The following is a 113,301-nucleotide window of genomic DNA, read 5'->3' as shown; positions in this document are numbered from 1 at the left end:
ATGCGTCGCCAAGTGCCCGACGAGCGAGCAGACATTCGGCGCCTTCGACGCAAGCACCCGAACAGGTGTCGACCACAGGTGGTCGAGGGTTTCGACAGGCTCAACCACCGCGCCGCCTCGACCGGCTCCCCCACCGGGGCACCTCGACCGGCTCAACCGAAGGGTGGTCGCGCAGCGAGCGCCAGCGAGCGATCAGTCGAGACCGGGTATGGGTTTCGACAGGCTCAACCACCGGAGCCGAACCAGCCACAGGGTGGTCGAGCAGCGAGCGCCAGCGAGCGATCAGTCGAGACCTGGCGAGGGTTTCGACAGGCTCAACCACCGGAGCCGAACCAGCCACAGGGTGGTCGAGCAGCGAGCGCCAGCGAGCGATCAGTCGAGACCCGGTGAGGTTGGGCAGGGTGCCGACCACAGGTGGTCGAGGGTTTTGACAGGCTCAACCACCGCGCCGCCTGGACCGGCTCAACCGAAGGGTGGTCGAGCAGCGAGCGCCAGCGAGCGATCAGTCGAGACCTGGTGAGGTTGGGCAGGGTGCCGACCACAGGTGGTCGAGGGTTTCGACAGGCTCAACCCGCCGAACGTGGTGACTGCGGTCACGGCGGGTCCGGGCATGGCCCGCTCGTGCCGGACGTTCTCCCTACAGATGACTACCTCGAACGATCACAGCCTGCCGGTCTCGGCCGAGTCGACCGCGCCGCGGAAGCGACCGCGGCACCTGATCGACCCGGATGCTCCGCGGCGCCCACGTGATCTCGCAGCCGAGCGGCAACGACTGACCACCGTTCAGCAATGGGTGCTGTCCGCGCTCGCGGTCACCACGATCCTGCACATGTCGGCGGGCCTGATCCTGGCGGCGATGTTCCTGCCCGAGGAGCGCGGCGCCGGCGCCCAGGTCGGCCTGAACGTCATCGCCGCGGCCTTCGGGGTGATGGCGGTGGCCGTCGCCAGGGCGATCCACCGGCGCTCGCCGCTCTCTGCCTGGCTGCTCCTCGGCCTGATCCCCGGGATCGTCGGCAGCTGGCTCACCTTCCGCTGAGCACGGCGGTTGGGTTTCGACAGGCGCAACGACCGATGGCCTCAGCGCTTGCGGGCGAGCGTGACGCCGTCAGCCACGGGCAGGAGACACAGTGAGATGCGCTCGTCGGTCGACAGCTTCTCGTTGAGCGCGCGCAGGGCGCGCGTGTCCGCGTCGTCGGTGTCCGCGTCGAGCACCTCTCCGCCCCAGAGCGTGTTGTCGATCGCGATCAGGCCGCCCGGCCGGACGAGCTGGAGCAGCTGCTCGTAGTAGCCGTCGTACCCGCTCTTGTCGGCGTCGATGAACGCGAAGTCGTACGTCGCCTGCTCGCCCGCCGCGATGACCTCCGCCAGCGTCTCCGAGGCCGGCGCGATCCGGAGGTCGATCTTGCTGCTGACCCCCGCCTCATCCCAGTAGCGGCGGGCCAGGGAGGTCCACTCCTCCGACACGTCGCAGCAGAGCAGTGTCCCGTCGTCGGGAAGCGCGCGCGCCACGGCCAGCGAGGAGTAGCCGGTGAACGTCCCGACCTCGATGCATCGTCGTGCCCCGACCAGCTCGACCAGCATCGCCAGGAATGCCCCCTCCTCGGGCGCGATCTGCATGCCGTGCCGCGGGAGGGTGGCAGTCTCCTCGCGCAGCCGCGCGAGGACGTCCGGCTCGCGGACGCCCACCTCACGGACGTAGGCAGCGAGGTCATCGGAGAGGCCGATCGTCTGGTTCGCCATGTCTCGACCCTAGAGGCGGCGGGTGTGCCGCACATCTCGATAATCGGTGCCGCGGAGCTCCGAGGCCCTAGCCGTGGATGAGTGGCGCCATCGCGCGTGCGACCACGCTCGGGCGTCCGGTGCGGCGCTCCTCCCAGTCGGCGAGGCGCATGGCCTGGAGGCCGGCGTTGATGCCGAGCCAGCGCAGCGGCTCCGGCTCCCACGCGCGGCTGCGGTGGTCGACCCACGGCAGCGTGACCAGATCGCTGTCGCGGCCGAGGACGAGATCGGCGAGCGTGCGGCCGGCGAGGTTGCTGGTGCCGACGCCGTCGCCGACGTACCCGCCCGCCCACGCGAGGCCGGTACGCCGGTCCAGGCCGACCGACGCCGACCAGTCGCGGGCGATGCCGAGCGGTCCGCCCCAGGCATGGGTGAACCGCACGTCGCCGAGCTGGGGGAGGAGCTCGGCCAGTGTCCGACGAAGCTTCGCGAACACCCGTGGCGCCTGGTCCTGCGACGGGCGCACCCGCGAGCCGAAGTGGTACGGCGCGCCGCGCCCGCCGAACGCCAGCCGCCCGTCCGCGGTGCGCTGGCCGTAGACGATCACGTGCCGGCCGTCGCTGAAGGTCGGCCGGCCGGACAGCCCGATCGTGTCCCACACCGCGTCCGGAAGGGGCTGGGTGGCGACCATCAGCGAGTACACCGGCGCGATCGATCGCCGGGCGCCGGGCAGCTGCGGGGTGTAGCCCTCGGTCGCGCGGACGACCACGTCCGCGGTGACCCGGCCGGCGTCGGTGCGGGCGAAGCCAGGCCCGATCTCCCGGACTGGGGTCTGCTCGAACAGGGCGACACCGCACGCAGCCACCGTGCGCGCGAGGCCGCGGACCAGCCGCGCCGGGTGGACGGCAGCACAGTGCGGGGTGAACATGCCGCCCAGGACGTCCGTCGCGCCGAGCCGGGCCCGCGCCTCGTCGCCGGAGAGCAGCGTCAGATCGGCCTCGCCGAACCCGCGCTCGCATGCCGCGGCCACCTCACCGCGCAGACGCGTCAGCTGTGCCGCCGACCGGGCCAGCGTCACGGTGCCGCCACGCTCGTAGTGCGCGTCGATGCCCTCCGACTCGGCGACCTTGCCGACCTCGACGACGGTGTCGGCCATGGCCCGGTGGAGCCGGAGCGCCTCGGCCGGCGAGGAGCGGCGCACGAGGGTCGGCCACGGCGTCGGGAACAGTGCGCTGCACCAGCCGCCGTTGCGGCCCGAGGCACCGAACCCGGCGACCTCTGCCTCGAGCACGGCGACCCGCAGCGTCGGGTCGGCCCTGACCAGGTAGTAGGCCGTCCAGAGACCGGTGAACCCGGCACCCACGATCGCGACGTCGTACGCCGCGGGGCCGGACAGTGCGGGGCGCGGACGGAAGTCGTCGTCCGCGGTGTCGTGCCAGAGGGACGGCGGGACGCTCAGCGCACACCCCAGGAGTACGTCTGCTTGCGCAGCTTCAGGTAGACGAACGTCTCGGTGCCGCGGACGCCCGGGATCGCGCGGATCCGTGAGGAGAGCACGGACAGCAGGTGCTCGTCGCTCTCGCACACCGCTTCGACGAGGATGTCGAAGCCACCGGCGGTGATCACGACGTACTCGATCTCCTCCATCTCGGCCAGCGCGTCCGCGACCGGCTCGAGCGGGCCCTCGACCGTGAGGCCGATCATCGCCTGGCGGGCGAAGCCGAGCTCCATCGGGTCGGTCACCGCGACGATCTGCATGACCCCGCTGTCGATCAGGCGCTGGACCCGCTGGCGCACGGCGGCTTCCGACAGACCCACTGCCTGGCCGATCTTCGCGTAGGCGCGCCGGCCGTCCTGCTGGAGCTGCTCGATGATCGCCTTGGAGACCTCGTCGAGGTGGGTGTGTCGCCCCGACGGGGACTCCGCGTTCTCGGCCATGCGGCACATGGTTCACCTCCGGCGGGCGGAGGGCAAGCGCAACGCAGCGGTTTTCGTTGTGAAATGAGATATTCACAACGGAATCCCTTGTCGAGACCGGGCTCGCGTGTCACGATCCTCGCAATCACAGAGGGAGGTTCCGTGGTCAGCACACTCGGGGTCAGCCGCCGATCAGTGCTCAAGGGCGCGGCCGGGGCAGCGTTCGCGGTCGGCAGCGTGGCGGTCCTGCCGGCGTTCGGCACCGGTGGGCTGACCCAGGACCCGAGGCGTTGCAGCGCGGTCGACGAGTCGGCGCGCGACAAGCGGTTCGTGATCTCGAACTGGCCGCTCTACATCGACGAGGCGACCAAGAAGCAGCCCTCGACGCTCGACGACTTCGAGACCAAGACCGGCATCAAGGTCAGCTACACCGACGACGTCAACGACAACGAGGAGTTCTTCGCGAAGGTGAAGAACCAGCTCGGGTCCTGCCAGTCGACCAAGCGCGACATGATCGTGCTGACCGACTGGATGGCAGCGCGGGTCATCGACGTCGGGTGGATCCAGCCCATCGATGCCGGCAAGGTGCCGAACCTGCACGAGAACATCATCGACTCGCTCGCGCACCCGGCGTGGGACCCGGAGCGGAAGTACTCCGCTCCGTGGCAGAGCGGGCTCACCGGACTCGCGTACAACAAGAAGTACCTGAAGAAGCCGGTGAAGTCGTACGGCGAGCTGCTGAACCGCAAGGACCTCAAGGGCCGCGTCACGATGCTGACCGAGCTTCGCGACACGATGGGGCTGATCATGCTCAGCCAGGGTGCCGACCCGGCGAAGTTCACCGACCACGAGTGGAGCGTCGCCATGGAGGCGCTGACCCGGGCCACCAGCGACCACCAGATCCGCCGGTTCACCGGCAACGACTACGTCCAGGACCTGTCCGCCGGCAACGTGCTCGCCTGCGAGGCCTGGTCCGGCGACATCGCCAACGCGGGCGACGACAACCTGGTCTTCGTCCCTCCCGAGGAGGGCATGATGATCTGGGCCGACAACATGCTGATCCCGAACCTCGCGAGCCACCAGGCGAACGCCGAGAAGTGGATCGACTACTACTACGACCCCGAGGTCGCGGCCCGGCTCGCCGACTACAACCAGTACATCTGCCCGGTGAAGGGCGCCCAGCAGGCGATGGAGAAGGTCGACAAGGACAACGTCGACAACCCGCTGATCTTCCCCACCGAGGAGACCCTCAAGACGACGCACCGGTTCATGGCGCTCAAGGAGTACCAGACCCGCGAGTACGAAAGGCAGTTCTCCAATGTCACAGGCGTCTGAGGGCAGCCGCAGCCTGCACCTCTCCCAGGTCACCAAGGAGTTCGCGTCGTTCACCGCGGTGAAGTCGCTCGATCTCGACGTCGCCCACGGGTCGTTCTTCGCGCTCCTCGGCCCTTCCGGTTGCGGCAAGACCACCACGCTGCGGATGGTCGCCGGGCTGGAGACGCCGACCTCCGGCACGATCCGCGTCGGCGACACCGACATCACCTACGCCAAGCCCTATCAGCGGCCGGTCAACACGGTCTTCCAGAGCTACGCCCTCTTCCCGCACCTCGACGTCTACGAGAACGTCGCCTTCGGGCTGCGCCGGCGCAGGTCGGCCGAGGTGGACAAGCAGGTCGGCGACATCCTCGACCTCGTCGAGCTCGGGGGCCAGGCGCGGAAGAAGCCGCAGCAGCTGTCCGGCGGCCAGCAGCAACGGGTCGCACTCGCCCGGGCACTGGTCAACCGGCCCGACGTACTGCTCCTCGACGAGCCCCTGGGTGCGCTCGACCTGAAGCTCCGCCGCGCCATGCAGATCGAGCTCAAGCGGATCCAGACCGAGGTGGGGCTCACGTTCGTCCACGTCACCCACGACCAGGAGGAGGCCATGACCATGGCCGACACCGTGGCGGTGATGAACGGCGGCGTGATCGAGCAGATGGGCGCGCCTGCCGAGCTGTACGAGAACCCGAGGACGACGTTCGTCGCCAACTTCCTCGGTCAGTCGAACCTGATCGCCGGCAAGGTCCTCGGACGCGAGCGCGACACCGTCAGGGTCGACATGCACGGGATCATGGTGTCGGTCCCGACGGACCGCTCGCACGTCGACGGTGACGCCGGCTGGGTCGGGATCAGGCCGGAGAAGGTCCTCATCGCCGAGGTTGGCGAGGACATCGACGCGCCGGGGAACCACCTCGAGGGCGGGATCGTCACCGACGTGAGCTTCGTCGGGGTGAGCACCCAGTACCTGGTCCGGATGCCCTGGGGCCAGGAGCTCCAGGTCTTCGAGCAGAACACCGGGCGCCGCAAGATCTTCGCGTACGGCGAGAAGGTCGACCTCTCCTGGCGCCCGGAGTACGCGTTCCTCCTCGACGCGACCCAGGACGTCAATGCCGGGATCGAGGACGACTGATGGCGGCGCTCACCGCGCCGGCGCGGGCGGCGGAGAACAGCGCGAAGCGCGTCGGCGGCAGCCGATGGACGGGGTACTGGCTCCTGGCGCCCGGAGCCATCTGGCTCGGCCTGTTCTTCGTGGTCCCCTTCTACTCGCTGGTCTCCGCGAGCCTCTTCGACCCCAACGGATCGGTCCTCACCGGCTACAAGGTGAGCTACCACGTCGCGAACTTCGGGACGGCACTGAAGGACTACCACGCCGAGCTGCTGCGCTCACTCTGGTACGCCGGCCTCGCGACCCTCATCTGCCTGGTGATCGGCTACGTGCTCGCGTACGCGATCGCGTTCAGGGCCGGCCGGTGGCGCAACCTGCTCCTGGTCCTGGTCATCGCCCCGTTCTTCACCAGCTTCCTGCTCCGGACGCTGTCGTGGAAGCTGATCCTCGCCGACCACGGGTTCGTGGTGTCCACGCTCCAGCACCTGCACATCCTCGGCCACGACGGCCGGCTCCTGAACACCTGGATCGCGGTGGTGGCGGGCATCGTGTACAACTTCCTGCCCTTCATGGTGCTCCCGCTGTACGCCAGCCTCGAGAAGATCGACGGCCGGCTCGTGGAAGCGGCCAGCGACCTGTACGCGTCGCCGTTCAAGGCGTTCTTCAAGGTGACGTGGCCGCTCTCCCTTCCCGGCGTCGTCGCCGGGACGTTGCTCACCTTCATCCCGGCCGCCGGCGACTACATCAACGCCCAGCTGCTCGGCAGCCCCGGAGAGCGCATGGTCGGCAACGTCATCCAGAGCCTGTTCACGTCCAGCCAGGACTACGCCACCGCCGGCGCGCTGTCGCTGATCGTGATGGTGATCATCATCGCGATGGTCCTCGCCTACATCCGCAAGATCGGCACGGAGGACCTCGTATGAGCCCGCTCGCGAGCGCCGGACGATGGATCCGCGCGCACCTGGTGCTCGGGCTGGGGCTGCTGGTGCTGGCCTACATGTTCGTCCCGATCGCCGTCGTCGTCCTGATGAGCTTCAACGACCCGGGCAAGTCCAAGAACGTCTACGCCTTCCGGGGTTTCACGCTGCACAACTGGGCGCACCCCTGCGGGCCGGCCGGCATGTGCCACGCGGTCGGGCTGAGCGTCGGGATCGGCCTGCTCGCCACGTTGGTCGCCACGATCATCGGGAGCATGGCCGCGTTCGGCCTGGTGCGGCACGACTTCACCGGCCGAGGGATCGCCAACACCGTGATCTTCCTGCCGATGGCGTCGCCCGAGATCGTGATGGGGTCCTCGCTGCTGGCCCTGTTCGTGTCGACCGGGTTCGGCGGCCGGCTCGGCTTCTGGACGATCTTCGTGGCGCACGTGATGTTCTGCCTGTCGTTCGTGATCGTCACCGTGCGCGCTCGGCTGGCGGGGCTGGACGACAACCTCGAGCAGGCGGCGATGGACCTCTACGCGGACGAGAGGCAGACCTTCTGGCGGGTGACCTTCCCGCTCGCGCTGCCAGGCATCCTCGGGGCGGCCCTGCTGAGCTTCTCGCTGTCCTTCGACGACTTCATCATCACCAACCTGAACGCCGGCCAGACCACGACCTTCCCGATGTTCGTGTGGGGCGCCGCGCAACGCGGAGTGCCGATGCAGGTCAACGTGATCGGCACGCTGATGTTCGTGATCGCGATCGCGATCGTGATCAGCAGCGAGCTGAACAACCGGCGACGGGCCCGGGCGCTGAGCGTCTGACGCGCCTCTCTGCCTGGGTCACCGGGTTTCGACAGGCTCAACCGCCGGTGGTCGAGCCTGTCGAGACCTCAGGTGTTCGCCGGCTGACCCGTTAGAGATGGTTCTCGGCCTCGGTGAGCACCGAGCGGAGGGTCGACTCGATCTCGTCGAAGTGCGACTGCTCGCAGATCAGGGGCGGCGCCAGCTGCACGACGGGGTCGCCGCGGTCGTCGGCGCGGCAGTAGAGCCCGGCGTCGAAGAGCGCCTTGGAGAGGAATCCGCGAAGGAGCCGCTCGGACTCGGCGTCGTCGAAGGTCTCCTTGGTCGCCTTGTCCTTGACCAGCTCGATCCCGAAGAAGTACCCGTCGCCGCGGACGTCGCCGACCAGCGGCAGGTCCAGCAGCTTCTCCAGGGTGGCCCGGAAGTCGCCCTCGGTGTCGCGCACGTGCTCGTTGAGCTGCTCGCGCTCGAAGATGTCCAGGTTGGCCATCGCGACCGCGGTCGAGACCGGGTGGCCGCCGAAGGTGTAGCCGTGCAGGAACGACTCGGTGCCCTTGGCGAACGGCTCGAACAGGCGGTCGGTCGCGATCATCGCGCCGAGCGGCGAGTAGCCGGAGGTCAGCCCCTTGGCGCAGGTGATGATGTCGGGCTGGTAGCCGTAGCGCTCGGCCCCGAACATGTGGCCCAGCCGCCCGAAGGCGCAGATCACCTCGTCGCTGACCAGCAGCACGTCGTACTCGTCGCAGATCTCGCGGACCCGTTCGAAGTAGCCCGGCGGCGGCGGGAAGCAGCCACCTGAGTTCTGCACCGGCTCCAGGAAGACCGCCGCGACCGTGTCGGGCCCCTCGAACTCGATGACCTCGGCGATCCGGTCGGCGGCCCAGCGACCGAAGGCCCGCTCGTCGTCGGGGCCGCCGGTCTGGAACTGGTCCGGTGCGCGGTAGAAGTTCGTGTTCGGCACCCGGAAGGCGCTGGGAACCAGCGGCTCGAACTGGGCCTTCATCCCGGGGAGCCCGGTGATGGACAGGGCGCCGTGCGGGGTCCCGTGGTAGGCGATCGCCCGGCTGATCACCTTGTGCTTGCCCGGCTTGCCGGTGAGCTTGAAGTAGTTCTTCGCCAGCTTCCACGCCGACTCGACCGCCTCGCCGCCGCCGGTGGTGAAGAAGACGCGGTTGAGGTCGCCGGGGGCGTAGCCCGCGACGCGGGCGGCCAGGTCGACCGCACCGGGGTGGGCGTAGGACCACAGCGGGAAGAACGCCAGCTCTGCGGCCTGCTTGGCCGCGGCCTCCGCGAGCTCGGTGCGCCCGTGCCCGACCTGGCTGACGAAGAGGCCCGAGAGCCCGTCGAGGTAGCGGCGTCCGTGGGAGTCGTAGATGTACGCGCCGTCGCCCCGCACGATGGTCGGGATCTCGGCCTGGTCGTAGGAGGAGTGCCGGGTGAAGTGCATCCAGAGGTGGTCACGCGCGGCCTGCTGGCCGGCGTCCTGGGTGCCGCTGGAGCTCGGTTCGGTCATGGCGGCCAGTCTGCCAAGTGCCCTCGCGTTCGGCAAGTGAATCCGTCACTCCATCGCCCCATTGGCGACGCAATCGCTGGTGAGGAGCGATTCAACCTGCGGATTTCGTTGTCAGTCGCTTGACCGGCGCCCACGCGTCCGGCTTGACTTGCGCCATGGCACCTACCGATCCCCCCACGCTGTTGCAGAACGTCGTCGGCGGCGAGCTCGTCGATGCCGCGTCCGGCGCGACCTACGACGTCGTCGACCCGACCACCGGCGCCGTCTACGCGACGGCGCCCACGAGCGGCGCCGAGGACGTCGACCGCGCGTACGCCGCGGCCGCGACCGCCTTCGAGACCTGGGGCCGGACGACGCCGAAGGAGCGCAGCGAGGCGCTGCTGAGGATCGCCGACGCGATCGACGCGCGCGCGGAGGAGATCACCGCTGTCGAGGTCAAGGACACCGGCAAGCCGATCGGCCTGACCGCGTCGGAGGAGCTGCCGCCGAGCTCGGACCACTTCCGCTTCTTCGCCGGCGCCGCCCGGGTGCTCGAGGGCAAGTCGGCGGGGGAGTACCTCCCGGGCCACACCTCGTGGATCCGGCGGGAGCCGGTCGGTGTGGTCGGCCAGGTGACGCCCTGGAACTACCCGCTGATGATGATGATCTGGAAGATCGCGCCGGCACTCGCCGCCGGCAACACCGTGGTGCTCAAGCCGAGCGACACGACGCCGGCGTCGTCGGTGCTGCTCGCCCAGATCTGCCAGGAGTTCCTGCCGCCGGGCGTCCTCAACGTCGTCACCGGCGACCGGGACACCGGTCGGCTGCTCGTCTCGCACCCGACGCCGCAGATGGTCTCGATCACCGGCTCCGTCAGGGCCGGCATGGAGGTCGCCGGAGCCGCCGCGGCGGACGTCAAGCGGGTCCACCTCGAGCTCGGCGGCAAGGCACCGGTGATCGTCTTCGACGACGCCGACCTCGAGGCAGCGTCCGAGGCGATCGCGACCGCGGGCTACTTCAACGCCGGTCAGGACTGCACGGCGGCGACCCGGGTGCTCGCCGGGCCGCGGATCCACGACGACTTCGTCGCCGCACTCACCGAGCAGGCGCGCGACACCAGGACCGGGATGCCCGACGACGAGGACGTCCTCTACGGCCCGCTGAACAACCCCGACCAGCTGTCCCGGGTCAGCGGCATGGTCGACCGGCTGCCCGACCACGCCCGCGTCGAGGCGGGCGGGGGTCGCGCCCAGGTGTCCGGAGGCGAGGAGGGCTACTTCTACCAGCCCACGGTGCTCTCCGGTCTGCGCCAGGACGACGAGCAGATCCAGAACGAGATCTTCGGCCCGGTGATCACCGTTCAGCGGTTCGCCGTGGAGGACGAGGCGCTCCGCTGGGCCAACGGCGTCGAATACGGCCTGTCCGCGAGCGTGTGGACCAGGGACCACCAGCGGGCGCTGCGGATGAGCCGCGACCTGGACTTCGGGGTGGTCTGGATCAACACCCACATCCCGTTCATCTCCGAGATGCCGCACGGCGGGTTCAAGCACAGCGGCTACGGCAAGGACCTGTCGATGTACGGCCTGGAGGATTACACCCGGATCAAGCACGTGATGTCCTTCCTGGGCGAGGGCTGAGCCGTGCGGATCCTCCTGATCGGTGTCGGTGGAGTGGGCGGCGCCTTCACCGCGATCGCCGCACGCCGGGACTTCTTCGAGACGGTCGTCGTCGCCGACTACGACCCGGAACGGGCCGCGAAGGCGGCGGCCACCGACGACCGGTACGTCGCTGCGCGGATCGATGCCTCCTCGGCGGAGTCGGTGACGGCGCTGTGCCGCGAGCACGGCATCACCCATGTGATGAACGCCGTGGACCCGGTGTTCAACATGTCGGTCTTCGAGGGCGCTCTCGCGGCCGGCGCGGACTACCTCGACATGGCGATGTCGCTGTCGAAGCCGCACCCGGAGGCGCCGTACTCGAAGACCGGCGTGAAGCTCGGTGACGAGCAGTTCGCCGCCGCCGGCGACTGGGAGTCCGCGGGCCGGCTGGCACTGGTCGGGATCGGCGTCGAGCCGGGGCTCTCCGACGTCTTCGCACGGTACGCCGCGGACCACCTCTTCTCCGAGATCGACGAGCTCGGGACGCGCGACGGCGCGAATCTCGTGGTCACCGACGACGACGGCAACGAGATCTTCGCGCCGTCGTTCTCGATGTGGACCACGATCGAGGAGTGCCTGAACCCGCCGGTGATCTGGGCCGGTGACGGATCAGGGCAGGGTGAGTGGTTCACGACGCCGCCGTTCAGCGAGCCCGAGGTATTCGACTTCCCCGAGGGGATCGGCCCCGTGGAGTGCGTGAACGTCGAGCACGAGGAGGTGCTGCTGATGCCCCGGTGGGTGGACTGCAAGCGGGCCACCTTCAAGTACGGGCTCGGCGACGAGTTCATCAACATCCTCAAGGTGCTGCACACGCTCGGCCTGGACCGGACCGAGAAGGTGCGGGTCAAGGGCCTGGAGGTGTCGCCCCGTGACGTGGTGGCAGCGGTGCTGCCCGATTCCGCGACCGTCGGACCGCGGATGAAGGGCAAGACGTGTGCCGGACTGTGGGTGACCGGCACGGGCAAGGACGGCGCGCCGCGGTCGACGTACCTCTACCACGTGGTCGACAACGACTGGTCGATGCAGGAGTACGGCCACCAGTGCGTGGTCTGGCAGACGGCCGTCAACCCGGTCGTCGCCCTCGAGCTGCTGGCGACCGGCGCCTGGTCGGGTGCGGGCGTGCTCGGACCGGAGGCGTTCGACGCGGTGCCGTTCCTGGAGCTGCTGACCGCCTACGGCAGTCCATGGGGACAGCAGGAGCTCGCGACCTGACGCATACGATGCGCGCGTGTCTGCGCGCGTCTCGGAGCTGCTGATCTTCTCCTTCCTGCTCCCCGTCGGTCCGTGGGGCGTCGTCCGGGCGCTGCGCCGCGACCGGACGTGGGTCGCAGCCGCCGTCGTCTGGACGGCCGCATGCGTCTTCTCGATCGTGACCACGCTTCGCGGCTACACGCTGATGGGGGGCGGCCACTACGGCATCGACCACCGGAGGCCGCGCGAGGTGACCACCGCGGGCCAGGTGGTGCTCGCGGTGCTGGCCGCGCTGCTGCCGGTCGTCGCCTGGCTCGTGGTGCGCGCCCGCCGCCGGCCCTAGACTGCGTCGCTCAGATCGACGCGACCTCGGCGAGCACGTCCATCGCCTCGTGGAGCAGGTGGTCCGGTGCGACCAGGGGCGGGAGGAACCGGAGCACGTTGCCGTAGGTGCCGCAGGTGAGGGTGAGGACACCGGCCTGGTGACAGCCCGCGCTGAGCCGCGCCGCCATCGCCGGATCGGGGACGGTGGTGCCCGGCTCCACGATCTCGATCGCCACCATCGCGCCGCGGCCGCGGACCTCGCCGATGGCCGGGAACGCTGCGGCCAGCTCACGCAGCCGTCCGACGAGCAGCGCCTCGATCTCGCGGGCTCGCGCGTCCAGCCCCAGCTCCCTCATCGTCGCGATCGACCCGAGGGCGGCGGCGCACGCGACCGGGTTGCCGCCGTAGGTGCCGCCGAGCCCGCCGGCGTGGACGGCGTCCATCATCTCGGCGCGACCGACCACGGCCGCGAGCGGAAGCCCACCGGCCACGCCCTTCGCGACCGTCACCAGGTCGGGTACGACGCCTTCGTGCTCGCTGGCGAACCAGGTGCCGGTGCGGCACATCCCTGACTGGATCTCGTCGGCGACGAACACGATGCCCTTCGCGGCGGCGTACTCGGCGAGCGCCGGGAGGTAGCCGGGCGCCGGCACGATGAAGCCACCCTCACCCAGCACCGGCTCGACGACGATGCACGCCACGTTGGTGGCGCCGACCTGCTTGTCGATCATGTCGATCGCGCGCGCGGCGGCCTCGGAGCCGCTGAGCCCGTCGCGGAACGGGTAGGAGACGGGCGCGCGGTAGACCTCGCCGGCGAAGGGACCGAAGCCCTCCTTGTAGGGCATGTTCTTCGCGGTCATCGCCATCGTCAGGTTGGTGCGGCCGTGGTAGGCGTGGTCGACGACGACCACGGCGTCGCGTCCGGTGTGCACGCGCGCGACCTTCACGGCGTTCTCGACCGCCTCGGCCCCGGAGTTGAACAGGGCGGCCTTCTTCGCGTGCGTGCCCGGCGTGAGCTCGGCGAGCTGTTCACAGACCTCCACGTAGCCCTCGTAGGGGGCGACCATGAAGCACGTGTGGGTGAACGCCGCGACCTGATCGGTGACCCGCGCGACGACCTGCGGCGCGGCGTTGCCGACCGAGGTGACCGCGATGCCCGAGGCGAGGTCGATCAGGGAGTTGCCGTCGACGTCGACGACCACGCCACCGCCGGCCGCGGTCACGTAGACCGGCAGCACGCTGCCGACGCCGGCCGCGACCGCCGCCACCCGCCGCTGCTGCAGCTCGCGCGACCGCGGACCCGGGATCTCGGTCACCAGCCGCCGCTCCTGGGGCAGGGCCGGCCCGCCGGTGCGGTGCTCGTGCGTGACGCTCATCGGTGCCTCCGTGACGGGATGCGTGGTAACAGGGGGGATTGGCATGCAGTATCCGTCGCCGAAGAGCCGTCACGCAACTGAATCCGTCGTCAGTGGCGCTCGACCAGCTTCTTGGCGGCCAGCTCGTCGAGGAAGGCGACGACGTCCTCGCGGCAGGCCTCGGAGGTCACGTCGTACTCGTCGGCCACCAGGCCGCACAGCTGCTCGGTCGTGCGGGGCTCGGAAAGGTGCTGCCACAGAGACGCGGCGACGTCACGCAGCCCGTAGTACTCACCCTGCTCGAGGCCCATCATCACCAGCTCCCCGTCCATCTCGACGGCGTGCAGGCCGGGACGGCGCACGTAGGTGGCCTCCTCGGCCGGACGGGTGTTCATGCGCTCTCCCTGGTCGTGCCGGCAGCATCGGACCGGCCCATGATGTCGGAAAGGACGGCGTCGGCGGTGGCTTCTGCCGTCATCGTGGCGGCCGGCCGGGTGACCCGGCTGATCCGCGTGCCGGCGGCGAGCCGGGCGCACTGGGTGAGGTGCTCGCGCAGGACCTCGTCGCCCGCCAGGAGCTCGTTGCGGTAGGTGTGCTCGTGGAGCAGTGAGAACACCTCGGCCCCGCCGACGGGGGTGACCACGAGCTCGGGGTGCTCGTGTCGCTCGAGCACGTAGACCCAGCGCAGCGGCAGCGGCTCGGTGCACGGGCGCGAGATCGGCAGCTGGAACTTCTCCACCGAGGTGGTCACCCGGTCGAGGCCCGCGCTGTCGAGCCCGAGCCGCGCCACGGCGTCGTCCCAGAGCTTGATCCGCGGGTAGCCGGGAAGTGCGTTGCCCACGGCGTCGACCGGCACCACGTCGTCGGAGAGTACGTCGTGCCCGCGTCGCATCAGCTCGGCAGCCAGGGTCGACTTCCCGGCCCCGGAGCGTCCGACGACGACGGCACACGCGTCGCCGACGCGGAAGGCGTTGCCGTGCAGGACGAGGTTGCCGCGCTGCATCATCAGCGCCCCCATGGCGGTGCCGAGCACGAACAGGCGGACCGTCGCCGGATCGGCGTCGGCGGTCGCGTCCACGAGGATCTCGCGTCCGTCGCGCACCAGGATCGACCCCGTGCCCGGCACGACGAGCCCGATGTCGGCCGCGTCGCGCCAGAGGCCCAGTGGGAGCAGCGTCGCGGACGCGGGTGGGTCTCCGAGCGAGACCCGGCGGACCGTCACGTCCGGAGCGGTGCCCGGGGCAGCTGCCGGCCCCAGGTCGGGAAGTGGGATTTCGCTGTCGATGGTCAGGCCGTAGCAGCGGTACCGGCCGTGCGGGGCCGCCACGGCGTTCACCGGAGCCGGGGCGACCGCGGCGCCCACGAGAAGGATCCGACCTCGGTGTAGGAGTGCCCGGTGCCGCCGGTGACCGTCACCTCGCCGGCGTGCACCCAGGCGTGCGCGACGAGCTGACCGCCGTCACGGCGTACGCCGAAGGACACCACGTGCGGCACCCGGGCGCCGCCGAGGAGGGCACGTGCGGTGAGGGCCTGCGGATAGCACTCCGAGCGCCACGGCGTGTGCCGGGCCGCGAACCCGATGGTCGCGGCGATCCGGGCCGCACGGATCGCGGTCGCGTCATCGAGCGCCGCTACGGCGCCGGTCGTGGTTGCACCCCGGTGCTCGCCGAGGACGCGGCGCACGACGGAGAAGGGCAGCACCAGGATGGCGAACCGGGTGATGCCGAGGAGGGTCCAGGCGACGACGACACGGGTCCCGTCACGTGGTCCGAGAAGCACGAAGCCACGAACCATGCGTCCGAAGCGTCTGTGAAGGCGATGCGTCGGCATGGTCGTGGCCTCGGCCGACACCGTGTCCGGTGCCTTGAGTTGGGGTTGTGCCTTCAGCTGAGCAGGCCGCCCAGCCCGAGGTGGACATGCGCGTTGATACCACCCAGAAACACCTGGATGTCGATGTCCCGCGTCGAGCGCAGGCTCAGTGACTCGAGTCGAGGCGCACTGTAGGCCTTGGCCGAACCGGTCATGTGCAGCTCCTGTCGGTTGTTCCCCTTCGGCCACACAACGACACAGGAGGCTCCTACGTCACGCGGCAGGGAAAAATGGCCCAGATGGGCTAGTCGGATCACCCGGGCGGAGGACTGCGCGAGTTTCGATCCCCGACCGGTGCCCACCCACCTAGCCTGTCCCCGTGGAACCCTCCCCGGCCGTGACCCGGCGCGTGCGCGGCTGGGTGCGGACGGCCCTGCTCGCCGAGGCGGGGCACGGGGTCGATCCGGTTCGGGGCGAGCCGGTGGGCGACGAGGGGAGCCTCCTCGCCGCCACGGCTCGCCAGCGAGTGGTCGAGCTGGTCCACGACCAGGCAGCCGCACTGCAGCTGCCCGACGGCCTGCTCGACGGGCTCGCGCACATGCGTACGGCGAGCCGCAAGCTGGTCCCCCTGCAGCTCCTCGAGCTGGCCCACGTCCGCGACCTGCTCGACGCGGCGGACACCCCGTTCCTGGCGTTCAAGGGCCCGGCGCTCGCCGTGCAGACGACGGGCGACGTCGGTGCCCGCGGGTTCGGCGACCTGGACATCCTGGTGGACGCCCGCTCGGTCGACGACGTGGTCGACCACCTGGCCGCCGAGGGCTGGCGCTCGTCGGTGCCCCTGCCTGAGCGGGACACCTGGGCGTGGCGGCGGCTCCTGCACACCTCGAACGAGCTCACCTTCTACGGCGCCTCGTGCTCGGTCGACCTGCACTGGCGACTGGATCCGACCCTGGACGGGCTCCCGCCGTTCGACGTCCTGTGGGGCCGTCGAGAGGTGGTCGACCTGGGCGGCGTCGCGGTCTCCACCCTGTCGCCGCGTGACGCACTCGCCCACCTCTGCCTGAACGCGGCGCGTGACGAGTGGCTCTGGCTCCGCTCGCTCGTCGACATCAGCCGCGCGGCCCGGCTCGACGGTGCCTGGGACCCCGACCACCTGACGGGGTTGGCCGTCCGGGCACTTCTGGTCACCGATGTCCTCGTCGGACTCCCGCCCGACGTGCCGGGCTGGGTCCGCGACCGCATCGCACGGGTGTCCCCACGCGTTCGAGACCGCACGGTCACGGCCGCGGTCCGCAGGCAGGAGACCGACGAGCACCAGTGGGGTGGGCCCGGGAGCCGCTTCTGGCCCTACGTGCGCTACCAGCTCGCCGCCAGCAGGACTCCGCGGGACGTGTCCCGCACCGTGAGCACCGTGATCCTCCCGGGATGGGCCGTGCGGGACGTCCCGGGAGCCTCCGCCTGGCGAGGGGTCCCGGTGGGCATCGGGCACAGGACCAGCGACCTGACCCGTCGGTCCCTGAGCCACCTCGGCGAACGGCGGGGCGCGTGATCGGGCAGGCGCGCGCCAGCCTGGCGCTGATGGCCCGGACCGTCGGCCGCGGCCGGCTCGCCACCCTGATCGCGCTGCAGCTGGTCGTCGCGGTGATGGAGGGTCTCGGGCTGGTCCTGCTGGTGCCCGTGATCCAGGCGCTCGACGGGTCCGCCCGCCTCGGCGTACCGAGCCTGAGCCTGCGCCTCTCCCTGGCCGAGGCGTTCACGCTGGTGATCGCCGTGGTGTGCCTGCGCGGGCTCGCGCAGTGGCGTGCCGCGGTGCTCGCGGTCGACATCAGGCTGGCCACCGTCGACGCGCTCCGGCTCGGGCTCATCGACGACCTCTACCGCGCCGACTGGTCGTTCCTGGCGACCCAGCGCCGAAGCCACCTCGTCGCCAGCCTCACCACCGAGGTCGAGCGGGTGCACAGCGCGCTCGCGATGGTGCTCCGGCTCCTGGTGGGCGCGCTCGTCCTGGCGGCGACCGCAGCCGTCGCGGTGCTGCTCGCCCCGCTGGTCGGCGGCGTCACGGTGCTCGCGCTGGTCCTCGTGGCCTTCGTGACTGTCCGCTCGACGCGGGGGGCCACGCGCCTCGGCCGCACGATGAGCGACCGGATGGCCGACTTCGGCGCCGCCCTCAGCGACTCGCTCACCTCCCTGAGGGTGATGCGTGCCCACGACGCATCGGCCGCATGGTCCGATCTCGTCGGGGGCGAAGCCGCGCGCCTGAGAGAGGTCCGCCGGTCCTTCGTGACGCGGGCCGGAGCGATCTCGGCCGCGGCCGGTGTCGCGGTCGTGCTCGCGGTCCTGGCGCTGATCCTCGGCGGACGGGCGGCCGGGATGTCCCTGGCCGAGCTCGCCGCCCTCGCGGTCGTGGCGACCCGGCTGCTCGGTGCCGCACAGGGACTGCTGACCTCCGCGCAGCAGTTCGGGAACGACGCTGCCTCGCTCGACCGGCTGAGCGCGTTCGCCGCCGAGGCTCGCGCGCGTCCCGAGCCTGCCGCCGCGGTCGCGCCCGGTGCGCCCGCGAAGCGCTCGCCCGACGCCCCGTTGCTCTGCCTGCGGGAGATCTCGGTCTCGTACGCCGAGGACGCCGCGCCGGCGCTCTCCGGCGTCGATCTGGAGATCCCTCGCGGAGGGCTGGTGGTCGTGACCGGGCCGAGCGGCGCGGGCAAGAGCACCCTGCTCGACGTGGTTCTCGGGCTGCTGCGTCCCGACAGCGGCGAGGTGTGCGTGGACGGCGTACCGCTCGCCGACCTGGCCTCGTGGCGCCGGCGGATCGGCTATGTACCGCAGCAGACGGTGCTGGTGCCCGGGACCGTGTGGCAGAACCTCGCCTGGTCGGTCGCGCCCGGCGCCGACCCGACCGAGGCAGACGCGTGGTCGGCCCTCGAGGCCGCCCAGGTCGCCGACGTCGTACGCCGGCTGCCGGGTGGCCTGCAGGCCCCGTTGCACGAGCTCACCGAGCTCTCCGGTGGCGAGCAGCAGCGGCTGAGCATCGCCCGCGCGCTCCTGCGCGACCCCGAGCTGCTCGTGCTCGACGAGGCGACCAGCGCACTCGACGCCGACACCGAGGAGCGGCTGCTCGACGGGCTGCTCGACGGCAGCCGGGCGGTGCTCATGGTGACCCATCGGGGTGCCCCGGGCCGGGGCGGCGTCGGCCTGCACCTCGAGGGAGGCCGGCCGGCCGGTCCCGGATCGCCCCGATAATTGGAACGATCAAGTCGATGTCGGCTACGGTCGTCCGGTGCGCGCAATTCGACGATTCACGGTCCGACCCGTCCTCCCCGCAGAGCTGCAGCCGCTGCTCGAGCTGGCTACGAACCTCCGCTGGTCCTGGCATCCGGAGACCCAGGACCTGTTCGCGGCGATGGACGCCGAGCAGTGGGAGGCATCCGGCCGCGACCCGGTGAAGCTGCTCGGGCTGGTGTCGCCCGATCGCCTGGACGAGCTGGCCAAGGACAAGAGGTTCCTGCGCATGCTCGAGCTCGCCGGCGCGGATCTCGACCAGTACCTGACCGGCGACCGCTGGTTCCAGAAGAGGGTCGCCGCCGGCGACACGCTGCCGCGCTCGGTCGCCTACTTCTCACCTGAGTACGGCATCACCTCGGTCCTGCCGCAGTACTCCGGAGGCCTCGGGATCCTCGCGGGCGACCACCTGAAGACGGCCAGCGACCTGGGCGTGCCCCTGGTCGGCGTCGGCCTGCTCTACCGGCACGGCTACTTCCGGCAGGCGGTCTCGCGGGAGGGGTGGCAGCAGGAGACCTACCCCGTGCTCGACCCAGACGGCCTGCCGATCACGCCGCTGCGCGAGGCCGACGGCTCCCGCGCCCAGGTGTCGCTCGACATCCCCGGCGACCACCCGCTGCTCGCACAGATCTGGGTCGCCCAGGTCGGCCGCGTGCCGCTGCTGCTGCTCGACTCCGACGTCGAGGCGAACCCCGAGCCGCTGCGTGACGTCACCGACCGCCTGTACGGCGGCACCGTCGAGCACCGGCTCCTCCAGGAGCTGCTCCTCGGGGTCGGCGGGATCCGCGCTCTGCGCACGTTCTCGCGGATCACCGGCGCCGAGCCGCCCGAGGTGTTCCACACCAACGAGGGGCATGCCGGGTTCCTGGGGGTGGAGCGGATCCGCGAGCTCTCGGTCACCGACAGCGGCCCGCACCTGGACTTCGCGACCGCGCTCGAGGTGACCCGTGCCGGCACGCTCTTCACCACGCACACTCCTGTGCCGGCGGGCATCGACCGGTTCCCGCGCGACCTGATCGCGCAGTACTTCGGCACGCAGAGCCCCGTCCCCGGCGTACCGGTGGACGACATCCTCGCGCTCGGCACCGAGGACTACGAGGGCGGCGACCCCGACGTGTTCAACATGGCGGTGATGGGCTTCCGGCTGGCGCAGCGCGCCAACGGCGTCTCCCAGCTGCACGGCCACGTCAGCCGGCACATGTTCAACGGGCTCTGGCCCGCGTTCGACGAGACCGAGGTGCCGATCACCTCGATCACCAACGGCGTGCACGCTCCGACCTGGGTCGCGCGCGAGGTCTTCGAGCTCGCCGCCAAGTTCGGCGCGACGGAGGCGTCCTTCGGCGGCGGCAACGACGACCCGAACGTCTGGGACGTCGTGGACAAGGTCCCCTCCGACGAGCTCTGGGCCACCAAGCGGGTGCTGCGCCAGCGGCTCGTCGACGACGCCCGGGCCCGGCTGCGCCGGTCCTGGCAGCAGCGCGGCGCGGCTCCGGCGGAGCTCGGCTGGATCGACACGGCACTGGACCCGGACGTCCTCACCATCGGGTTCGCCCGCCGGGTGCCGTCGTACAAGCGACTGACCCTGATGCTGCGCGACCCCGAGCGGCTCAAGCGCATCCTGCTCGACCCGGAGCGGCCGGTGCAGCTGGTGATCGCCGGCAAGGCGCACCCCGCCGACGACGGCGGCAAGGCGCTGATCCAGGAGATCGTGCGGTTCGCCGACGACCCGGAGGTGCGCCACCGGATCGTCTTCCTGCCGAACTACGACATCGCGATGGCCCAGCCGCTCTACCCCGGCTGCGACGTCTGGCTGAACAACCCGCTGCGGCCCTACGAGGCGTGCGGCACCTCCGGCATGAAGGCCGCGCTCAACGGCGCCCTCAACCTCTCCATCCTCGACGGCTGGTGGGACGAGTGGTACGACGGCAACAACGGCTGGGCCATCCCGTCGGCCGACGGCATCGCCGACGAGCACGTTCGTGACGACATCGAGGCCAACGCCCTCTACGACCTCATCGAGCTCGAGGTCGCGCCCCGGTTCTACGACACCGTCTCCCAGGGCAAGGACGGCCTGCCGAGCCGCTGGATCGAGATGGTCCGGCACACGCTGAAGTCGCTCGGGCCCCGGGTGCTGTCGTCACGGATGGTGCGCGACTACGTCCAGCAGCTCTACGCGCCCGCGGCGGCCGCGGCACGCGGGATCAACGAGACCTTCGACGGCGCCCGCGAGCTGGCGACGTTCAAGGCCCGCGTACGCGCCGGCTGGGACCAGGTCCGCATCGACCACATCGACACCGCGGGTCTCTCCGACTCCCCGGAGGTCGGCGGCGGCCTGGACCTGCAGGTGTTCGTGTCACTCGGCGACCTGCGGATCGACGACGTCGAGGTGCAGGTGGTCCACGGCCGGGTCAAGGGCGAGGACGAGCTGGTGACGGCGGCGATCGCCGACCTGCAGGTCGCGGAGTCCTACGAAGCTGGCCGGCACCGGTTCGAGGGACGGCTGGTGCTCGACCGCCCCGGCCCGTTCGGCTACACCGTCCGGGTGCTGCCCAAGCACCCCGGGCTGGCCTCGCCCGCCGAGCTCGGGCTGGTGGCCCTGGCCTGACGCCGAGCGGGCACAAACGCTGCTCGCGGGTACGCCGAGCGGGCACAAACGCTGCTCGCGGGTACGCCGAGCGGGCACAAACGCTGCCCGCGGGTATGCCGAGCGGGCACAAACGCTGCCCGCCGTGCGCCGCCGCCACTTCTCAGTCCTCCTGGAGCACCACCAGCGACTGGGCCCGCAGGACGAAGGCCTCGCCGGCGCGCACCGACGTACCGGTGCCCGACATGAGCTCGGAGTCGGTCGAGAGCACGACGGATCCGGACTGGACCCACGAGTTCTCGAACAGCCGGACCTCGCAGTCGTCGGTCGACCCGTTCAGCCAGAGCAGGAAGGACGAGTCGCGCTGCTGCTCGCCGCGGGGGCCGGGGGAGCGCAGCGGGTCGCCGGAGACGAACATGCCGATCACCCGGAGCTGGTCGTCGTGCCAGTCCTCGGCGGTCATCTCCCGGCCCTCCGGATGGATCCAGGCCAGGTCCTTGGGGCCGCCCTTGATCGCCGGCCGGCCCTCGAACCAGTGCCGCTGGCGCAGCGCGGGGTGCTCCCGCCGGATCTTCAGCGCCGTGCGGGTGATGTCCCACATGCCCAGCCACGCATCGTCGGGCCGCCAGTCGACCCACGAGATCTCGTTGTCCTGGGCGTAGGGGTTGTTGTTGCCGTGCTGGGTGCGGCCGCGCTCGTCGCCGGCGGTGATCATGGGGACGCCGTTGGACAGGCACAGCGTGACCATGAGGTTGGCGGCGATGCGCTGCCGCCGGGCGGCGATCTCTGGATCCTTGGTCTCGCCCTCGGCGCCGCAGTTCTGGGAGCGGTTGTCCTCGGTGCCGTCCTTGTTGTCCTCGCCGTTGGCCTCGTTGTGCTTGTGCTCGTAGGAGACCAGGTCGCGCAGCGTGAACCCGTCGTGCGCGGTGATGAAGTTCACCGAGGCGTACGGCGACCTGCCGTCGTCGGCGTACAGGTCCGACGAGCCCGCCAGCCTCGTCGCAACCGTGCGGATGCCGTCGGACTGGCCGCGCCAGAAGTCGCGCATGGTGTCGCGGAACTGGTCGTTCCACTCGACCCACGGCGGCGGGTACTCGCCGACCCGGTAGCCGTCACCCGAGGCGTCCCACGGCTCGGCGATCAGCTTCGCGTGCCGCAGCACCGGGTCCTGCCCGATCGTGGTGAGCAGGTGGCCGGACATGTCCACGGAGTACCCCGACCGGGTCAGCGCGGAGAGGAGATCGAACCGGAAGCCGTCGACGTGCATCTCGGTCGCCCAGTAGCGCAGTGAGTCCAGGATCAGCCGCAGCGCCTGGGGGTTGCCGGCATTGACGGTGTTGCCGCAGCCGGTGACGTCCCAGTAGGTGTCGTCGAAGCGGGCGTGCGCGGGGATGTCCTGCTCCTCGTCGTCGGGGTCGACCGCGACGCGCTTGTAGAAGCCGCGGTCGTCGAGACCGCGGAACGACAGCGTCGGACCCAGCGCACCCGCCTCGGCCGTGTGGTTGTAGACCACGTCGAGGATCACCTCGATGCCCGCCTCGTGGAAGGTCTTCACCATCTGCTTGAACTCGGTGACCTGCTCGCCGCGGTCACCTGACGACGAATAGGCGCCGTGCGGTGCGAAGAACCCCAGCGAGTTGTAGCCCCAGTAGTTGACCAGACCGTCCTGCGCCAGCCGGGGCTCGGAGAAGAACTGGTGGATCGGCAGCAGCTCGACCGCCGTGACGCCGAGCTCCTTGAGGTAGTCGATCACCACCGGGGTCGCGAGCCCGGCGTACGTGCCGCGCAGCTCCTCGGGGATCTCCTGGTGCAGCTTGGTGTAGCCCTTCACGTGGAGCTCGTAGATCACGGTGTCGCGCCAGCGGCGTCGCACCGGCGGGTCGCCGTCGGGTCCCCAGTCGAACGCGTCGTGGACCACCACGCTGCGCGGCATCGACGCCGCCGAGTCGCTCGTGCTCTGCCGCTCCGGGTCGTCGAAGTCGTAGCCGTAGATCGCCGGCACGGGGTCGAGCTCGCCGCTGACAGCACGGGCGTAGGGGTCGAGCAGCAGCTTGTGCGGGTTGAACCGCAGTCCCTGGGAGGGCTGCCAGGGGCCGAAGGCGCGCAGCCCGTAACGGGTGCCGACGGGAAGCCCGGGCACGGCGCCGTGCCACGTGCCGAGCGTGTGCTCGGTCAGCTGGTACGACGTCTCCCGGTCGTCCTCGTCGAACACGCTGACCCACATCGCGGTCGCCTCGGGGGAGTACACCGCGAAGTTCGTCGCCTCCTCCGACCATGTCGCTCCGAGCGGCCAGGACTGGCCCGGCCACACCGGGGCGTGCTCCTCACGGCTGTGCCATTCCCAGGTCTCCAGTGCCACCGGGAGATCATTGCAGCCGGGCGGGCACCGTCCGGCGATAGGTTGTGCCGGTCACATCGGTCCGCCGCGGAGGTCTGCACGCATGGGTGAGGTTGCCACCACCGAGTTCGTCCGTCTCGAGGTCGCCGACGGCGTCGGGACGCTCCGGCTGGACAGGCCGAAGATGAACGCGCTCAACGAGCAGCTCCAGGAGGAGATCCGCGCCCTGGCCGGCGAGGCGAGCCTGCGCGACGACGTGAAGGCCGTGGTCGTGTGGGGAGGTGAGCGCGTGTTCGCCGCCGGGGCGGACATCAAGGAGATGGCCGACATGTCCTACACCGACATGGTCAAGCGCTCCACCGGCCTGACCTCCGCGTTCACCGCGGTCGCGCGGATCCCGAAGCCCGTCGTGGCGGCCGTCAACGGCTACGCGCTGGGAGGTGGGTGCGAGCTGTCGCTGTGCGCCGACTACCGGATCGCGGCCGACAACGCCGTGTTCGGCCAGCCCGAGGTGCTGCTCGGGATCATCCCGGGCGCCGGCGGCACCCAGCGGCTGAGCAGGCTCGTCGGACCCAGCCGGGCCAAGGACATCATCTTCAGCGGCCGGTTCGTCGACGCCGACGAGGCGCTGCGGATCGGGCTGGCCGACCGCGTCGTACCGGCCGAGCAGGTGTACGCCGAGGCCGTCGCGTGGGCCCAGCAGTTCACGCACGCCGCGTCGTACGCCGTGCGCGCGGCGAAGGAGGCCATCGACCGAGGCCTGGAGGTCGACCTCGAGACCGGCCTCGAGATCGAGCGCCAGCAGTTCGCCGCGCTGTTCGCGACCGAGGACCGCACGACCGGGATGCGCTCATTTGTCGAGAACGGTCCCGGGAAGGCAGAGTTCGAGGGACGCTGACCCCCGGTACGCCTAACGTCCTGAATGCCCGGTCGTTGACCAGCGAGACGCAACCAGCGGAGATCATCAGAGGAGCCCCGGTGGCGAAAGTTGTGAAGTCGGACCAGCCGTTCCCGGAGCGTGCCAAGACCCGGCGCGCGGAGAAGGACCAGCTGCGCGAGACGATGGCGCGGATCCTGCGGGTCGTGTTCCTGCTGTTCTCGGTGGTGCTCGCCCTTGGTGCGTTCCTGGTGGCGGCGCGCGACAACGTCAGCCAGGACAACGAGCTGGTCAAGTTCGTGCTGAACTTCGCCGACGTGATCGACGGGCCGTTCAGCCGCAAGAACGGCATCTTCGAGTTCCACGGCACCAACGCCGCCACCAAGGACGCCGTGGTCAACTGGGGCATCGCCGCGATCGTCTACCTCGCGATCGGTCGCTACCTGCAGCGGCTGCTCGCGCCACGCTCCACCCTCTGAGCGTTGTGACCGACCCCACCCGGGACGGTGTTTCTGGTCGGTCGACTCGCTAGTAACCTGATCGAACCTGATCCCGGGGCTGAGCCTGCGACGCCCCGCACAGGAAACCAACTCTGACCAGGAGGGGCCCTCGCGGGCCGTCATCTGCCATGAACATTGTCGTCTGTGTGAAGTACGTACCCGACGCGACCGCCGAGCAGAAGTTCGAGGCGGACAACACCGTGGACCGCGTCGCCGTCCCCGGGCTGCTCTCCGAGCTCGACGAGTACGCCGTCGAGCAGTCCCTGCAGCTGCGCGAGAAGAACGCTGAGCCGGACTCCGTCACCGTGACGGCGCTCACGGTCGGCCCCGAGCAGGCCGCGGACGCGATCCGCAAGGCACTCCAGATGGGCGCCGACAAGGGGGTGCACGTGGTCGACGACGCGGTCGCCGGCTCCGATGCTCCCGCGACCTCGAAGGTGCTGGCTGCGGCGATCCAGAAGCTCGGCGAGAGCGGGGAGAAGGTCGACGTCGTGGTCTGCGGCATGGCGTCCACCGACGGCTCCATGTCCGTCGTACCCGCGATGCTGGCCGAGCGGCTCGACCTGCCGCAGGTGACCCTGGGCTCGGTCGTGGAGAGCCAGGGCGACCAGTTCCGGATCAAGCGTGACGGCGACACCGCGACCGAGGTCATCGGCGCGACCGCACCGCTGGTGCTGTCCGTGACCGACCAGTCGGGCGAGGCGCGCTACCCCTCCTTCAAGGGCATCATGGCCGCGAAGAAGAAGCCGCTGGACACCTGGTCGCTCGGCGACCTGGGCGTCGACGCCGGCGAGGTCGGCCTCGCGGCCGCGTGGACCGCGGTCGAGGCGACCGAGGCCCGCCCGCCGCGCACTGCCGGCGAGATCGTCACCGACGAGGACGGCTCGGGCGCCACTGCGCTGGTCGAGTTCCTCGCCTCCAAGAAGTTCATCTGAGAGGTCGTAGAGACATGAGCGAGATTCTGGTGCTGGTCGACCACGCCGAAGGCGCGGTCAAGAAGCCGACCCTGGAGCTGCTGACCATCGCGAAGCGGCTCGGCGAGCCGTCCGCGGTGTTCATCGGCGCGGCCGACAAGGCCGACGGCGTGGTCGACGCGGTCAAGAAGTACGGCGCCGAGAAGGTCTACGTCGTCGACGACACCGAGACCAAGGGCTACCTGGTCGCGCCGAAGGCAGAGGTGCTCCAGCAGATCGCTGCGCAGGCCAACCCCGACGCGATCCTGATCACCTCCTCGGGCGAGGGCAAGGAGATCGCCGGTCGCCTGGCGATCAAGCTCGAGTCGGGCCTGATCACCGACGCGATCGACGTGCAGCCCCGGCCCGGTGACGACGCAGAGCGTCTTCGCGGGCAACTACACCGTCCAGGCGAAGGTCACCAAGGGCACGCCGATCATCACGGTGAAGCCGAACGCCGCGGCTCCGGAGGAGTCCGCCGGCGCCGCCTCGGTCGAGAAGTTCTCCGCGACGATCTCCGACTCTGCGAAGAAGGCGCAGATCGTCGCCTCCCAGCCGCGTGAGGCCAGCGGCCGTCCCGAGCTCACCGAGGCCGCCATCGTGGTCTCCGGTGGTCGCGGCACCGGCGGCAACTTCGAGCCGGTCGAGGCGTTCGCCGACTCGCTCGGTGCGGCCGTCGGGGCCTCCCGCGCGGCCGTCGACTCCGGCTGGAAGCCGCACGCCTTCCAGGTCGGGCAGACCGGCAAGACGGTCTCGCCGCAGCTGTACGTCGCGGCCGGCATCTCCGGCGCGATCCAGCACCGCGCGGGCATGCAGACCTCGAAGACGATCATCGCGGTCAACAAGGACGAAGAGGCGCCGATCTTCGAGCTGGTCGACTTCGGTGTGGTCGGCGACCTGCACACAGTGCTCCCGGCGGCCACCGCCGAGGTCACCAAGCGCAAGGGCTGACCTGCCGACCTGGCTGCGACGAACGGCCAGGGTCGCCGTCGCGCTCGTCGCAACGGCGACCCTGGCCGTCTCCCTGCTGCTGACCGGCTGCCGTCTGTTCACGCCGCCTGCACGGCCGCTGGTGGTGGCGACCGCGTTCGTGCCGCTCGCGCTGACCGGGTACGCGATCGCTGCGACGGCGTGGTTCGCGCTGCGCCGGTCGCTCCGTGGCCGGATGCGCACCGGTGCCACCGTGACGACGTTGGTGTCACTGGCTGGTGTGCTGGTGCACGCGGCGCTGCTCGTGCCGGCGTACGCCGGACAGCACGCGTCCGGCCGACCCGACGTCACGGTGATGACGTCGAACCTGCGACTGGGCCAGGCCGACGCCGCGGACGTCGTACGGATCGCCCGCGAGAGCGGAGCCGGCGTCGTGGTGCTGGAGGAGGTCACCGAGGACGAGTACCTCGCGCTGGCCGGCCTCCGCCAGGAGCTGCCCTACGTGGCCGGCTTGCCGGAGCCCGGCGCGTTCGGCACCGTGGTGCTCTCCCGCTACCCGCTGCAGGACGTGGCCGCGGTGCCGCTGTCCAAGGGTGCCTGGGGGATGAGGGTCGCGGCGCCGAGGCCCTTCACCCTCCTCGGACTGCACACGTCGCAGCCGATGGGCTGGCCCGACAAGTGGCGAGCCGACTTCCGGCTGATCACCGAGGTCGTCCGCAATGCCGCGGGCCCGCTGGTGGTCGCCGGCGACTTCAACGCGACGCTCGACCACGGGCCGATTCGCCGGCTGCTGGGGCTCGGCCTTGCGGACGCCGCGCGCCAGGCCAACTCGGGCTGGCAGCCGACCTGGCCCGGCGCCGAGGATGCCGCCGGAGCGCTGCCCTTCGGGGTCTCGGTGCTCACGCTCGACCACGTGCTGGTCAGCCGTCAGCTCTCGGCCATCTCCACGAAGACCTTCCGGGTGGGCGGCTCCGACCACCGTGCGCTGGTGGCGCGGCTGGCGCTGCGCTGAGTGCTCAGGCCCCCGGTGCGGTCCCTGGAAGCGTCTTCAGCGAGGACTGGACCTGGTCTGCGAGCCGGCCGGACTCCGATGCCGATGACGACGAGACGGTGATGAGGACCGTCGCGGACGAGGTGTGCACGGCCAGCGCGACGCCGCGAATCGTGACCCCGGCCTTGGAGGTGAGCACGTAGGGGATCCGGGTGACCTCACCGGCATCGGTGGTGGCGTGGCCCAGCTCTCCGGGCTTGGCCCCGATGGTCGCGAGCTGCAGCTTGAGCTGGTCGTCGTTGACGTCACCCTCCTGGCCGACGGTGTTCACGTTGGAGAGGAACCCGTGGACCGCGCCCGCGTCACTGACGGAAAACGTCTGCACCAGCGTCGAGAACGACTGCAGCAGCTGTTGCTGGGTGACGCCGAGGCGCTCGGCCATCTCCGCGAGGAATGCGTTCTTGACGCCCCCGTTGAGCACCTTCTTCGCGTCCAGCGTGATCCAGCCCTTCGGGAGCTCGAAGGAGACGCCGAACTTCCTGATCTTCACGACCTGGACGTCCGCACTGGCGGTGGGGTCCTCGCTGGGGTCGTCTGTGGCGTCGTCCGTCGGATCGTCCGTGAAGGTGACCGTCGGTGACGGCACGGCGACGGTGGGCGCCGAGGTGGTGGCGCCGGCCGTTGGGTCGCCGGAAGCCCCGCATCCCGCAAGGGTCAGCACTGCGAGACACGCAAGAGCCGGGGCGCGCCACGAGGCCCGAGAGACCGAGTTCATGGCCGGAGTGTAGGTGCCGGGGTGGGCGTGCGCGGGCCGATTGACCGGTACGCCGTACGCTTGACCAGCGATGACCGTGTATCTCGACCATGCGGCGACGACGCCGATCCTCCCCGAGGCGGCGGCGGCCATGACCGCCCAGCTCGGGAACGTCGGCAACCCCAACTCGCTGCACGCGTCCGGGCGTGCCGCGCGCCGTGTCGTCGAGGAGTCCCGGGAGACCCTCGCGCGCGTGCTCGGGTGCCGGCCGGGCGAGGTCGTGTTCACCTCGGGGGGCACCGAGGCCGACAACCTGGCGGTCAAGGGCCTGTTCTGGCAGCGCACGGCCGAGGACGCCCGCCGCACCCGGATCATCAGCACCGCGGTCGAGCACCACGCGGTCCTCGACCCGCTGCACTGGCTCGCCGACGAGGAGGGCGCGGAGGTCGTGCTCACCCCGGTCGACGCGCTCGGCAGGATCGACCTCGACGCGTTCCGCGCCTCCGTGGAGGCCGACCCGGAGAGCGTCGCGCTCGTCTCGGTGATGTGGGCCAACAACGAGGTCGGCACCGTCCAGCCGATCGCCGACGTGGTGGCCATCGCCCATGCGCACGGCATCCCGGTGCACACCGACGCCGTCCAGGCCGTCGGTCAGATCCCGGTCGACTTCGCCGCCTCCGGGGTGGACGCCATGTCGCTCACGGGCCACAAGCTCGGCGGCCCGTACGGCGTCGGCGCGCTGCTGCTGCGTCGTGAGGTCGAGCTGACCGCGTTGATGCACGGAGGCGGGCAGGAGCGCGACGTCCGGTCCGGGACCATCGACGCACCGGCGATCGCCGGCTTCGCGACCGCCTGCGAGCTCGCGGTCAAGCACCAGGCGGACCTGGCGGTGCGCCTCGCGGAGCTGCGTGACCGGCTGGTGAGGAAGGTGCTGGAGGTGGTGCCCGAGGCGTCGTACAACGGCGACCCGGTGTCGCTGGTCGACCACCGGCTCCCCGGCAACGCGCACCTGACCTTCCCCGGCTGTGAGGGCGACTCGTTGCTCATGCTGCTCGACGCGCGCGGCATCGAGTGCTCGACCGGGTCGGCCTGCAACGCCGGCGTACCCCAGCCCTCGCACGTGCTCCTCGCGATGGGCTGCTCCGACGAGCAGGCACGCGCCTCGCTGCGGTTCTCCTTCGGCCACACGTCGACGGAGGCCGACATGCACGCCCTCGTCGACGCCATCGGGCCGGTCGTCGAGCGGGCCCGCGCCGCCGGACTCAGCTCGAGGTCGCTGGGTTGAGGAGCAGGGCCTGATGCGCGTCCTGGCGGCGATGTCGGGCGGCGTGGACTCGGCCGTCGCGGCCGCGCGCGCCGCTGAGGCCGGGCACGACGTCACCGGCATCCACCTCGCGCTCTCGCGCAACCCGAAGTCCTACCGCACCGGCGCCCGCGGCTGCTGCACCATCGAGGACGCCAACGACGCCCGGCGGGCGGCCGACGTCATCGGCATCCCGTTCTACGTGTGGGACCTGAGCGACCAGTTCCACGAAGCCGTCGTGGAGGACTTCCTCTCCGAGTACGCCGGCGGCCGCACGCCGAACCCCTGCCTGCGCTGCAACGAGAAGATCAAGTTCGCGGCCGTCCTCGACCGGGCGCTCGCGCTCGGCTTCGATGCCGTCGTCACCGGTCACTACGCGCAGCTGCGGACGGCTCCCGGCGGCACCGTCGAGATGCACCGGGCGGTCGACGCCGGCAAGGACCAGTCCTACGTGCTCGGCGTACTCACCCAGGAGCAGCTGGCCCACTCGCTCTTCCCGCTCGGGGACTCGCCCAAGTCGCTCGTGCGCGAGGAGGCCGCGAGCCGCGGGCTCCAGGTCGCCGCCAAGCCGGACAGCCATGACATCTGCTTCATCAGTGACGGTGACACCGGTGGCTGGCTCGCGGAGAAGCTCTCCGACGTGAACCGCGGCGGCGCGATCGTCGACTCGGCCTCGGGTGAGGTGCTCGGGTCGCACGAGGGCTCGTGGCGCTACACCGTCGGTCAGCGCAAGGGCCTGCGCATCGGCACACCGGCCGACGACGGTCGCCCGCGCTACGTCCTCGACATCGAACCGGTCTCCGGCACGGTCACCGTCGGCCCGCGCGAGGCCCTGACCGTCGATGGCCTCGAGTGCATCCGGCCGCTCTGGTGCGCCGGCGCACCCTCCGCGCCGCTCGAGTGCACCGTGCAGCTCCGCGCCCACGGCGACGAGCACGGTGCCGTCGTGGTCCCGTCAGCCACCGGCTTCTCGGTCACGCTGCGCGACCCCGCCTCTGGCATCGCCCCGGGTCAGGCCTGCGTCATCTACGAAGGCACCCGGGTGGTCGGCTCCGGGACGATCGCGCAGACAGTCCGGTAGCTGTTGGCAGCGCCTCTGCGGGTGGTCGAGCAGCGAGACCTCGGGGTCTGTGGGTGGCGGGGTTATTGGCGGCGACCATGGCGTATGCCGCTGGGCAGGGTTGGGCGCTCGGGTGCGGTCCCCAACCGACAGGTGGTCGAGCAGCGAGCGTGCGAGCGATCAGTCGAGACCCGGTGAGGTCCGGTGGGACCCGACCACTGGTGGTCGAGCAGCGAGCTTGCGAGCGATCAGTCGAGACCCGGTGACCTTGGGCTGGGAACTGAACCACTGGTGGTCGAGCAGCGAGCCTGCGAGCGGCCAGTCGAGACCCGGTGAGGTCGGGCAGGGACCCGACCCCGGGTGGTCGAGCAGCGAGCCTGCGAGCGACCAAACGAGACCCGGTGACCTTGGGCAGGGAACCGAACCCCTGGTGGTCGAGCAGCGAGCCTGCGAGCGGCCAGTCGAGACCCGGTGAGGTCGGGCAGGGACCGGACCACTGGTGGTCGAGCAGCGAGCCTGCGAGCGATCAGTCGAGACCCGGTGACCTTGGGCTGGGACCGGACCCACTGGTGGTCGAGCAGCGAGCTCGCGAGCGGCCAGTCGAGACCTGGTGACCTTGGGCAGGGACCGGACCCACTGGTGGTCGAGCAGCGAGCTTGCGAGCGGCCAGTCGAGACCTCGAGTCCGTGGGTGGTTGGGTTCTTGGCAGCGACGACGCAGTACGCCGCGGGGCTGGGCTGGGCGATCGGGTGCGGTTCGGCTGCTCGGGTGGTTGAGGAGGTCGCGCAGCGACCGTCTCGAAACCCGGTGAGCTTGACGGAGACCCGACCACCGGTGGTCGAGCAGCGAGCCTGCGAGCGACCAGACGAGACCCGGTGACATCAGCAGAGAGCCGAACGAAGATTCTTCGAGAAAGTTCTCCGATTCCCATCCCGGTAAGGCGAAACCGGGCCGGTTCTGTCGGTGGTCACCCCTAGATTCATCACATGGACTCGGGCACCACCACTCTGGACGCAGCCGCTGTGCTGGGTGCTGCCCGAGCGTTCCGCACCCAGGCCAACACTGCCGAGGCCGGGGTGTTGGCCGCCGCGTTGGAGTGGGCCCACCTCCATGTTGTCGACGACCTGGATATGGCGGCGACCTGGGTGGTCGCCGAGGGCCGCGACACCGGGATCCCGATCGGCGGGGAAGGGTGCCCACTGGTTAGCGAGTTCGCGGTCGGGGAGTTCGCCACCGCCCTGGGTCTAACCGACCGGTCCGGACGCGACCTGATCGCCTGTGCCCTCGAGCTGGCCCACCGGTTGCCGAAGACCTGGTTCCGGGTCCAGGAAGGCACCCTGGTGGCCTGGCGGGCCAAGCGGATCGCCGAAGCCACCCTGCACCTGACCCACGAAGCCGCCCAGTTCGTCGATGCCCAGCTGGCGCCGTTCGCGCACAAGACCGGACCGGCCCAGACCCAACGGTTGGTCGACCAGGCCATCGCCCGGTTCATGCCCGAGTTCGCCGCCGAAGAACGTGCCCGGGCTGCCGACCAGCGGTACTTCAGCATCGAGCACGACCAAGTCTCCTTCGCCGGCACCTCCCGGGTCCACGGCGAGCTGGACCTCGCCGACGCCCTGGACCTCGCCGACGCCGTCACCGCTGGTGCCCAACAGCTCGCCGACCTCGGCTCCACCGAACCCCTGGACGCCCGAAGGGCAGCCGCGGTCGGGATGATCGCCCGCGGCGAACACACGCTGCCTCTCCAGGCCACCGGGGTTTCGACAGGCTCAACCACCGGGACAGGCACCCTGGGCTCCGAGGAAGCCCGGTCCGAGACCGGGCGGGTGCTGCGTCGGGGCCGGTCCGGTGGGCGGCGGCGTGAGGTGGTGTTGTTCGTGCACCTCTCCGCCGACGCCCTGGCCACCGGTGACCCGAATACCCCGGTGCTGCTGGACAACGCCGGCGGACAGGTCCTCACCGCCGGGCAGGTCGCCGAGTGGTGCAGGCGCCCCGAGACGTCCCGGATCGTCGTCAAACCCGTCATCGACCTCAACCAGCACCTCGAAACCGATGCCTACCGGGTGCCTGACCGGATCGCCGAACAGGTCGAGCTGCGCGACCGCACCTGTGTGTTCCCGTGGTGCCAACGATCCGCCCGGTCCTGCGACAAGGACCACCTCATCGCCTACGACCCCGACGGACCACCGGGCCAAACCAGCACCGAGAACCTCGCCCCGTTGTGCCGAGGCCACCACCGGATGAAGACCCACGGCAACTGGACCTACACCATGGTCGAACCAGGCTCCTACCTGTGGCGATCCCCCTACGGATACACCTACCTGCGCGACACCACCGGCACCCAAGACCTCACCCCACCACTCGTCGACCCACCACCACGACGAACCAGCTGACCCACACCCCGCCGGGACCCGGCGGGGCCACCAGCATGCCCGGGGTCACCAGGTCTCGACTGATCGCTCGCACGCTCGCTGCTCGACCACCCTCGGGCTGTGTCCCGCTGTCGGGTCAGCAGGTCTCGGCCGCCCTTGGGCTGGCTTCCTGCCCCGGGTCACCGGGTCTCGACTGATCGCTCGCAGGCTCGCTGCTCGACCACCCGTCGGTTACGTCTCGGCAACCCTTGGGTTGGCTCCCTGTCCCGGGTCGCCAGGTCTCGACTGATCGCTCGCAGGCTCGCTGCTCGACCACCCTCGGGCTGTGTCCCGCTGTCGGGTCAGCAGGTCTCGGCCGCCCTTGGGCTGGCTTCCTGCCCCGGGTCGCCAGGTCTCGACTGATCGCTCGCAGGCTCGCTGCTCGACCACCCTCGGGCTGTGTCCCGCTGTCGGGTCAGCAGGTCTCGGCCGCCCTTGGGCTGGCTCCCTGCCCCGGGTCACCAGGTGTCGACTGATCGCTCGCAGGCTCGCTGCTCGACCACCGGCCGGTTACTCGCGACGACCTTGGCTGGGCTCCGTGCCTCGGGTCTCGATCACGTTCGGTGCGGGTCCTTGCCGCGTTGGGAACGAGATCGGCCTGACAGACGTCCCAGAGTCATGCAGGCTCGAAGCATGACCGCTGGCGTCGGCTCCAGGCGCGCAGTCGGGGTGCTCCTCCTCCTGCTCGTCGTCGCGGGGTGCGGCAGCAGCCCGGTGAGGTCTGGTCCGTCGGGCTCGGGAGCCTCCTGTGCGGGGCCGTGGATCGACGACCAGCCCGCTGACAACAGGCGGGACGGGCCGGCGCCGACGGTCGCGGCAGGCGACGTCATCAGGATCTACGGGCACTGGTACACCAGCACGTGCAACGACACCGGGAGCAACGCCCCGCTCGAGCCACTGGACCCCGTCCATCTGGTGGCGACGCTGCCTGATGGCACGATCGTCGACCTCGGTCGGTTCGAGCCCGCAGGGCCCGACCTGGGCTTTTCTGCCGACCTCCGAGTGCCGGCCGGCACCTCGCCGGGTCCGGCGAAGGTCGTCGACGACCGTGAGGAGCCGGCGGCCTTCGACTTCGTGATTGGCAAGAACGCCGGGTGAGGACGGCCCCCGGAAGCCAGGAACCGGGTCAGCGGCCGGCCTGGCACATCCCGATCGCGTAGTCCCGATCGGCGCGGGGGATCGTGCGGGAGTCGATCAGTGCGTCGACCCGGCCGACGCAGTCGCCCGTCGTCGGAGCGGAGATCGAGGGACGGGGACGCGCGCCTTCGGTGTGCGCCGGACCTGACCGGTCGTCGGAGGAACACCCGGCGCCGAACGCCACGACGAGACCGCCGGCGACCAGCCAGGCGGCGGCCCGCCGACCGACGTGCCGGCGCGTGACGCTCACGCCGCGCGCCTGGGTGGCAGCGGCACGAACATCGAGGTGCGGGCGGCGTACGCCGGGTAGCCGGGCCTCTTCATCATCGTCTCCTCGAGCAGTCTCGCGCCGGTCGCGTAGACGAGGAAGTACGTCATCGCCAGCGGTGCGGGCACGGTGAGCACCCCCGGCCACGCCGAGGCGGAGATCGTCCAGAGTCCCCACCACACGCAGGCGTCGCCGAAGTAGTTGGGGTGGCGCGTGAAGCGCCACAGGCCGCGGTCCATCACCGGACCACGACCCGGATCCTTCTTGTACGCCGCCAGCTGGGCGTCGCCGACCGCCTCGAAGAAGACACCGACGACCCACAGGGCGACGCCGAGACCGACCACCGCGCCGATCCCGCCGCCGGCGACCGCCGAGACCTGCACGGGCAGGGACACGAACCAGATCGCCGCGCCCTGCGGGATCCAGACGCGCACCACGGGGCCACCGCGCTTCGAGCCGAGCAGCTCGGTGTAGCGCGGGTCCTCGCCGTGGCCGGTGTTCCGCCGCCAGATGTGCCAGGACAACCGGAATCCCCACACCGTCACGAGGGCGACGAAGAGCCAGCGACGCAGTGGGTCTCCGTCACCGAGCACGGCAGACACCAACGCGACGGCGGCCAGCGCGATCCCCCAGGTGACGTCCACGACCGACACGCGGCCGGCGCGACGGGCGGCGTACGCGGTGAGCAGCATGGCGACCAGACAGACGGCCGCGGCCGCCGCGCTCACCAGCAGGAAATCGGTCACCGGCTCTCCCGCCCGAGCGTCAGCTGCTGCACGTCGAGGTAGCCCGACGCGAACCCGGCGCGCGAGTACGCCAGGTAGAAGTGCCACAGTCGCACGAAGGTCTCGTCGAAGCCGAGCCCGAGCACCTCTCCACGCGCGCCGAGGAACCGCTGCTCCCACTGACGCAGGGTCTCGGCGTAGTGACCACCGAACGCCGTGCGCCCGGTCAGCCGGAGCGAGGTGTGTGCGCGAGCCACCTCGTCGATCGCCGTCACCGAGGGGAGGAAGCCGCCCGGGAAGATGTACTTGTTGATCCAGGTCCACGTGTTGCGGGTGGCGAGCATCTGCTCGTGCGGCATCGTGATCGCCTGGATCGCGACCGTGCCGGCGGGCGCGAGAAGCCGGTCGAGCGTCTGGAAGTACGTCGCCCAGTACTCGTGCCCGACCGCCTCGACCATCTCCACGGAGACGACCGCGTCGTAGGTCCCCTGCACCTCGCGGTAGTCGAGCAGGTCCACGGTGACCCGGTCGGACGCGCCGGCAGCGGCGATCCGCTCACGGGCCAGCGCCTGCTGCTCACGCGACAGCGTCACCGAGCGGACCGTGGCGCCACGGCGGGCAGCCCGGATCGCCAGCTCGCCCCAACCGGTGCCGATCTCCAGGACCTCGGTGCCGGTGCCGACCGCGGCCGCGTCGAGGATCCGCTCGATCTTGCGCGCCTGGGCCGCTTCCAGGTCGCCACCGGCAGAGGGCGGAAGCAGGCGGACGTGGTCGACCTCGGTGACCTCGTCGCTGTCGAACATCGCCGCCGAGTAGCTCAGGGTCGGGTCGAGGAAGGTGGCGAAGAGATCGTTGGAGAGGTCGTAGTGGTGCGCGATGTTCGCCCGGCTGTTGCGCTTGGTGTTGCGCTGCGACCTCGGCGGCCGAGCGACGTACGCCGCCCGCATCCGGCGCATCCAGAGCGGCATCAGCTCGGTGATCTGCGTGCAGAGCACCGTCAGCGTGCCCGCGAGATCCGGCGCGTCCCAGGCGCCCGACATGTAGGACTCGCCGAAGCCGATCAGCCCCTGGTTGCCGATCCGGGTGAAGAACTCCTCCGGCCGGTGGATCACCAGGTCCGCGGGACGTCCGGCGGCCGGAGCTCCGTCGTAGGAGACGGTGATGCCGAGCCGGTGCGTCGCCTGCACGAAGACCTGGCGCGCCACCGCGGCTGCCACCCGGGCCTTGGGTCCGCGGGGACGGGACGCCAGCGCGGGCCAGCGCTCGACGTCAGGAGACGTCGGCTGCAGAGCCGGGGCAGTGGAGATCGTGGTCATCGGACATCTTCCTGGTGATGGGTCGGTCGGGGTCGGACCGGAAGGCGACGCGCCCACAGCCAGGCGCCGTGGGCGCGGATCAGGAGCGCGCCGCGCAGTGCGGCGGGCGCGGTACGCAGCGGATGGACGTCAGCCGCCCGGCCCGTCACGGAGGCGTCGAAGACCGCGCCGTCCGCGGTGACGAGCCTGACAGCGATCTGCAGCCGGTCGGTCGGGACGGGCAAGACGAGCTCGTAGTGGCCGTCGACGCCGTGGAACGGGGACACGTACATCTGCTTGGGCACGAGGGCGTGCCCGGCGGCGTCGGGATGCACCAGGTAGGCGTGCCGGTCACCGTAGGTGTTGTGCACCTCGACCACCGTCGCCGCGAGGCTCCCCGAGGCGTCGAAGCACCAGAACACGCTGATCGGGTTGAAGCTGTAGCCCAGGGCCCGTGCGTTGGCGGCCATCAGGATCCGGCCGCCGCCGACCCGGATCCCCTCGGTGGCGAGGAAGGTCTCGACGTTCTCCCGGATGCTCCGGGTGGGGTCGCCGAGGTGGTCGCGTGCCTCGAACGAGCCGAGCAGGGGTGCCAGCCGCCCCGCATCGGGAATCCGGTCGAGGTCGATCAGCCAGAGATGGGTCGTGTGCCGGAACCGGTGCTTGACCGGGGATCGACGGGCGTGGCTCACCGTGCTGCGGTAGATCCTCGGCGCGCTGACAGCCCCCGCCGGCTCGGTCCACGTGAAGCCGAGCGTCTCCGCGGCGGCAGCACCGGACCGGGCGCCGTCCTCGTGGAACCCCCAGCCGTGCCAGGCTCCCGCGAACGCCAGCCTGTCGGTGTCCATCTCGGCGAGCCGGCGCTGGGCCGCGACCGACCCGGGCGTGTAGACCGGGTGCTCGTAGTGCCGCGTCGACACGACGGTCGAAGGGTCGACCAGGTCGGGCGCGCCGAGCGTGACCAGGTAGCGGGTGCCGTCGACCCCGTTGCCGGAAGCGCAGGGCAGCCCCATCAGCCGGGTGAGGTCGTAGGTGACCGTCACGCCCGGGTGGTCCGGGCGCTCCAGGTGGTTCCACGACGCCCGCGCCCGGGGGCTGCGCGGCAACAGCGAGGTGTCCGTGTGCAGCTGGGCGACGTTGGAGGAGTACGGCATCGAGGAGAGCAGCTCGGCCTGGAGGGGCGTCGGCTCCGCGAGCATGGCGAGCGCCTGTCCGGGGTGGGCGGCGACCACCACCGCGTCGAACGTGCGGACGACGCCGTTGCCGTCGGTCACCTCGACCCCGTCCCGGGTCTCCAGCACCGACGTCACCTTGGTGCCGAGCAGCACGGTCGCTCCGCGCCGCAGCAGCGCCGCGGCCACCTTGTCGACGTACTGCCGTGAGCCGCCGGTGACCGTGCGCCACTTCGGAGAGCCGAAGATCGCGAGCATGCCGTGGTGCTGGAGGAACTCGAAGAGGTAGCGCGCCGGGTACTCCAGAGCCAGCTCCGGGTCGCAGGACCAGACCGCGGCCACGAGCGGCGCCATGAAGTGCCGCCGGAAGTACGCCGAGAAGCTGCCCTCCTCGAGGAAGGCCGCGAGCGTGCGCTCGTCCGCCGACCCGTCCTCGAGGAGCCGACGTGCCAGGCGGTGGAACCGTGGCACCTCCAGCAGCATCCGCAGGTACGCCGGTCGCGCGACGTTGCGCCACGAAGGGAACACCCCCGCGATCCCCTTCGCCCCGGCGTACTCCAGCCCCGACCCGTGGTGCGCGGCGTCCGAGCGCACCGACATCGACATGTCCGAGGCCTGCGTCCGCACGCCCAGCTCGCGGAAGAGCCGGATCAGTGTCGGGTAGGTGCGCTCGTTGTGCACGATGAAGCCGGTGTCGATCGCGAGCGTGCCGCCCGGAGTCTGCACCAGGTGCGTGTCCGCGTGGCCGCCGAGCCGGTCGTCGGCCTCGAAGAGGGTGACCTCCGCGGAGGCCGCGATCACGTGGGCGGCGGTCAGCCCTGCCACGCCGCTGCCGATGACCCCGACGCGGCGGATGGAAGTGGTGCCCATGGCGGACCTAGGTCGCCCGCTCGAAGTCGAACAGCGCGACCGGCGCCGTCGTCGGGGCAGGTGAGCCGCCCTTCGGCTCGACGGTGATCCCGGCAGCGGTCGCGCTGGATGCGTCGCCCCGCAGCACGACGGTCGCGCTGCCACCGTCCATCAGTCCGGCCGGCACCATCACGCCGCCCGGCGTCTGCAGCCACAGCTCGTAGACCCGGTCGGCCGGCGCCCGGGGCATGTCGCGGGCGATCAGCACCGCCTTGCCCTGGGACACCGAGCGCACCACGCTCGCCCTGCCACCGCCCTCCAGGGTGAGGTCGACCCGCTTCGCATCGGTTGCCCGCAGCACCCGGTCGGCGGCGGTCAAGGACCCCTGGTCCGAGCTCGTGGTCTGGTGCCACACCACCGTGCCGACACCGGCGACGCCGACGAGCGCAGCGGCCGCAGCCAGCGCGGTGAGCCGGCGGCGTACCGGGAGCGTGCGCACCCTGGCGGGTGCCGGCTGCTCGAGCTCGGGCGGGAGCGGCCGGACGTTCTTGATCCCGGCGAGCACCTGGTCGCGCAGCGCCGCGGGGGGATCGGTCGACACAGACTCCGCCAGCGACGCGGTCGCCTCGCGAAGGCCGGCCACCTCCGCCTGACAGGTGGCGCAGGCCGCGAGGTGCGCCTCGAACAGTGCCTTCTCCTCGTCGTCGAGCGCGTGCACGGCGTACGCGCCGGACAGGGCGTGGATCTCGTGTGCGTTCCCGGAGGAGCTCATTGCCCGACTCCCATCGCGTCGCGCAGCCGGATGAGTCCATCGCGGATGCGGGTCTTGGCGGTGCCGACCGGGAGGTCGAGCATCGTGGCCACCTCGGTGTGCGTGTAGCCACCGAAGTAGGCGAGCTCCAGCGCCTCGCGCTGGACCGTGGTCAGCTGCGTGAGCGCGGTGCGCACCCGTCGCGCCTCGATCGAGCCCTCCGCGGCCTCGGCCGTGGTGTCGTGCGGCACGTCGTGGCTGCCCTGGTGGTACGTCGTGTCCTGGCGTGACGCGGCCTCCGCGGCACGCACCCGGTCCACCGCCCGCCGGTGGGCCAGCGTCATCAGCCAGGCCAGGGCGCTTCCCTTCGCCTCGTCGTACCGGGAGGCGGTGCGCCACGCCTGGAGGTAGACCTCCTGGGTGACCTCCTCCGCCTGGGCAGGGTCACGGACGACCCGGAGCACGAGGCCGTGCACCCGGCGCGACGTGAGGTCGTAGAGCTGGGCGAAGCAGGCCTCGTCGCCCAGCGCGCACCGGCGCAGCAGGACGGCCAGGGACGTGCCGGTGTCCTCCGGGAGACTCTCGCCCGACGGAACGGGGCTCAGGTGGGACACGGGGCCATCCTCGTCTCCTCGGGGTGTGACGGCGGCGGATCCGGGGTCGTGGATCCGTCTCAGGTGGTGATTCGGCGCCGTCCCGTGCACGGATTGGCCCGGACCCAGGGTTTCTTCGTGGCCGTACGCGCTCCCGGACAGGGCCGAACCATCCGGGCGAGCGTGTGCGCCGAACAACGGTCATCCCCACTCCAGGAACGCGGTGACCCCATGGCCCATGTCCGTGCCGACGCACCACCTCGCCGGGACAGCGCCCGGCTCGTCCTCGGCGTCCTGTTCGCCGGCACCGCGGTCGCCGTGACTCTCGGCGCGCTCGGGTCGACGGTCGGCCAGCCGCGCAGCCTGTCGACCTTCGGGTTCAGCTCGATGCAGACGTTCAAGGCCTGGCTGGCGACGCTGGTGCTGGTGCTCGTGCTGCTCCAGGTGACGACCGCGCTGTGGATCTACGGCCGCCTGCCGGGGCTGGGATCGGCTCCCCGTGCGGTCCACCCGATCCACCGGGCCAGCGGCGTCGCAGCGATCGTCCTCACGCTGCCGATCGCGTGGTACTGCCTCTACGCCTTCGGCTTCGACACCTCGACGACGCGCACCACCGCCCACTCGGTGCTCGGCTGCCTGTTCTACGGCGTCTTCGTCGCGAAGATGGCTGCCCTGCGGGTCCGGAGGATCCCGCCGATCGTCGTGCCGATCCTCGGCGGCCTTCTCTTCGCGGTGTTCGTCGCCACGTGGTGGCTGAGTGCGTTGTGGTGGTTCAACGCGGTCGGCTGGACGCGCTAGTCCAATCCGTCGGTGGTGCAGCTCCGAACGAGGTGCATGAACATCACCCACCGCCGTATCGCCACTCTCGCCGGTACGTCGCTCGCCGTCGTGGCGCTGGTCGGCTGCGGCTCGTCGAGCACGCCGGACAGCGGCCCGGCCCCGTCCCACGACAAGGCCACGACGGTGGTCACCAAGCTGCTCAGCTTCGGACCGGAGAAGCTGACGGTGAAGGCAGGCACCACGGTGACGTGGTCGGCGAGCGACTCGATCGGACACACCGTCACGACGGGCACCTTCACCGCCGGCTCCAACGGGCTCCGGACCGCCGAGCACCCCGACGGCCTCATCGACATGCCCCTGCGAGGCGGCAAGGACGTCTCGTTCACCTTCGACAAGCCGGGGAGGTACGTCTACTACTGCTTGATCCACAAGGGCATGTCCGGCGAGATCGACGTGACGCCGTAACCCCTCCCTCTCAGAGCCCGATCCCTTCCTCCGACCCGCAAGGAGAACACCCGTGCTTCCCTCTTCGAACAAGACCAGGCTCGCCGCCGCAGCGGTGGCCACCCTCATGACCGTCTCCCTCGCCGCCTGCGGCTCGTCCAGCGACGGCTCGGCCCCGGCCGCGTCGTCGCAGTCGAGCACGGCCGCGCTGAGCGGTGCGGCCGCGACGGCGACTCCGGCCGCCGAGCTGCGCGCCGGCCTCACCCACCTGCTGACCCAGCACGTCTACCTCGCCGGCATCGCGCTGAAGACCGCGGTCGACAAGGGTGGCAACCTGAAGGATCCCGGCGTCACCGCCGCCGTGACGGCGCTGGACGACAACTCGGTGGCGCTGTCGAAGGCAGTAGGAGCCGCGTACCCCGACGCCGAGAAGCCCTTCCTCGAATCGTGGCGTCAGCACATCGGGTTCTTCGTCGACTACACGCTGGGCAAGGCCACGAAGAACCAGGCCATGGTCGACAAGGCCACGTCGGACCTCGACGGCTACCGGACCTCGTTCGGTGAGCTGATCCACTCGGTGGTTCCCGAGCTGCCGGCGGACGCCGTGGCCAAGGAGCTGGTCCCGCACGTGGCGAGCCTCGAGGCGTACATCGACTCGCTCGTCGCCGGTGACGGGCACGCCTTCGCCAGGCTGGTGACGGCTGCCGACCACATGCCGATGACTGCCGACACGCTCGCGGGCGGGATCGCCAGGAACGCCAAGCTCTCCGGCGACCCGGACTCACCGGCGTCCGGCCTGCGCTCGGGCCTCACGTACCTGCTCGACTCCCACGTCGACCTCGCCGGCATCGCGCTGGCCCAGGCGGTCAGCAAGGGCGGCAACCTCGAAGACCCCTCGGTGAAGGCCGCGGTGGCCGCACTGGACGGCAACTCGGTGGCACTGTCGAAGGCCGTCGGCTCGGCGTACCCCGACGCGGAGCAGCCGTTCCTGGAGTCGTGGCGCCAGCACATCGGCTTCTTCGTCAGCTACACGCTGGGCAAGGCCACCAAGGACCAGGCCATGGCCGACAAGGCCACCTCGGACCTCGACGGCTACCGCACCTCGTTCGGCGAGCTGATCCACTCGGTGGTGCCCCAGCTCCCGTCCGCCGCGGTCGCCAAGGAGCTGGTCCCGCACGTGCAGACCGTGCTGACGACGATCGACTCCCTGGTCGCCGGCGACGGCATGGTGTTCATGGACCTCTCGATGGCCGCCGACCACATGCCGATGACGGCCAAGACGCTAGCCGGTGGCATCGCGGACAACAAGAAGCTCGGCTGAACCAGCCGATCGCCTCGGTCCTGCCCCGGCGCCCGCCGGGGCAGGACCGACCCCGCAACGACAAGGAAGTCAGGTGGACGGCGTGTCCGCAACGATCCCTACCTCGCGTGACCAGCACGCGTCCTCCCGATGGCTGCTGGTGGGCGCGGTCACCGCAGCCGCTGCCGCACACATCCCGGTGATCGGCCCGCACCTCGAGGAGGCGCCGTACATGGGCGTCCTGTTCGTCCTCCTGACCGGCGCCTGCCTCGCGATCGGCGCGACCGTCGCCGTGGCAGATGCCACCTGGGCCTACCGGGCGGCGCTGCCGGTGTGTGGGGCGGCCGTCGTCGGGTACGCCGCAACGCGCCTGGTGGCGTTCCCGCAGCTCGCCGACGACGTGGGGAACTGGTTCGAGCCGCTGGGCGTGGTCTCCGTCGTGACCGAGTCCGCGGTCGTCCTCCTGGCGGCGCTGGTCCTACGCGGCCGGAGCGCCGGGCGCCACTGAGGCTAGGGTCCGGTTGTGACCGGCGACAGCAGCACCCGACGAGCGGTCGCGACCGGCGTGGGCTCGCTGCCCGGTGACAACATCCACGAAGCCGTGCGGATCGTGCTCGGCGAGGTGCCCGAGCTGCCCCACCTCCCGGAGCTGCCCGACCGCGGCGTGATCGCCGCGATGACCGGCCGCGCCCTCGCGCTCGTCGCCGACCTCGGCTTCGACCTGCAGCCGGCCGGGTGGCGGCTGACCGACGCACCGGGGGTCGACCATCGCCGCGCCCGCTCGTTGATCGGGGAGGACCTGGACGCGCTCGAGGAGCACACCCAGGGTCATGCGGGCGAGGTCAAGGTGCAGGTGGCCGGCCCGTGGACGCTCGCCGCGACCGTCGAACGTCCTCGTGGCGACCGCGTGCTCGCCGACCACGGCGCCCGCCGCGAGCTGGCGCAGGCGCTCGCCGAGGGTGTCCGCGTGCACGTCGCCGACGTGCGCCGGCGGTTGCCGGCTGCGTCGGTCGTCGTCCAGGTCGACGAGCCCGCGCTCCCCGCCGTGCTGGCGGCCCGGGTGCCGACGGCGTCCGGCTTCGGCCGGCACCGGTCGGTCGGCCCGCCGGCGGCGTCGGAGGCCCTGGAGTGGCTGTTCGGCGCGATCGAGGAGTCGGGCGCGACCCCCGTCGCCCACTGCTGCGCGGCCGACGTGCCGATCGCCCTGCTGCGGGGCGCCGGCGCGCGAGGCATCTCCGTCGACCTCGACGTCCTGGGTGCCGCGGCGTACGACGAGCTGGGTGCCGCCCTCGAGGGCGGCGACCGGGTGTTCCTCGGTGTGGTGCCGTCGACCGACCCGGCCCGCACGCCCACCGACAAGCAGGTGGTCGAGCGGGTGCAGCGGTTGCTCGACATGCTCGGCTTCGACCTCGAGGAGGTCGTGGACCGCCTCGTCCTCACCCCGGCCTGCGGCTTGGCCGGCGCGACGCCGTCGTACGCGCGAGAGGCGCTGGCCCTGGTCAGGGCCAGCGCCTCTCGGCTCTAGCGGATCGCTCGGCGGCTCAGACCACGACACCTTCGGGCAGCTCGTCGGTGGCCATCTCCTCGTGCTTCACGTCGAGGAAGATCCACACGATCAGGCTGGCCGCCCAGATCATGAAGGCACCGGTGAGGAACGCGTTCGTGCCGCCCGCGGTGAACGCGGCCTGCTTGCCGACGACCGCGGCGACCGCGGGGTCGTGGCCCGCGCTCCCGAGGGCGCCCATGAGCGAGGCGACCTTGTCGTTGATCGTGGACACCGCCACGGTCGACAGCGTCGCCAGGCCCAGCGCGCCACCGACCTGCTGCATCGTGTTCAGCACGCCCGAGCCGACACCGGAGTCGCGGTGGTCGACGCGGTGCACCGCGGCCAGGGTCATCGGCACGAACGTGAGGCCCATGCCAGTGGCCATCAGCACGATGAACGGGAACAGGTCGGTCCAGTAGTTCACCGAGGTGCCGAGGTGGCCGCCGTTGGCCGCCGCGCTCAGGATCGCCGAGGGCGAGTCGTTGATGCTCAGCCGCGAGAACATCAGCAGGGCGACGCCCGCCAGGGCGGTCCCGGTGCCGGCCACCCAGCGCGGGTTGACCTTGCTCGAGAGGTTCGACGCGATGCCCGCGCCGGCGACGATCCCGAAGCTGAACGGCAGGAACGCGAAGCCGGTGTGGAGCGGGCTGTAGCCCATCACGTTCTGCACGAACTGCGAGAGGAAGTAGAACATCGAGAACATCGCGGCGGGCACGATCATCATCGACACGAAGGCTGTCGCGCGGGTCTTGTTCGTCAGGATCCGCAGCGGCAGGAGCGGGTGCTCCACGCGACGCTCGATCACGATGAACAGCGCCAGCAGCGCGAGGCCGGCCGCCATGAAGCCGATCGTCAGGCCGTCGCCCCAGCCGTAGCGCTGGTCACCGGCGCGCGAGATGCCGTAGACCAGCGAGACCAGGCCCAGGGTGCCGCTGACGGCGCCGGGCAGGTCCAGCTCACCGGGGTGCGTCTCGGACTCGGCCAGCACCTTCGGTGCCGCCCACGCGGCCACCAGGCCGATCGGCACGTTGATCAGGAAGGTCAGGCGCCAGCCACTGATGTCGGTGCCGATGAGGTGCGGGTGCAGGCCGGTGAGCCAGCCACCGAGCACGAGGCCCACGGCCGCACCGACGCCCGACATCGCGGCGTACACGGAGAACGCGCGGTTGCGCGCCTGCCCGGCCGGGAAGTTGGTGGCGATCAGGGCGAGCGCGGTCGGTGCCGCGAGCGCGGCACCGAGGCCCTGCAGGCCACGGGAGGCCAGCAGCATCAGCTCGTTCTGGGCGAGTCCGCCGAGGCCGGAGGCGACCGCGAAGAGGGTGACGCCGACCATGAAGATCAGCCGGCGACCGTAGAGGTCACCGAGACGACCACCGAGGAGCAGCAGGCCACCGAAGGCCAGCGCGTAGCCGGTGACGACCCACTGCAGGTTGGCCTGCGAGACGTCGAGGTCGTGCTGGATGAAGGGGAGCGCGATGTTGGCGATGGTGCTGTCCAGCACCACCATCAGCTGGGCCACGCAGATGAGCACAAGCGCCCAGCCGAGGTGTTTGTGGCTGCCGGGAGCCTCGGTGGAGTCTCCGACAGCTGTTGCGGTGTCTGTCATGTCGTCGTCCTTGTCTTGTGCTGCTTCAACTTGTGGTTGCCATGGGTGCTGCCCGGTCCGGGCACGCCGCACGAGGGATGTCGTACGGCGGGGAGGATCACGTGGTCGACGACGCGCTCGATGGTCGCGTCGTCGACGGAGCCGCCGAGGATGAAGGCGCGGTGCATCAGGATCCCGGCGAGGGCCGGAGCGATGATGTCGACGTCGATGTCCTCGGCGATCTCGCCGCGGGCCTGGGCCCGGGCGTAGATCGCGTTGCCGAGCTCGAGCTTCGGTGCGATGAACTTCTCGCGGAACTCCTCGGCGAAGTCCGGATCGGTGCTGACCGCGGTGATCATCGCGCCCATGACGCCGGTGGCGGCGCCACTGAGCCCTTCGTGGCCGCAGAACGTGGCCAGCAGGTCGCCGCGGAGGCTGCCGGTGTCGTGCTCGACCGGGTGCGGGGCCTCCTTGGCGCGGACCAGCGCCTCGACCACGAGGCTCGCCTTGGTCTCCCAGCGCCGGTACAGCGTCGCCTTGCTGGCGCGAGCGCGCTTGGCCACGGCGTCCATCGTGAGCCGGTCGTAGCCGACCTCCATGAGGAGCTCGACAGTGGCGTCGAGGATCTCGTCCTCGCGCTCGCCCTCGACGCGCGGGCGGTGCGCCTGCGCGATCTTCTTCATCATCACCGGGCCTCCACCACCCTCCTGAGCTTCGATGAAACGAAACCGTTTCGTTCCATCAACAGAGTAGGGGGCAGTGCCATTCCCGCCAAACGAATAATTCTTGGGCGCCGGCTCAGCCGGCCGGAGGCGTCGGCTCCGGGGTCGGAGCCGGGGCAGTCGGGCTCGCGCTCGGGTCGGTGCTCGGAGCCGGCGCCGGGAGCGTGGTGTCCGGCGTGGTGGCGCTCGGCTCGGCGCTGGGGGGCGCGGTCGGCGTGCTCGACGGGGTCGGCGTCGGCGTCGGGGTCGTCCTGGTCCGGTGCCGGGCCGGCTCCGAGGAGCCCGTGCCGCCGACCGAGCCGAGCGTGGTGCCGGACGCGTGCGAGCCGCCGAGGAGGGTCGCGATCGGCTGACCGAGGATCGACTCGACTCCAGTCAGGGCGCCGAACGTCAGTGCCATCACCGCGACCGCCGCGACAGCGAGACCGAGGCGTGGGCGCCGCTTGCCATCCGCAGGCGGTTCGGGCGCATTCGGGTCCGCCACGGGCGCGATCGCAGCGGACCGGCCCCACTGCGTCACGGTGGTCTGCACGACCTCACGGGTTCGCTGCAGGGACCGCGAGTACATCGCGGTCGCCACGGTCGCGATCACGCTGGCGACGGCCGCACCGATGATCGTGCCGGCGACGCCCAGGTACGACGCTCCGAACGCGGCGGCCGCGGCCGCGAGCGCGCTGCCGACCAGCTGGTTGAAGCTGATGCCGAGGCGCGGTGGTTCGTCGGGGATGCTGCGGCGGACGGGCGGGGCCTGATCTGGGCTCGTGGAGGGACATGCGTACTTCCGGTCGGGGACTCTCCCCAGTGGAACGCACCCCGGAGTGGGTCGGTTTCACTCCGGCGACGTGATGCCCGCCACCGTGCCGGGGACCACGCGGTCCAGCATGCCCAGCGACTCGGTGACCGCGGTCGCGTTCCAGCGGCGTACGCCGCGGAGCAGGTAGTGCCCGAGCGGGCCCATGTCGACGAAGCTGGCCGACGCGGCGGTCGCCGCAGCTCGCCGGACGTACTCGGCCGTCGCACGAGGACTGGTGATCCGGTCGCGGCGCCCGTGCGCCGCCACGAGGTGCCTGCCGGCCAGCTGCTCGACCGGGTCGCCGGGCGGAAACCACGGTGCCAGGCCGACGACACCGACGACCGCGGGGTCGTCGGCGGCCCACGCCGCGGTGCGCGCCCCCATCGAGTGCCCCAGCAGCACGATGGGCAGGCCGGGGTGGTCCTGGCGCAGCTGTCCGAGGGCGGTTCGCGCATCGGCCACCGGCGAGGGCACCTCGGACAGCTCGGCATTCCACCCGCGGACCGTGAACCGCAGCAGCGCGACCCCGACGCCTGCCCGCTCGAGCCGGCCGGCGATGGCGTGGCGCATCCACCCGGTCCGCCGGTAGGCCCTGCTGCGGTCGTCGATCTGCTCGGGGCCGTGCTCGGCACCTCCGTGCAGCATCAGCACCAGCCCGCGCGCCGCGCCCGGCAGCGGCCGGACCCGGAGGCGGTCGTCGGAGGGTGCGGGCATGCGGGCATCCTCTCGCAGGCCCGAAGCGGCAAGACAGCGGTCATCCGGTGTCACCAGCTGGCACGGAATCGCCGCCATCAACAGATCCACACCCGAAAGGGGACCCAGCCGACCGCGGAGCCCGTCGTCGCTGTGCCTTCCCCGACCACGGCAGGACCGCGCCCCGCCACGCCGCGCCCCGGATTTCGATCCGCCGGTGGGGTTTCCGGGTCCTGCAGCGTGTCGGCGTGACAGGGCAGGATGGTGCCCATGAGCCAGCGCAGCGAGCGACGATCCGGGACTCTCGCAGACGACCTCGTCGCTGCCCGCAACGAGCACCAGGACCTCACCGAGCAGCTCGAGGAGGCCCGGTTCCGCTACTACGTGCTCGACGACCCGACCCTCTCCGACGCCGACTTCGACCAGCGGATGCGTCGCCTCGAGGAGCTCGAGGAGCAGTTCCCCCAGCTGCGCACACCGGACTCGCCGACCCAGAAGGTCGGTGGTGCGGTGTCGACGGAGTTCACCGCCGTCGACCACATCGAGCCGATGCAGAGCCTCGACAACGCGTTCTCGTTCGAGGAGCTGGAGACCTGGCAGGCGAGGCTGGCCCGCGACGGGGTGGAGAGCCCCGCTCTGCTGTGCGAGCTGAAGGTCGACGGGCTGGCGATCAACCTTCTCTACGAGCGCGGTCGCCTGGTGCGCGCCCTGACCCGCGGCGACGGGCGCACCGGCGAGGACGTCACGCCGAACGTCAAGACGATCGACTCCATCCCCCACGCGCTGAGTGCGACCGAGGAGTTCCCGGTGCCCGAGCTCGTCGAGGTGCGCGGTGAGGTCTTCCTGCCGACCGAGGCCTTCGAGAAGCTCAACGTCGCGATGACCGAGGCCGGCAGGCCGGCGTTCGCCAACCCGCGCAACGCGGCCGCGGGATCGCTGCGGCAGAAGGACCCGCGGGTCACCGCGACCCGGGCGCTCGGCATGGTGTGCCACGGCATCGGTGCCAGGAGGGGCTTCGAGCCGACGGCCCAGTCCGCGTCGTACGCCGCGCTCCGGGCCTGGGGGCTGCCCACGAGCGACCGGGTCCGGGTGCTGCCCGACCTGGGCGCGGTCGAGGACTACATCGAGCACTACGGCGAGCACCGGCACGACGTCGAGCACGAGATCGACGGCGTGGTGATCAAGGTCGACGACGTCGGACTCCAGCGCCGGCTCGGCTCCACCTCACGCGCTCCGCGGTGGGCGATCGCGTACAAGTACCCGCCGGAAGAGGTCAACACCAAGCTCCTGCGGATCGAGGTGAACACCGGCCGCACGGGCCGGGTGACGCCCTTCGGCGTGATGGAGCCGGTCAAGGTCGCCGGGTCGACGGTGGAGAACGCCACGCTGCACAACGCCTACGAGGTGAGACGCAAGGACGTCCGCCCCGGCGACACGGTGGTGCTGCGCAAGGCCGGTGACGTGATCCCCGAGATCGTCGGACCGGTGCTCGCGCTCCGCCCCGAGGGCCTCGCGGAGTGGGTGATGCCGACGGAGTGTCCTTCCTGCGGCACCACGCTCGCCGAGCAGAAGGAGGGCGACCGCGACCTGCGCTGCCCCAACCACCGCTACTGCCCGGCCCAGGTCCGTGAGCGCGTCTTCCACGTCGCCGGGCGCGGTGCGTTCGACATCGAGGGCCTCGGCTACGAGGCCGCGGTCGCGCTGCTCGACGGCGAGGTGATCGCCAACGAGGGCGACGTCTTCGCCCTCGACGAGGAGCGGCTCCGCACGGTGCTGGCGTTCACCCGGGCGGCCAAGAAGGGGGAGGACGGTCCGCAGCTCAGTGCCAACGGGCGCAAGCTGCTCGACAACCTCGACAAGGCCAAGGGCAGGCCGCTGTGGCGCGTGCTCGTGGCGCTCTCCATCCGGCACGTCGGTCCCACGGCGGCGCGGGCACTGGCCACCGAGTTCGGGTCGATGAGCGCGGTCCGCGAGGCGTCCGAGGCGGCGCTCGCCGCGACGGAAGGCGTCGGTCCGACCATCGCCGAGTCGGTCCGGCAGTGGTTCGACGGGCCGGACGGCGACTGGCACGGCGAGATCGTCGACAAGTGGGCCGCCACCGGCGTGCGCATGGAGGACGAGCGTGACGCCTCCACCCCGCGGACCCTGGAGGGGCTCACCCTGGTCGTCACCGGCTCGCTCGACGACTTCAGCCGCGACGGCGCGAAGGAGGCGATCGTCTCGCGCGGTGGCAAGGCCTCCTCGAGCGTGTCGAAGAAGACCGACTACGTCGTCGTCGGTGACAGCCCTGGTTCGAAGGCCGACAAGGCCGAGCAGCTCGGCGTACCCGTCCTGGACGAGGACGCGTTCAAGAGGCTGCTCGAGGGCGGCCCTCAGGCGGTCTGACCGAGCTGCTTCCCGCGGTCGTCGTCCTGGTGCTGCAGCCGGTCGCCGGCGACCGGGAGCCCCAGGAGGTAGCCCTGGGCGTACTCGCAGCCGAGCCGGCTGACCATCCGCAGCTGCTCGGGGTGCTCGACGCCCTCCGCCACGACGCGGGCGCCGAAGGCGTGCGCGGTCTTGACCATGAGCTCGAGCAGGCTGCGCGAGGTCGTGGACGCCACGTCGACGAAGTGCCGGTCGATCTTGACGATGTCCACCGGCAGCCGCGACAACTGGGCGCTGGACTGGTAGCCGGTGCCGAAGTCGTCGAGGCTGATGACCACGCCCATCTCGCGGAGGATCTCGAGGTTGGCGGCGGCCATCTTGCCGTCCATGAGCGCGGTCTCGGTCACCTCGATCACGAGCTGGTGCGGCTGGATCTTCCGCGACCGCAGGGCCGAGGCGACGTCGTCCTTGATCCGGGCCTGGCTCACGTGTCGTCCGGAGACGTTCACCGCGAGCTGCAGGGCGGTGTCACCGCGCTGCTCGTTCCACCTCGCCAGCTCGGCGATCGCGGCCCGCATCACCCACGCGTCGAGCTCGCAGATCAGGTCGGAGCTCTCCGCGACCGGCAGGAAGTAGTCGGGGTGGAGCAGCCCGATACCGGGCCGGTCCCAGCGCACCAGGGCCTCGTAGCCGTCCACTCGTCCGGTGGGCACGTGCACGATCGGCTGGTAGTGCACCAGGAGCTCGTCGTTCACGATCGCCTGGCGCAGCGCCCGCTCGAGGTCGTTGTGCATCTGCAGCTCGACCCGGACGGCCCCGCTGAACAGCTCGGTGCAGCCCCTGCCAGCGGCCTTGGCGCGGTAGACCGCCACGTCGGCCTCGTGCAGCAGCGTCTCCACGTCGGTCTCGCCGCCCTTGCCGAGCGCCAGGCCGACGCTCGCACCGACGTGCACGACGAGGTCGTTGTCGACCTGGATCGGCTCGGAGACAGCGGCGATCAGGCGGCTGGCCAGGGACATGGCGCTGTTCTCGCCCGAGACGTTCTCGATGCCGACGAGGAACTCGTCGCCACCCAGCCGGCCGACGAAGTCGCCGTCGCGGATCTCGAGCTCCATCCTTCGCGCGACCTGGCGCAGGACCTCGTCACCGGTGCGGTGGCCGTGGTTGTCGTTGACCGCCTTGAACCCGTCGAGGTCGATGAACAGCAGTCCGGTCGTGCTGCCGCTGCGGCGGCTGCGGCCGAGGGAACCGGCGAGCAGCCGCATGGACTGCGTCCGGTTCGCCAGCCCGGTCAGCGGGTCGTGCGTCGCCTGGACGGCGAGCTCGTCCTGGAGCTTCTCGAGTGCCTCGTGGGCCGCGGCGATCTGCTCGATGGCGATGCTCATCCGGACCACGACCAGCAGGAACATGACGACCGAACCGATGATCACGGCCCAGACGTCGACGGCGACTCCGGTGACCTCGTGCACCGTCAGCATCGCGGGGGAGATCAGGGTCGCGAGCACGACGGCCAGCAGCCGGAGTCCGCGGAAGTGCAGGTCCGGCCTGGTGACGGTCTCGGAGAGCTCGGCCATCGACGGGTGCAGCGCGGCGGCGCCCCAGGCGACGTACGAGAACAGCCAGAGGTACTCGACCACGCTCACCGTGTTGGTGGCGAACAGGTCGAAGGCGACCGACAGCGTGTCGGCTGCGATCAGCAGGGTCAGTGCGGCGAGCAGCAGCCGGAATGCCGGCGAGCGGCCTCCGGGCGAGCTCAACAGCCGGACCAGCGCGCCGACGAGCAGGATGTCCATGGCCGGGTACGCCGCGGCGACCGCCGCAGCGCCGGGGGAGTGGTGCAGGCTCTCGATCGTGGGCCGGGCGAGCAGCACCCAGGACAGCAGGCACAGGCCGGCGGTCACGGTCGCGGTGTCCAGCAGCGGGCCCATGTCGGCCCGTGCGCGCATCCGGTCGCGGACGAGGAGGGCGAGACCGGCCGCGATCAGCGGGTAGCCGAGGAGGTAGAAGCCGTCGGAGATCGTCGGGAACGCCGTCACGTGCATGACGTCCTGCTGCCAGTTGAAGCTCGTGTCGGCGAGCACCCACAGCGACTGGCCTGCGGCCATCAGGTACCAGGCCTGGCGTGCGCGGGGCCGGTAGCGACGAACGCCCACCAGCATCGCGACGACCACCGAGGCGCTGACGAGGTCGTAGACCAGGTCCTGGGACAGCCGGGGCGTGGGCAGCAGCTCGGAGCCGAGCACCACCAGCCCGCCGAGGACCAGGAAGGCGTAGGACAGGCGGGCGCCCGGCGCGGCGGCCACCTCGGTCGCGACCCGGTCCCGCCGGCGCGGTGGCCGTGCGTTCCTGGTGTCGGTGTGCGTCGCCCGAGCGAACCTGATCATCGAGACTGCGTTGCTGCTCATTGGGACCCTCCCCTGTCCGTTAGCAACAGGATCGACCCCTTCTCGCCCCAATTAGGTGTTTCAGGACGATTCGGGACGTTGGTCCCCATGAGTTCAGCCCGAACGGTCGCCGCTGCCGCGTCGGGCGGCCATCCACCGGATGGTCACGTTCGCGGTGTGCGCGACCTCCTCGCGGGTGGCGTCCAGGGGCGGGTCCGCGTACAGCCCGAGGAGGTAGCTGAGCTCGCGTGCCTCGGTCTCGGTGACCGGCTTCCAGTCGTGCAGCACCGGCACCAGCGAGAGCTGCTCGGCCAGGAGGGCGTCGAGGTCGGTGTCGAGGAAGTGCTGCCGGAGGTGGTCCAGGACGGCGTGGGCGTGGGAGACGCTGCGCCACATCGTCGCCAGCTCGGCGAAGGACGCCGGCTCGATGCCGGCAGGGTCCGCCACTTCGTGCGCCCGTCTCCGGCCCTGGGGTCGTTGCTGGCTCACGCTCTCATTCCCGAAGATGATCCGTGCATTGTGGAACCGGTGAGTACCCGAGTCTTCCCGGCGCTGCCGGGCGAGTCAATTGGGTTCGGCAGCGTCCGCCCGAGGTGGTCTATACCACTTCCGCGTCGTCACGAACCGGCGAGGATCTGCTCCCGCAGGATGTCGCCGTGCCCGGCATGGCGGGCCGTCTCCTCGATCATGTGCAGGTACAGCCAGCGCAGCGTCAGGGGCCCGCGGCGGTTGTGCAGGACCAGGTCGTCGAGCGCGTACGCCGCGGCGATCTCCCGTGCCTCCGCGCACACCCGGCGGTAGTCGTCGATCACCGAGGCCACGGTGTCGTCGTCGGTCAGCTCCCAGCTCGGCTCGTTCTGCTGCGGGATGCCGAGCTCCTCGCGGGTCCGGCCGGCGACGCCGACGTGGAACCACACCTGCTCGGCCCACGTGACGTGCTTGACCAGCCCGAGCGGCGTGGTCAGCGACGGCACCAGCCGGCGCCGGGCCTGCTCCTCGGTCAGACCCTCGAGCGTCCCGACCAGCTCGTCGCGGTTGCTGTCGAGGAAGGCCTCGACCTGGGTGCGCTCGTCTGCGATGAGGACGGGTTCCATGGCGGCAGCGTAGGAGCGTCCGTCCCGAGGGAGGCGCCCGGGCGGCGTACTCCTAGGATTGCCGCCATGCCCGAGATTTCCCGTGACGAGGTCGCCCACCTGGCGGACCTCGCCCGGATCGAGCTCGACGAAGCCGAGCTCGACCACCTCGCCCCGCAGCTCTCGGTGATCCTGGAGAGCATCGCCTCGATCGCCGAGGTGGCCGCCGCGGACATTCCGCCGACCTCGCACGCCGTCCCGCTCACCAACGTGTTCCGCGCGGATGAGCCGGCGCGGTGCCTGACCGCGGAGCAGGCCCTGTCCGGTGCGCCGGCGTCCGAGCAGCAGCGGTTCGCCGTCCCCCGCATCCTCGGGGACGAGCAGTGAGTGCGCCCGCCGCCGACGCCGACCTGATCCGGAGGAGCGCGGCCGAGCTCGCGGACGCGCTCGCCGCCGGTGAGACCACCAGCGTCGCCCTCACGCAGGCCTGCCTCGACAGGATCTCCGAGGTCGACGGTGCCGTGCATGCGTTCCTGCACGTCGACGCCGAGGGTGCCCTTGCCCAGGCCGAGGCCTCCGACGCCCGGCGCTCCGCGGGCACACCGGCGTCAGCGCTGGACGGCGTCCCCATCGCGGTCAAGGACGTCGTCGTCACCGAGGGGCTGCCGACCACCGCCGGCTCCAGGATCCTCGAGGGCTGGGTGCCGCCGTACGACGCGACGGTCGTCTCGCGACTGCGGGCGGCCGGCCTGCCGATCCTCGGCAAGACCAACATGGACGAGTTCGCGATGGGATCGTCGACCGAGCACTCGGCCTACGGTCCGACGCACAATCCCTGGGACCTCGACCGCATCCCGGGTGGCTCCGGGGGAGGCTCGGCCGCCGCGGTCGCGGCGTTCGAGGCGCCGATCGCGATCGGCACCGACACCGGCGGGTCCATCCGCCAGCCGGGTGCGGTCACCGGCACGGTCGGCGTGAAGCCGACCTACGGAGGCGTCTCGCGCTACGGCCTCGTCGCGCTGGCGAGCTCGCTCGACCAGGCAGGTCCGGTCACCCGGACCGTGCTCGACGCCGCGCTGCTCCACGAGGTGATCGGCGGCCACGACCCGCTGGACTCGACGAGCGTCGACGCGCCACTGCCGGCGCTGGTCGCGGCGGCCCGGCAGGGAGCGGCGGCCGACATGAGCGGCGTGCGCATCGGGGTGGTCAAGGAGCTGGGCGGAGAGGGCTACCAGGCAGGGGTGCAGCAGCGCTTCGACGAGGCGGTCCAACTGCTCGTCGCCGCGGGCGCCGAGGTCGTCGAGGTGTCGTGCCCGACCTTCGTGCACGCGCTGGCCGCCTACTACCTGATCATGCCGAGCGAGGCCTCCTCCAACCTCGCGCGCTTCGACGCGATGCGGTTCGGCCTGCGGGTGCTCCCCGAGGGTGTCGAGGCGCCGAGCGCCGAAGAGGTCATGCGCGCGACCCGGGACGCCGGCTTCGGCGACGAGGTGAAGCGCCGCGTCATCCTGGGCACCTACGCCCTGTCCAGCGGCTACTACGACGCGTACTACGGGCAGGCGCAGAAGGTGCGCACCCTGATCAGCCGCGACTTCGAGGCCGCGTTCGCGCAGGCCGACGTGCTCGTCTCGCCGACCGCGCCGACCACCGCGTTCCGGATCGGCGAGAAGCTCGAGGACCCGTTGGCGATGTACCTCAACGACATCGCGACGATCCCCGCCAACCTCGCCGGCGTACCGGGGCTGTCGCTGCCGGCCGGGCTCGCGCCGGAGGACGGGCTCCCCGTCGGCTTCCAGGTGCTGGCCCCGGCGCTCGCCGACGACCGGCTGTACCGCGTCGGTGCTGCCCTCGAGGCGCTGCTCGAGAAGGAGTGGGGCGGGCCGCTGCTGGATCTCGACAGGCTCGATCACCGGTTGGCCGCCGACCGCCCGAAGTCGGAGGTGAACCGATGACGGAGCCGCTGATGGACTTCGAGTCGGCACTCGAGCGGTTCGACCCGGCGATGGGCCTCGAGGTGCACGTCGAGCTCAACACCGTCACCAAGATGTTCTGCGGCTGCCGCACCGAGTTCGGCGCGGAGCCCAACACGCAGACCTGTCCGACCTGCCTGGGCCTGCCCGGGTCGCTGCCCGTGGTCAACGCCAAGGCGGTCGAGTCCGCGATCCGGATCGGGCTCGCCCTGAACTGCGAGATCGCCGAGTGGTGTCGCTTCGCCCGGAAGAACTACTTCTACCCGGACATGCCGAAGAACTTCCAGACCTCGCAGTACGACGAGCCGATCGCCTACGAGGGCTGGACCGAGGTCACCGTCCCGGACGCGTCCGGCGAGGCACAGACCTACCGGGTCGAGATCGAGCGCGCCCACATGGAGGAGGACACCGGAAAGTCGCTGCACGTGGGCGGCTCGACGGGCCGCATCCACGGCGCCGACTACTCCCTGGTCGACTACAACCGCGCCGGGATCCCCCTCATCGAGATCGTCACCAAGCCGATCACCGGGGCTCGGGAGATGGCGCCGGCCGTCGCCCGCGCGTACGTCGGCGCCCTGCGCGACATCCTGCTCGGCCTGGGCGTCTCCGACGTACGGATGGAGCAGGGGTCACTGCGCTGCGACGTGAACCTGTCGCTGGCTCCCGCCGGATCGGACAAGCTCGGCACCCGCACCGAGACGAAGAACGTGAACTCCCTGCGCTCGGTGGAGCGCGCTGCCCGCTACGAGATCTCCCGGCAGGCTGCGCTCCTCGCGGCGGGGGAGTCGGTCCTGCAGGAGACCCGGCACTGGCACGAGGACACCGGCGTCACCACCTCGGGCCGTGAGAAGTCCGACGCGGAGGACTACCGCTACTTCCCCGAGCCGGACCTGGTGCCGGTGGCACCCTCGCGCGCGTGGGTCGAGGAGCTCCGCGGGACGCTGCCCGAACCTCCGCGAGAGCGCCGAGCGCGGCTCCAGGCGCTGTGGGGCTTTGCCGACCTGGAGATGCGTGACGTCGTCGCGGCCGGTGCGATCCCCGTGATCGAGGCCACCGTGGCCGCGGGCACCACCCCGCAGGCCGCCCGCAAGTGGTGGCTCTCCGACCTCGCCCGCCGGGCCAACGAGGACGGCGTCGAGCTCACCGACCTGCCGATCACGCCGGAACAGGTGGCCAGGGTGCAGGCCCTCGTCGACGAGGGTGCCCTCAACGACAAGCTGGCCCGTCAGGTCATCGACGGCGTCGTCGCCGGCGAGGGCGATCCGGACGCAGTGGTTGCCGCCCGTGGGCTGGCGATCGTCTCCGACGAGGGTGCCCTGGCCGAGGCCGTCGAGCGCGCGATCGCGGCCAACCCGGACGTCGCGGAGAAGATCCGCGACGGCAAGGTGGCGGCCGCCGGCGCGCTCATCGGAGCGGTGATGAAGGACATGCGCGGGCAGGCCGATGCGGGCCGCGTCCGGGAGCTGATCCTGGAGAAGCTGGCCTGATTCGCCGGTGCTAGGGTCAGGCGTTTCCTCCGTCGGAGGACGCAGACAACTCCATCACGTCCGCACCTGGGGAAAGCCGGTCCAAGTCCGGCGCTGACCCGCAACCGTAGGCCGTCGATCCTCCCCGAGAGTCGACCGCGAGCCGGAGCACCCGTTGCAGACGTCTCCACCACATCGCTGTCGCGGATCAACAGCGGGTCGCCGACATGCCTCCCGCTGAAGCAGCGGGAAGGAACCTCATGTCGCACCTCAGACGCCTCGGCGCGCTCGTCGCAGCCGGCGCGCTCACGGTCACCGGCCTCACCCTGGTCGGGGGCCCGGCCCAGGCCGCCACCGCCGACCCCAGGCCGGTCACGATCGGCGCCACCTGGCTCGAGGGCCAGCTCAGCAGCGGAATCTTCAACGGGGACTGCAGCTATGACTGTGGCTCCACCCTGGACGCGGGCTTCGCCCTGGACGCGGCTGGCGAGGATGCGGCCGTCGGAACGGTGGCGGACGCAGTCGGCCCCAAGATCGCCCAGGGTTACGCAGTGGCCGACGAGTACGACTTCAATCCGCCGTACGACTTCAAGCAGGTGGGCATCTACGCCGGGGCGCTCGCGAAGTCGATCGTGTTCGCGCAGACCGCAGGAGTCGCCGACCTCGGCGCCTGGAGCGGCCGCGACCTGCTGGCGGATCTCGAGGCCCGCGTGTCCTCGACCGCCGGCATCGTCGGCCGCATCACGGACGACAGCTTCTACGGCAATTACGCCAACAACATCGGGCAGGCGTTCGCGGTGGCTGCGCTGCACACTGCCGGTGCCACCGCCGAGGCCGACGACGCGCTGCATTTCCTCTTGACGCAGCAATGCGCTGCTGGCTACTTCCGGCTCAGTCCGGCGAGGCTCGATGCGGCCGATCCCGGCCAGACCTGCGACGAGGGCCGCGCGAGCGGTGACAGCCCCGCAGATCCGGACGTGACCTCGACCGTCGTGCGGATGCTGCTCCCACAGATCGACACCTCTGCGGCGGCCGCCCGCGCGATCGGCAAGGCCGAGGCCTGGCTGCTGGCCGACCAGCACGCCGACGGCTCCTTCGGTGGCGGCACATCGACCTCGGGTGAGAACGCCAACAGCACCGGGCTCGCCGGGTGGGCCCTCGGTGCGCTCGGCGACACCGACGCAGCGACGGCCGCTGCGGTATGGGTCCGCCAGCACCAGGCCGACGAGCTCGGTTCGTGCCCGGACGGGCTGTCCACCCAACCCGGCGCCATCGGGTACGACGACGCGACCCTCGCCACAGGCCGGGCGTCGGGCATCTCGTCCGCGACTTCGGACCAGTGGCGACGCGCGACCGCCCAGGCGCTGCCTGCCCTGGCGTACGCACCCGCAGGGACGCAGAACCTCACGCTGGCCGGTCCGACCGGTTACGTGCAGGCAGGCACCATGGTCACCTACCGCGTCCACGGCGCCGTTCCCGGCGACAAGGTCTGCCTCACCGGCGTGGGTTCGGCGACTCCGGCGGCGGCCGGTCTCGACGGCTCGGCTGCGGTTGCCCTGAAGCTCCCGGCCGGCACCGCCGATCTCACCGCCACGGTCTCGGGCCGGGGAGCCGGCACCGCGTCGGTCCGGACTTCGGTGCTCGGGGCGACGACGCTCACCGTCACACCGGCCAGGTCCACGAAGCACCGCGGCAGCCGGCTCCGCGTGACGGTCACCGGTCTCGCTCCCGGCGAACGAGTGCAGCTGCTCTTCCGCGGCACCGCGGTCCGCACCGGCATCGCGGACAGCGCAGGTCGGTTCGTGCGCTCTCTGCGGGTCGGCCACAAGCTGGGCAAGGCCAGGATCGTTGCGCAGGGCGAGTTCCCCACCATCCGGCACGGCCGGGTGGTCGTCCGCGTGGTGCGCTGATGCGCTTCGGCGTACGACGGCTCCTCGTCGTGCTCGCCGTGGCGGGAGCCGGCTTCGTGCCGGCACCCGCCTCGGCGGCGGGGTACTGCTCCGGATCGGGCATCAACGTGGTGGTCGACCGCGGTGCCCTCGGCGGCGGCATCGCCACGGACTGCGACGCGAGCGGCAACCGCAACGCGGCCAGGGCGTTCGAGAACACCGGGCACCACCTCAGCTATGCGCAGCGCCAGCCCGGGTTCGTCTGCAAGGTGGACGGCGTGCCGACGAGCGACCCGTGCTTCAACACCTCGCCCGCCGACGCGTACTGGGGGCTGTACTGGTCGGACGGCACGTCGGGGTGGAAGTACTCCAGCGTCGCGGTCGGCTCGCTGACCGTGCCGGCCGGCGCGACCGTGGCGTTCTCGTGGCAGAACGGCGGCGACGCGGACCTGCCCGGCACCGCTCCGGCGCCACCGCCGTCGGCGGCGCAGCCATCGGCCTCGGCATCGACCGTGCGGCCGAAGACCACTCCGACCACGGCCAGGCCGACGGCGCACGCCTCGGTGGCAGCGCCGGCGTCGGGTTCGGCGACGCCCTCGACCTCGGCATCGCCGTCGGTCACTCCGTCGGCCACGGCCTCGGCGACACCCTCGGCCGCGGCGACCGTGTCGGCGTCGACCACGCCTTCGGCGTCGGCGTCGGTCGAGGCGGCCACTGGGTCTCCTGAGACGACGCTCGACCCGGTTGCCGACTCGGGCGACGGGCTGCCGTGGTGGCTGCCTGTCGGGTCGGTCGTCGTCCTGGGCGGCGTTGCCGGTGCCGTGTGGCGGGTGCGTCGAGCGCGGCTGTGAGCACTGGACGGCCGGCCCGGCTCCCGCGCGACCTGCACCCCGGTGCCTGGTGGCTGTGGGCGCTCGGGCTGGCCGCCACGGCCTCGGCGACGACCAATCCGGTCCTCCTCGTCGCGCTCGTCGTCGTCGCCGGTCTGGTCGTCGCGAGCAGGCGCTCGGACCACCCGTGGTCCGGTTCCTTCAAGCTCTACCTGGCGCTCGCCGTCGTCGTGGTCGTGATCCGGGTGCTGTTCCGGATCCTGCTCGGCGGCGAGGTCGTCGGCGGGCACGTCCTGCTCGACCTGCCCGAGATCCCGCTGCCCGACTGGGTGGCGGGCATCCAGCTGCTCGGGCCGGTGACCCGTGAGTCCGTGCTCGCCGGCCTCTACGACGGCCTGCGGCTCGGCGCGCTGCTCGTGTGCATCGGCGCCGCGAACTCCCTGGCCGACCCGAAGAGGCTGCTGAAGTCGATGCCGCCGGCGCTCTACGAGGTCGGCACGGCGGTCGCCGTGTCGGTGGCGGTGCTCCCGCAACTCGCCGACAGCGTGCAGCGGGTGCGACGCGCGCGCCGGCTCCGTGGCGTGCCAGGGCGGCGTACCGGCAGGCTGAGGGGTGTGGTGGTCCCGGTCCTGGAGGACGCGCTCGAGCGCTCGCTGGCGCTCGCGGCCGGCATGGACGCGCGCGGCTACGGACGCTCCGGGCATCTGGGCCGGCGCCGGAGGATGGTGACCGGGGCGCTGATGCTCGCGGGCCTCGCCGGCATCTGCGTCGGCACCTACGGCCTCCTCGACCACACCGCGCCGCGCTGGCTGGCGGCTCCGATGCTCACGGTCGGCGTCGCAGTCGCCGTCGCCGGGTTCGTCTCGGCCGGCGCTCGGGTCCGCCGGACCCGCTATCGCCCCGACCGCTGGCGCACGGCCGAGGTGCTCGTTGCCGCGAGCGGTCTGGCCGGGGCGCTGCTGACCTACACCGTCCTGTCCGACGACTTCGTCGTCCTCCACCCCCCGGTCGACGCGGCGCCGGTCGTGACTGCGACCGCACTGCTGGCCGCGCTGGTCGGCGCGCTCGCCGCCGTGCTCGCGCCGCCGCCGTCGCTGACCACGGACGAGGGGGCGCGCCGGTGATCGAGCTGCGCGACCTCAGCGTCGACTACGGCGACCGTCCGGTCCTGAGCGCGGTCGACGTGACCGTGGCCGACGGCGAGCTGGTGCTCGTCGCGGGTCGCACCGGGGTCGGCAAGTCCACCCTGCTCGGCACCTTCAACGGACTCGTGCCCGCGTTCACCGGCGGCCGGCTGACCGGCGACGTGCTCGTCGACGGCGTGAGCGTCCTGCACCTGCCGCCGCGCGACCGGGTCGAGACGGTCGGGTACGTCGGGCAGGACCCGGCCGCCGGGTTCGTCACGGACGTCGTCGAGGAGGAGCTCGCCTACGGCATGGAGCAGCTCGGCCTGCCGGCCGCGACGATGCGCCGCCGCGTGGAGGAGACCCTCGACCTCCTCGGCATCGCGGGACTGCGCAGGCGCAACCTGCGCACGCTCTCGGGCGGGGAGCAGCAGCGCGTCGCGATCGGCTCGGTGCTGACCATGCACCCCCACGTGCTGGTGCTCGACGAGCCGACCTCCGCCCTCGACCCGACGGCCGCCGAGGACGTGCTGGCGACGCTCACGCGTCTCGTCCACGACGTCGGGCTCTCGGTGGTGATCGCGGAGCACCGGCTCGAGCGAGTCGTCCCGTACGCCGACCAGCTGGTCCTGCTCACCGGCGACGGGGGAGTGCGGACCGGTGATCCGGCGACGCTGCTGCGGGACGCGACCGTGGCGCCGCCCCTCGTCGAGCTGGGCCGGTGCGCCGGCTGGGACCCGCTTCCCTTGACCGTCCGCGACGCCCGTCGCCGCGCGGGAGAGCTGCGCGCCCGGCTCCCGCGACAGCCCACCAGCGAGCCCGCCGTACCGTCCGCCGAGGTGCTGGTCGCGCGCGGGACCGTGGTGCGCCACGGTCGCCGGGTGGCCGTGCGCGAGGTCGACCTCACCCTCGCGGCCGGCACGGTCACCGCACTGATGGGCCGCAACGGCGCCGGCAAGTCGTCGCTGCTCTGGGCGCTGCAGGGCAGCGGGCAGCGCGACGGCGGCACCGTGTCGGTCCGCGGGGTCGATCCCGCGGACGTGTCCGCCGAGGAGCGCCGGCGCCTCGTGGGCCTGGTGCCGCAGACGGCCGCCGACCTGCTCTACCTCGAGACGGTCGCTCAGGAGTGTGCCGCCGCCGACCGCGACGCCGCGTCGGGCGAGGGTGCCACGCGCGCCCTGCTCGACCGCCTCGTCCCGGGCGTCGATCCGGACACCCACCCGCGCGACCTGTCCGAGGGTCAGCGGCTGGCCCTGGTGCTCGCGGTCGTGCTGGTCTCGGCACCGCCCGTGCTGCTGCTCGACGAGCCGACGCGCGGGCTCGACTACCCCGGCAAGGCGGCATTGCACCGGATCCTCGCCGACCTGGCGGCACAGGGCACCGCGGTGCTGCTCGCCACCCACGACGTCGAGTTCGTCGCGACGGTCGCCGACCGGGTCGCGGTCCTCGCCGACGGTGACCTGGTCTCCGCCGGTCCCGTGCGCGACGTGCTGGCGGAGACCCCGGCGTTCGCGCCACAGGTGCAGAAGGTGCTCGGCCCCGGCTGGCTGACCGTCGACCAGGTCAGCGCCGCACTCGCCCCCACCACGCCCGTGGCCGGAGCCGGTCGATGAGCCGCCCGTCCGTCGCCGTCCCCCTCGGGCCGCGCTCGGCGGCGGTGCTGCTGCTCGCGACGATCGCGGGGCTCGTCATGTTCCTCTGGCCGCTGCTGGTCCGGGTGCAGCCGGGCACGGAGCGGATCGACCCGCCGTTCGTGTTCCTGGCGCTGCTGCCGGTGGTGATGGCGGTGGTGCTCGCCGAGGTCAGCGAGGGCGGCATGGACGCCAAGGTGCTGGCGATGCTCGGCGTGCTGACCGCGATCAACTCGGTGCTGCGCGGGCTCTCGGCGGGCACGGGCGGGGTCGAGCTGGTCTTCTTCCTGCTGGTCCTCGCGGGCCGGGTCTTCGGGGCCGGGTTCGGGTTCGCGTTCGGCTGCACCACGCTGTTCGCGTCCGCTCTGATGACTGCCGGCGTCGGGCCCTGGCTGCCGTTCCAGATGCTCGCGGCCGCGTGGGTCGGCATGGGTGCCGGCCTGCTCCCGCGCCGGGTCCGCGGCCGCGCGGAGATCGCGATGCTGGTCGTCTACGGCATCGTCGCGGCGTACGCGTACGGGCTGCTGATGAACCTCTCCGGCTGGCCGTTCGCGCTCGGCGTCGACGTGCCCGGACACACGGGGTCGCTGTCGTTCGTGCCCGGCGACCCGGTCTGGGAGAACCTGCACCGGTTCGCGGTCTACACGCTGCTGACCTCGACCGGCAGCTGGGACACAGGCCGGGCGATCACGAATGCGGTCGCCCTGACGGTGCTCGGCCCGCCGGTGCTGGTCACCCTGCGCCGGGCCTGGCGCCGCGCGGACGTACGCCGGGTCGCGACCGCCGGCTCAGGGCCGGACGAGCAGGATCCGGTCGTCACCGTCCGCCGGGTCGCCGCGCCCGTCGCGGTTGGAGGTGGTGACCCAGAGGTTGCCGTCGGGCGCGACCACGACGGTCCGCATCCGCCCGTACTTCCCGACGAAGAAGTCAGCCGGGTGCGCGGCGCGCGTGCCGGCGACGTCGATCCGCCAGAGGCGCTCACCCCGTAGCGACGCGAGCCAGAGGTGCCCGTCCAGGAACGCGAGGCCGGACGGCGACGCCTGCGACGTGGGCCAGACGACCTGGGGGTTGCGGTACTGCGACTGCGTGCCCCGCCCCTCGACGTCCGGCCAGCCGTAGTTGGTGCCCTTCTCGATCAGGTTGAGCTCGTCCCAGGTCTGGTCGCCGAACTCCGACGCCCAGAGGTGGCCGGCGCCGTCGAAGGCCAGTCCCTGGACGTTGCGGTGCCCGAGCGTCCACACCGGCGAGCCGGGGTCGGGGTTCCCCGGTGCGGGCTTCCCGTCGGTGGTGATCCGCAGGATCTTGCCGGCGAGGCTGTCCTTGCGCTGGGAGAGCTCGCCGACCCCCGTCTCGCCGGTGGACACGTAGAGGTCGCCGTCGGGTCCGAACGCCAGCCTGCCGCCGTCGTGCCGGAAGCCGGTCGGGATGCCGGTCAGGATCGGCGTGGGCGCGCCGAGGTGGCCCTGGTCGAAGTTCATCCTCAGGACCCGGTTGTCGCGATCGGTCGAGGCGTAGACGAACACCTGCTTGTCCTCGGCGTACGACGGCGAGACCGCGAGCCCCAGCAGCCCGGACTCGCCACCCTGGACGTCGGTCTCGCCGATCCGCCCCACCTCGGTGACCGTGGAGCCGGAGATCTGCAGCACCCGGCCGGTGTCCCGCTCGGTGACCAGTGCCGAGCCGTCGGGCAGGAAGCCGATGCCCCAGGGCACGGCGAGATTGCGGGCGACCGTGCCGATCACCCGCGGCGTACCGGACGAGGGAGTCGCAGCAGTCGGCGGCGACGAAGACGCTGACGACGATTGCGGCGAGGCCGTCGTGGTCCGGGGCTCCGGCGCGCTCGATCCGGATCCGCCGCAGCCCGCGACGAGGCCGGCCAGCGCCAGGACCGACGCGATCACCCCGGGATGCCTCACCTGCCCCAATGTAACGGCGGGGCGAGCGGCCCTCAGGGGACGAGCACGACCTTGCCGGTCTTGCCGCGGGCCTCGACGCGCGCGAACGCGGCGGCGAACTCCTCGAGCGGGAAGACCGAGTCGATCGCTGGACGCAGCGGCGGCAGGGCGGCGAGCTGGGCACCGTCGGACTCGACGATGAAGTAGACGGCCCCTGGGGCCTCGGCGGCGATGGTCACCACCCGACTCGCTCGCTCCGCTCCGCGGGTGAGCCACTCGCCGCCGACGGTGTCGAAGAGCAGGTCGCAGGGCTCGTCGTCACCGACGAGGACCGCGCCGAGACGCTCAGCGAGCTGGACGGCCACCTGGCCGACACCGGCGCGTGCTCCGGACACGACGACCCGCTCGCCGGCGGTGAGCTTGCCGTGGACGACCATGCCCTGCCACGCACTCAGGCCGGTCATCGGCAGGGCCGCTGCCTCCTCGTGGCTCAGGTCGGGCGGCTTGGGGGCGAGCAGGTGCCTGGGCACGACCGCCCACTCCGCGGCGACGCCGTCGCGGTCGAACGGCGTCAGCGCCATGACCTCGTCGCCGGTGCCGTCGACGACCCCCGAGAGCTCGTACGACGGTGTCGCCGGCAGCCGGTCGGTCGGCCAGGTCAGCTCGTCCCGGGTGATCGCGGCCGCATGCACGCGGACCAGCACCTCGTCGCTGCCCGGCACCGGCTGCGGGAGGGCCTCGAGCCGGAGGCCGTCGGAGTGAAGTCGAACCGCCCGCATCTCAGTCCTTTCGGAAGCGCTCGCTCAGACCCGCGCCAGCAGGTCGAGGAGCAGGGTGTGCACCTCGTCCGGCTTCTCCATGTTGACGAAGTGGCTCGCGTTCAGCCGCACGTACGCCGACCCGGCGATCCGCTCCGACGCCGTCCGCATGTCCTCGGCGGACGCGAGCAGATCCCACCGTCCGGCGACGAAGGTCGCGGGCACCTTGATGGAACGAAGCGACACCCGGACGTGCCTGGAGGTGGTGACGGCCAGGTGCATGTACCAGTCGATCGGCGTGGTCAGGAACTCCTTGACGGCGCGCCGGGCCATCTCCACGTCGGGCACCGGCAGCATGAAGCCGCTGTGGGTGATCACGGCTCCCGTCAGCGGTCCGACCGGCAGCCGGCGGGCCACCAGCGAAAGCGGCCTGCCGACCGCGCCCATGGCCCGGGCGGCGTTGACGGTGATCGCGGCGCGGACGAAGCGTGGCACTCCGAGAGGCGCGAGCATCGAGGCGAACGTGCCGCCGGGCACTCCGGCGACGGCGAAGAGCGCCGAGACCCGGTGTGGATGCAGGTAGGCGAGCTCGAAGGCGGTGTTCACGCCCATCGACCAGCCCATCACCGGGCACGACGCGACGCCGGCGTCGTCCATCACGGCGAGTGCGTCCTCGACGAAGTGCTCGATGCCGACATGGGTCCGGTCGGCCGGTCGCCCGGACCCGCCGGTGCCGCGGTGGTACCAGGAGATCACCCGGACGCCGCAGTCAGGCTCGAGCAGGGCCGGCCAGCTGAACGGGCCGGTGCCCAGGCCGTTGCAGAGCAGCACCGTCGGCCCGGTGAGGGTGCCGTCGACGTCGTTGGTCCACGCCCGGAGCTCGGTGCCGTCCTTGGCCGTCACGGTGTAGTGCCGGACCTGGGGTGCGGTCGGTGCCTCGGCCGGGCGCAGGGCAGGCTCGGGTACGACGTGCAGCGCGGCAGGCGCCGTGACCTCGGCAGACATGGTCCTGAGTCTGCCCCAACCCTCCTGCGTGAGGAGGGATTTGGTGTCCGAGATCACCCGGGGTGCGGTCAGCCGACCCCTCGCATCGGGGCAGCCTCGGCGCCTGCCTGTGGCCGAGCGGCGAGTGCCAGGGTGCGCTCGGTCGAGACGCCGTGCGACGGGGCCCGGCGTGCCAGGTGCTCGACGACGAAGGCCTCGACCTCGAGGCGCTCGAGTCGACGTGCCGCCAGGACGGTGCACGACGCCATCGCGTTGCGGCGTGCCTGCTCCTGGCTGTGGGTCGCCCACCGGCCCACGAGGACCAGCGGCGTGGCGGCGATCAGGCGGCTCATCATCCGGTTCCTCCCTCCCTGTCCGTCCCGGGTCACCGGGGCCGTGCATCGAAACCTAGGCGGGCGAGGGGACCGGGTGGTCACACACGTGTGACGAGTGCGTGAACTCCGCTTCACGCACGGGCCGCAATTGATCTTGAGGGGAGTCGGCGGGAGGAGCATGCTCAGCGGATGGCAGACACGATCCTGATGGTGGGCACGCGCAAGGGGTTGTGGGTCGGCCGGTCCGACGAGCGTCGTACGGACTGGACCTGGAACGGCCCCCACTTCGACATGACCGAGGTCTACTCCTGCATGGTCGACACGCGCGGTGACCGGCCCCGGCTCTTCGCCGGCGCTGCCTCGCCCTGGACCGGTCCGCAGATCCAGGTCTCGGACGATCTCGGCGAGACCTGGCGCCCGACGGCGGGTGCGCACTTCCCCGAGGACCTCGACACCTCCGTCGAGCGGGTCTGGCAGCTCGTCCCTGCGGGCGAGAACACGGTGTACGCCGGCACCGAGCCGGGCGCGGTGTTCCGGTCCGACGACAACGGCGAGACGTTCACGCTGGAGCGCGGGCTCTGGGACCACCCGCACCGCCCTGACTGGGGCGCCGGCTTCGGCGGCCAGGCCTTCCACACGATCCTGCCCCACCCCGACGACCCGGACTCGGTCACGGTCGCGATCTCGACGGGTGGCTGCTACCAGACCTCCGACGGCGGCGCCTCGTGGGAGGCGCGCAACCACGGCGTGCGAGCCGGGTTCCTCCCGGAGGGCCAGCAGTACCCGGAGTTCGGCCAGTGCGTGCACAAGGTGGCGCGCCACCCGTCGCGGCCGGAGCGGCTGTTCATGCAGAACCACGGCGGTGTCTACCGCTCCGACGACCACGGCGCGTCCTGGGAGTCGATCGCCGAGGGCCTGCCGGTCGACTTCGGCTTCCCCGTGGTCGTCCACCCGCATGAGGCCGACACCGTCTACGTCTTCCCGCTCAACGGTGGCGACCGCCGCTACCCACCGGAGGCGCAGGCCCGGGTCTGGCGGTCGCAGGACGCAGGCAAGTCGTGGGAGGCGCTCGGTGAGGGGCTGCCCGACGACTTCTACGTCGGCGTCATGCGCGACGCCATGTGCACCGACGCCCAGGACAGTGCCGGGCTGTACTTCGGTGGCCGCAACGGCACGGTCTGGGGCTCCTCGGACAGCGGTGAGAGCTGGCGGCAGATCGTGGCGAACCTGCCTGACGTGATGTGCGTGCGGGCGGCGGCGATCTGATCCCTCACGCCGACGGTGGGTCGGACGCCAGGCGCTGGCGGGCCAGTGTCTCGGCCTCCTCGGCGCTGACCTGGTTGCGCGAGACAGCGCTCAGGAACGCTTCGCGGGAGAGGGCAAGGACGCGCAACGGCCCGGCGGCTGTCACGGTCGCGGTGCGCGTCACGCCGCGCAGCAGCGCGATCTCCCCGAACCCCTCCCCGGGTCCGAGCGCCGGGCGGGGGACGCCCGCGACCGAGACCGCTGCCGAGCCCTCCCGCACGATGTAGAAGCGGTCGCCCGGCTCGCCCTCGCGCATGACCACCTCGCCGTCGGCGTACTCGTGCGTCTCGACCTCGATCGCCAGCTGCTCGATCACGACCAGGGGGAGTGCGGCGAAGATCGGCATCGTGCGCAGTCCCGCGGCCTCCGGTCGCGGCTTCGGCATCGTCCGGTCCAGGCTGGTGAACGGCGTGATGTAGGCAGCCGCCAGGACGACGAGCCCGGCTCCCAGCACGAGCAAGGACGCGCGGACGCCGAGCCAGTCCGCGAGCCGCGGCGCTGCCAGCGACCCGAGGCCCATCCCGGTCATGACCACCAGCTCGAACGCCCCGAGCGCGCGCCCGGCCAGCTCCGGTCCGAGGATGCGGGGCATCAGCACGAACGCCGGTGCGTCCTGGAAAGCGTTCGCGATGCCGACGAGCACCAGTGCTCCGAAGGCGGCTGCCGCCGTCGGAGCGCCCGAGAGGGCAAGCACGCCGAGGCCCCAGCCCGCGGCGCCGACGAGGAAGCACCGGCCGAGGGTCGTCATCCGGACCAGCCGGGAGGCGAGGGCGGCCCCCGCCAGGCCACCGAAGCCGATCGCGGCGTTCAGCCAGCCGATGGAGTCGTCGCCGAGCGAGAGCGTGTCGAGGGCGAGGACGATCATCAGGACGAGCAGGGCGCCTCGGAGGAAGGTCTGCGCGAACGCGAGGACCACGATCCCCGCCGGTCGTCCGATCCGCGCGAGCGCAACCCCGCCCTCGATCGCGTCCCGGACCAGCCCGCGGCGCTGGACGGGTCCCGCGTCCTGATGGGCTCCCTCCGGTACCGACAGCCGTCGCAGGCTGAGGGTGGCGAGGAGCAGGCAGAGCGCGGACCCCGCGATGGCCGTCTGCGCATCCGCGAACGCGAGCACGGTGCCGGCGAGCACCGGTCCGATCAGCGCGGCGAGGTTCTCGGCCATCGTGGCGGCCACCGTCGCTGCGGTGAGCTCGGCGGGCGTGCGCGCCAGCCACGGGAGCACCGATGCCTGGGTCGGCCGGAAGGTCGCCGAGAGCGAGTGCGCCGCTGCAGCGAAGCCGACGACGAGAGCCGCCGGTGCGTCGGCCACGGCGAGACCCGCGGCGGCCGCGACCAGCAACGTGCGCACCGCCGTGGTCGAGCGCAGCATCGTGGCGCTGCCGACCCGGCCGGTCAGGCTCATCAGCATCGGTGTCAGGAGAGCGCCGGGGACGGTCGAGACGATGCCGTACACCGCGACGAGGTTCGCCCCGCCCTCGGCGTACGAGTACGCCAGCAGCGCGACCGTGTAGCTGAAGGTGCCGGCGAGCGACAGGAGCCATCCGAGCTCGAGCCGGCGGATGTCGGGTTGGCGCAGAGCGACCAGCCCGGTCGAGCTCACGGCGCCGTCACCCACGACTGCTGCGCTCCCCGATGGGCCATTCCCGGACGATAGCGTCGCCCGGACCGGCGTACGGCTGATTGCCTGATGCCGCGATCCGAGCACCGCGGAGCCGTCGCCGTGGACGTCGGGGACAATGAGCCCATGACGCAGCCCCGCACCTCGGCCCCCGACCTGAAGCCCCGCAGCCGCGACGTCACCGACGGGCTGGAGAGGACAGCCGCCCGGGGGATGCTGCGCGCGGTCGGCATGGGCGACGAGGACTTCGAGAAGCCCCAGATCGGCGTCGCGTCGAGCTGGAACGAGATCACCCCGTGCAACCTGTCCCTCGACCGGCTCGCGAAGGCCGCGAAGAACGGCGTGCACGCCGCGGGCGGCTACCCGCTCGAGTTCGGCACGATCTCGGTCTCCGACGGCATCTCCATGGGACATGAGGGCATGCACTTCTCGCTGGTCAGCCGCGAGGTGATCGCCGACTCCGTGGAGACCGTGATGATGGCCGAGCGCCTCGACGGCTCCGTGCTGCTCGCCGGCTGCGACAAGTCGCTGCCGGGCATGCTGATGGCGGCTGCGCGCCTCGACCTCGCCTCGGTGTTCCTGTACGCCGGGTCGATCATGCCGGGCCAGGTCGACGGGCAGGACGTCACCATCATCGATGCGTTCGAGGCGGTCGGGGCCTGCCTGGCCGGCAGGATGACCCGCGAGCAGGTCGACAAGATCGAGCGCGCGATCTGCCCCGGTGAGGGCGCTTGTGGTGGCATGTACACCGCGAACACGATGGCCTCGGTGGCAGAGGCGATCGGCATGTCGCTGCCCGGGAGCGCCGCGCCGCCGGCGGTCGACCGCCGCCGCGACGGGTTCGCGCACCGCTCGGGTGAGGCGGTCGTCAACATGCTGCGCCAGGGCATCACCGCGCGCCAGGTGATGACGCGCGAGGCGTTCGAGAACGCCATCGCCGTCGTGATGGCCCTGGGCGGCTCGACCAACGCGGTCCTGCACCTGCTCGCGATCGCTCGCGAGGCCGAGGTCGAGCTGAGCATCGACGACTTCAACCGGATCGGTGACAAGGTCCCCCACCTGGGCGACCTGAAGCCGTTCGGGCGCTACGTGATGAACGACGTCGACAAGATCGGTGGCATCCCGGTCGTCATGAAGGCGCTGCTCGATGCGGGGCTGATGCACGGCGACTGCCTCACCGTCACCGGAAGGACGATGGCCGAGAACCTCGACGCCCTGGCCCCGGCCTCGATCGATGGCGAGGTGATCCGCAAGCTCAGCGAGCCGATCCACAAGACCGGCGGCATCACGATCCTCAAGGGCTCGCTCGCCCCCGAGGGCGCCGTCGTGAAGTCGGCCGGTTTCGACGAGTCCGTGTTCACCGGCACCGCTCGGGTCTTCGACGGCGAGCGGGCAGCGATGGACGCGCTCGAGGCCGGCCGGATCGTGGCCGGTGACGTCGTGGTGATCCGCTACGAGGGCCCGAAGGGTGGCCCGGGAATGCGCGAGATGCTGGCGATCACGGGTGCCATCAAGGGCGCCGGCCTCGGCAAGGACGTCCTGCTGGTCACCGACGGCCGCTTCTCGGGTGGCACCACCGGGCTCTGCGTGGGCCACATCGCGCCCGAGGCGGCCGACGGCGGCCCGATCGCCTTCGTGCGCGACGGCGACCCGATCACCCTCGACGTGGCCAACCGGTCGCTCGACGTCGAGCTCGCCGACGGGTCCGACTCGTGGGAGGCGCGCAAGGACGGCTGGATCCCGAACCCGCCGAAGTACACGCGCGGCGTGCTCGGCAAGTACGCGAAGGTCGTGCAGTCCGCTGCCCACGGGGCGGTCTGCGGCTGACGTGGACCAGCGGATCAGCTTCCTCACTCTCGCGGTCGGCGACCTCGAGGCGACCAGGACGTTCTACCTCGACGGCCTCGGCTGGAGCGCGGAGCTGTACGTCCCCGACGAGGTGCTGATGATCCGCGCAGGCGAGCACCTGATGCTGTCGCTGTGGGCCGAGGCGGGGTTCGAGGCCGAGGTCGGTCCGGTACGCCGAGGCGAGGGCATCGTCCCGATCACGATCGCCCACAACGTGCGCACCGAGGAGGAGGTGGACGCGATCCTCGACCTCGCGCGCGCAGCCGGTGCCGACCCGGTGCAGCCGGGTCAGCGGCGGGACTGGGGCGGCTACACGGGCTACTTCGCCGATCCCGACGGGTTCCGCTGGGAGATCGCCGTCAACTCGGCCATGGAGCACCTGGTGATCCCGGAGGACTGACCGGAAACTCCCGGAAACGGGCAACGCCGCGCCGGGCGATTCTGCGCCCGTACGCTTTCCGCGATGTCTGTGCCGAACGGCGACCGTCAAGGTCCCCAGATCTTCCTCGTGCTGCTGGCCCTGGTCGGCTTCCTCGCGCTGGTCGGGGGCGTCTCGCACCTCGACGACGGCGGCCACCCGCGTGGCGAGGTCGTGCCGCACGCACCCGTACTGCCCGCACCGCCGGTCGCGGGTGGGCTGCGGGCGCCGGCGGCCGCGACGCCGCCGGCCGCTGCACCTGCAGCGATTCCCGAGCTCCCCGGCGGTGGCCGCCGGATCTTCGCCGACGGCCGGTTCCTCGTCGCCTACTACGGGACCGCCGGCACGGGCTCGCTCGGCGTGCTCGGTGAGGACACCCCGGAGAAGATCATGCCGCGCCTGTTGCGTGCCGCCGCTCCGTTCGGGCGCGACGGCCGCACGGTGCAACCGGTCTTCGAGCTGATCGTCACCGTGGCGCACGCCAGTCCGACGAAGACCGGCACCTACAGCTCCAACATCCCCCGCGCGGCGGTGCAGCGCTACATCGACGCGGCGCACGCGCACGGCGCGCTGCTGGTCCTCGACCTGCAGCCCGGTCGCGCCGACTTCCTCGACGTCGCGAAGAGCTGGCGGTGGGCGCTCCGCGATCCGTGGGTCGGGCTGGCCCTCGACCCGGAGTGGCGGATGGGCCCGCACGGCGTGCCCGGGCGCCGGGTCGGCTCGGTGTCGGCCGCGGAGGTCAACCGCGTCTCGGCCTGGCTCGAGGACCTCACGGCCGCCGAAGGGTTGCCGGAGAAGGTCTTCATGCTGCACCAGTTCCGCATCGACATGATCCGGCACATCGAACGAGTCCGTGACCGCGACGATCTCGCCCTGGTCCAGCACGTCGACGGGTTCGGCACTCCGCAGCAGAAGCTCGCCACCTTCCACGCCGTGATCCGCCCGCGGCAGTTCGCCCTGGGGTTCAAGCTGTTCTACGACGAGGACGTCCACCGGATGCGTCCGGCGCAGGTGCTCGCCATCCGGCCACGGGTCTCGTTCGTCAGCTTCCAGTAGCACGGAAATGCCGAGCCTCACCGGCGACCGCCCGCCTACGATGCGCCGGTGAGCGAGCCGCGGACCAACGAGCACGGACAGCCGATCGGTCGCGCCGTCCAGTGGAGACCGCGGCCGGAGGTCAGGCCCGTGACGCTGGTCGGACACTGGTCGCGCATCGAACCGGTCGCCGCTCACCACCTGCCGCAGCTGTACGACGCCCTGGTCCAGCGCTCGCCGGCCAGCATCTGGACCTACCTCGCGGTCGGCCCGTTCGCCGAGCCCACCGGCCTCGACGCGTGGCTGCGCGACCTGAACGACGACCCGGGAGCCGTTCCGCACACGATCTGCACCTCTGCGGGCCGCGCGGTCGGCGTCGCGTCGTACCTGCGGCTGGACCACCTCAACGGCTCGGCCGAGGTCGGCGGGATCGCGCTGTCGGCCGAGCTGCAACGGACCACGGCGGCGACCGAGTCGATGTACCTGATGATGCGTCACGTCTTCGACGACCTCGGCTACCGTCGCTACGAGTGGAAGTGCGACTCGCTCAACGAGCCGTCACGACGAGCGGCTGCGCGGCTGGGCTTCACCTACGAGGGCACCTTCCGCAACGCGCTGGTCTACAAGGACCGCAACCGGGACACCGATTGGTTCTCGATCACGGACGCGGAGTGGCCGGGGGTCCGCAGTGCCCTCGAGGCCTGGCTGGACCCGGCCAACTTCGACGACGAAGGGCAGCAGCGAACGTCGCTCCGCGGCTGAGACTCACCGGGCGAGCTCGCCGGCGGACCACTTGGCGCCGGCTGCCGACGACGCGACGTCCACGGCCGCGCGCACCGACCCCTCCGCCAGCTGGTGGGCGTGCGCGTGGCCCCAGGCCTGCCCGGCGGCGTTGTTGCGCTGGTCGACGGCCGTGTCGCGCAACCGGGTGCTGCCGCGCTCCTGTGCGTCGGCGACGGCGGTCGCCACGTGGATCCCGTGCCGGCCCGTGATCACGGCCTGCCAGGTGAAGTGGCGTACGGCGTTCTGCCGCCCGGGCTTCCCCGAGCCGTGCCGTGCCGCGACGACCAGCGCCGCGGCGCTGGTCGCCAGCACGTCGAGCGCCTCGGTGGGGCTGGCGCCTGCCTGCCGGGCCGCGCGGTACAACCGCGGAGCCCCGACCGACGCATTCCTCGCGGTCGCCACCAGGGTGCCGAACCGTCGCCGCGGCGCTGACATGGATCCACTCTCGCACGCACCGCGAGCGCCACCATCCAAGATGTCTGTCCCAGATCATGGGATCGCTGGCAGACTGAGTTGAGCGCGGAGACGCGCGAGGGGCATCATGTCCGCATGCGTCTGGAGATTCTCGTACGCACGCGACGCGTGAGCTGAGGCCACCACCCTCTGCGCCCACGCGTCGACCCCTCGCTGCCGTTCCCGGCCGAGGGGTTTTTTGTTGGACCGAACTACTCGACAGGCAACACGATGAGGAAGCCATGACTGAGGCCACCACCGGGACACAGGTCACCGGTGCCCAGAGCCTGATCAAGTCGCTGGAGAGCGCGGGCGTCGAGAACATCTTCGGCATCCCCGGCGGCGCCATCCTCCCGGCGTACGACCCGCTCTTCGACTCCCGGATCCGGCACATCCTCGTGCGCCACGAGCAGGGCGCCGGTCACGCGGCGCAGGGCTATGCGGCCGCGACCGGCAAGGTCGGCGTCTGCATGGCGACCAGCGGACCGGGCGCGACGAACCTGGTCACCCCGCTCGCGGACGCGTTCATGGACTCGGTGCCGCTGGTGGCGGTCACCGGCCAGGTCGGGGCTGCCCAGATCGGCACTGATGCGTTCCAGGAGGCCGACATCCGCGGCATCACGATGCCGATCACCAAGCACAACTTCCTGGTCACCGACCCGGCCGACATCCCGCGCACCGTGGCCGAGGCCTTCTACCTTGCCTCGACCGGTCGTCCCGGGCCCGTCCTGGTCGACGTGGCGAAGTCGGCGCTGCAGGCGATGACGGAGTTCGTCTGGCCCACCGAGCTCAACCTCCCCGGCTACCGCCCCGTGACCCGGCCGCACGCCAAGCAGATCCGCGAGGCGACCCGGCTGATGCTCGAGGCGCGCAAGCCGGTGCTCTACGTCGGTGGCGGCGTCATCCGTGCACGCGCCAGCCAGGAGCTGCGGGTGCTCGCGGAGATGACCGGCATCCCGGTGGTGACCACGCTGATGGCGCGGGGCGCCTTCCCCGACAGCCACCCGCAGCACCTCGGCATGCCCGGGATGCACGGCACCGTGGCGGCGGTCGCGGGCCTGCAGAAGAGTGACCTGATCATCAGCCTGGGCGCGCGGTTCGACGACCGGGTGACCGGGGCGCTGGACTCCTTCGCGCCCGGTGCGAAGGTGATCCACGCCGACATCGACCCCGCGGAGATCGGCAAGAACCGCATGGTCGACGTGCCGATCGTCGGTGACTGCCGCGAGGTCATCGCCGACCTGATCGTGGCGCTCCAGGCCGAGCAGGACTCCGGCAACACCGGCGACTACGAGGGCTGGGTCAAGATGCTCGCCGGCGTGAAGCAGCGCTACCCGCTCGGCTACGACACCTCCGAGGACGGCCTTGCTCCGCAGTACGTCCTCGAGCGCCTCGGCCAGATCAGTGGTCCGGACTCGATCTACGTGGCGGGGGTCGGCCAGCACCAGATGTGGGCGACCCACTACGTCGGCTTCGAGAAGCCGAACACGTGGATCAACTCCGGCGGTCTCGGCACGATGGGCTTCGCCGTGCCGGCCGCGATGGGGGCCAAGGTGGGCCGGCCCGACACGACCGTGTGGGCGGTGGACGGCGACGGCTGCTTCCAGATGACCAACCAGGAGCTCGCGACCTGCACGATCGAGGGCATCCCGATCAAGGTCGCGATCATCAACAACGAGTCGCTCGGCATGGTCCGGCAGTGGCAGACGCTGTTCTACGAGGGCCGCTACTCCAACACCGACCTGCACACGGGAGCGAGCCGCCGGATCCCCGACTTCGTCAAGCTCGCCGACGCGTACGGCGCGGTCGGGCTCTCGTGCGACAACGCCACCGACGTCGACGCGACCATCAAGAAGGCGATGGAGATCGACGACGTCCCGGTCGTGGTCGACTTCCGGGTGCACCGCGACGCGATGGTGTGGCCGATGGTGGCCGCGGGCACGTCGAACGACGACATCAAGTACGCCCGGGACCTGGCCCCCGAGTTCGAGGAGGACGACCTCTGATGAGTATTCACACTCTTTCGGTGCTTGTGGAGAACAAGCCCGGTGTCCTCGCCCGCATCGCCGGCCTGTTCAGCCGTCGCGGCTTCAACATCGACTCCCTGGCCGTGGGTCCGACCGAGCACCCCGAGATCTCCCGGATGACGATCGTGGTCAACGTCGAGGAGTCCCCGCTCGAGCAGGTCACCAAGCAGCTGAACAAGCTCGTCGAGGTGATCAAGATCGTCGAGCTGGAGGGTCGCGAGTCGATCGAGCGCGAGCTGCTCCTCGTCAAGGTCAAGGCCGACGTCGACAGCCGCTCGCAGGTGCTCGACGTGGTCCAGCTGTTCAAGGCCCGGGTCGTCGACGTCGCCACAGACGCGATCACCCTCGAGGTCACCGGCAACTCCGGCAAGCTCGCCGACTTCCTCAAGGTCGTCGAGCCGTTCGGCATCCGCGAGCTGGTGCAGTCCGGCCTGGTCGCCATCGGCCGCGGCGGCCGCTCGATCAGCGAGCGCACCCTCAGGCCGGTCCCCGTGCCGGTGCCCAAGGCGGTCTGACCCGGCCGACCCGGCCGCTTCCCACCCGACGTACGACAAACGCGATCACCGCAACCAGAAGGAGAGCCCACCGTGGCTGAAATGTTCTACGACGACGACGCCGACCTGTCCCTGATCCAGGGCAAGCACGTCGCCGTGATCGGCTACGGCAGCCAGGGCCACGCCCATGCGCTGTCGCTGCGCGACTCGGGCGTCGACGTCCGCATCGGCCTGCAGCCGGGCTCGAAGAGCCGCGAGAAGGCAGAGGCCGAGGGCCTGCGCGTGCTGACCCCGGCCGAGGCGGTCGAAGAGGCCGACGTGATCGTGATCCTCGCGCCCGACCAGCACCAGCGGAAGCTGTACGCCGAGGAGATCGCTCCGGGCCTGACCCCGGGCGACACCCTGGTCTTCGGCCACGGCTTCAACATCCGCTTCGGCTACATCACGCCGCCCGAGGGTGTCGACGTCTTCATGGTCGCGCCCAAGGGTCCTGGCCATCTGGTCCGCCGCGAGTACGTCGACGGCCGGGGCGTCCCGGTGCTCGTCGCGGTCGAGAAGGACGCCTCCGGCAAGGCCTGGGACCTGGCGCTCTCCTACGCCAAGGGCATCGGCGGCCTGCGCGCCGGCGGCATCAGGACCACCTTCGCCGAGGAGACCGAGACCGACCTCTTCGGTGAGCAGGCAGTGCTGTGCGGCGGCGCCTCGCAGCTGGTGATGTACGGCTTCGAGGTGCTCACCGAGGCGGGCTACCAGCCCGAGGTCGCCTACTTCGAGTGCCTGCACGAGCTCAAGCTGATCGTCGACCTGATGTACGAGGGCGGCATCGCCAAGCAGCGCTGGTCGGTCTCCGACACCGCGGAGTACGGCGACTACGTCTCCGGCCCCCGGGTGATCACGCCCGACGTCAAGCAGAACATGGTCGAGGTGCTCGACGACATCAAGAGCGGCAAGTTCGCGCAGCGGTTCATCGACGACCAGGACGCCGGCGCCCCGGAGTTCAAGGCCCTGCGCGCCAAGGGTGAGGCGCACCCGATCGAGGGCACCGGCCGCGAGCTTCGCAAGCTGATGGCCTGGGTGAAGAGCCACGACTCCGACTACGTCGAGGGCACTGCCACGCGCTGACGTCGTGCCGGCAATTCACTATGCCAGTAGTGAAACTGCCGCTTCCCGTACGCGATCGCGTACGGGAAGCGGCAGTTCTGTTCGGGGAGTACGTCGTGCCAGGGTCTACTTCACCTCGGACCGCATGATCATCTTCAGGCCGACCGCCATCGGGATGACCAGCCAGACCAGCCCGGTGACGCCGAGGTGGGCCCAGTCCGCTGCGCTCGGGTCGCCGTTGAACAACGCGCCCTGGGCGTAGTTGAAGTCGATCCAGGGCCAGGTGTCCTTGAACCACGCCTGGGCGTTCGCCAGCACCATGAACAGCGCCGGCATGATGAAGGAGATCACGAAGTAGCCGACGATCGCCGCGGGCGAGTTCCGCAGCACGATCCCGAGCATCAGCCCTGCCAGCATGCCGAGCACGTTGCCGAGGATGATCAGCCCGAAGTTCAGCACGGAGATGTCCCAGACCGTGTCGACACCGGCGATGGCAGAGCCGGCGATGTTGCCGACCGCACCGACGGCGAGTGCCACGAACATCGACACGACCGCGACGGTCAGGGTGGCCAGCGCCTTGGCGGCGATCACCCGGCCGCGGTGGGGGACGAGCGTGAAGGTGGTGAGGCCGCTGCGCTGGCTCCACTCGCCGGTGACCGAGAGGATCGCCACCATCGGCAGGATCACTGCCATCGGGTAGCCGATCGCGCCGGCGAAGGCGTCCTGGGTGAGCTCGTCGTTGGGAGCGAACAGCAGCGTCGCAATGGTGGCGACCACCGCGGTGATGCCGATGCTCGTCATCAGCCAGAAGCCGGAACGCGTGTCGAACATCTTGCGCAGCTCGACGCCGACGATGCGGCTCATGGGGATCGGCTGGATCGTGCGGGACTCGCGCGGGACGGGTCGCGTCGCCGCCGGGGCCTCGAGGGTCGTGGTACTCATGCTGCTGCTCCTTCTCGCTGGGTCTCGGCGGTGAGCTCGAGGAACATCTCCTCGAGGCCGGCGCTGTCCGCCGTCCTGAGCTCGGTGAGGGCGATGCCGGCCGCGAGCGCGACCTGCCCCACCCGGGTGGGATCTGCGTCGGTGTGCACCGCACCGTCGGGGTTGATCGTGACGGTGGCACCGGCGTTCTGGAGGGCACGGCCGAGGACGACGTGCTCCGCGGCCCGTACGACGGTCCCGGCGGCGTCGAGCAGTTCGGCCTTGGTGCCCTGCGCGACGATCCGTCCGTTGCCGATCACGACGATGTCGTCGGCGATGACCTCGATCTCGTGGAGCAGGTGCGAGGAGAGCAGCACGGTGCCGCCCTTGTCGGCGTACTCCCGGAGCAGGTCGCGCATCCACCGGATGCCCGCCGGGTCGAGCCCGTTGGCGGGCTCGTCGAGGATCAGGACCTCCGGGTCGCCGATCAGCGCGGTCGCGATGCCGAGGCGCTGGCGCATCCCGAGCGAGTAGTTGCGCACCCGCCGGTCGGCCTCGGCGCCGGTCAGGCTGACCTTGTGCAGCATCTGCTCGACGCTCGCCTTGGGCAGCCCCATGGTGCGCTGGGCGATCGTGAGGATCTCCCGGCCGGTGCGACCCGCGTGCTGAGCAGAGGCGTCGAGGAGGACGCCGACCTCCAGGCCGGGGTTCGGCAGGTCGGCGAACGGCCGCCCGTCGATGAGCGCCCGCCCGGTGGTCGGAGTGGTCAGGCCGACCATGACGCGCATGGTGGTCGACTTGCCGGCGCCGTTGGGGCCGAGGAAGCCGGTGACCCGTCCTGAGCGCGCGGTGAAGGAGACGTCGTCGACGGCCGTGAACCGGCCGTACTTCACGCTGAGAGATTCGATGGTGATCATGAGTGGAAGCCTCGCCGTCCCGGCCGATCACCACATCGGGGACAACGCCGGACTCACCCCTGAGCGGACCCTGAGCCGACCCCGGGGGAGTGGAACAAATCCGGGTCGGTTGCCTGTTCAACCATCATGCGTATCGAGATCTGGAGCGACGTCGTCTGCCCGTGGTGCTACATCGGCAAGCGCCGGCTGGAGTCTGCACTAGCGTCCTTCGACCACGCGGGCGACGTCGAGATCGTCTGGCGGTCCTTCGAGCTGGACCCGTCAGCGCCCAAGGACCCGGTCGAGACCGTTGCCGAGGCCCTCGGCCGCAAGTACGGCGGCGGGCCCGAGGCCGGACGCCAGATGGTGGACCGCGTCGAGGCCGTCGCGGCCGAGGAGGGCCTGCTCTTCCGCCACCACCAGTCGCTGCGCGTGAACACCGTCGACGCGCACCGGGTGCTGCACCTGGCCCTGGAGACCGGCGGCCCGCAGCTCCAGGGCCGGCTCAAGGAGGCGCTGCTCTCGGCGTACTTCGTGGAGACCGAGAACGTCGCCGACCACGACACGCTGCTCCGGATCGCTGCCGGCCTCGGTCTCGACGAGGTCCGGGTGAAGGAGGTCCTGGCCGGCGACGAGTACGCCGATGCCGTGGAGGCCGACGTCCGCGAGGCGGTCTCGCTCGGTGCGACCGGCGTGCCGTTCTACGTGGTCGACCGCAAGTACGGGATCGCGGGCGCCCAGCCCAGCGAGGTCTTCGCCCAGGTCCTCGAGAAGGCATGGTCGGAGAGCCATCCCGCACTCGACCTCGTCGGCGGAGCCGACGCGTGCGGGCCCGACGGCTGCGCTGTCTGACCGGGGTCTCGACTGAGGGCTTCCCTCGCTGCTCGATCAGGGTCAACGTTTTGCATGGCCATGCATTGTCATGCATACTTCTCGGGTGTCCAAGGTCCTCACCTCACTCCCGGTCGGCGAGCGCGTCGGCATCGCCTTCTCGGGCGGTCTCGACACCTCGGTGGCGGTCGCCTGGATGCGCCAGAAGGGCGCGGTGCCCTGCACCTACACCGCCGACATCGGCCAGTACGACGAGCCGGACATCGCCTCGGTGCCGAGCCGAGCGGGTGAGTACGGCGCGGAGATCGCCCGCCTCGTCGACTGCAAGGCGCAGCTCGTCGAGGAGGGCCTCGCCGCGATGGCGTGCGGGGCGTTCCACATCCGCAGCGGCGGTCGCGCGTACTTCAACACCACGCCGCTCGGGCGCGCGGTCACCGGCACGATGCTGGTGCGCGCCATGCACGAGGACGGCGTCGACATCTGGGGCGACGGCTCGACGTTCAAGGGCAACGACATCGAGCGGTTCTACCGCTACGGCCTGATGGCGAACCCCGCGCTGAGGATCTACAAGCCGTGGCTCGACGCCGACTTCGTCGCCGAGCTCGGCGGCCGCGCCGAGATGAGCCAGTGGCTCATCGAGCACCGGTTGCCCTACCGCGACTCCCAGGAGAAGGCGTACTCCACGGACGCCAACATCTGGGGCGCGACCCACGAGGCAAAGACGCTGGAGCACCTCGACGTGTCGCTGGAGACCGTCGAGCCGATCATGGGCGTGAAGTTCTGGGACCCGGCCGTCGAGATCGCCACCGAGCACATCACCGTCGAGTTCCGCGCAGGTCGCCCGGTGGCGATCAACGGGACGACGTACGACCACGACCCGGTCGCGCTGGTCCAGGCGGCCAACGCGATCGGCGGGCGCCACGGCCTCGGCATGTCCGACCAGATCGAGAACCGGATCATCGAGGCGAAGTCGCGGGGCATCTACGAGGCGCCCGGCATGGCGCTGCTCTGGATCGCCTACGAGCGGTTGCTCAACGCCATCCACAACGAGGACACGATCGCGAGCTACCACGCCGAGGGTCGCCGGCTCGGCCGGCTGCTCTACGAGGGCCGCTGGCTCGACCCGCAGGCGCTGATGCTGCGCGAGGCCATCCAGCGCTGGATCGCCTCGCTGGTCACCGGGGAGGTGACGCTGCGGCTGCGTCGCGGCGAGGACTACACGGTCCTGCGCACGGAAGGCCCGGCCTTCTCCTACCACCCCGAGAAGCTGTCGATGGAGCGCACCGAGAACGCCGCCTTCGGCCCGACCGACCGGATCGGCCAGCTCACCATGCGCAACCTGGACATCGCCGACTCGCGCGAGAAGCTCGAGCTCTACGCGGCACAGCCGATGGAGCAGGGTCAGGTCCGGGTGGAGCACGGCATCCTGTACGGCGAGCTGCCGCCCGGCGGCTTCGACCAGATCACCTTCAACGAGTCGCTGACCGGTGACGAGGAGGCCGCCCTCGAGGAGGCGGCCATGGAGTTCGGCACCGACTGACCGCCCGGAGCTCGTTGCCGGCCTGAAATGAGCTTCCTCGTCCGGGCGGGCGGCGGAAGACTGCGTGCCGTGACCCTCGCCGCAGCCCAGGCCGGAGACCACGACGCGTTCGCCGAGCTGGTTGCGCCCCATCGCCACGAGCTCCGGGTGCACTGCTACCGGATGCTCGGCTCGGCCGACGACGCCGACGACGCGGTGCAGGAGACCCTGGTGGCGTCCTGGCGGGGGATCGGCGGGTTCGAGCAGCGCAGCTCGCTGCGCGCCTGGCTCTACCGGATCGCCACCAACGTCTGCCTGCGAATGGCCGACCAGCGCAAGCGCCGGATCCTCTCCTGGGACCACGGCCCCGCGCGGTCGCCCGACGACGACCTCGGCATGCCCGAGCCCGGACCATGGCTCGAGCCGTGGACCGATCCGGACGCGGCGTACGAGCGCAAGGAGACCATCGGGCTCGCCTTCGTCGCGGCCCTCCAGCACCTTCCGCCGAACCAGCGGGCGGTGCTGATCCTGCGCGACGTGCTCGACTTCTCCGCGGCCGAGGTCGCCGACCAGCTGGACACCTCGGTCGCGTCGGTCACCAGCGCGCTGCAGCGCGCCCGGCAGGGCGTCGAGGCGCGGGTGCCGGACCGCGAGCAGTCCTCGGTCGGCGTGGCCGAGATCGAGAATGCGGTGGTCACGGCCTTCGTCGATGCCTTCGAGCGCCGCGACGTCGACGCCCTGGTCAGCCTGCTCGCCGAGGACGTCCGGTTCACGATGCCGCCCCTTCCCACCTGGTTCGACGGGCGCGAGGACGTCGGGGGCTTCTTCGCACGCAGGGTCTTCGCGACGCCATGGCGCGCGCGGCCCGTCCAGGTCAACGGCCAGCCGGCGCTCGCCTGCTACCAGGAGGTGGACGGCGAGCTCCGGCTCAGCGCCCTGAACGTGCTCACGATCGCAGGAGGCCGGATCAGCTGGATCGCGTCGTTCCTCGACCCGAAGTGCCTCGGACGCCTCGGGCTGCCCGCGAGCCTCTGACCCACCCGGCGAGCCTGTCGAGACCTCCGGCAGCAAGGAAGTTCTCCGGGACCGATGAGTCCGTGCGTCCGCGTGTCTCTCAACGGGTGCAGCCATCGACCCGACTACGAAGGAGCACCCCATGGGATCCCTGATCGTCACCAACATCGTCTCGCTCGACGGCTTCGACCGCGACGCCGAGGGCAGCCCGCTGGCCCTGAACATGGACGGCGCGTTCGACTCCTACAACCTCGAACGGATCCGCGGCGCCGCCGCCGTCCTGCTCGGCGCCACGTCGTACCAGATGTTCAGCTCGTTCTGGCCGTTCGTCGCGGACGCGCCCGACGACCCGGCCAACCCGGCACTGAGCCCGACCAACCGGGAGTTCAGCCGGATCTACAACCAGGTCCCGAAGATCCTGGTCAGCGACGGATTCGAGCCGGCCCACGAGAACCCCTGGACCGCCACGACCACCCGGGTACGCCGCGCCGACGTGGCGGCGTGGATCGGGGAGCAGCGCCGGAGCGACGACGGCGACCTCGTCGTGTTCGCCAGTCGCACCACCTGGAACGGGTTGCTGCGAGACGGGCTCGTCGACGAGGTCCACCTGGTCGTCAGCCCCCGGACGCTCGGCGCGGGTGGCGCGGTCTTCGACGATCCGGTCGAGCTGCGCCTGCTGGGCGCGCGGGCACTCGACGGCTCGGACAATGTGCTGCTGCGCTACGCGCCGAGAGGCACCTGAGCCGCTGGTCCAGTCAGGATGTCCACAGCAGGCCGCGGCGTCTGTGGACATCGGGGCTTTCCTGTGGACGACGGCAGCAGAACTGTGGAGAACGCGCCGTCGATCGCGAATTCGCCGAAATAGCAGGCGAAAGGCCTTGCCACGGCAGGTCGCGGACCCGTAGACATCTCCTACGCGATCCCCTCGGGGAGAGCGGGATCGGATCGAAGTGAGGACCTTCCGGAGGGGCAACCTTCCGGAGCCGGCAAGGTGACAGCCGGTGGGTCGGAGCGTAGGTCCGGTCGACTGGAAAGTCACCGTGCTCCGGTCACCCAGAAGGGCCCAGCAACTCATACTTGCTGGGCCCTTCGCCTATGTCGGGCCGGGTGTCAGGCGGATCCTCAGGTCCGGCTCGCCGCCGGCTTGCCGTCCCAGGCCATCCGCCAGTGCCGGCCGACCTCGACGAGCCGGACCGTTTCGTCGACCGCGTGGGTGCCGCCGTCGTCGGTGATGGTCGCCTTCACCTGCACGGTTCCCGTGCCGGTGCCGAAGTGCGGCGTGCCGACGCTGATCGTGTCCAGGTGGGCGCTCCTGTCCTCGCCGAGCACCGCCTGGCACTCCTCGCGGGTCTTCGGGGCCGGCGGGGCGACGACGGGCGCCAGCTCGTCACAGGCCCTGCCCTGGCCGCTCTCCGCCGAGACCAGCAGCCTGAAGCCGCGGCGCACGTCGCTCCTGGCGGCGTCGGCAGAGGCGACGTGCGCGTGGCGGTAGATCCGCACGCCCCCGTACGCCGCCCCGCCGAGCAGCGCGACGCAGGCCGCGGCGACCACGAGGCCGACCAGGGGCCGGCCGACGGAGGCGGGCACCGGCTCGGCGACCGAAAGTCCGCGCTCGGTGTCGGTGATGACGCGGTCGCAGGCGAGGCAGAAGGTCGCAGTGGGCCTGATCGGCTCGGAGCAGTGGGGACAGGGCACGGTTTGCACACCGGCACGATGCCATCCCGCAGGTGCCGGACAGCCCACCTTCAGGACATCCTCAGCCTGGTCCTACGAACTTCTTCGCCGACGCGTGACGGGCACCACCCGGCGGCACGCCAGGGCGCGGAATCCCCGCGGGGGCGCCGGGCCGGTCCGGTAGAGTCGGCGAGGGCACAACGTCGTGCGCGGCGGGCCGTCCGCAACCCGAAACGGCCCGCTCTTCGTGCCGACTTCGCAACCTGAAGGATCTGACGTGAGCAAGCCCGTCGTACTCATCGCTGAGGAGCTCAGCCCCGCCACCGTCGAGGCTCTCGGCCCCGACTTCGAGATCCGGCACTGCAACGGCGCCGACCGCGCCGAGCTGCTCGCGGCGATCGCCGACGTCGACGCGATCCTGGTGCGCTCGGCGACCAAGGTGGACGCCGAGGCCCTGTCCGCGGCGAAGAAGCTGAAGGTGATCGCCCGCGCCGGCGTCGGGCTGGACAACGTCGACGTGAAGGCCGCCACCCAGAGCGGCGTGATGGTCGTGAACGCCCCGACCTCCAACATCACCTCGGCCGCCGAGCTGGCGGTCGCCCTCATGCTGGCCGCGGCCCGCCACATCAGCCCGGCGCACGCGGCGCTGCGCAACGGCGAGTGGAAGCGGTCGAAGTACACCGGCATCGAGCTGTACGAGAAGACCGTCGGCATCGTCGGGCTGGGCCGCATCGGCGTGCTCGTCGCCCAACGGCTCTCCGCCTTCGGCATGAACGTGATCGCCTACGACCCCTACGTGCAGGCCGGCCGCGCGGCCCAGATGGGCGTGCGGATGGTCACGCTCGACGAGCTGCTCGCCGAGGCGGACTTCATCAGCGTCCACCTGCCCAAGACGGCCGAGACGGTCGGCCTGATCGGCGCCGAGGAGCTCGCCAAGGCGAAGCCCAGCCTGGTGCTGGTCAACGCGGCCCGCGGCGGCATCGTCGACGAGGCCGCCCTGTACGACGCGCTGAAGACCGGCCAGATCGCCGCGGCCGGGGTCGACGTGTTCGCCAAGGAGCCGTGCACCGACTCGCCGCTGTTCGAGCTCGAGAACGTCGTGGCCACCCCGCACCTCGGTGCCTCCACCGACGAGGCCCAGGAGAAGGCCGGCATCGCGGTCGCTCGCTCGGTGCGGCTGGCGCTGGGCGGCGAGCTGGTGCCGGATGCGGTCAACGTGCAGGGCGGCGTGATCGCCGAGGACGTGCGCCCCGGCATCCCGCTGACCGAGAAGCTCGGCCGGATCTTCACCTCGCTGGCCGGCGAGGTGGCCCAGTCGATCGACGTCGAGGTGCGCGGGGAGATCACCGAGCACGACGTGAAGGTGCTCGAGCTCGCGGCCCTCAAGGGCGTGTTCGCCGACATCGTCGAGGACCAGGTGTCCTACGTGAACGCGCCGCTGCTCGCGGCCGAGCGGGGCACCGCCGTACGCCTGGTCACCGACCCGGACAGCCCCGACCACCGCAACCTGATCACGATCCGCGGCACGCTCGCCGACGGGTCGCAGTCGTCGGTGTCCGGCACGCTGATCGGGATCAACCGGCGCGAGCGGCTCGTCGAGGTCGACGGCTTCCTGGTCGACCTCGAGCCGACCGACCACCTGGCGTTCTTCCGCTACGAGGACCGTCCGGGCATGGTCGGCACGGTCGGCCAGATCCTCGGCGAGGCCGGCGTGAACATCGCCGGCATGCAGGTCTCGCGCGACGCCAAGGGCGGCAAGGCGCTCGTGGCGCTGTCGGTCGACTCCGCGATCGCGCCGGAGGTGCTGGACACGATCCAGGCGTCGATCAATGCCGACTCGGTGCGCGGCGTCGACCTGACCGCCTGAGCCTCAGGCCACCAGCGTCGGCGCGGACCGCTTCGTGGTGGCCGACCCGCTCGGCGCATCGCGCCAGGCGGCGGCGATGCGCGCGATCGCGTCCTCGAGCACCTGCGGTGGCCCGGTGAAGGGGATCCGCAGGAACCTGTCGAGCCCGCCCTCCGGGGCGAACGCCGGGCCGGGCACGATGAGCACGTCGCGGCCCGCGGCGTAGGGCACCAGGTCGGAGGAGTGGGCGCGGTCGTCGGGCAGCTCGCACCACAGGCTCAGGCCGCCGGAGGGCTGCCGGACCTTCCACTCGGGCAGGTGCTCGGCGAGCGCGGCGACCGCCGCGTCGCGGGACTGCCTCAGCTGGTCGCGCCGGTGCTGGAGCAGGCCCGCTCCGGTGCGGATCAGGTCCACCGCGACGAGCTGCTCGAGCAGCGGCGTCCCGAGGTCAAGGCTGAGCCGGGCACGGAAGAGGGGGTCGACCAGCTCCTGGGGTGCGCGGACCCAGCCCACCCGCAGCCCGCCCCAGAACGGCTTGCTGAGCGAGCCGACGGTGACCGCGTCGGCCGAGTACGCCGCGAACGGTGCGGGCATCTGCTGGCCGTCGAGAGGGAGGTCGACCATCGACTCGTCGATCACCGGGCGGGTGCCGGCCCGGGCAAAGGCGTGCGCGACCCGCCCCCGGCTGGCGTCCGGCATCAGGTGGCCGGTCGGGTTGTGGAAGTCGGGGATCAGCATCGCGAGGGTCGGGCTCACCTGCCGGGCCACGTCGACGAGGCCGTCGACGTGCGGGTCGTCGCGGCCGACGTCGCTGCTGACCAGCCTCGCGCCGCTGTGCCGCATCGTCGCGATCGCGTTCGGGTAGGTCGGGTTCTCGATCAGCACCCTGCTGCCGCGCTTCACCAGCGCCCGCGCGACGATCGCCAGTCCGGACAGCGCACCCGGCACGATCATGATCTGCTCCGGTGTGGTGGGGAGCCCGCGGGCGGCGTACCGGTCGGCGACGGCCTCCTTCAGGAGCGGCAGTCCCGAGGGGTAGTAGCCGGTGCCGGAGAGGTACTGGGGCAGCTCGGCGACCGCGCGCTGGTAGGTCGCCAGCAGGCCGGGACCGGGCACGGGCGCCGCGCAGGTGAGGTCGAGCTTGCCGGGGGGGAAGTCGCCCGGGGGAAGCAGGTGGTCGCCGCGGAGCCCGCGCGAGGCGGGCAGGCTGGCGACGCTCCCCGACCCCTGCCGCGACACGATGAAACCCCGCTCGCGCAGGTGCGCGTAGGCGCGCGCGACGGTCGTGCGGCTCACCCCGAGTGCGTCGGTGAGCTCCCGCTCGCTCGGCAGCCGGACGCCGGAGGGGATCCGGCCGTCGGTGATCAGGATCCGCAGCCCCTCCGCGAGCCCCTGGTAGGCCGGGCTCCGGTCGAAGTCACCGACGAGGCTGGCGACGCGGGAGGCGGACAGCACGCGTTCGTTCATGCAGGCCAGTGAATCACGATTGGCTATTGGAGACCAGTCCAGTCTGCGGTGGACTGGTCCCATGCCCGGAGCCTTCGACCCCACCGCCCGCCTCGGCACCCCCTCCCCGGGGCGCCCGCCCCGCACTCGCCGGCCGCGCTCTCAGCCGGCCGTCCGGCGCGACCTCGCCCGGCTGGGTCCGGTCGCCCAGCTGCGAGCCGGCCGCCTGACGCGCCGGTTCACCCAGCTGGTCGTGGGCCTCGTGCTCTACGGGATGACGATGGCGATGGTCATCCGCGCCACGCTGGGCAACGACCCGTGGGACGTGCTCCACCAGGGGATGGCCAAGCACCTGCCGATCACCTTCGGCACGGCCGTCATCCTGATGAGCGGCGTCGTGCTCCTCGGCTGGATCCCGCTCCGGCAGCTGCCCGGTGTCGGGACGATCCTGAACTCCGTGCTGATCGGGCTCTCCGCCGACTTCTTCCTGGGTGCCATCGAGGTGCCGGGGTCCGTCCCGGGCCGGTTCGCGCTGATGGTCGCGGGCGTGTTCCTCAACGCCGTCGCGACCGCGCTCTACATCGGCTCCCAGCTCGGCCCGGGGCCGCGCGACGGCCTGATGACCGGCCTGCACCGGCGCACCGGCATCTCGATCCGGCTCGTGCGGACCTCGATCGAGGTCAGCGTGGTGGCCGTCGGCTGGATGCTCGGCGGTGTCGTGGGCCTCGGCACGATCGTGTACGCCGTGGCGATCGGCCCGCTCGTCCAGTGGTTGCTGCCGCTGGCGATCGTCGAGCTGCCGGAGCGCCGGCAGGTCCCGCCTCGCGCTGAGCCGGCCGCGGCCGTGCCTGACCCGTCCGCAGCGGAGGTTGCCGCCTAGTTCCTCGTCGCGATGAGCGCCGAGGCATCGGGCGCCACCATCACCTCGACGGAGGTGAACCGCTCGTCGATCAGCCAGCTCTCGCGGAGGGCGTCGACGCGACCGGCGGTGATCGGCGGCCAGACCTCGCACGGCGTGAAGTCGTCCATCACGACGATCCCACCGGGCTCGACCAGGTCGACGACCGAGTCGACGGAGGCGTCCTCGGGGGAGGAGGCGTCGAGGAACAGCAGCGAGTAGGGGCCCTTGTTGAGCAGCGTCGACCAGTCCGCGGCGAGCACCTCGACCTGGGGGTCGTGCTCGAAGATGTCCTGGGCGGCGACCGCGAGCTTCTCGTCGAGCTCGGCGGACAGGATCGTCGCGCCGGCCCGGACGCCGGACCGCAGCCACGCCGTACCGACGCCGCAGCCGGTGCCGAACTCCGCCAGGGTGCCCTGTCGGGTCGCGGCCAGCGCAGCGAGCAGCCGGCCGGTCTCGTTGCGGCAGAACGACACGTAGCCCGCTCGCCGGGACACGTCGAACGCCCGTGCCACGATCGGCGGCAGGTCCGGGGGAGCGCTCATGTCGTGAGTCTTGCAAATGCCCACGCGGCGTCCACGGATCCCGGCGAAGTCTCGGATGGTGGGACATGTCTCCCAAACTCGGGGCGCCGACAGGTCAGCCGTTCTACTCTTGGCGGACCATGCGGAGGAACTTCGTACTCATTTGCCGCCGTGGCGAGGCCTTTTAAGTAGGGCCACCTCGCCGCGGAGTCCGGCGTTCCCGCCATTCGGCCTTACGAATCCTCCGCGAGCGAGTCGGCACGGCACCATCCCCGCTTGGTCTCTCGAACTCCTCGATCACGAGTCGAGTCTCGACGGAGGGCATCCATCCCGTCCGACGAAACCGCATGCCTCGAGAGAACGTAGGAACAGACATGTACGAGATGTACCCCGAATGGGGCCCCGCCCGGAACAACCCCGACGACCCGTCCTCGCACCAGGCCGTCCAGGCGGCGCTTGACCTGCGAGACAACGGTGGCGAGCGCCCGGACGACAACTAGCCTCGATCGCATGCCCACCGCACCCCCGCAGGGGAACCAGTCGCTCAAGCTCGCCGTGATCCCGGGCGACGGGATCGGGCCGGAGGTCACCGCCGAGGCCCTCAAGGTGCTCGAGGCGGTCACGCCTGCCCAGGTGAAGTTCGAGCCGACACGCTACGACCTCGGGGCCGAGCGCTACCTGGCGACCGGTGAGGTGCTCCCGGACTCGGTGCTCGCCGAGATCCGCCAGCACGACGCGATCCTGCTCGGAGCGGTGGGCGGAAAGCCCAACGACCCGAACCTGCCGCCGGGCATCCTCGAGCGCGGGCTCCTGCTGCGCCTGCGCTTCGAGCTCGACCACTACGTGAACCTGCGGCCGTCCCGGATCTTCCCGGGTGCGGTGTCGCCCCTGGCCGATCCCGGCGAGGTCGACTTCGTCGTCGTCCGCGAGGGCACCGAGGGTCCGTACACCGGAAACGGCGGCGCGCTGCGCGTCGGTACGCCGCACGAGGTCGCCACCGAGGTCTCGGTGAACACGGCGTTCGGCGTCGAGCGGGTCGTGCGCGACGCCTTCGCCCGCGCCCGGAAGCGGCCGCGCCGCAAGCTGACGTTGGTCCACAAGACCAACGTGCTGGTGCACGCCGGCTCGGTGTGGTGGCGGATCTTCTCCGACGTCGCGCGGGAGTTCCCGGACGTGACCACCGACTACATGCACGTCGACGCCACCATGATCCACCTGACCACGAACCCCTCGCGCTTCGACGTGATCGTCACCGACAACCTCTTCGGCGACATCGTCACCGACCTCGCTGCGGCGGTCACCGGTGGCATCGGCCTGGCGGCGAGCGGGAACGTCAACCCCGACCGGACCGCCCCGTCGATGTTCGAGCCGGTCCACGGCTCCGCCCCCGACATCGCCGGACAGCAGCTGGCCGACCCGACTGCGGCGATCCTCTCGGTCGCCCTCATGCTCGACCACCTCGGTCTCGACGACGCCGCGCGCACGGTCGAGAGCGCGGTCGTCGCGGACCTCGCCGCGCGCACCGCGGGGGAGAAGCGGGCGACGGCCGATGTCGGCGACGCGATCGCCGCGCGAGTAGTAGCCGGCTGACGCCGGACCCGGGAGGATCCCGGACCGGCGCCAGGCGCCTCGCCCGACTTCCCGACGACCCGGCCGGCGGTGTGGGCGCCGAGGTAGATGGACGTCCACATATCCGCGACAGAGAGATACCGTGCAGTCATGACCCTGGACATTTCGATCGTCCCCTCGGCCCACCCGCGCACAGACGCCGACGTGGCCGAGATCCTGGCAAACCCGGGCTTCGGCATCCACTTCACCGACCACATGCTCACCATCGAGTGGACCCCTGAGGCGGGCTGGCACGACGCGCGCGTCACGGCGTACGGACCGTTGACGCTGGACCCGGCCACCGCCGTGCTGCACTACGCGCAGGAGATCTTCGAGGGCATGAAGGCCTACCGTCACGACGACGGCTCCGTGTGGACCTTCCGGCCGGAGGAGAACGCCCAGCGGATGGTGCGCTCCTCGCACCGGCTGGCGCTGCCCGTGCTCGAGCCCGAGGACTTCGTGCAGGCCGTCGACGCGCTGGTGGAGGTGGACCAGCGCTGGGTCCCCGAGCCGGGCACCGAGAAGAGCCTGTACCTGCGGCCGTTCATGATCGCCACCGAGGCGTTCCTCGGCGTGCGTCCCTCGCAGCACGTCACCTTCATGGTGATCGCGTCGCCGGCGGGTGCCTACTTCAAGGGCGGCGTCAAGCCGCTGACGCTCTGGCTCACCGAGGAGTACACCCGTGCCGGCCGCGGCGGCATGGGTGCCGCGAAGACCGGCGGCAACTACGCCAGCTCCCTGGTCGCCCAGCAGGAGGCGATCGACCAGGGCTGCGACCAGGTGGTCTTCCTCGACGCCGGCGACGGCAGGTACGTCGAGGAGCTCGGCGGCATGAACATGTACTTCGTGTACGCCGACGGCCACATCGTCACGCCCGGGACCGGCACCATCCTCGAGGGCATCACCCGCTCGGCGATCATCGACCTCGCCGGGAAGGCCGGCCACCACGTGGAGGAGCGCAAGTTCTCGATCGACGAGTGGCGCGAGGGCGTCGCGTCCGGCGAGATCACCGAGGTCTTCGCCTGCGGCACCGCAGCCGTGGTCACCCCCGTCGGCACCCTGAAGTGGGCCGGCGGAGAGGTGCAGGGCTCCACGGAGGCCGGTGAGCTCACCATGCAGATCCGCCAGGCCCTCGTCGACATCCAGTACGGCCGCGCCGACGACACCTTCGGCTGGATGCACAGGGTCCTCTGACCCCGAAGCCCCGCCGAGGCGGCGCACATGAAAGCCGAAACACCGCCGAGGCGGCGCGGGTGAAAGGAATCCTCTTTCATCCGCGCCGCCTCGACGGCACATCGACTTTCATCCGCGCCGCCTCGACGTGGGATCGGCTTTCACCTGAGACGCCTCGGCGGGACGGGTGTGCCTGTGGCAGACTCGTGGCCATGCAGGCAGCACGGATCATTATCAGCTAGCGCGACGGACCTTCCGCCGCGCCGACCTCTCGTCCACCGGGAGGTTTTTTTGTTGCCTGGACCGGGTTTCGACAAGTTCAACCACCGAGGACACCACATGACCAGCCGAGACGAGTTCCACGTCTACGACACCACCCTGCGCGACGGCGCGCAGCAGGAGGGCCTCAACCTGTCGGTGGCGGACAAGCTGGCGATCGCCCGCCAGCTCGACGGGCTCGGCGTCGGCTTCATCGAGGGTGGCTGGCCGGGCGCGAACCCCAAGGACACCGAGTTCTTCGCCCGGGCTCGTGAGGAGCTGGCGCTGCAGAACGCGCAGCTCGCCGCCTTCGGCGCGACCCGCCGCGCCGGCGTCAAGGCCGCGGACGACCCGTTGGTCGCCGCTCTGCGCGACAGCGGCGCCGGCGTCGTCACGCTGGTGGCGAAGTCTCACGATCGCCATGTCGAGCTCGCCCTGAGGACCACGCTCGAGGAGAACCTCGCGATGGTGCGCGACACCGTCAGCCACCTCACCGCCGAAGGGCAGCGGGTCTTCCTCGACGCGGAGCACTTCTTCGACGGCTACCGCGACAACCGCGACTACGCCCTCGAGGTGCTCCGGGTCGCCTTCGAGGCCGGCGCCGAGGTCGCGGCGCTGTGCGACACCAACGGCGGCATGCTGCCCGGCTGGGTGGGTGACGTCGTCGACGACGTCGTGAGCACCACCGGCGCACGGGTCGGCATCCACTGCCACAACGACACCGGCTGCGCGGTCGCGAACACCCTGGCCGCTGTCGACGCCGGCGCCACGCACGTCCAGGGCACCCTCAACGGGTACGGCGAGCGCACCGGCAACGCCGACCTCGTCAGCGTGGTCGCCAACCTCGAGCTCAAGCTGGACCGCCGGGTGCTTCCGCCCGGCCTGCTCCGCGAGGCCACCCGCATCGCGCACGCGGTCGCCGAGGTGACCAACGTGCCGCCCGCCTCCCGGCAGCCGTACGTCGGCGTCTCGGCCTTCGCCCACAAGGCCGGTCTGCACGCGAGCGCCATCAAGGTCGACCCGAGCCTCTACCAGCACATGGACCCCGAAGGCGTCGGCAACGACATGCGCCTGCTCGTCTCGGACATGGCGGGCCGCGCCTCGATCGAGCTGAAGGGCCGGGAGCTCGGCTTCGAGCTCGGCAAGGACCTGGTGTCCCGGGTGACCGGTCGGGTCAAGGACATGGAGCTCCGCGGCTACACCTTCGAGGCGGCCGATGCGTCCTTCGAGCTGCTCCTCGCCGAGGAGGTCGAGGGTGCGCGGCCGGCGTACTTCGAGGTCGAGTCCTGGCGGGTGATCACCGACTCGAGCCCGCAGGCGGAGGCATCGTCGGAGGCGACCGTCAAGCTGCTCGCGGGTGGGTCGCGCCTGGTGGTCACGGGCGAGGGCAACGGACCCGTGAACGCGCTCGACCACGCCCTGCGGCAGGCGATCGAGCGGCTGTACCCGGAGGTCGTGAAGTTCGAGCTGATCGACTACAAGGTCCGCATCCTCGACCAGGGCCATGGCACCGACGCGATCACCCGCGTGCTGATCGAGACCACGGACGGGCAGTCGTCGTGGGTCACGGTCGGTGTGGGCCACAACGTGATCGAGGCGTCCTGGGAGGCGCTGATCGACGGGTTGACGTTCGGCCTCCGGCGGCACGGGGCCTAGGACAGCTGCAACAGGCCGGCAGGGTCGGTCGCGGCCGAGAGGCCGCCGCCGGCCCGGCGTACCTCGAAGTGCAGGTGGCAGCCGTCGGGAGCGCCGCTGTCACCTGCGAGCGCGATCCGCTGGCCGGCGTGCACGCGCTGGCCGGGGCTGACGAAGACGTGGATGGTGTGGCCGATCAGGATGTCGTGGCCATCCGAACGGATCCGGAACGGATTCACCCCGTACGCCGATCCGGGTGCGCCGGCCGACGACGGGTCGACGACGACGCCGTCGACGGCCGAGAACAGCGGCGTGCCGCACGGCATGGCCACGTCGATGCCGTGGTGGAAGCCCTCGTGGCCCGGGCAGCGCGCGTCGTGGGAGTACCACGGCGCCGTATTGCACCCGAAGCCGATCATCACCCGGTGCTGACCGGCGAACCACGGGGACGTGTGCCAGGCGTGGTCGTCGGTGTAGAACCGCCAGCGGGGGTCGGTGGACTCGCCCGCTGAGGGTGCTGGCACGGTCGTCGGCGCCGCCGAGGTGGTCAGCGGGGTCGACGGCGTGGGTGACGGGCTGGGTGTCGGGCTCGCGGGGGCCGTCGCACCGGTCGCAGACGTCCTGTGCGGCTCCGCGGACGGTGACCGACCACCGCAGCCGCCGACCATGACGCCCAGAGCCGCCAGGCCGATAGCGACGACCGTGGTTCCGAGGCGGTTGCCGCCCAACCTACCGACCACCGGTCTCGACGACCGTGCCGGCGGTGCCGGCGACCAAGGCGCCGAGCTCCTCGAGCGACCCGATCACCGCCCGCTTGCCGGTGGCCCGCACGAAGGCCGCGGCGGCCTTCACCTTGGGGCCCATGGAGCCCTCGGCGAGACCGAGTGAGTCGAGCTCGTCGGGCGTGGTCCGGTCCAGCTTGCGCTGGTCCGGCGTACCCCACTCGACGTAGACGGCGTCGACGTCGGTCGCGATCACCAGAATATCCGCGGCCAGCTCCTCGGCGAGCATTGCGGAGGTCGCGTCCTTGTCGACGACCGCCTCCACACCGTGCAGGTCGCCGTGCTCGTCGAACACGGTCGGGATCCCGCCACCGCCGGCGCAGACCACGATCGTGCCTCGGTCGAGCAGCTGCCGGATCGGACGGATCTCGAAGATCCGCTTGGGTCTCGGGCTGGCCACGACCCGGCGGAAACCGTCGCCGTCCGGCGCGATGCTCCACTTGGCGTCGGCAGCCAGCACGACGGCGTGGTCGCGCGGGTAGACCGGACCGATCGGCTTCGTGGGGTGGGTGAACGCCGGGTCGTCGCGGTCGACCTCGACCATCGTGAGGATCGTCGCGAGCGGCTGGTCCTCCGGCAGCAGGTTGCCCAGCTCCTGCTCGATGACGTAGCCGATCATCGCCTCGGTCTGGGCGCCGAGCACGTCGAGCGGGTACGCCGGCACGTCGACGTACGCCGCCGCCTGCAGCGCCAGCAGCCCGACCTGCGGACCGTTGCCGTGCGCGACGACGATCTGGTTGCCCTCCGCGACGGCGGCGATGTGCTCGGCGGCGGCGCGGATGTTGGCGCGCTGGTTCTCGGCCGTCATCGGCTGTCCGCGGCGCAGCAGGGCGTTGCCGCCCAGGGCGATCACGATCCTCATCGGGGCGCCCTGCTGCGGGCGATGACCCGGTCGACGAGGTCTTCCCAACCCGTGACGATCCGGGAGATGTCCATCTGCTCCACCGCGATCTGCTGCTCGAGGATCGGCACCTCCAGCGGCGCGAGGAGCGCCGTCGCGAGCAGCGCGATGTCACCGGCGACGTCGAGCTCGTCGAGCAGGTAGCGCACGTGCGTCGCGATGAAGGCGTACGCCGCGTAGCTCCGTCGCCCGGACGCCTGGGCCGCGTTCAGCAGCGCTGCGTGCTGCAGGGAGATCTCCAGGCGGGACCGGCCGAACGCGAGCAGGCGCTCGCGCGGGGGTGCGCCGGGGCCCAGCGGAGGTGGGCCGGACATCACACTGGCCTGCCAGGCGGCCTCGGAGCGATCGAGCACGGCCGCCATCAGCCCGGCACGGCTGCCGAACCGACGGAACACGGTGCCCTTCCCGACGCCGGCCGTCTCGGCCACGGCGTCCATCGTCACCGCGTCCACCCCGCACCGGTCGATCAGCTCCTGCGCGGCCGCGAGGAGCGCCTCGCGGTTGCGGGCCGCGTCGCTGCGCTCGCGCACGTCCTGGCCGAGGATCGGCAGCAGTGGGCGCTCGGGCATGGTCGCCACCCTAGGCGCGGGCCCACGGGACGAAAGTGATTTTCGGTGCCGGGAATGAATCCGGACCACGGTCCGTTTAGGCCCTGACAGCGTCCCCCTCTCGTCAGGAGCAGCACATGACCCACGTAGCCGTCCTCGTCGGCAGCCTCCGCGCCGACAGCGTGAACCGGCAGATCGCCGAGTCCCTTCGCGACCTCGCGCCGGCAGGCACGGTCATCGACATCGTCGACGGCCTGGGTGACCTGCCGTTCTACAACGAGGATGTCGACGGCGAGGGCGTCCCCGAGCTGGTGACCCGCGTCCGCGCGCAGGTCGGCAACGCCGATCGCGTGCTCGCGGTCACCCCGGAGTACAACGCCACGATGCCTGCGGTGCTCAACAACGCCATCGACTGGCTCTCGCGGCCCTACGGCGTGGGCGCGATCTCCGGGAAGCCGTTCGGCGTCATCGGCGTGACCCCGACCCCGTACGGCGGCAAGTGGGCCCACGACGACGCCCGCCGCTCGGTCAAGATCGCCGGCGCCATCGTCGTCGAGGACGTGAACGTCTCGCAGACCTCGATCGACGTCGACGTGCTCAACGACCCCGAGGTCCGCTCGAAGCTCGAGGCCGCGCTGCGGACGCTGGTCGAGTTCGACCCCGAGGCGCAGTCCTCCGCCGCCTGACAGACCCGTCGAGGCGGCGCACCTGAAAGCCTGAAACCCGTCGAGGCGGCGCAGATGAAAGAAGACTTCTTTCATCTGCGCCGCCTCGACGGGATCAGGGTTTTCATCTGCGCCGCCTCGGCGGTCTATCGTCGCCGGGGTGAGCGAGCTCCACGACCTGACGGCCCTCGAGCAGGGTGCGGCGATCAAGGCGGGCGAGGTCAGCTCACGCGAGCTGGTCGACCACTACCTCGAACGCGTCGGGCGGCTCGACGAGCCGCTCGGCGCGTTCGTCACCGTCACCCCTGAGCGTGCCCGTGACACGTCGGCCTCGGTGTCCGCGGCCGGTCCGCTCGCCGGCGTGCCGACGGCGATCAAGGACCTCAACTCGACGGCCGGGGTGCGGACGACGTACGGGTCGGCGCTGTTCGCCGACTTCGTCCCGGACTTCTCCGACGAGCTGGTCCTGCGAATCGAGGCCGCCGGGATGGTCAGCCTCGGCAAGACCAACACCCCGGAGTTCGGCTCGCCCTGCTACACGGAGCCGGACGTCGCCCCACCCGCGGTGACCCCCTGGGACCGCACTCGGATGGCGGGCGGCTCCAGCGGGGGAGCCGCCGCCGCGGTGGCCGCCGGCCTGGTCGCGATCGCCCAGGGCTCGGACGGCGGGGGCTCCATCCGGATCCCGGCGAGCTGCTGCGGGCTGGTGGGTCTCAAGCCGACTCGTGGCCGGATCTCCGGGTCGCCGATGTACGGCGAAGTCACCGGACTGGCGACCGCAGGATCCCTCGCCCGCTCGGTGGCCGACGCGGCCGCCCTGCTCGACGTGATGGCGGGGCGTGCGGTCGGCGACCCGTTCTGGGCCCCGGACGAGGCCCGACCGTTCCTCGAGGCCTGCTCCCGTCCGCCCGGACGGCTCCGGATCGCCCGCTTCGCCGAGCCGGTGATCGCCGAGGCCGAGGTCGATCCGGAGTGCCTGCGGGCCTGGCAGGACGCGAGCCGGCTGCTCGAGTCGCTGGGCCACGACGTCGTCGACATCGCTCCGCCGCTCGCGCGGGAGGCCGTGCCGGTCTTCGAGACCAACTGGGCCGTGCTCACCGCCCTGTCGACCGTCAACCTGCCGCCGGAGGCCAGGGCCCGGCTACGACCGCTGACCCGGTGGCTCGGTGAGTGGGGAGAACGGATCAGCGGACCGCACTTCGGCCTCGCGCTCGGGGAGCTGCGCCGGGTGGCTGCCGGCACGCTCGCCGCCCTCGCGCCGTACGACGCCGTGCTGACGCCGACGCTGGCCACGCCGCCGCTCCCGGTCGGTGCGCTGCGCGACGACGACGACCCGGCGGCGGACTTCGAGGCGCAGAAGCGGTTCACGCCGTGGACCTCGATGTGGAACGTCACCGGCAGCCCGGCCGTGTCGCTGCCCCTCCACCAGAGCGCGAACGGCTTGCCGGTCGGCGTGATGCTCGCTGCGCGCCCCGGCGCCGAGGCGACGCTGCTGTCGCTGGCGGCCCAGGTCGAGTCCGCCGCACCGTGGATCGACCGGCACCCACCCTGCTGGTGAGACCGGCTAGCTAGCGCTCCTCGAGCGCGAGCCGCAGGCCCAGGCCGACCAGGACGCCGCCGCAGAGCCGTTCGGCTCGGCGCAGCCAGCCACCGCGGAGGAAGGCGTCTGTCGCACGTGCGACCAGGGCCGCGAGGACGGAGTACCAGACGAGGTCGAGCGCCACGATCACCGCGGCCATCGTCACCGCTGCAGGAAGCACCGGCTCGCCGTCCGGGACGAACTGGGGGAACAGCGCCATGAAGAACACGGCGAGCTTCGGGTTCGCGATCGACGTGGTCAGGCCGGCCCGGAACGCGGAGCGCCTGCGGACGGGACTGGTCGGCTGCGCGGGCTCCTCGCCCGCATGGAGCAGGGCACGGATGCCGAGGTAGACCAGGGCCGCGGCTCCGCAGAGCTTCACGATGGTGAAGGCGACGGCGGACGCCGCGACGACCGCGGCCAGGCCGACTGCCGTCGCGAGTGCCCAGACCGCGACGCCGACCGAGTTGCCGAGCGTGGTCATCAGAGCTGCGTGCCGGCCGCGCCGGGCAGCGTTGTGCACCACGAGCACGGTCGCGGCACCCGGGGTCAGGGTGAGCAGGACCGCGACCGGGACGAAGGTCAGCAGCATGGTGAGCACGAGGATCAGGCTATGCCCGGCGCCACCCGAATTCGGCGCCCTTCAGGTGCTCAGGTCGCGTCGAGCAACCACTCGCACTGCTCGACCAGCCGCTGCCGCAGCGGCGCCGCACGTTCGGCGAACTCCCGCTGTGCTGCGATGTACTCGGCCTTGCCCTCGGGTGTCTCGATCCGCACCGGTGCGTAGCCGAGGTCGGCCAGGTCGTACGGCGACGCGCGCATGTCGAGCTCGCGGATGTCCCAGGCGAGCGCGAAGCAGTCGGCGACCACCTCCGAGGCGATCAGGGGCGTGAGCCGGAAGGCGTGCTTGTAGAGGTCCATGCCGGCGTGCAGGCAGCCGGGTTGCTCGAACCCGGCCCGGTCGTCGCGGTCCGGCTGCAGCACGTTGAGCGGGCGGGCGGGCTCGGTGAAGAACCGGAACGCGTCGAAGTGCGAGCACGCCACCCGGTGCGACTCGACCACGGTGTCGGTCGCCGCGGCGCCGAGTCGGAGCGGCGTGGGATGGCGAACTGCCTCGGTGCGGTAGACCATCGCCCACTCGTGCAGCCCGAAACAGCCCAGTGCCGGGGGCCGGGACGCGGTGGAGACCAGGAGGCTGCGGATCGACTCGATGAGGGAGCGCTGGCCCGAGAGGTGCTCGCTGGTCACGGTGGTCTCGACTGCCCGGCCGCCGCCGGTCGGGCAGTAACCCTTGAGGCCGGCGTACTCCGGGGCGTCGACCAGCGTGACGCCGTACCCAGGGTGCCAGCGACGCAGGGCGGCGGGTCGCTGGGAGTAGTAGGTGAACAGGAAGTCGTGCACCGGATGGGCGACGCCCCGGCGCCGGCGCTCGAGGTGCGGCTGGATCCACGCATCGACCCGTTCCTCGTGCGCGGCGGCGCGCGGCCGCCACGTCGCGGGGCCCAGGACGGTCGATTGCACGGCCTGAAGGGTACGTCGATAGGCTCACCCGGTGCGTATCGCGAGGTTCACGACCGGAGAGGACCCCCAGTTCGGGGTCGTGACCGGCGAGGTCGACGAGCAGGGTGTGCCGGACGAGGACTGCGTGGTGGTCGCGCTCAACGGCGACCCCTTGTACGTCGGCCTGCACCTCTCCGACAAGGAGTACCCGCTCTCCGAGGTGCGCCTGCTCTCGCCCGTGCTGCCGCGCAGCAAGGTCGTCGGGATCGGCCGCAACTACGCCGCCCACGCGGCCGAGATGGGCGGCGACGTCCCCGACGAGCCGCTGATGTTCATCAAGCCGAACACCAGCGTGGTGGGGCCCGGCGACCCGATCTTCTACCCGCGGCAGAGCAGCGAGGTGCACTACGAGGGCGAGCTCGCGGTGGTGATCGGCCGGATCTGCCGGGACGTGCCGGTCGAGAAGGTGGCCGACGTCGTCTGGGGCTACACGGTCGGCAACGACGTGACCGCCCGCGACCTGCAGCGCTCGGACGTGCAGTTCACCCGGGCCAAGGGCTTCGACTCGTTCTGCCCGCTCGGCCCGTGGGTCGAGACCGAGCTGGACGTCAGCGACCTCCGGGTGCAGACCTTCCTCAACGGTGACGTGAAGCAGGACGGCCGCACCAAGGACATGATCTTCGACGTGCCGGCCCTGGTCGCCCACGTCAGCTCCGTGATGACGCTGCTCCCCGGCGACGTCATCCTCACCGGCACCCCGGAGGGTGTCGGCCCCATGCAGGTCGGCGACGAGGTCGAGGTCTCGATCTCCGGCATCGGCAATCTGACCAACCAGGTGAAGCAGCGTGACTGAAGCGATCCGAGTCCGGTTCTGTCCCTCCCCGACGGGATCGCCGCACGTAGGCTTCGCCCGCACGGCCCTCTACAACTGGGTCTTCGCGCGGCACGCAGCGCTGAACGGCCAGCAGGCCACGTTCGTCTTCCGGATCGAGGACACCGACAAGGAGCGCTCCACCCAGGAGTCCTACGACGCGATGGTCGAGTCGATGCGCTGGCTCGGCCTGGACTGGGACGAGGGCCCGCTCGTCGGCGGCCCGTACGGCCCGTACCGCCAGTCGGAGCGCGACGACCTCTATCGCGACGTGCTGGCGAAGCTCGCGGCGTCGTCGTACACCTACGAGTGCTTCTGCACCAACGAGGAGGTCGACGCGCGGCGCAAGGCCTCCGGCTCCAAGGTGCAGGGGTACGACGGCTTCTGCCGGGAGCTCACCGACGAGCAGCGGAACGCGTTCGTCGACGACGGCCGGCAGCCGATCGTCCGGTTCCGGATGCCCGACGGCGAGATCACCTTCCACGACCTGGTCCGCGGTGAGGTGACCTTCCACAGCGACCACGTACCCGACTTCGCGCTCGCACGCGCCAACGGAGACCCGCTCTACACCCTCGTCAACCCGGTCGACGACGCGCTGATGCGGATCACCCACGTGCTCCGGGGCGAGGACCTGCTCTCCAGCACTCCTCGCCAGATCCCGCTCCACCGGGCGCTGGTCGCGCTCGGCGTCTCCGAGGGCGTGCCCCAGTTCGGACACCTGCCGCTGATCATGGGCGAGGGCAACAAGAAGCTGTCGAAGCGCGATCCGCAGGCGCACCTGTTCATGTACCGCGACCAGGGCTTCCTGCCGGAGGGACTGCTGAACTACCTGGCCCTCCTCGGCTGGGCGATCGGTCCTGACCGCGACGTCTTCTCGCTCGAGGAGATGGTCGCCGCGTTCGACATCGCCGACGTGAACCCGAACCCCGCCCAGTTCGACCTCAAGAAGGCCGAGGCGATCAACGGCTCGCACATGCGGCTGCTGTCCCTCGACGAGATGACCGACCGGGTCCTGCCCCACCTGAAGGCCGCGGGCGTGCTCGGCGACCCGGTGAGCGACGCCGACGCCAAGCTCCTCGAGCTGGCGATGCCGCTGATCGCCGAGCGGATCAACAAGCTCACGGAAGCCCCGGACATGCTCGACTTCCTGTTCGCGACGTCGGTCGAGTACGACGACGAGGCACGCAAGAGCCTGGACGACGACGCCGCCCGCGAGGTCGTCACCGCCGCGCGTGACGCGCTGGCCGGCCTCGAGGAGTGGAGCACCGCAGCCATCGAGGGCGCGCTCCGGACCGCGCTCGTCGAGGAGCTCGGCCTCAAGCCGCGCAATGCGTTCGGGCCGGTGCGGATCGCGATCACGGGCCGCCGGATCTCGCCGCCGCTCTTCGAGTCGCTCGAGCTGCTGGGCCGGGAGACCTCGCTCGGCCGCCTCGGCGCGGCGCTGGCCTGAGGCGGACGGTCCGAGGTGAGCGCCCCGAACCCTCTCCCGAGCCCGGTCGCGCTGGCGCACCCCCATCCGGAGCCACGCTCCTACCCGCTGATGCTGCGGAACTGGACCTATGCGCCGTGGCGGCCGATGGTCGGGGTGGTCCTGGTGATCCTCGGGATGCTCGTCGTGGCGCCGGTGGTGCTGCTGCCACTGCTGGCCGCCACTGTCGCTCTCGACCACCACGGGTCGTTCTCGAAGGCGTTCGAGGACGCGGCGTCCCTCAAGCACGTCACCTGGCAGGGCATGCTCTACCTCAACCTGGCGCTCGCCGCGCTGGTCCCGGTGACGTGGGGGGTCGTGCGCTGGCTCCACCGGATGCGACCGCGGTGGCTGATGTCGGTGAAGCCGGGGATCAGGTGGCGGTTCTTCTGGGCGTGCTTCGGGCTGGCGGTCGTCGCGATGATCGCGCAGGCCGTGGTCGGGACGCTGCTGCCGACCGATCCCAACGACCTCGGGTCGTCGCCGAACCACATCACCTCGAGGATCGTCGCGCTCGGACTGGTCGTGCTGTTCACCACCCCGCTGCAGGCCATGGGGGAGGAGTACGCGTTCCGCGGCTACGCGATGCAGGCGTTCGGATCACTCAGCCGGCGGCCGTGGGTCGCGATCCTGGTCAGCGCCACCTTGTTCGCGCTCGCCCACGGGGTCCAGAACGCGCCACTGTTCCTCGACCGGTTCACCTTCGGGCTGATGGCCGGGTACGTCGTCTACCGCACCGGTGGTCTGGAGGCCGGCATCGCGCTGCACATCTGGAACAACCTGGTGGCCTTCGGCGTCGCGCTGCTGCTGGGCAGCATCGACGACTCGCTCAACGTCACCGAGATCTCCTGGTGGAACATCCCGCTGACGATCACTCAGAACGGCGTCTACCTCGTCCTGGTGCTCCTCGTCGCCCGGTCGATGGGGCTGAACAGTCGCAGCACACCTCCCGTCGTACCTCCGCGGGCGCCGGCCGTTTTGGTCCCCCCAACGCCGCCCGTGTAAGGTTTCCCCTCGGTCCAGCCGCCGCGATTCTTCGCCGGCGGCCGGTCCGATTCAGTGGGATATGGTGTAATTGGCAGCACGACTGGTTCTGGTCCAGTTAGTCAAGGTTCGAGTCCTTGTATCCCAGCGAGTGACGGCGGCTCAGTGCCGGCCGGCGGCCGATTTGGTCGCCGATCCGGGGGTTCGATAGAGTCGCGTCCGCTCAATGCCCCCGTTGTGTAGTGGCCTAGCACGCCGCCCTCTCAAGGCGGTAGCGCGGGTTCGAATCCCGTCGGGGGTACGTTCGCCCAACAGCCCGATCCTCTCGCCAGGACCGGGCTGTTGTGTTTGGCGCCAGTGGTCAGCACGCCGGTGGTTCAGCCTGTCGTAACCCAGCACGGCGCCGCTGTGTCTGATCATCGCGTGGGGCCGATTCGGGTCCCGTCCGGATCAGAGCAGGGCCGGCGCCATCTCGCGGACCCGCGCCGACGCTGCCCGGCTCTGCCGGACGGACAGGCTGGGTGCCGGTTCCACGGAGGCCGCGGCAGGAACGCCCGGCGGCAGCGAGGGCACCGCGCCGGCAGGGGTGTGGAACAGCCAGAGCGCGAGCGTGCGCATGGCGGCCCAGTCGCCCGGCAGGGTCCGCAGCGACACCAGTTCGGCGTCGTGGTCGGTGGCGCGCACGGCGTACAGCTTCACCGGCGCCGTGCCCGGCAGTCCGAGCTCGACCATCCCGCTCACCTGGCCGCGTGCTCTCGGGACCCGGACGGAGACCCCGCCGACGGAGATGTCGAGGAGCTCGGTCTGCACCCCGTCGAGGGTCACGCCGGTCCGTACGCCGAACCGGTGGGCGTTGCGACGCGACGATGCGAACTCGGCCGCGCGGATCCGGCGGGCGCCCAGGCCGACCGCGGTGGCCGCGATGACCAGCCAGGCGCCCGAGGCCACGGTCGCGCCTGCAGACGCGTGCCAGGGAACGACCCCGGCGAGTCCGGCCGTGGCGTACCCGACGACGGCGCTGAGTCCGGCGAGAAGCACCCACAGCACGCGGGGGACGCGGCCGAGCGTGCGCTCGGCGCTGCCCTGCTTGGGCGTCACCTGGAACTCGAGGGTCCGCCGGGTGAGCAGCCACCAGGCACAGGAGAGCCCGACCGGGATGCGGAGGATCCGCAGCGCGAGCGCGTTGGTCCAGCTCAGCTGGTGGCGGTAGAGACGCTTCGCGCCCCACAGCCGGAGGACGAAGGCGGCGGCGAACACGGACGTGAACGCGGCCGGGGACGCGGTCGAGGTCTGTGCACCGGTGGCGAGCAATGTCACGGGCAGCATCAGCACGAGCACGGTGGCAGCGCCTTCGAGCCACCACAGCGTGCCGGTGATGTACTCGTAGTAGTTGCGCCACGACATCCAGCTCTTCGCGGCCCAGAGGCGCTCCTTGGTCAGCACCTGCATGGCACCCATGCCCCAGCGCCGGCGCTGGAGGAGGTACTGGTCGGCAGTCGCCGGCGCGAGGCCGACGGCAAGCGTCTGGTGGTGGTACGCCGTGCGCCAGCCGGCGCGGATCAGGCCGAGCGTGGTGTGCATGTCCTCGACGATGGTGTCCGTGGCGACACCGCCGATCTGGCGCAGGGCCGCTGTGCGCACCAGCGACGTCGAGCCGCACCAGAACGGGCCTGCCTGCGCGTGGTTCCGGGCCGCCATGAGGACGTTGAAGAACAGGCCCTGCTCGCCGTTGACGCCGTCGTCGTCGAACGCGCCGGCGTTGTAGAAGCTCTGGGGCCCCTGCACGAGGCCGATCCCCGGGTCCTCGAACCAGCCGAGCGTCGCGGTGAGGAAGTTCTGCAGCGGCACGTGGTCGCAGTCGAGGACGGCGATCACGTCGATGTGCTCCGCGAGTCCCTCGGCGGCCTCGGCGTCCATCACGGCCAGCGCGTTGTTGAGGTTGCCGGCCTTCGCGTGGTCGTGCACCTCGCGGGCGACGTACCGGGCGCCGTACTCCTGGCAGATCTCCTCGACCCACGGCCTCTCGCCGTCGTCGAGGACCCAGGTCTCGTGCGCGGGCTCGAGGGCGCAGGCAGCGGCGATCGTCGGGAGGATCACCTCGGCCGGTTCGTCGTACGTCGGGATCAGGACGGCGACCCGGGTCCCGGCCGGCGTCTCGGTGACGGGCGGGGGAGCAGCGGAGTCGATGTTCCACAGCGTGGCCAGCCGGAACGTCATGCCGACCAGCGGGATCCCCTCGAACGCGATGAGGACGAGAGCGGCGACACGGTTGGGGCCCGTGGCGGGCAGGGTGAACGCCAGGCGCCAGGTGAGGTAGCCCACGAGGGCCGTCATCGCCGCGACCCCGCCGAGGTGGGCGAGCCTGCGGGAACGCGCCGACTCGGCCGCGGGCGAACCGAGCAGCTCGGCCCAGCCGGCGGTCTCGACGTGGCGGGCCGTACGGGTGACGGTCCGCGGCGCGGTGCGGGCACCGACGTACCTGGCGCTCGCTGAGATGGCGTTGCTGCTCATGGATCCTCCCCTGTCCGGACCCCGAGCATGGCGGCGCCACCTGCGGCCTATGACCGCTTTTGGCCCGTTTCGGGACCTTGGTCCCCACAACTCCGTCCGAACCGGCGACGTGCGGTGGCTCTCACAGCAGGGGGATGAGCCGTTCCTGGACGATCTGGATCGGCCTGGTGGATCGCTGAACGCGGGCCAGCGTGATGGCCCCCTCGATCGAGGACACGCAGAGAACGGCGAGGTCGTAGGCCTCGGTCTGGTCGTGCCCAGCGGTCACGAGCACGGCCCTCAGCCCGCTCACCCAGTCGTCGAGGACCCCAGCGACAGACGTGCCGAGCTTCGGCTCCGCGAACGCCTCCTGCGCCACGGCGCCGACCGGACAGCCAGCACGGAAGTCCGAGCTCGCGAGCTGTCGCTTGTAGTGCTCGCAGATCGCGTTGACCACATCGGCCGGCGTGTCGCCGCGGGCCTGCGCCTGGGAGAGCACCTTGCTGATGAGACCGCCGGCCCAGGCAAGCGCCTCGGTCAGCAGCTGTGCCTTGCCGCCGGGGAAGTGGAACTGGACGGAGCCGCGCGGTCCCCGGCTGTGCTCGAGGACCCGAGCGATCGAGGTGCCCGCGACGCCGTGCTCGCGCAGGAGCAGCGCCGCACTGTTGATCATCCGGGCCCGGGTGTCGGTGGTCGCACCCACGTGCGTCCCCTTCCTGGTTTGTGGTTATGCTATGCGTCATATCATAGCAAGGAGCGTCGTCGATGCAGGAGCTGAACCTCGTCCGGGCGGGTCGTCTGGAGTGGCGCGACCGGCCGGATCCCGTGCTGCTCGAGCCGACCGACGCAGTGGTGCGGCCGTTCGTGGCGAGCCGGTGTGACGGTGACGTGCTGCCGATCCACCGCCCGGTCTCGCGCGCGATGCAGGCCGGCCTGAAGCTGGGGCTGATCGATCCGGTCGTCGCAGCGATCGCCGGGCCGGTGCCGTTCCAGGGGCCCTTCGGGATCGGCCACGAGTGCATCGCCCAGGTGACCGCGGTCGGCGACGCCGTGACCGGCCTGCAGGTCGGTGCCGTCGTGGTCGTGCCCTGGGCGGTCTCGTGCGGGACCTGCCGAGAATGCCGGTCAGGACTCACCGCGAAGTGCTCGACCATGTCCGCACTCAGCCCGGGCGGCACACTGTCGGCGTTCGGGTTCGGACCCGCCTCGGGGGCGTGGGGCGGGATGGTGGCCGACGCGCTGCGGATCCCGTACGCCGACCACATGCTCGTGCCGGTCCCGGACGGGGTCGACCCGCTGCGCGTCGCGGCGGCCAGCGACAACCTGGCGGACGCCTGGCGTTCCGTCGTCCCGCCGCTCCGCGAGCGCCCCGGGGGATCCGTCCTCGTCCTCGGCGGGGGAGGGCAGAGCATCGGGCTCTACGCGGCCGGCCTCGCCGTGGTCCACGGAGCTCAGGTCGTCGACTACGTCGACGATCGCGACGCCCGTCTCGAGATCGCGGCAGCACTGGGCGCCACGACCCGCAAGACCGACAAGGACCGCGGCCGCTCGGTGCCCGGCGACAGGTGCTACGACGTCGTCGTCGAGGCCTCGTCGAAGGCGCAGGGCCTGCGGGACGCCGTACGTGCGCTGCGTCCGGGAGGCGTGTGCACCGGCACCGGCTACTACCTCGCGCCCTCCACCAGGGTTCCCGTGATGGACATGTACGCCACCAGCGCGACGCTGAAGGTGGGCGTGTCCCACGTCCGTCCCGTGCTTCCGGAGCTGCTCGACTTCGTGGCGACGAGCGGCTTCCCGGCCGAGCAGGTCACCAGCCTGCTCGCCGACTGGGACGACGCACCCGAGGCGTACGCCGCGCACACCACCAAGCTCGTGCTCCACCGACCTCCGCTCGACCTCAGCAGCAACCCATCCGAAGGAGTCCTCTGATGCCGCAGATCCAGCTCACCGCCCCCGCAGGCGCCTTGACCGACCAAGGCCGGGCCACCATCCAGAAGGCGCTCGCCGGCGTGCTGCTGAAGTGGGAGGGTGCCCCGGACACCGCGTTCTTCCGTGCTCAGGCGTGGTCCTTCCTGCACGAGCTGCCTGCCGGGGCGCAGGTCACCGCCGAGGACGACGAGCCGCGCTTCCGCGTGGACGTGACTGTCCCCGCCGGGGCGCTGTCCGACCGGCGGAAGTCCGGACTGGTCGAGGAGGTGACCCAGGTCGTCCTGGCCGCCGCCGGTCTCGATGCCGGGGAGGCGCTCCGCGTGTGGGTGTTGGTCAACGAGCAGCCCGACGGCGCCTGGGGCGCCGGCGGTCAGCTCATCCGGTACGCCGACCTGGTCGCCCTCGCGCAGCCCACCGACGCGGGCAGCGCGAGCTGATGCGGCGCGCCTGCTTCGGACTCCCCGACACCCCGCAGCTCGCTCGGCAGGACAAGGAGCGTCGATGACCGTCATCACCGTGAACACTCCCTCGGGCCGGCTGAGCCTCGACCAGCGACGCACCCTCGCGCGCACCTTGACCGACGCCGTGCTGGTGCCCGAGATAGGCCGGGACGAGCCGGCCGCCCGCGTCGGGTTCCAGGTCCACTTCGTCGAGCGCGACCTCGATCACGTCGCGATCGGCGGCATCCTGCTCGCCGACATGCCCGAGCCGGTCGACCTGATCCACGTCGACGTCGCCGTCATGGACGCCGACTGGGGTCGCCCGACCCGAGCGGACGTCATCGAGCGGATCCTCGCGGCGATGTCCGAGGCCCTCGGCCTCATCGAGCCGTCACCGGCGTGGTGGGTGAACTTCCGGGTCATCGACGACGGCAGCTGGGCCTCCAGCGGCGGCGTGCTCTCGATCCTCGACCTGCTGGACACCGGCGTGTTCTCGACCGAGCGGGCCAGTGCCATCCGTGCGGCCCTGGGCGTCTGAGGTGGAGGTGGACCAGGCCCGCTGGCCGTGGGCGAAGTCCTGGACCTTCGGCTCTTGATGCCTCGACAGACCTCGACGCCGTCTCAACCGGCGAGGCGGTTCAGCTTCCGGATCTGCTTGTCGAAGGCGCCGGAGGGCACGAACCGGCGGAGTGCGCTGACGCGTCCGGCGGTGGGTCCTGCGGTGTAGCGCAGCCTCGGCCTGCGATCCGTCGCAGCCGCGACGATCACCTTGGCGACGACTGCGGGGTCGTCGGCTCCGCGCATGGCCGTTGCCAGCACCTCGCCGGAGAGGTGCCGCTGCTCGGCGTACTCCGTCAGCGGCGAGTCCGCCACCAGGCTGTTCGCCTCGAAGCCGGTGCTCGTGTACGCCGGCTCGATGAGCAGCACCCGGACGCCGTGCTCACGGACCTCGTGGTCGACCGACTCCGAGTAGCCCTCGATGGCGTGCTTCGTGGCGGCATAGATCGCCATGTAGGGCGCCGGGACGAGTCCGAGCACGGAGGACACGTTGACGATCCGGCCGGACCCCTGGGCACGCATCTGCGGCAGCACTGCGTTGGTCATCCGGATCGTGCCGAAGACGTTGACGTCGAAGACGTCCTTGGTCTGGCCGATCGAGCTCTCCTCGGCCGCACCGAACGCCCCGATGCCGGCGTTGTTGACCAGGACGTCGATCCGGCCGAACTTCCCGATCACCTCGTCGACCACGGAGCGAACGGCCTCGTCGCTGGCCACGTCGAGGCCGAGGAAGGTGATCCCGTCGGAGGCTGCGGTCGTCGGCTTCCTGCTGGTGCCGACCACGGTGAAGCCCGCGTCGACCAGGGCGAGAGCCGCTGCCCGTCCGATTCCTGACGATGCGCCCGTCACGAGCGCCACTGGCTGATCAGTATGCATCTGCTGTCCTTTGGCTTATAGTCGTAATATTACGATGAACAGACCATACAGCTAGGATCGAAAGCACGCAACCGGCGCGAGAAGGCAGGGAACATGGCTCGGTACAGCAGTGAGCACAAGGACGTGACCCGGCGCCGGATCCTCGACCGGGCCGGCCGCCGCTTGAAGCGCGACGGCATCGACGGCTCGGGGATCGCGGCCTTGATGGCGGACGCGGGGCTGACCAACGGGGCGTTCTACGCCCACTTCTCTTCGAAGGACGACCTCGTGGCCACTGTCGTGGGCGACCAGTTGCGCAGCCAACGGGAAAGCTTCGGCGCGGGTCCCTTCGACCGCTCGCAGTTCGAGCAGTTCGTGCGGGACTACCTCTCGCCGGCCCATCGCGACAACCCCGGCGACGGCTGTCCCTCCGCCGCACTCCTCGACGAGATCGTGCGTGGTAGCGATGCGACGAAGCGGGCCTACACCGATGGACTGCTCGCCGTCATGGACGACGTCGCTGCCGTCATCCAGGCGCCGGACAGGCGGTCAGCCCGGGTGCGCGCGCTCGCCGTCTTCGCGTCGATGATCGGGACGCTCCAGCTGTCCCGGGCCGTGGCCGACCGGAAGCTTTCCGATGACCTCCTGAGTCAGGGCATCGACAATGCCCTTGCCCTGTCCTAGGGATGCCTCAGGACGAGAGGGTGCCGGCCGTCACTCGGTGACGCGCTGCCAGGTGAACGGCCCGAACGACGTCTCTGTCGTCGCCTGGTTCCTGGTGCCTGCCGTCAGGCGCAGGTACTCCAGGGGGACGGTGCTCCCGTGGACCACGATGCGATGGAAGTTCGGCACGTCGTACGACGGGTGGCTGGTCCAGGCGTCGAGCCCGCAGACCGCCTGGTCGCCCGTGCACGGCGACGCCTGCTGCAGCGGGTTGTCGGAGCGGTAGACGTGCGAGTCGCCGTTGAGCAGCAGCACGGGCTTCCCGTAGTCCTCGGTGTGGGTAGCAAGGCTGCTCACGATCGGCTCGTAGTTGGCCAGGTGGGCGGCGTCCTTGCCGTCGAGGTCCCACATGTCGGCCTGGGTCATGACCACCACGGATCGCGCGTGCACCTGCCCGGCAGTGCTGAAGGCGCGGTCGAGCCAGCGCAGGTCGGCGGCGGTGCGGTTGGCCGCCTCCGTCGTCTGCTGGGGTGAGGCCACCGGGGCGCCGTACCAGGGATCGGCGTCGTTGTTGGAGCCGCCGGGCACGTTGATGGTCGTGAAGAGGATCCCGTCGCGCTCCCACATCACGTTCTCGACGTACTGACCGTCGGTGGGGTGCGCGCGGTTGTCGACCTGCGCCTGCGAAAGCACGTGCAGGCGGCCGCTGCCCAGCGTGCCGCCGGGCGAGGCGAAGAACAACGAGCGCACGAGGGCGAGGTTGTCGACCGGGTTGCCGCCGGAGTAGTCGACCAGGTTCCCGCCGGAGTCCTTGACGTAGTCGATCTGGCCCGTGGCGGAGTTGTACGCGCCTCCGCCCTCCTTCTTCTTGTGGCAGTCGGACCACTCGTTGTCGCCGGGTGTGTAGACGACCGGGTCGGAGAAGCCTGCCCAGAGGTCGGCGATCTGCTGGTCGTAGGCCTGCGTGCAGTACTGGCTGCCCGAGTGGATGTCGCCGACGTGCAGCACACCTGAGACCGCCTTGTCCGCGTTCACCGCCCGGATGAACGCAGGAGTTGCGTCCGTCTCGCTGGTGTCGGTCGGGGACGTGCCGTACGGCGCGTCGCCGTACACCGCGTAGCTGAAGCCGGAGTCGCGGTCGCCGTCCTCGCCGTGCCGTCCGGCCGAAGCGGCGGCCGGGGCTGCACCGGCAGCACCGAGGACAAGGACCGCGGCGACAAGGAGGCCGCGGGTCGGTCGTGCAGGCATGGGTACCTCGGGTGGTCGGTGGGACGGGACGACTCGGACCCTTGCAGCGACCGGTGCACCGGTCCCGACAGTCGGGTGAACGAGCCGTGAACAGCGCGCCGCGCCCGGAAGCGCTGCGGATGACCGGGTCCGCCGAAGCCCGCCGACGGCAGTGGCTGATTTCCGCTAGAAGTGTCGCTGAACGACCCGCAGACTGGGGTCATGTTCACCGACACCGAGGCCTGCTACCGGGCGCTGAAGAGCCGCGACCGGCGCTTCGACGGTGTGTTCTACACCGCCGTGCGCACCACCGGCATCTACTGCCGGCCGAGCTGCCCCGCGGTGACCCCGAAGCTCGCGAACGTGACCTTCTACCCGAGTGCCGCTGCTGCCCAGCAGGCGGGCTACCGGGCCTGCAAGCGCTGCCTGCCCGATGCGACACCGGGCTCGCCCGAGTGGGACCTCGCCGCCGATGTCGGCGGCCGCGCCATGCGCCTGATCTCCGACGGCATCGTCGACCGCGAGGGCGTCGACGGCCTGGCCCGGCGGCTCGGGTACTCCGAGCGGCAGCTGCACCGGCTCGTGACGAGCTCCTTCGGCGCCGGACCGTTGGCGCTTGCTCGAGCCCGGCGCGCGCAGACCGCGCGGGTCCTGGTCGAGACGACGTCGATGTCGTTCGCGGACGTGGCCTTCGCGTCCGGCTTCGCCAGCATCCGGCAGTTCAACGACACCGTCCGTGAGGTGTACGCCGCGACGCCGACCGACCTGCGAGGACGCCGTGGCGGGCGAGCGACCTCCGGGACGATCGCGACCCGGATCGGCGTACGCGAGCCGTTCGCGGGTGCCGAGCTCCTCGACTTCCTCGCGCTCCGCGCCGTTCGGGGGATCGAGGCGGTCGGCGAGGGCTGGTACGAGCGTTCTCTGTCCCTGCCGCACGGACCCGGCGTCGTCCGGGTCGAGCTCGTCGGCCGCCCGGACGGCTACGTGCCGTGCCGGTTCACCCTGGCCGACGCGCGCGACCTGGCTCCGGCCCTCGAGCGCACCCGGCGCCTGCTCGACGCGGACTGCGACCCGATCGCGGTCGACGACCAGCTCGGCGGCGACCGCCACCTTGCCCCCCTCGTGAGGCGCCGGCCGGGTTTGCGGGTGCCCGGTCATGTCGACGGCGTCGAGCTCACCGCACGTGCCGTGATCGGGCAGCAGGTCACCGTGGTCGCTGCGCGCACCCTCGCGACGCGGTTGGTCGCGGAGATCGGTCTGCCGCTCGAGCTCGCCGGCGACCACCACGTCACCCGGCTGTTCCCGACCGCGGACGCGCTGGCCGGCCTCGATCCCGAGGAGCTCGCGATGCCGCGAGCCCGCGGTCGCGCGCTCATCGCGGCCGCCGGCGCACTGGCCGACGGGTCCGTCGTGCTCGATCGGAGCGGGGACCGTGCCGAGGTGCGTGCACGTCTGCTCGCGCTCCCGGGGATCGGACCGTGGACCGCCGACTACGTCGCGTTCCGGATGCTCGGTGACCCCGACGTGTTCCTGCCCACCGACGTGGGAGTGCGCCATGCCGCTGCTC

105 protein-coding genes, 2 tRNA genes and 1 pseudogene (2 of these 108 running past the window's edge) are annotated in these 113,301 nt (G+C 71.1%); 63 read left to right on the top strand and 45 right to left on the bottom strand.

Annotated features, from left to right (window positions below):
* Window positions 1-2, bottom strand: a 2-nt sliver of a protein-coding gene (locus ACVW00_RS14075) for a hypothetical protein (protein WP_457111525.1). 301 nt of this gene lie to the left of the window's left edge; a 2-nt sliver of its 303-nt coding sequence is all that appears in the window; its start codon straddles the left edge of the window (only 2 of its three bases are visible, at window positions 1-2); the stop codon falls past the left edge of the window.
* 641 nt (window positions 3-643) lie between these two features.
* Here ACVW00_RS14075 and ACVW00_RS14070 point away from each other — a divergent pair.
* Window positions 644-1,036, top strand: a complete 393-nt coding sequence (locus tag ACVW00_RS14070; protein WP_457111524.1) for a hypothetical protein — start codon at window positions 644-646, stop codon at window positions 1,034-1,036.
* Between the two features lie 41 nt (window positions 1,037-1,077).
* On the opposite strand, the gene ACVW00_RS14065 is transcribed toward ACVW00_RS14070, so the two are convergent.
* The 3 genes from ACVW00_RS14065 to ACVW00_RS14055 all read right to left on the bottom strand — a co-directional run bounded on the left by ACVW00_RS14065 (window position 1,078) and on the right by ACVW00_RS14055 (window position 3,657).
* Window positions 1,078-1,740 (bottom strand): class I SAM-dependent methyltransferase, encoded by a 663-nt coding sequence (locus ACVW00_RS14065; RefSeq protein ID WP_457111523.1) that lies wholly within the window; start codon window positions 1,738-1,740, stop codon window positions 1,078-1,080.
* Window positions 1,741-1,807: 67 nt separating this feature from the next.
* Window positions 1,808-3,115, bottom strand: coding sequence for an NAD(P)/FAD-dependent oxidoreductase (locus ACVW00_RS14060; protein ID WP_457113115.1), 1,308 nt, complete (start codon window positions 3,113-3,115; stop codon window positions 1,808-1,810).
* A 59-nt stretch (window positions 3,116-3,174) separates the two neighbouring features.
* A complete protein-coding gene (locus ACVW00_RS14055; protein WP_457111522.1) occupies window positions 3,175-3,657 on the bottom strand; it encodes an Lrp/AsnC family transcriptional regulator in 483 nt (160 codons plus the stop codon).
* A 141-nt stretch (window positions 3,658-3,798) separates the two neighbouring features.
* On the opposite strand from ACVW00_RS14055, the gene ACVW00_RS14050 reads away from it, so the two are divergent.
* From ACVW00_RS14050 to ACVW00_RS14035, 4 genes are read left to right on the top strand one after another with little or no spacing between them, the layout of a single operon-like run.
* Entirely contained in the window at window positions 3,799-4,971 is a 1,173-nt protein-coding gene (locus tag ACVW00_RS14050; RefSeq protein ID WP_457111521.1) for a polyamine ABC transporter substrate-binding protein, read from the top strand.
* The gene (locus ACVW00_RS14045; protein ID WP_457111520.1) at window positions 4,955-6,085 is read left to right on the top strand and encodes an ABC transporter ATP-binding protein; all 1,131 of its coding nucleotides are present in this window, start codon (window positions 4,955-4,957) and stop codon (window positions 6,083-6,085) included. Before ACVW00_RS14050 ends, ACVW00_RS14045 begins: the two co-directional genes overlap by 17 nt.
* Window positions 6,085-6,984, top strand: coding sequence for an ABC transporter permease (locus tag ACVW00_RS14040; RefSeq protein WP_457111519.1), 900 nt, complete (start codon window positions 6,085-6,087; stop codon window positions 6,982-6,984). The genes ACVW00_RS14045 and ACVW00_RS14040 overlap by 1 nt, the downstream gene beginning before the upstream one ends.
* Window positions 6,981-7,805: an ABC transporter permease gene (locus ACVW00_RS14035; RefSeq protein ID WP_457111518.1), complete on the top strand. Its 825-nt coding sequence runs from the start codon at window positions 6,981-6,983 to the stop codon at window positions 7,803-7,805. Before ACVW00_RS14040 ends, ACVW00_RS14035 begins: the two co-directional genes overlap by 4 nt.
* A 91-nt stretch (window positions 7,806-7,896) precedes the next feature.
* On the opposite strand, the gene ACVW00_RS14030 is transcribed toward ACVW00_RS14035, so the two are convergent.
* Window positions 7,897-9,297, bottom strand: coding sequence for an aspartate aminotransferase family protein (locus ACVW00_RS14030; RefSeq protein ID WP_457111517.1), 1,401 nt, complete (start codon window positions 9,295-9,297; stop codon window positions 7,897-7,899).
* A 155-nt stretch (window positions 9,298-9,452) separates the two neighbouring features.
* On the opposite strand from ACVW00_RS14030, the gene ACVW00_RS14025 reads away from it, so the two are divergent.
* From ACVW00_RS14025 to ACVW00_RS14015, 3 genes are read left to right on the top strand one after another with little or no spacing between them, the layout of a single operon-like run.
* Complete coding sequence (locus tag ACVW00_RS14025) at window positions 9,453-10,913, top strand: gamma-aminobutyraldehyde dehydrogenase (protein ID WP_457111516.1); 1,461 nt, start codon at window positions 9,453-9,455, stop codon at window positions 10,911-10,913.
* Between the two features lie 3 nt (window positions 10,914-10,916).
* Window positions 10,917-12,146: a saccharopine dehydrogenase family protein gene (locus ACVW00_RS14020; RefSeq protein WP_457111515.1), complete on the top strand. Its 1,230-nt coding sequence runs from the start codon at window positions 10,917-10,919 to the stop codon at window positions 12,144-12,146.
* A gap of 16 nt (window positions 12,147-12,162) precedes the next feature.
* The gene (locus tag ACVW00_RS14015; protein WP_457111514.1) at window positions 12,163-12,468 is read left to right on the top strand and encodes a hypothetical protein; all 306 of its coding nucleotides are present in this window, start codon (window positions 12,163-12,165) and stop codon (window positions 12,466-12,468) included.
* A gap of 10 nt (window positions 12,469-12,478) precedes the next feature.
* Here the strand turns inward: ACVW00_RS14015 and gabT are convergent, their stop codons facing one another.
* The 5 genes from gabT to ACVW00_RS13990 all read right to left on the bottom strand — a co-directional run bounded on the left by gabT (window position 12,479) and on the right by ACVW00_RS13990 (window position 15,828).
* On the bottom strand, window positions 12,479-13,825 hold the full coding sequence (gene gabT, locus ACVW00_RS14010) for a 4-aminobutyrate--2-oxoglutarate transaminase (RefSeq protein ID WP_457111513.1): 1,347 nt from the start codon (window positions 13,823-13,825) through the stop codon (window positions 12,479-12,481).
* Window positions 13,826-13,914: 89 nt separating this feature from the next.
* On the bottom strand, window positions 13,915-14,199 hold the full coding sequence (locus ACVW00_RS14005; protein ID WP_457111512.1) for a PqqD family peptide modification chaperone: 285 nt from the start codon (window positions 14,197-14,199) through the stop codon (window positions 13,915-13,917).
* A complete protein-coding gene (locus ACVW00_RS14000) occupies window positions 14,196-15,167 on the bottom strand; it encodes a hypothetical protein (protein WP_457111511.1) in 972 nt (323 codons plus the stop codon). The genes ACVW00_RS14005 and ACVW00_RS14000 overlap by 4 nt, the downstream gene beginning before the upstream one ends.
* A complete protein-coding gene (locus ACVW00_RS13995; protein WP_457111510.1) occupies window positions 15,137-15,598 on the bottom strand; it encodes a lasso peptide biosynthesis B2 protein in 462 nt (153 codons plus the stop codon). Before ACVW00_RS13995 ends, ACVW00_RS14000 begins: the two co-directional genes overlap by 31 nt.
* An 89-nt stretch (window positions 15,599-15,687) precedes the next feature.
* Entirely contained in the window at window positions 15,688-15,828 is a 141-nt protein-coding gene (locus tag ACVW00_RS13990; RefSeq protein ID WP_457111509.1) for a hypothetical protein, read from the bottom strand.
* A gap of 164 nt (window positions 15,829-15,992) precedes the next feature.
* Here ACVW00_RS13990 and ACVW00_RS13985 point away from each other — a divergent pair, with 164 nt between their 5' ends.
* Genes ACVW00_RS13985 through glgP form a run of 3 tightly spaced genes read left to right on the top strand, consistent with a single transcriptional unit; the run spans window position 15,993 to window position 21,497 of the window.
* A complete protein-coding gene (locus ACVW00_RS13985; protein ID WP_457111508.1) occupies window positions 15,993-17,162 on the top strand; it encodes a nucleotidyltransferase family protein in 1,170 nt (389 codons plus the stop codon).
* Window positions 17,163-17,191: 29 nt separating this feature from the next.
* Window positions 17,192-18,853, top strand: a complete 1,662-nt coding sequence (locus ACVW00_RS13980; protein ID WP_457111507.1) for an ATP-binding cassette domain-containing protein — start codon at window positions 17,192-17,194, stop codon at window positions 18,851-18,853.
* Window positions 18,854-18,890: 37 nt separating this feature from the next.
* Window positions 18,891-21,497, top strand: coding sequence for an alpha-glucan family phosphorylase (gene glgP / locus ACVW00_RS13975; protein ID WP_457111506.1), 2,607 nt, complete (start codon window positions 18,891-18,893; stop codon window positions 21,495-21,497).
* 142 nt (window positions 21,498-21,639) lie between these two features.
* Here the strand turns inward: glgP and glgX are convergent, their stop codons facing one another.
* Window positions 21,640-23,835, bottom strand: a complete 2,196-nt coding sequence (gene glgX / locus ACVW00_RS13970) for a glycogen debranching protein GlgX (protein ID WP_457111505.1) — start codon at window positions 23,833-23,835, stop codon at window positions 21,640-21,642.
* 82 nt (window positions 23,836-23,917) lie between these two features.
* Between glgX and ACVW00_RS13965 the strand changes: the two genes are divergently transcribed.
* From ACVW00_RS13965 to ACVW00_RS13945, 5 genes and pseudogenes are all read left to right on the top strand, one after another.
* Entirely contained in the window at window positions 23,918-24,712 is a 795-nt protein-coding gene (locus ACVW00_RS13965) for an enoyl-CoA hydratase/isomerase family protein (RefSeq protein WP_457111504.1), read from the top strand.
* 80 nt (window positions 24,713-24,792) lie between these two features.
* Window positions 24,793-25,170 (top strand): hypothetical protein, encoded by a 378-nt coding sequence (locus ACVW00_RS13960; protein ID WP_457111503.1) that lies wholly within the window; start codon window positions 24,793-24,795, stop codon window positions 25,168-25,170.
* Between the two features lie 167 nt (window positions 25,171-25,337).
* Window positions 25,338-26,126, top strand: coding sequence for an electron transfer flavoprotein subunit beta/FixA family protein (locus ACVW00_RS13955; RefSeq protein ID WP_457111502.1), 789 nt, complete (start codon window positions 25,338-25,340; stop codon window positions 26,124-26,126).
* Between the two features lie 14 nt (window positions 26,127-26,140).
* Window positions 26,141-27,095, top strand: a pseudogene (locus ACVW00_RS13950) (electron transfer flavoprotein subunit alpha/FixB family protein).
* Window positions 27,096-27,219: 124 nt separating this feature from the next.
* Complete coding sequence (locus ACVW00_RS13945) at window positions 27,220-28,086, top strand: endonuclease/exonuclease/phosphatase family protein (protein ID WP_457111501.1); 867 nt, start codon at window positions 27,220-27,222, stop codon at window positions 28,084-28,086.
* Window positions 28,087-28,090: 4 nt separating this feature from the next.
* Here ACVW00_RS13945 and ACVW00_RS13940 read toward each other — a convergent pair whose 3' ends face one another.
* Window positions 28,091-28,840: a hypothetical protein gene (locus ACVW00_RS13940; protein ID WP_457111500.1), complete on the bottom strand. Its 750-nt coding sequence runs from the start codon at window positions 28,838-28,840 to the stop codon at window positions 28,091-28,093.
* A 70-nt stretch (window positions 28,841-28,910) separates the two neighbouring features.
* On the opposite strand from ACVW00_RS13940, the gene ACVW00_RS13935 reads away from it, so the two are divergent.
* From ACVW00_RS13935 to ACVW00_RS13920, 4 genes are all read left to right on the top strand, one after another.
* On the top strand, window positions 28,911-30,104 hold the full coding sequence (locus ACVW00_RS13935; protein WP_457111499.1) for a cysteine desulfurase family protein: 1,194 nt from the start codon (window positions 28,911-28,913) through the stop codon (window positions 30,102-30,104).
* Between the two features lie 13 nt (window positions 30,105-30,117).
* Window positions 30,118-31,203, top strand: coding sequence for a tRNA 2-thiouridine(34) synthase MnmA (mnmA, locus tag ACVW00_RS13930; protein ID WP_457111498.1), 1,086 nt, complete (start codon window positions 30,118-30,120; stop codon window positions 31,201-31,203).
* Window positions 31,204-32,168: 965 nt separating this feature from the next.
* The gene (locus tag ACVW00_RS13925; RefSeq protein WP_457111497.1) at window positions 32,169-33,575 is read left to right on the top strand and encodes an HNH endonuclease signature motif containing protein; all 1,407 of its coding nucleotides are present in this window, start codon (window positions 32,169-32,171) and stop codon (window positions 33,573-33,575) included.
* 651 nt (window positions 33,576-34,226) lie between these two features.
* Window positions 34,227-34,691 carry a hypothetical protein gene (locus tag ACVW00_RS13920; RefSeq protein ID WP_457111496.1) on the top strand — a complete coding sequence of 155 codons (465 nt, stop codon included), beginning with the start codon at window positions 34,227-34,229 and terminating at the stop codon, window positions 34,689-34,691.
* Window positions 34,692-34,719: 28 nt separating this feature from the next.
* Here the strand turns inward: ACVW00_RS13920 and ACVW00_RS13915 are convergent, their stop codons facing one another.
* Genes ACVW00_RS13915 through sigK form a run of 6 tightly spaced genes read right to left on the bottom strand, consistent with a single transcriptional unit; the run spans window position 34,720 to window position 40,404 of the window.
* Window positions 34,720-34,980 carry a hypothetical protein gene (locus tag ACVW00_RS13915; RefSeq protein ID WP_457111495.1) on the bottom strand — a complete coding sequence of 87 codons (261 nt, stop codon included), beginning with the start codon at window positions 34,978-34,980 and terminating at the stop codon, window positions 34,720-34,722.
* On the bottom strand, window positions 34,977-35,744 hold the full coding sequence (locus tag ACVW00_RS13910; protein WP_457111494.1) for a DUF1295 domain-containing protein: 768 nt from the start codon (window positions 35,742-35,744) through the stop codon (window positions 34,977-34,979). The genes ACVW00_RS13915 and ACVW00_RS13910 overlap by 4 nt, the downstream gene beginning before the upstream one ends.
* Window positions 35,741-37,039: a class I SAM-dependent methyltransferase gene (locus tag ACVW00_RS13905; protein ID WP_457111493.1), complete on the bottom strand. Its 1,299-nt coding sequence runs from the start codon at window positions 37,037-37,039 to the stop codon at window positions 35,741-35,743. Before ACVW00_RS13905 ends, ACVW00_RS13910 begins: the two co-directional genes overlap by 4 nt.
* A complete protein-coding gene (locus tag ACVW00_RS13900; RefSeq protein WP_457111492.1) occupies window positions 37,036-39,060 on the bottom strand; it encodes an FAD-dependent oxidoreductase in 2,025 nt (674 codons plus the stop codon). The genes ACVW00_RS13905 and ACVW00_RS13900 overlap by 4 nt, the downstream gene beginning before the upstream one ends.
* A gap of 7 nt (window positions 39,061-39,067) precedes the next feature.
* Entirely contained in the window at window positions 39,068-39,811 is a 744-nt protein-coding gene (locus ACVW00_RS13895) for an anti-sigma factor (protein ID WP_457111491.1), read from the bottom strand.
* On the bottom strand, window positions 39,808-40,404 hold the full coding sequence (gene sigK, locus ACVW00_RS13890; RefSeq protein ID WP_457111490.1) for an ECF RNA polymerase sigma factor SigK: 597 nt from the start codon (window positions 40,402-40,404) through the stop codon (window positions 39,808-39,810). The genes ACVW00_RS13895 and sigK overlap by 4 nt, the downstream gene beginning before the upstream one ends.
* 210 nt (window positions 40,405-40,614) lie before the next feature.
* Here sigK and ACVW00_RS13885 point away from each other — a divergent pair, with 210 nt between their 5' ends.
* The 5 genes from ACVW00_RS13885 to ACVW00_RS13865 all read left to right on the top strand — a co-directional run bounded on the left by ACVW00_RS13885 (window position 40,615) and on the right by ACVW00_RS13865 (window position 44,432).
* Window positions 40,615-41,181 (top strand): DUF6529 family protein, encoded by a 567-nt coding sequence (locus ACVW00_RS13885; RefSeq protein WP_457111489.1) that lies wholly within the window; start codon window positions 40,615-40,617, stop codon window positions 41,179-41,181.
* 36 nt (window positions 41,182-41,217) lie between these two features.
* Window positions 41,218-41,628, top strand: a complete 411-nt coding sequence (locus ACVW00_RS13880; RefSeq protein WP_457111488.1) for a cupredoxin domain-containing protein — start codon at window positions 41,218-41,220, stop codon at window positions 41,626-41,628.
* A gap of 52 nt (window positions 41,629-41,680) precedes the next feature.
* Complete coding sequence (locus tag ACVW00_RS13875; protein WP_457111487.1) at window positions 41,681-42,928, top strand: hypothetical protein; 1,248 nt, start codon at window positions 41,681-41,683, stop codon at window positions 42,926-42,928.
* Window positions 42,929-43,010: 82 nt separating this feature from the next.
* Window positions 43,011-43,415 (top strand): hypothetical protein, encoded by a 405-nt coding sequence (locus ACVW00_RS13870; RefSeq protein WP_457111486.1) that lies wholly within the window; start codon window positions 43,011-43,013, stop codon window positions 43,413-43,415.
* A gap of 15 nt (window positions 43,416-43,430) precedes the next feature.
* Window positions 43,431-44,432: a methionine synthase gene (locus ACVW00_RS13865; RefSeq protein WP_457111485.1), complete on the top strand. Its 1,002-nt coding sequence runs from the start codon at window positions 43,431-43,433 to the stop codon at window positions 44,430-44,432.
* Between the two features lie 16 nt (window positions 44,433-44,448).
* Here ACVW00_RS13865 and ACVW00_RS13860 read toward each other — a convergent pair whose 3' ends face one another.
* The 4 genes from ACVW00_RS13860 to ACVW00_RS13845 form a co-directional block, all read right to left on the bottom strand.
* Complete coding sequence (locus ACVW00_RS13860; RefSeq protein ID WP_457111484.1) at window positions 44,449-46,059, bottom strand: MFS transporter; 1,611 nt, start codon at window positions 46,057-46,059, stop codon at window positions 44,449-44,451.
* Window positions 46,056-46,724 (bottom strand): TetR/AcrR family transcriptional regulator, encoded by a 669-nt coding sequence (locus ACVW00_RS13855; RefSeq protein ID WP_457111483.1) that lies wholly within the window; start codon window positions 46,722-46,724, stop codon window positions 46,056-46,058. Before ACVW00_RS13855 ends, ACVW00_RS13860 begins: the two co-directional genes overlap by 4 nt.
* Window positions 46,725-46,836: 112 nt before the next feature.
* Window positions 46,837-47,352: a hypothetical protein gene (locus ACVW00_RS13850; RefSeq protein WP_457111482.1), complete on the bottom strand. Its 516-nt coding sequence runs from the start codon at window positions 47,350-47,352 to the stop codon at window positions 46,837-46,839.
* A 237-nt stretch (window positions 47,353-47,589) separates the two neighbouring features.
* On the bottom strand, window positions 47,590-48,267 hold the full coding sequence (locus tag ACVW00_RS13845) for an alpha/beta fold hydrolase (RefSeq protein WP_457111481.1): 678 nt from the start codon (window positions 48,265-48,267) through the stop codon (window positions 47,590-47,592).
* A gap of 249 nt (window positions 48,268-48,516) precedes the next feature.
* Between ACVW00_RS13845 and ligA the strand changes: the two genes are divergently transcribed.
* On the top strand, window positions 48,517-50,631 hold the full coding sequence (gene ligA, locus ACVW00_RS13840; RefSeq protein WP_457111480.1) for an NAD-dependent DNA ligase LigA: 2,115 nt from the start codon (window positions 48,517-48,519) through the stop codon (window positions 50,629-50,631).
* On the opposite strand, the gene ACVW00_RS13835 is transcribed toward ligA, so the two are convergent.
* The 3 genes from ACVW00_RS13835 to ACVW00_RS13825 all read right to left on the bottom strand — a co-directional run bounded on the left by ACVW00_RS13835 (window position 50,619) and on the right by ACVW00_RS13825 (window position 54,088).
* Window positions 50,619-53,015, bottom strand: coding sequence for a putative bifunctional diguanylate cyclase/phosphodiesterase (locus tag ACVW00_RS13835; RefSeq protein ID WP_457111479.1), 2,397 nt, complete (start codon window positions 53,013-53,015; stop codon window positions 50,619-50,621). The two genes, ligA and ACVW00_RS13835, sit on opposite strands and share 13 nt — an antisense overlap.
* Window positions 53,016-53,108: 93 nt before the next feature.
* A complete protein-coding gene (locus ACVW00_RS13830) occupies window positions 53,109-53,483 on the bottom strand; it encodes a hypothetical protein (protein ID WP_457111478.1) in 375 nt (124 codons plus the stop codon).
* A gap of 128 nt (window positions 53,484-53,611) precedes the next feature.
* On the bottom strand, window positions 53,612-54,088 hold the full coding sequence (locus ACVW00_RS13825) for a DinB family protein (RefSeq protein WP_457111477.1): 477 nt from the start codon (window positions 54,086-54,088) through the stop codon (window positions 53,612-53,614).
* A gap of 66 nt (window positions 54,089-54,154) precedes the next feature.
* Between ACVW00_RS13825 and gatC the strand changes: the two genes are divergently transcribed.
* The 7 genes from gatC to ACVW00_RS13790 all read left to right on the top strand — a co-directional run bounded on the left by gatC (window position 54,155) and on the right by ACVW00_RS13790 (window position 62,959).
* Complete coding sequence (gatC, locus tag ACVW00_RS13820; protein ID WP_457111476.1) at window positions 54,155-54,454, top strand: Asp-tRNA(Asn)/Glu-tRNA(Gln) amidotransferase subunit GatC; 300 nt, start codon at window positions 54,155-54,157, stop codon at window positions 54,452-54,454.
* Window positions 54,451-56,019, top strand: a complete 1,569-nt coding sequence (gatA, locus tag ACVW00_RS13815; RefSeq protein WP_457111475.1) for an Asp-tRNA(Asn)/Glu-tRNA(Gln) amidotransferase subunit GatA — start codon at window positions 54,451-54,453, stop codon at window positions 56,017-56,019. Before gatC ends, gatA begins: the two co-directional genes overlap by 4 nt.
* Window positions 56,016-57,524 carry an Asp-tRNA(Asn)/Glu-tRNA(Gln) amidotransferase subunit GatB gene (gatB, locus tag ACVW00_RS13810; protein ID WP_457111474.1) on the top strand — a complete coding sequence of 503 codons (1,509 nt, stop codon included), beginning with the start codon at window positions 56,016-56,018 and terminating at the stop codon, window positions 57,522-57,524. The genes gatA and gatB overlap by 4 nt, the downstream gene beginning before the upstream one ends.
* A 239-nt stretch (window positions 57,525-57,763) precedes the next feature.
* Window positions 57,764-59,413 (top strand): hypothetical protein, encoded by a 1,650-nt coding sequence (locus ACVW00_RS13805; protein ID WP_457111473.1) that lies wholly within the window; start codon window positions 57,764-57,766, stop codon window positions 59,411-59,413.
* Entirely contained in the window at window positions 59,413-60,243 is an 831-nt protein-coding gene (locus tag ACVW00_RS13800) for a hypothetical protein (protein ID WP_457111472.1), read from the top strand. Before ACVW00_RS13805 ends, ACVW00_RS13800 begins: the two co-directional genes overlap by 1 nt.
* Complete coding sequence (locus ACVW00_RS13795) at window positions 60,240-61,346, top strand: CbiQ family ECF transporter T component (RefSeq protein WP_457111471.1); 1,107 nt, start codon at window positions 60,240-60,242, stop codon at window positions 61,344-61,346. Before ACVW00_RS13800 ends, ACVW00_RS13795 begins: the two co-directional genes overlap by 4 nt.
* Window positions 61,343-62,959: an ABC transporter ATP-binding protein gene (locus ACVW00_RS13790; protein WP_457111470.1), complete on the top strand. Its 1,617-nt coding sequence runs from the start codon at window positions 61,343-61,345 to the stop codon at window positions 62,957-62,959. Before ACVW00_RS13795 ends, ACVW00_RS13790 begins: the two co-directional genes overlap by 4 nt.
* Before the next feature lie 806 nt (window positions 62,960-63,765).
* Here the strand turns inward: ACVW00_RS13790 and ACVW00_RS13785 are convergent.
* From ACVW00_RS13785 to ACVW00_RS13770, 4 genes are all read right to left on the bottom strand, one after another.
* On the bottom strand, window positions 63,766-64,893 hold the full coding sequence (locus ACVW00_RS13785; RefSeq protein WP_457111469.1) for a PQQ-dependent sugar dehydrogenase: 1,128 nt from the start codon (window positions 64,891-64,893) through the stop codon (window positions 63,766-63,768).
* 32 nt (window positions 64,894-64,925) lie between these two features.
* On the bottom strand, window positions 64,926-65,651 hold the full coding sequence (locus ACVW00_RS13780) for an NADP-dependent oxidoreductase (protein ID WP_457111468.1): 726 nt from the start codon (window positions 65,649-65,651) through the stop codon (window positions 64,926-64,928).
* Between the two features lie 24 nt (window positions 65,652-65,675).
* Window positions 65,676-66,635: an alpha/beta fold hydrolase gene (locus tag ACVW00_RS13775; RefSeq protein WP_457111467.1), complete on the bottom strand. Its 960-nt coding sequence runs from the start codon at window positions 66,633-66,635 to the stop codon at window positions 65,676-65,678.
* 68 nt (window positions 66,636-66,703) lie between these two features.
* On the bottom strand, window positions 66,704-66,967 hold the full coding sequence (locus ACVW00_RS13770; protein ID WP_457111466.1) for a hypothetical protein: 264 nt from the start codon (window positions 66,965-66,967) through the stop codon (window positions 66,704-66,706).
* A 171-nt stretch (window positions 66,968-67,138) separates the two neighbouring features.
* Between ACVW00_RS13770 and ACVW00_RS13765 the strand changes: the two genes are divergently transcribed.
* Entirely contained in the window at window positions 67,139-68,215 is a 1,077-nt protein-coding gene (locus tag ACVW00_RS13765) for a WD40/YVTN/BNR-like repeat-containing protein (RefSeq protein ID WP_457111465.1), read from the top strand.
* A 4-nt stretch (window positions 68,216-68,219) separates the two neighbouring features.
* On the opposite strand, the gene ACVW00_RS13760 is transcribed toward ACVW00_RS13765, so the two are convergent.
* Complete coding sequence (locus tag ACVW00_RS13760) at window positions 68,220-69,869, bottom strand: cyclic nucleotide-binding domain-containing protein (RefSeq protein WP_457111464.1); 1,650 nt, start codon at window positions 69,867-69,869, stop codon at window positions 68,220-68,222.
* Between the two features lie 129 nt (window positions 69,870-69,998).
* Here ACVW00_RS13760 and ilvD point away from each other — a divergent pair, with 129 nt between their 5' ends.
* From ilvD to ACVW00_RS13740, 4 genes are all read left to right on the top strand, one after another.
* The gene (ilvD, locus tag ACVW00_RS13755; protein WP_457111463.1) at window positions 69,999-71,699 is read left to right on the top strand and encodes a dihydroxy-acid dehydratase; all 1,701 of its coding nucleotides are present in this window, start codon (window positions 69,999-70,001) and stop codon (window positions 71,697-71,699) included.
* Between the two features lies 1 nt (window position 71,700).
* Window positions 71,701-72,120 carry a VOC family protein gene (locus ACVW00_RS13750; protein ID WP_457111462.1) on the top strand — a complete coding sequence of 140 codons (420 nt, stop codon included), beginning with the start codon at window positions 71,701-71,703 and terminating at the stop codon, window positions 72,118-72,120.
* 63 nt (window positions 72,121-72,183) lie between these two features.
* Entirely contained in the window at window positions 72,184-73,194 is a 1,011-nt protein-coding gene (locus ACVW00_RS13745; protein ID WP_457111461.1) for a hypothetical protein, read from the top strand.
* A gap of 48 nt (window positions 73,195-73,242) precedes the next feature.
* The gene (locus ACVW00_RS13740) at window positions 73,243-73,935 is read left to right on the top strand and encodes a GNAT family N-acetyltransferase (protein WP_457111460.1); all 693 of its coding nucleotides are present in this window, start codon (window positions 73,243-73,245) and stop codon (window positions 73,933-73,935) included.
* Window positions 73,936-73,938: 3 nt separating this feature from the next.
* Here ACVW00_RS13740 and ACVW00_RS13735 read toward each other — a convergent pair whose 3' ends face one another.
* A complete protein-coding gene (locus ACVW00_RS13735; RefSeq protein ID WP_457111459.1) occupies window positions 73,939-74,391 on the bottom strand; it encodes a DUF6973 domain-containing protein in 453 nt (150 codons plus the stop codon).
* 260 nt (window positions 74,392-74,651) lie between these two features.
* Here ACVW00_RS13735 and ACVW00_RS13730 point away from each other — a divergent pair, with 260 nt between their 5' ends.
* The 3 genes from ACVW00_RS13730 to ilvC all read left to right on the top strand — a co-directional run bounded on the left by ACVW00_RS13730 (window position 74,652) and on the right by ilvC (window position 78,052).
* Entirely contained in the window at window positions 74,652-76,415 is a 1,764-nt protein-coding gene (locus ACVW00_RS13730) for an acetolactate synthase large subunit (RefSeq protein WP_457111458.1), read from the top strand.
* Entirely contained in the window at window positions 76,415-76,951 is a 537-nt protein-coding gene (gene ilvN / locus ACVW00_RS13725; protein ID WP_457111457.1) for an acetolactate synthase small subunit, read from the top strand. The genes ACVW00_RS13730 and ilvN overlap by 1 nt, the downstream gene beginning before the upstream one ends.
* Window positions 76,952-77,023: 72 nt before the next feature.
* Window positions 77,024-78,052, top strand: a complete 1,029-nt coding sequence (ilvC, locus tag ACVW00_RS13720) for a ketol-acid reductoisomerase (protein WP_457111456.1) — start codon at window positions 77,024-77,026, stop codon at window positions 78,050-78,052.
* Between the two features lie 105 nt (window positions 78,053-78,157).
* On the opposite strand, the gene ACVW00_RS13715 is transcribed toward ilvC, so the two are convergent.
* Together ACVW00_RS13715 and ACVW00_RS13710 are read right to left on the bottom strand one after the other, a co-directional pair.
* The gene (locus ACVW00_RS13715; RefSeq protein ID WP_457111455.1) at window positions 78,158-78,973 is read right to left on the bottom strand and encodes an ABC transporter permease; all 816 of its coding nucleotides are present in this window, start codon (window positions 78,971-78,973) and stop codon (window positions 78,158-78,160) included.
* Window positions 78,970-79,869 carry an ABC transporter ATP-binding protein gene (locus ACVW00_RS13710; RefSeq protein WP_457111454.1) on the bottom strand — a complete coding sequence of 300 codons (900 nt, stop codon included), beginning with the start codon at window positions 79,867-79,869 and terminating at the stop codon, window positions 78,970-78,972. Before ACVW00_RS13710 ends, ACVW00_RS13715 begins: the two co-directional genes overlap by 4 nt.
* Window positions 79,870-79,995: 126 nt before the next feature.
* On the opposite strand from ACVW00_RS13710, the gene ACVW00_RS13705 reads away from it, so the two are divergent.
* The 4 genes from ACVW00_RS13705 (at window position 79,996) to ACVW00_RS13690 (ending at window position 83,954) form a co-directional block, all read left to right on the top strand.
* On the top strand, window positions 79,996-80,700 hold the full coding sequence (locus ACVW00_RS13705) for a DsbA family oxidoreductase (protein ID WP_457111453.1): 705 nt from the start codon (window positions 79,996-79,998) through the stop codon (window positions 80,698-80,700).
* 85 nt (window positions 80,701-80,785) lie between these two features.
* A complete protein-coding gene (gene argG, locus ACVW00_RS13700) occupies window positions 80,786-82,219 on the top strand; it encodes an argininosuccinate synthase (protein ID WP_457111452.1) in 1,434 nt (477 codons plus the stop codon).
* Window positions 82,220-82,288: 69 nt separating this feature from the next.
* Window positions 82,289-83,233, top strand: coding sequence for a sigma-70 family RNA polymerase sigma factor (locus tag ACVW00_RS13695; protein WP_457111451.1), 945 nt, complete (start codon window positions 82,289-82,291; stop codon window positions 83,231-83,233).
* A 121-nt stretch (window positions 83,234-83,354) separates the two neighbouring features.
* Window positions 83,355-83,954 (top strand): dihydrofolate reductase family protein, encoded by a 600-nt coding sequence (locus ACVW00_RS13690; RefSeq protein ID WP_457111450.1) that lies wholly within the window; start codon window positions 83,355-83,357, stop codon window positions 83,952-83,954.
* A 380-nt stretch (window positions 83,955-84,334) separates the two neighbouring features.
* On the opposite strand, the gene ACVW00_RS13685 is transcribed toward ACVW00_RS13690, so the two are convergent.
* Entirely contained in the window at window positions 84,335-84,916 is a 582-nt protein-coding gene (locus tag ACVW00_RS13685) for a hypothetical protein (RefSeq protein ID WP_457111449.1), read from the bottom strand.
* Between the two features lie 247 nt (window positions 84,917-85,163).
* Between ACVW00_RS13685 and serA the strand changes: the two genes are divergently transcribed.
* Entirely contained in the window at window positions 85,164-86,753 is a 1,590-nt protein-coding gene (gene serA, locus ACVW00_RS13680) for a phosphoglycerate dehydrogenase (RefSeq protein ID WP_457111448.1), read from the top strand.
* Between the two features lie 3 nt (window positions 86,754-86,756).
* Here the strand turns inward: serA and yczR are convergent, their stop codons facing one another.
* Window positions 86,757-88,199, bottom strand: a complete 1,443-nt coding sequence (gene yczR / locus ACVW00_RS13675; protein ID WP_457111447.1) for a MocR-like transcription factor YczR — start codon at window positions 88,197-88,199, stop codon at window positions 86,757-86,759.
* Between the two features lie 61 nt (window positions 88,200-88,260).
* Here yczR and yczE point away from each other — a divergent pair, with 61 nt between their 5' ends.
* Window positions 88,261-89,058, top strand: coding sequence for a membrane protein YczE (yczE, locus tag ACVW00_RS13670; RefSeq protein ID WP_457111446.1), 798 nt, complete (start codon window positions 88,261-88,263; stop codon window positions 89,056-89,058).
* Here the strand turns inward: yczE and ACVW00_RS13665 are convergent.
* Window positions 89,055-89,621, bottom strand: a complete 567-nt coding sequence (locus tag ACVW00_RS13665; protein WP_457111445.1) for an O-methyltransferase — start codon at window positions 89,619-89,621, stop codon at window positions 89,055-89,057. The genes yczE and ACVW00_RS13665 overlap by 4 nt on opposite strands.
* Before the next feature lie 353 nt (window positions 89,622-89,974).
* On the opposite strand from ACVW00_RS13665, the gene ACVW00_RS13660 reads away from it, so the two are divergent.
* The 4 genes from ACVW00_RS13660 to cimA all read left to right on the top strand — a co-directional run bounded on the left by ACVW00_RS13660 (window position 89,975) and on the right by cimA (window position 94,295).
* Window positions 89,975-90,100 (top strand): hypothetical protein, encoded by a 126-nt coding sequence (locus tag ACVW00_RS13660; RefSeq protein WP_457111444.1) that lies wholly within the window; start codon window positions 89,975-89,977, stop codon window positions 90,098-90,100.
* A 10-nt stretch (window positions 90,101-90,110) separates the two neighbouring features.
* On the top strand, window positions 90,111-91,190 hold the full coding sequence (locus ACVW00_RS13655; RefSeq protein WP_457111443.1) for a 3-isopropylmalate dehydrogenase: 1,080 nt from the start codon (window positions 90,111-90,113) through the stop codon (window positions 91,188-91,190).
* A gap of 129 nt (window positions 91,191-91,319) precedes the next feature.
* Window positions 91,320-92,402, top strand: coding sequence for a branched-chain amino acid aminotransferase (locus ACVW00_RS13650; protein WP_457111442.1), 1,083 nt, complete (start codon window positions 91,320-91,322; stop codon window positions 92,400-92,402).
* A 318-nt stretch (window positions 92,403-92,720) separates the two neighbouring features.
* Entirely contained in the window at window positions 92,721-94,295 is a 1,575-nt protein-coding gene (gene cimA, locus ACVW00_RS13645) for a citramalate synthase (RefSeq protein ID WP_457111441.1), read from the top strand.
* Here cimA and ACVW00_RS13640 read toward each other — a convergent pair.
* The 3 genes from ACVW00_RS13640 to ACVW00_RS13630 form a co-directional block, all read right to left on the bottom strand.
* Entirely contained in the window at window positions 94,292-94,798 is a 507-nt protein-coding gene (locus tag ACVW00_RS13640) for a M23 family metallopeptidase (protein WP_457111440.1), read from the bottom strand. The two genes, cimA and ACVW00_RS13640, sit on opposite strands and share 4 nt — an antisense overlap.
* A gap of 205 nt (window positions 94,799-95,003) precedes the next feature.
* Window positions 95,004-95,918, bottom strand: coding sequence for a carbamate kinase (arcC, locus tag ACVW00_RS13635; protein WP_457111439.1), 915 nt, complete (start codon window positions 95,916-95,918; stop codon window positions 95,004-95,006).
* Window positions 95,915-96,526 carry a TetR/AcrR family transcriptional regulator gene (locus ACVW00_RS13630; protein ID WP_457111438.1) on the bottom strand — a complete coding sequence of 204 codons (612 nt, stop codon included), beginning with the start codon at window positions 96,524-96,526 and terminating at the stop codon, window positions 95,915-95,917. Before ACVW00_RS13630 ends, arcC begins: the two co-directional genes overlap by 4 nt.
* A gap of 116 nt (window positions 96,527-96,642) precedes the next feature.
* Here ACVW00_RS13630 and ACVW00_RS13625 point away from each other — a divergent pair, with 116 nt between their 5' ends.
* Both ACVW00_RS13625 and ACVW00_RS13620 read left to right on the top strand, forming a co-directional pair.
* Window positions 96,643-97,191 carry an NADPH-dependent FMN reductase gene (locus ACVW00_RS13625; protein ID WP_457111437.1) on the top strand — a complete coding sequence of 183 codons (549 nt, stop codon included), beginning with the start codon at window positions 96,643-96,645 and terminating at the stop codon, window positions 97,189-97,191.
* A gap of 139 nt (window positions 97,192-97,330) precedes the next feature.
* Window positions 97,331-98,728, top strand: coding sequence for an amidase (locus ACVW00_RS13620; RefSeq protein WP_457111436.1), 1,398 nt, complete (start codon window positions 97,331-97,333; stop codon window positions 98,726-98,728).
* A gap of 10 nt (window positions 98,729-98,738) precedes the next feature.
* Here ACVW00_RS13620 and ACVW00_RS13615 read toward each other — a convergent pair whose 3' ends face one another.
* Entirely contained in the window at window positions 98,739-99,341 is a 603-nt protein-coding gene (locus tag ACVW00_RS13615; RefSeq protein WP_457113114.1) for a LysE family translocator, read from the bottom strand.
* 59 nt (window positions 99,342-99,400) lie between these two features.
* On the bottom strand, window positions 99,401-100,270 hold the full coding sequence (locus tag ACVW00_RS13610) for a 3-methyladenine DNA glycosylase (RefSeq protein ID WP_457111435.1): 870 nt from the start codon (window positions 100,268-100,270) through the stop codon (window positions 99,401-99,403).
* Between the two features lie 31 nt (window positions 100,271-100,301).
* On the opposite strand from ACVW00_RS13610, the gene ACVW00_RS13605 reads away from it, so the two are divergent.
* The 5 genes from ACVW00_RS13605 to ACVW00_RS13585 all read left to right on the top strand — a co-directional run bounded on the left by ACVW00_RS13605 (window position 100,302) and on the right by ACVW00_RS13585 (window position 103,873).
* Window positions 100,302-101,102, top strand: coding sequence for a fumarylacetoacetate hydrolase family protein (locus tag ACVW00_RS13605; protein ID WP_457111434.1), 801 nt, complete (start codon window positions 100,302-100,304; stop codon window positions 101,100-101,102).
* Complete coding sequence (gene gltX, locus ACVW00_RS13600) at window positions 101,095-102,570, top strand: glutamate--tRNA ligase (protein ID WP_457111433.1); 1,476 nt, start codon at window positions 101,095-101,097, stop codon at window positions 102,568-102,570. The genes ACVW00_RS13605 and gltX overlap by 8 nt, the downstream gene beginning before the upstream one ends.
* 15 nt (window positions 102,571-102,585) lie before the next feature.
* The gene (locus ACVW00_RS13595) at window positions 102,586-103,593 is read left to right on the top strand and encodes a CPBP family intramembrane glutamic endopeptidase (protein ID WP_457111432.1); all 1,008 of its coding nucleotides are present in this window, start codon (window positions 102,586-102,588) and stop codon (window positions 103,591-103,593) included.
* 55 nt (window positions 103,594-103,648) lie between these two features.
* Window positions 103,649-103,720, top strand: a tRNA-Gln gene (locus tag ACVW00_RS13590).
* Between the two features lie 80 nt (window positions 103,721-103,800).
* Window positions 103,801-103,873 (top strand) — tRNA-Glu (locus tag ACVW00_RS13585).
* A 149-nt stretch (window positions 103,874-104,022) separates the two neighbouring features.
* On the opposite strand, the gene ACVW00_RS13580 is transcribed toward ACVW00_RS13585, so the two are convergent.
* Window positions 104,023-106,083 (bottom strand): glycosyltransferase, encoded by a 2,061-nt coding sequence (locus ACVW00_RS13580; RefSeq protein WP_457111431.1) that lies wholly within the window; start codon window positions 106,081-106,083, stop codon window positions 104,023-104,025.
* 121 nt (window positions 106,084-106,204) lie between these two features.
* Window positions 106,205-106,765 carry a TetR/AcrR family transcriptional regulator gene (locus ACVW00_RS13575; protein ID WP_457111430.1) on the bottom strand — a complete coding sequence of 187 codons (561 nt, stop codon included), beginning with the start codon at window positions 106,763-106,765 and terminating at the stop codon, window positions 106,205-106,207.
* Between the two features lie 62 nt (window positions 106,766-106,827).
* Between ACVW00_RS13575 and ACVW00_RS13570 the strand changes: the two genes are divergently transcribed.
* The 3 genes from ACVW00_RS13570 to ACVW00_RS13560 all read left to right on the top strand — a co-directional run bounded on the left by ACVW00_RS13570 (window position 106,828) and on the right by ACVW00_RS13560 (window position 108,969).
* Window positions 106,828-107,991: a zinc-dependent alcohol dehydrogenase gene (locus ACVW00_RS13570; RefSeq protein WP_457111429.1), complete on the top strand. Its 1,164-nt coding sequence runs from the start codon at window positions 106,828-106,830 to the stop codon at window positions 107,989-107,991.
* On the top strand, window positions 107,991-108,428 hold the full coding sequence (locus ACVW00_RS13565) for a tautomerase family protein (protein WP_457111428.1): 438 nt from the start codon (window positions 107,991-107,993) through the stop codon (window positions 108,426-108,428). Before ACVW00_RS13570 ends, ACVW00_RS13565 begins: the two co-directional genes overlap by 1 nt.
* 64 nt (window positions 108,429-108,492) lie before the next feature.
* A complete protein-coding gene (locus tag ACVW00_RS13560) occupies window positions 108,493-108,969 on the top strand; it encodes a tautomerase family protein (protein ID WP_457111427.1) in 477 nt (158 codons plus the stop codon).
* Window positions 108,970-109,052: 83 nt separating this feature from the next.
* Here ACVW00_RS13560 and ACVW00_RS13555 read toward each other — a convergent pair whose 3' ends face one another.
* Window positions 109,053-109,865, bottom strand: coding sequence for an oxidoreductase (locus tag ACVW00_RS13555; RefSeq protein WP_457111426.1), 813 nt, complete (start codon window positions 109,863-109,865; stop codon window positions 109,053-109,055).
* Window positions 109,866-109,988: 123 nt separating this feature from the next.
* Here ACVW00_RS13555 and ACVW00_RS13550 point away from each other — a divergent pair, with 123 nt between their 5' ends.
* Window positions 109,989-110,528, top strand: a complete 540-nt coding sequence (locus ACVW00_RS13550) for a TetR/AcrR family transcriptional regulator (RefSeq protein ID WP_457111425.1) — start codon at window positions 109,989-109,991, stop codon at window positions 110,526-110,528.
* Window positions 110,529-110,558: 30 nt separating this feature from the next.
* Here ACVW00_RS13550 and ACVW00_RS13545 read toward each other — a convergent pair whose 3' ends face one another.
* Window positions 110,559-111,755, bottom strand: coding sequence for a hypothetical protein (locus ACVW00_RS13545; RefSeq protein ID WP_457111424.1), 1,197 nt, complete (start codon window positions 111,753-111,755; stop codon window positions 110,559-110,561).
* Window positions 111,756-111,956: 201 nt separating this feature from the next.
* On the opposite strand from ACVW00_RS13545, the gene ACVW00_RS13540 reads away from it, so the two are divergent.
* Window positions 111,957-113,301, top strand: the 5' portion of a protein-coding gene (locus ACVW00_RS13540) for a DNA-3-methyladenine glycosylase 2 family protein (RefSeq protein WP_457111423.1). The gene runs 128 nt beyond the window's last position; the window shows 1,345 of its 1,473 coding nt (coding positions 1-1,345); the start codon lies at window positions 111,957-111,959; its stop codon lies off the right edge, out of view.

It is taken from the genome of Marmoricola sp. URHA0025 HA25, assembly GCF_054059435.1.
Note: the sequence above shows the minus strand (reverse complement) of the source record. Positions and strands in the feature narration are given on the sequence as shown.

Coding starts and splice junctions, on each gene's coding strand:
- ACVW00_RS14035 (WP_457111518.1), top strand. CDS start 6,981: ATGAGCCCGCTCGCGAGCGCCGGACGATGGATCCGCGCGCACCTGGTG.
- ACVW00_RS13560 (WP_457111427.1), top strand. CDS start 108,493: ATGACCGTCATCACCGTGAACACTCCCTCGGGCCGGCTGAGCCTCGAC.
- ACVW00_RS13615 (WP_457113114.1), bottom strand. CDS start 99,341: ATGCTGCTGACCTTCGTCCCGGTCGCGGTCCTGCTCACCCTGACCCCG.
- ACVW00_RS13905 (WP_457111493.1), bottom strand. CDS start 37,039: ATGACCACGATCTCCACTGCCCCGGCTCTGCAGCCGACGTCTCCTGAC.
- ACVW00_RS13565 (WP_457111428.1), top strand. CDS start 107,991: ATGCCGCAGATCCAGCTCACCGCCCCCGCAGGCGCCTTGACCGACCAA.
- gatB (WP_457111474.1), top strand. CDS start 56,016: ATGACGGAGCCGCTGATGGACTTCGAGTCGGCACTCGAGCGGTTCGAC.
- ACVW00_RS13990 (WP_457111509.1), bottom strand. CDS start 15,828: ATGACCGGTTCGGCCAAGGCCTACAGTGCGCCTCGACTCGAGTCACTG.
- ACVW00_RS13710 (WP_457111454.1), bottom strand. CDS start 79,869: ATGATCACCATCGAATCTCTCAGCGTGAAGTACGGCCGGTTCACGGCC.
- ACVW00_RS13880 (WP_457111488.1), top strand. CDS start 41,218: ATGAACATCACCCACCGCCGTATCGCCACTCTCGCCGGTACGTCGCTC.
- ACVW00_RS13775 (WP_457111467.1), bottom strand. CDS start 66,635: ATGTCTGCCGAGGTCACGGCGCCTGCCGCGCTGCACGTCGTACCCGAG.
- ACVW00_RS13630 (WP_457111438.1), bottom strand. CDS start 96,526: ATGCCCGAGCGCCCACTGCTGCCGATCCTCGGCCAGGACGTGCGCGAG.
- ACVW00_RS13570 (WP_457111429.1), top strand. CDS start 106,828: ATGCAGGAGCTGAACCTCGTCCGGGCGGGTCGTCTGGAGTGGCGCGAC.
- ACVW00_RS13690 (WP_457111450.1), top strand. CDS start 83,355: ATGGGATCCCTGATCGTCACCAACATCGTCTCGCTCGACGGCTTCGAC.
- ACVW00_RS13925 (WP_457111497.1), top strand. CDS start 32,169: ATGGACTCGGGCACCACCACTCTGGACGCAGCCGCTGTGCTGGGTGCT.
- ACVW00_RS13935 (WP_457111499.1), top strand. CDS start 28,911: ATGACCGTGTATCTCGACCATGCGGCGACGACGCCGATCCTCCCCGAG.
- ACVW00_RS13965 (WP_457111504.1), top strand. CDS start 23,918: ATGGGTGAGGTTGCCACCACCGAGTTCGTCCGTCTCGAGGTCGCCGAC.
- ACVW00_RS13845 (WP_457111481.1), bottom strand. CDS start 48,267: ATGCCCGCACCCTCCGACGACCGCCTCCGGGTCCGGCCGCTGCCGGGC.
- gabT (WP_457111513.1), bottom strand. CDS start 13,825: ATGAGCGTCACGCACGAGCACCGCACCGGCGGGCCGGCCCTGCCCCAG.
- ACVW00_RS13835 (WP_457111479.1), bottom strand. CDS start 53,015: ATGAGCAGCAACGCAGTCTCGATGATCAGGTTCGCTCGGGCGACGCAC.
- ACVW00_RS14065 (WP_457111523.1), bottom strand. CDS start 1,740: ATGGCGAACCAGACGATCGGCCTCTCCGATGACCTCGCTGCCTACGTC.
- ACVW00_RS13545 (WP_457111424.1), bottom strand. CDS start 111,755: ATGCCTGCACGACCGACCCGCGGCCTCCTTGTCGCCGCGGTCCTTGTC.
- yczR (WP_457111447.1), bottom strand. CDS start 88,199: ATGAACGAACGCGTGCTGTCCGCCTCCCGCGTCGCCAGCCTCGTCGGT.
- arcC (WP_457111439.1), bottom strand. CDS start 95,918: ATGAGGATCGTGATCGCCCTGGGCGGCAACGCCCTGCTGCGCCGCGGA.
- ACVW00_RS13895 (WP_457111491.1), bottom strand. CDS start 39,811: ATGAGCTCCTCCGGGAACGCACACGAGATCCACGCCCTGTCCGGCGCG.
- ACVW00_RS13855 (WP_457111483.1), bottom strand. CDS start 46,724: ATGATGAAGAAGATCGCGCAGGCGCACCGCCCGCGCGTCGAGGGCGAG.
- ACVW00_RS13705 (WP_457111453.1), top strand. CDS start 79,996: ATGCGTATCGAGATCTGGAGCGACGTCGTCTGCCCGTGGTGCTACATC.
- gatC (WP_457111476.1), top strand. CDS start 54,155: ATGCCCGAGATTTCCCGTGACGAGGTCGCCCACCTGGCGGACCTCGCC.
- cimA (WP_457111441.1), top strand. CDS start 92,721: ATGACCAGCCGAGACGAGTTCCACGTCTACGACACCACCCTGCGCGAC.
- ACVW00_RS14005 (WP_457111512.1), bottom strand. CDS start 14,199: ATGAACACCCGTCCGGCCGAGGAGGCCACCTACGTGCGCCGTCCCGGC.
- yczE (WP_457111446.1), top strand. CDS start 88,261: ATGCCCGGAGCCTTCGACCCCACCGCCCGCCTCGGCACCCCCTCCCCG.
- ACVW00_RS14030 (WP_457111517.1), bottom strand. CDS start 9,297: ATGACCGAACCGAGCTCCAGCGGCACCCAGGACGCCGGCCAGCAGGCC.
- ACVW00_RS13860 (WP_457111484.1), bottom strand. CDS start 46,059: ATGACAGACACCGCAACAGCTGTCGGAGACTCCACCGAGGCTCCCGGC.
- ACVW00_RS13825 (WP_457111477.1), bottom strand. CDS start 54,088: ATGGAACCCGTCCTCATCGCAGACGAGCGCACCCAGGTCGAGGCCTTC.
- ACVW00_RS13995 (WP_457111510.1), bottom strand. CDS start 15,598: ATGGTTCGTGGCTTCGTGCTTCTCGGACCACGTGACGGGACCCGTGTC.
- ACVW00_RS13980 (WP_457111507.1), top strand. CDS start 17,192: ATGGCCCGGACCGTCGGCCGCGGCCGGCTCGCCACCCTGATCGCGCTG.
- ACVW00_RS14025 (WP_457111516.1), top strand. CDS start 9,453: ATGGCACCTACCGATCCCCCCACGCTGTTGCAGAACGTCGTCGGCGGC.
- ACVW00_RS13780 (WP_457111468.1), bottom strand. CDS start 65,651: ATGCGGGCGGTTCGACTTCACTCCGACGGCCTCCGGCTCGAGGCCCTC.
- ACVW00_RS13745 (WP_457111461.1), top strand. CDS start 72,184: ATGTCTGTGCCGAACGGCGACCGTCAAGGTCCCCAGATCTTCCTCGTG.
- ACVW00_RS13900 (WP_457111492.1), bottom strand. CDS start 39,060: ATGGGCACCACTTCCATCCGCCGCGTCGGGGTCATCGGCAGCGGCGTG.
- ilvD (WP_457111463.1), top strand. CDS start 69,999: ATGACGCAGCCCCGCACCTCGGCCCCCGACCTGAAGCCCCGCAGCCGC.
- ACVW00_RS14055 (WP_457111522.1), bottom strand. CDS start 3,657: ATGGCCGAGAACGCGGAGTCCCCGTCGGGGCGACACACCCACCTCGAC.
- ilvN (WP_457111457.1), top strand. CDS start 76,415: ATGAGTATTCACACTCTTTCGGTGCTTGTGGAGAACAAGCCCGGTGTC.
- ACVW00_RS13735 (WP_457111459.1), bottom strand. CDS start 74,391: ATGTCAGCGCCGCGGCGACGGTTCGGCACCCTGGTGGCGACCGCGAGG.
- ACVW00_RS14040 (WP_457111519.1), top strand. CDS start 6,085: ATGGCGGCGCTCACCGCGCCGGCGCGGGCGGCGGAGAACAGCGCGAAG.
- ACVW00_RS13625 (WP_457111437.1), top strand. CDS start 96,643: ATGACCCACGTAGCCGTCCTCGTCGGCAGCCTCCGCGCCGACAGCGTG.
- ligA (WP_457111480.1), top strand. CDS start 48,517: ATGAGCCAGCGCAGCGAGCGACGATCCGGGACTCTCGCAGACGACCTC.
- ACVW00_RS13655 (WP_457111443.1), top strand. CDS start 90,111: ATGCCCACCGCACCCCCGCAGGGGAACCAGTCGCTCAAGCTCGCCGTG.
- ACVW00_RS13800 (WP_457111472.1), top strand. CDS start 59,413: ATGCGCTTCGGCGTACGACGGCTCCTCGTCGTGCTCGCCGTGGCGGGA.
- ACVW00_RS13650 (WP_457111442.1), top strand. CDS start 91,320: ATGACCCTGGACATTTCGATCGTCCCCTCGGCCCACCCGCGCACAGAC.
- ACVW00_RS14045 (WP_457111520.1), top strand. CDS start 4,955: ATGTCACAGGCGTCTGAGGGCAGCCGCAGCCTGCACCTCTCCCAGGTC.
- ACVW00_RS13730 (WP_457111458.1), top strand. CDS start 74,652: ATGACTGAGGCCACCACCGGGACACAGGTCACCGGTGCCCAGAGCCTG.
- ACVW00_RS13660 (WP_457111444.1), top strand. CDS start 89,975: ATGTACGAGATGTACCCCGAATGGGGCCCCGCCCGGAACAACCCCGAC.
- ACVW00_RS13920 (WP_457111496.1), top strand. CDS start 34,227: ATGACCGCTGGCGTCGGCTCCAGGCGCGCAGTCGGGGTGCTCCTCCTC.
- ACVW00_RS13770 (WP_457111466.1), bottom strand. CDS start 66,967: ATGAGCCGCCTGATCGCCGCCACGCCGCTGGTCCTCGTGGGCCGGTGG.
- mnmA (WP_457111498.1), top strand. CDS start 30,118: ATGCGCGTCCTGGCGGCGATGTCGGGCGGCGTGGACTCGGCCGTCGCG.
- ACVW00_RS13805 (WP_457111473.1), top strand. CDS start 57,764: ATGTCGCACCTCAGACGCCTCGGCGCGCTCGTCGCAGCCGGCGCGCTC.
- ACVW00_RS13715 (WP_457111455.1), bottom strand. CDS start 78,973: ATGAGTACCACGACCCTCGAGGCCCCGGCGGCGACGCGACCCGTCCCG.
- ACVW00_RS13940 (WP_457111500.1), bottom strand. CDS start 28,840: ATGAACTCGGTCTCTCGGGCCTCGTGGCGCGCCCCGGCTCTTGCGTGT.
- ACVW00_RS13580 (WP_457111431.1), bottom strand. CDS start 106,083: ATGAGCAGCAACGCCATCTCAGCGAGCGCCAGGTACGTCGGTGCCCGC.
- ACVW00_RS13885 (WP_457111489.1), top strand. CDS start 40,615: ATGGCCCATGTCCGTGCCGACGCACCACCTCGCCGGGACAGCGCCCGG.
- ACVW00_RS13555 (WP_457111426.1), bottom strand. CDS start 109,865: ATGCATACTGATCAGCCAGTGGCGCTCGTGACGGGCGCATCGTCAGGA.
- ACVW00_RS13665 (WP_457111445.1), bottom strand. CDS start 89,621: ATGAGCGCTCCCCCGGACCTGCCGCCGATCGTGGCACGGGCGTTCGAC.
- ACVW00_RS13765 (WP_457111465.1), top strand. CDS start 67,139: ATGGCAGACACGATCCTGATGGTGGGCACGCGCAAGGGGTTGTGGGTC.
- ACVW00_RS14070 (WP_457111524.1), top strand. CDS start 644: ATGACTACCTCGAACGATCACAGCCTGCCGGTCTCGGCCGAGTCGACC.